Below are 115,343 nucleotides of genomic sequence, written 5' to 3'. Positions count from 1 at the left end.
ATCGCCGGATGGGGGACATCCCCATCCCCAGCAATTTCATTAGACGTATCAATGATGACAACTCGTTTTTCCAATTCATCTGCCAAAACACGAGCAATCTCTCGAAGCGCAGTCGTTTTGCCCACTCCAGGACGACCCAGCATTAGGATAGACTTGCCGCTTTCTACTAGATCGCGAATCATGCTAATCGTCCCGAAAATTGCACGACCCACCCGACAGGTTAACCCAATCACCTCGCCTCGCCGATTCCGAATGGCGCTAATGCGATGCAGGGTTCGCTCAATGCCAGCACGATTATCGCCACCAAAATCACCAACACTTTTGATGCATTCATTCAGATCAGCTTGCGTGATCGGAATTTCAGAAAGATACTCTGCTTGACCCGGAAAACGAGCCTCTGGACGACGACCGAGGTCTAACACAACTTCGATCAGCATATCGCGCTGAGGGTGCTGCTGTAGTTGAAGCTGAATGGAGGCTGGAAGAATATGAAGCAGTTTATTTAAGTCGTCTGTAATGAGCAAATCAGCCGATACGGTGTTATCCATCTTGGATGTTTTCAAAAATCGCTTAAGGACAATTTGAGATGAAGCTGGAAACTTGTGGAGCGTTCTTCACAAAGGGTGCCAGTCAAAAAACTTGTAGCCTTTGTGAAGTGCCGGATGGGGGCATCCCATTCAGGTGAACGAACGAAGGGATCAAGACGGTGAAACCTTAAGGTGATTCATGATTGAATTGCGGTGTTGTGCGAAACGGTTTAAGTTGAGACACTAGGGAATAGGCAAGCTTCACGGCTTGTTCTAGAGATTTAGGGGCTTGTTCTAAAAGAAGCGGCTGAGGGAATGGCAAAACTTGCGATCGCCTAGTAGACACCGATCCAACAAGCTGAGTTGCTGCTAGCTCGCCTCCTTGAGGATGGGCTAAACCAGGTGAAAAGGTTTCCAAGTTTGCTGATTCCAACTGTTCCAACAGGGGAGACAGCAGCCTTCGAGCGTAGCTTCCATAGGCAACTCCTGAAATGTATGAAGGTGAAAACGGTTGCGTTGCTTGCGGCATTGAGCGATCGCTAGGAGGATGGGACGCTAATAGATTCAGCGATCGCAGTTTGGGTACGGTGTAATCGTTTGTGCCCCCTGCCAACTGAACATATCCCGGCAAGCCTGCTAGTAAGACTTTTTGCCCTAACCGAATCGCGGCTCTAGTTGCACCATTGCCAATATCTCCGCTCATCGGGCGACCATCCGTTTGCCAAATAAGCGGACAGGGCAACGGCGAAATAATATCGTGCAGTGCCCACAGATAGTCGATGAGATTCTCGCCATCGGGACAACTAATTGCAATCAGTTGGAGTTGTGGTAGCCATGGTTTAATCGCCGACCAAAGGCGTTGAAAATCTGCAAGCCGTCCCACTTGGGTATGAATTTCAATCGCATCTATTCCCATTTCTAGCACTAAAGGCGCGATCGCTTGAGCCGTTGAAACATAAGAATGGGCTGAAATATGTTGAATGGGGCAAATTGGCAAACATCGCCCACAACCATAGCAGCGATCTTCAATCACACCCTGGCTGTTAATCGCACTTGCCGGACAAACCTGCTCACAAGGGCGCAGGCAATCGACGGGGCAATTAAGCGGTAAAAATGTTGCTTTGCGAAAATGAGGATCTTCACCATCATTCAGGCTCACCATAAGCAATGGCTTTTGCCGCATTGCAAACTTTAGCTGGCGGCTCATGTCCATCGCCACCCGAATGGCTTCTTTCGCTGCAATCACCACGGCTGGATCGGCAGCAACATCTACACAATCCACACCCGCTAACGTATATGCCAACGTTAGGTTGCGAACAGCAGGAAGATTTTGGAAACTGGCTCCACAGATTAGTTTAAACCAGTGCCCTTCTCTTAAAGATTGCAGCGGATAGTTTTGTTCAATCACCCCTTAATGCTAATGCCCTATGGGGAAATTTAGGATCTTAAAGTGAAAATATTTTAAATTTTGGCTATGGCGCAACATCCGCAGCAACAGAAAAGACGCTCTGATAGAGCGCCTTTCCTATGACCCGCCTAAATATAGACTTGAGCCAGCTACGCAGACATCACAGCTTGCTGCAAAGGTTGCCAACGGAAATAGCGATCGCCACCCAATTCCACCGCAATTTTCACTCGTGGGTCTGCCGCAGGTAAGGTCGTCAAATATTCAATTTCCTGGCTAGTCAGAACGTGTCCCTCAATAATCCACAACAACAACCCTTTGGAGTTAGCAGGTAATTTCTCCAACTCATAAGTAATGATGGGCGGAACAAAGTAACGGTATCCAACCATTGCCCCGGTAACCGTGCCGCTCTTTTTACCTAAATGAGGCGGACGCACTCCATGAACCTCCGTTAGATAGGCAGCCACGTCTCCCAGTCCTCGCGCTGTAATCGTCAGAGAATTATATCCAGCAGCCCGAATTCGTCGCCGATAGCGCCCTTCAAAGCCGCCTTCCAGCGGAACATACAGACCCAACGAACCATATAGTTCTAAATCCCGGATCAACTTTTTGCCAGTTGTAATTAGCGGCATCAATTTCTCTCCAACTATCAAAAGTTGCTAAAACAGAGCAGTTAAAGGCAAAACAAACGACAGTGCAATGTCCTGATCGCCTACCCATACCACAGCAATAGTCTCTCATACTCTACAAAAAAGCTCCAAGCTTGGATGGATAGAGTTTTGCTATGGCTGGAATAGGGACTAGCAAGAATTTTTTCATCTACAAAACTTTATGCAGAAAAAATCACCCCGATAACCTGCCCCCTTGCCTCAACAGATTAACGGTTTGCGGCAACACTCCAACCATTAACGCAAAGGCTTCATCAGGAATTTTAGCAACGGTGTTAGCGCCAAAGTAATTATCAAACTGATTTAAAATCATCTGCGCTCTTTGCGCTGGAATAGGATTATCGGTTAGTTGATGGGTCAATCGAATCCACTGTCGTCGAATGAGATAGGCTTTTTGTCGTTCTTCTTGATCTTCCGGGCAAATTAAAGATAGTTCCCCTACCGGTAATACTTGATGGGAATCTACATCAAAAAAGCTGCCCACTGCTGCTCCAGGACCGGCAAATTCTGCATAGAACTGTTTATAAATGATCAATCCATTTCGCCGTCTACTGTTGACCATCCAAAGCTGACCACTAGTGAGTTGGCAAAGAACAAGGCTATTGTCTTGCTCCCCAGCAGAATTAGGAAAGGATCTTGAACTTTCATTCGTCATATTGCTGTGATCAATCAACCAGTTACTCAACCTGCTAGAAATGGTAACCCCTTAAATCTGAAAAATAGGCATTGAAATGGTAGATAGCGCAACTATTTCAGTAAATTCTGGCTCTACTTTTCAGGTAATTTGTATTGACTGACTATTCGCTTGGCATATTCAGGAACGTGAGACTCTAGCTTTTCGGGATAGTTTCGCTGAACGTAGAGATAGTTGCGAGTGAAGTGAGAATCGATTGAAAAGCGAGCATATTCTAAGCCCTTGGGACCGATGCGTTCGATGACGATGCCCATCAGTTTAGCTGCCCACATGGGTAAGGTCACACCTTTGTCATAAGCGGGAATGCTTTGCTGAACTGCCTCTTTGCGATCGCCCTGCGACATCACAGGCTGGGTTTCAATTTGATCTTGAATCAGATCCAGCATTTCCTGACCGCGATCGTTTCGCACTGTGATCCATTGCCAGCCAAAGGGCGCACCCATATATCCCACCACAATATCCGCCAAAGAATTTACATAGTCAAAACAACTCATGCAGGAGGGCGCAAACACATCTTTGAGTTGATTGGTCTTTAAACCAAAGAACGGCACAGTTTCGGTAGAACCGTCTTCATGTTTGAAGTGAACGCGGAAGTCTTGCATGAATTCGTAGGAAACCACAGTAGAGGGCGATCGACTGGTGGTATCCAAAAACTTTTGCAATCCAGCACGGGTGACATTATCAACACAGGGCGTGCCTAAAACGTATAGCTTTTCCAAACCCAGTTGCTTTTCTACGGTTCGCAGCGCTTGAATTTGGCAACCCACCCCAATCACCAGCAGCCGTTTCATGCCAGATTGCTCAATTTGCTCCAATACTGACAGGTTCGGCGATAGGGTTGGTTTGTTGACTCGCGCCGCCAAAATTTCCTCTGGGGTGCGGGCAATGATAGGTTTGGGCTGAAAGTGATCTTCTTCGGTGTTTTGCACACAGACTACGCCTTCCACCATGCCGCGAGTCAACATTTCGATCGCAATACTGCTGACAATCCCCGTCCACTGGGCACCCGCGATCGGCTCAGTTTTTCGGGCTGCGGTCATACTTTGATGTACGCCAAAGTACCACTCATCTTCGTTGTCCAAATCACGGCTGCGATCGTGGGTTTCTTCCTCCAGTTCCGCAATATGCTGCGTCAGAAAGGCACAGGCATCTTTGACATAGTGAATATAGTAGGTATCACACAATCCACATTCGCTACAGAGTTCCTTGGCAGGACGACGGCTGGAGGGCTTGAGAGCCTTGGCTTTTTGATGGGAAGGAGTAGCAGTCATATTTAAAGTAGCAACAGAATAAAATTTTTAAAGATGTCTAGAGCGCATTCTCACGATACCGCAGCGGCTGTGCCAAGGTTGTACTGAGCAAATCGCCCAGTTTTGGGGCTGTCCATCGAATTTGCTAGAGTGCCTGAATCCACTCTTTCACCTCATAATCTGTCCAGATGCCATTTTGCCAGTAAGGATCGGACTCGATCAAGTGGCGCACGGTGGCTTCATCATCAGCCTCATAAATGCCAAAGCATTGAGTTAGGTCTTTGGTGGGTCCAATCGTCATGAGGATGCCTGCTGCTTTCTGCTGAGCAAGTCCATCTAAGTGAGCTTGACGATGAGGAGCGCGTTTTTCTAAAACGTTGTCGCAGTAAGTGCCCCAGAGGATATATTTCGACATATAAAATTGGTGTAAGCGTTATAGGTTTGTAATGAAAAGATGACCTGAGCGAACTAATTTTGAAGTGCAAAGATTTGAGCGATGGTTAACGACCAGTCAGGAATAAGGGGCGATCTCAACTGATTTGACTCCACAAAAACCGTATCTTCATACTGACCTTCTACCCATTGACAAACCGTGATTTGCTGGGTTTCGGGATCAACAATCCAGTATTCAGCAATTTCTCTGGCGGCATATTCTGTGCGTTTATGTCGATAGTCACGAATATGATTGGTGCTGCCAGGACTAACAATTTCAATCACCAGTGCGGGCGGCGGCAGATCGCGGGTTAGAGTATTGCGACGGCTGCCAACCAAGGCGGCTCTGGACTCTTCTGTGTGAACCACTAAATCGGGTAAACGGCATTTTGCCCTGCGTCCAGTCACTTCAATCTCAAGGTCTTTGTGAGAAATGAAGTAAAAGGGAAAATGCTTTAGCAACTCAGCATATAAGAAACCAGATAAAGCACAGTTTTCTTGACTTTCCGGCGGCATTTCAACAAGTTCTCCATTCACCAATTCGTAATGAGTATCTGTGCCATCGTCGTAGGCAAGATATTCCTCCATCGTCATTAGCTTTTGAGTGGTTGTCGCCTGACTCATGGTGTTTTTCCCTTAAACTCGCTTAACTTCTCAAATCGACTCTAAATTTTTCCACCAAGGTTTCGCGGACTTTTTGCTGAATTGGATTAATGTCGTCTTCGGTGAGGGTGCGATCGCCGGATCTGTAAACTAACCGAAACGCTAAGCTACGCTGACCTTCTGGCACATTATCACCCCGATATTCATCAAATAAATCGATGGAATTTAGCAGATTGCCTCCGGCAGTGCGAATCGTGCGCTCGATATCTGCCACTGAAAATTGGGTAGGAACAAAAAAGGCAATATCGCGATCGGAAGCCGGAAACGCCGAGAATGGCTTGAAGGTGGGAACCAGCAGGTCGTCTTGATCAAGCTGGCTCAGCAGCATATCAAGATCTAGCTCAAAAGCATACACCTCATCGGGGAAACCACGCTCTAGCCGAAGTTGGGGATGGAGTTGCCCAAAGGTGCCCAGCCGATTACCGCGTACCCAGAGCGATGCGGTGCGCCCTGGATGCAGGCGATCATCTCGCAAATCTGGCTGATATTCCACAGCAATCCCTAGACGGCAAAACACACTTTCCAAGAGTCCTTTTGCTTCAAACCAGGTGATGGGTCGATCGCGTCCACCTTGCACCCATTTGCCGTGACTAGGGTCGCCGCCAAAAATACCTGCGATTGCGTCGGCTTCCTGCAATCCCTCTTCTTCAGACCAGAAAATTCGTCCATATTCAAATCCCTGAAGTGCCCCATTTCCCTGCTCTAAATTATATTGAAATGCGTCAATTAAGCCTGACAGCAGGTTAGTTCTGAGGGCAGAGTAATCTGGAAAAAGGGGATTAGATAAGATGATCTGGCGTTCTTCACCCGGTTTTACGAGGGAATAATGAGCAAGCTCAGTGAGTCCTACTGCGCGAAAGGCTTCTCGAACGTTGCGAGTAAGCTGCTGCTCGATCGAGAGATATCCGGCTTCCGTCTTTTCAGGGAGCGTTTCAGAGAAGTTGTTGTAGCCATAAAGACGGGCGATCTCTTCAATCAGATCAATTTCTCGTTCCAAGTCCCGATAGCGGTAAGGCGGCACAATCACGTTCCAGACTGCTTCTGCGCTAGGAACAGACACTTCACAGCCTAACGCCCTTAAAATTCGTTCAATATCCGCAGGTTGCAGTTCACCGAGTTCATCGCCTAAGGTGACAGGCCCTAAAATCTGATTGACCCGCTCTAGACGTAGCTCAATCGATCGCGTTGTACTGGTTTGATTGCGCGTATCAACCATTTCTTGGGAGGCGATCGCCCCCCCCGCTAACTCTATAATCAACGCTAAGGCGCGACGACAAGCAAATTCTAGCTCTGCCTGATTCACGCCACGCTCATAGCGGGCTGAAGCCTCGGTGCGTAAACCCTGGGAACGAGCTGATCGCCGAATCACAGCAGAGTCAAATAATGCGGCTTCCAGCATTAAGGTTTGAGTGCCCTGATGCACTTCAGTCTCTTCGCCGCCCATCACACCTGCCAGTGCCACGGGCTTATCATTTGCAGTAATTAATAAAGCTTGTTCTGTAAATGAGCGCGTTTGCCCATCCAGGGTTTTCAAGGTTTCGCTGGTATCGGCAAATCGTACCCCCATTTGCAGGGATGCCTCTGGAGACTGGTGGCTGGCTGTAAGTAGGCGATCGCGATCGAAGGCGTGTAGCGGTTGCCCCCATTCCAGCAGCACGTAATTGGTAATATCTACCACATTATTGATCGGGCGCACGCCGGAAGCCTGCAAGCGCTGCTGGAGCCAAACGGGAGAAGGGGCGATCGCAATCCCTGTCACCTCGGTTCCAATATAGGTTGGACACGCCTGAGATTCAGAAATTTTGATCGATAAGGTGCCTGTATCGGCTGGCACTTTTAAATCTGGCACTTGAGGCAACCGTAGGTCGGCACCCGTCAACGCTACAATTTCCCGCGCAATTCCTACTAGGCTCAGGGCATCTGCTCGATTGGCGGTCGAGGTTAAATCCAAAATCACATCATCCAGCCCCAATAACGGGCGCACATCTAACCCTGGCTTAAGAGCATCGCCCTCAAACTGATAAATTCCCGCCGATTCTTTTGCCAAGCCCAATTCTGCGAGGGAGCAAATCATTCCTTCAGAAGCGACCCCGCGCAATTTAGCTGGTTTGATTTTAAGTCCGTTTTCCCCCATTTTCGGTAAAAAAGTGCCTAAGGTCGCAACAGGCACATATAAATCGGCTTGAACATTGGCGGCTCCACACACAATCGTGGAAGGATTTGCTTGACCAATATCAACCGTGCAAATACTCAGTTTGTCGGCATTAGGGTGGGGGTCTCGTGCTAAGACTTTGCCGACTACTACCCCATCTGCCCAAGTCCGGCGATCTTCAATGTCCTCCACTTCAAAACCTGCCATCGTCAGCAGGTCTGCCAACTCTGAGGGAGTCATCGAAATATCAACTAGTTCTCGCAACCAGTTCAAAGAAATACGCATGGATGCTTTAGCCTAACTACATCCGTTATTCTATCGCCTTCGCTCCCAAGCCTTTTCATTGTCTGGCTATCTCTGCCTACGGAATCTTGCTTTTTAGGAGAGACATTATAAATATTCGCATGATTTCAATTTGCCAAAGAATGGTATTGATAGGATTGAGGATATGCTTTTGTTACAGAGCTTTTGATTGTGGGCATATTAAACACAACGAAGCTACGTCCTGATAAATCATCACAGTCCACGAAGTAGTATAGACATCCACCGTGCTTGCAGCCAAACGCCAAAGCTTTAGTGCTTTTTTATGGAACTCCCGTAGGAATGTCAGCCCAATTTGGTGTTTGTGTTCGGATAATGGAAAGTAGCGTACCGAAATGTCCTCAGCAGTTGAAATTAGAGCGAGTGAAGCTGAATGAGCTACTGCTTGAATCCAGCCTGTCCTAGTCCGCAGAACCTCACCCACACTGAATTTTGTCAGGCTTGTGGTTCTAAGTTGTTGCTGCGCGATCGCTATCGCATTATTCAAGCCCTTGGGCAAGGCGGTTTTGGTGCAACGTTTTTAGCATCGAATGAAAGCCTGCCCGGTAAGCCAAGCTGTGTAATCAAGCAACTGCGCCCCAATGCCACGGCTCCTCATGTGATGGAAATGGCACGAGAACTGTTTGCGCGAGAAGCAACGACCTTGGGGCGCATTGGCAACCATCCCCAAATTCCTTCTTTGCTGGATTACTTTGAAGAAGACGCAATTTTTTATCTGATTCAAGAATATGTGAGTGGGCTAACGCTACAGCAAGAGATTAAAGCGTCTGGACCTCGCAGTGAAAACCAAGTAAAAATGTTTCTCAGCGAAATTTTGGTTATTTTGGAGCATGTTCACGGGAATCAGGTGATCCACCGGGATATTAAACCTGCCAACATGATTCGACGGAACCAAGATCAAAAATTGGTGCTGATCGATTTTGGGGCGGTGAAAAACCAGAACACTCAGCAAAGCACGGCTTCGGATCAAACTGCGCTGACTTCCTATGCGATCGGCACTCCCGGCTTTGCACCCCCCGAACAAATGGCAATGCGCCCCGTCCCTGCCAGTGATATCTATGCTCTTGGTGTCACTTGTATTTACTTGTTGACCGGAAAATCGCCCAAAGATCTGGATTACGATCCTTCAACGGGTGAACTTCTTTGGCAGAAATATGTTGCGGTGAGTGATCATTTTCAAGCAGTGCTGACCAAGATGCTTGAAATTTCAGTGAAGCAACGCTATCGCACAGCTATGGATGTGTTTAGAGCGCTGGATTTAGAAGATCATTTGGAAATGCTGGAAAATAGCATGACTTCGGTCAAGCCGGGTGCGAATACTGGACGTAAAAATTCGGATTACCGAGGTGCCGACTCGGCTGGAGCAAAGGTTTCACCCTATGCTCGACAAGCGATGGGAATTCGGGCACGGCAACAGTCTCGCTATGATTCTACTAGCTTGCACTCCGGTTTTACCCGTGGACGATTAGCAGATTCAGACCGTTTGAATGCTGGGATTGCTTCTAGAGGAAAAAACTCGGCTGGAAAAGGGCGAGACACCTCAAACGAAAAGAAACTGCCCGTGCGGTTGGATGCGGAAGGCTTACAAACCTATTACTCCAAAGGTAAACGGGATTTTGCCAGTCACGATTTGCGATCGCTTTCCCTCGTAAAAGCAAACTTGGCAGGCGCAAACTTTCATCAGGCAAACCTCACCAAAATCAATTTGCAAGGTGCCAATCTATTCAACGCCGATTTTGGTAAAGCCACCTTGAACCAAGCCAATTTACGGGATGCAAACTTGGGTAAAGCGTATATGAGTAACGCTGATTTAGAAGGGGCTGACCTGCGTGGAGCCGATCTCAGCAGCGCTTATTTGCTAAACGCAAACCTACGAGGTGCCAATTTGTGTGGCACGAACCTATCGGGTGCCAAGGTGACCGAAGAACAGTTGGCAACGGCACGCGTCAATTGGATGACCACCCGACCCAATGGCAAACGTGGCATTTGGTAAATTTCCAGTGCGGCTGATAGTGGAGTGGTTTAAAAGCAGAAAGGCTTGAATCGGGTGAAACCGCTCAAACCTTCCTGCTGGATGCTGTTATCGTAAAGGCGATCGCCTGACCTCTGGCACCTGAAACCCGAAACCTGACCTCCTAGACCCGAACTGCCGATGAATTGGCGGTCGTTGTAATTAGGCTAATCACTTGCGCCGGAGTTAGGGTTGGGTTAGCGCTCAAAATTAGGGCGGCTAAGCCTGATACATGGGGAGTCGCCATCGACGTGCCATTTTTATAGCCGAAAGAGCCGCCTGGAAGAGTGGAGTAGACATTGACTCCTGGAGCAACAATAAAGCTGAGAGGGGTGTTTCCAGCCCGGTTGGAGAAGCCTGCTAGCTGGGTATTAATGTTCACGGCTCCAACTGCAATGCCAGCTTGATTGGCATATCTGGCTGGATAAATGGGTTGAGATGAGCCTTCGTTGCCTGAGGCAAATACCACGACAGCACCCCTTTGATTGGCATATTGAACGGCTGATAGAATCTCAGGGGAGGGAGAGGAACCTCCCAAACTTAAGTTGATTACCCGCGCTCCATTATTGGCAGCATAGCGAATTCCGGCGGCAACATCTGAATTGCTGCCTCCATTATCACCAAGTACTCTAATTGGCATGATTTGGGCGTTGTAGGCAACCCCCGTTACGCCGATCCCGTTATTGTTGGCGGCGATCGTTCCGGCTACATGAGTTCCATGCCCCTCGGAATCGAGAGGACTAGCATCTCGATCTACAAAATCCCAGCCCTGCACATCATCGATGAAGCCATTGCCATCATCATCTCTGCCATTGTTGGCGATTTCTCTGGTGTTGACCCAGATGCGCCCTGTCAGATCGGGGTGGGTATAGTCAACCCCTGTATCGATCACTGCCACAATCACCCCTTGCCCGGTGTAGCCCTGTGCCCAAGCTTCTGGAGCATTGATCAAGTTTACGCCCCAGTCATCGGCTCCGCCAAAGGTGGGCTGATCGGGGAAGGGTGAAAATTGCCCAGTTGCCCGTGCGACGGCAGCGGCAGCATTTGCCAGCCCATAGCCATATTGGGGCGTGAACGGATTGCTGGCGGCAGCGGCAGAGAGGTTGAGCGTGTAGGTGGTGTTGATGTCACCATATGGATAGACTCGAATGAAGTAGCTTCCTGCTTCTAAGTTTAGGTTGATGGATTCAGAGGATGTTCCAGCTAAGTTAGAGATTCGCAGCACTTCTCCGGCATCGACTAGCCCATTTCTGTTCAGGTCGCGGATGAGTTCTACATCTGCATCTGCGGTTAGTCCGCTTAGCAATAGGTTAAAGTTGGTGTTGCCTGTGAGCGCAAATCGGTAGTAGTCGTTGCGATCGCTTGTCCCCACAAAATCCTGTAGGGTGATTGAACCTGCGAGGGTGCCGAGATTGCGGGCGGCTGCCGGGGTATTGCCTGCACCATCTAGGGCGATCGCAGTAGAGGTAAGGCTCAAACGATAGCGAGTGTTGGCATCATCCGAAGGCAGCACTCGAACAAAGTAATTGCCGACATTCAGCGTGGCAGATAGGAAAGAAGCGCCAATGTCGCTCACATCACGAGTGGTGGCTGCCAAAATTTCATTGCTGTCAATCAAGCCATTGTTGTTAAAGTCTTGAATGATCTGGGCATTGGCATAAGCATCCACTCCATCTAAGTCTAGATCCAGGCGGCTCGTCCGACTCAAGCTAAAGCGGTAGATGTCACTGGGGTCGATCGCGCCGATGACATCATTCACTATCCGGCTACCGGATAGAGTGCCCAGGCTCGCGGCGGTGCTTAGGGTGCTGCCGGCTCCATCCACCAGCGGAGTCAGGGTGAGGGAATAATTGGTGTTGCCGCTATATTGCAAGACTCGCACAAAATAGGTGCCAGCCAAAAGGCTATTGAATATCGCTTCTGAGGCAGATCCGGCGCGAATTGATGCCGCCAAAACATCGCCGCTATCTACAAAGCTGTTGTTGTTAAAGTCTCGAATCAGTTGAACATCCGCATCGGCAGATAGCCCGTCGAGAAATACACCAACGCTGCGATCGCTGTTGAGAGTAAAGCGGTAAAAATCCTCAATATCAGTACTGCCCACAAAACCTGCGATCGTTCTGCTCGTGGTCAATGCGCCCAAATTTACCGCCGTTGATAGCGTATTGTCTCCTACGGCTACAGCACCCAGCGAGAGACTATAGTTCGTATTGCCGCTGTAGGGATAGACCCGCACATAATAGCTGCCTACCGACAGTAGGCGGCTCAGTGTTTCAGGACTGGTGGCGCTATTGATCGACCGGGCAAGAATTTCTCCATCATCCACAATGCCGTTATTGTTGAAGTCCTGAATTAACTCCACATCTGCATCGGCAGTTAAACCACTTAAATTGAGATTAAAATTGCTGTCAGTGTTGAGATTGAAGCGGTAAAAATCATGGGTATCTGCATCCCCCACAAAATCATTAAATGTAACGCTGCTGGTCAGGGTGCCCACATTCCGGGCGGTGCTGAGGCTATTACCCGCACCATCAAAAGTTGGGCTAGCCGATAGAGCTAGGCGGTAGTTGCTGCTGATGCCATTGAAGGGATATACCTGGACAAAATAGGTGCCTGCGGTCAGCGGTCGCGCGATGGTTTCTGGGGTGGTGCCGCCTGCAACGGAAGAGGAGATCGTGGTGCCTACGCTATTTAACAAGCGAACATCGACATCGGCTTCTAAGCCCGTTAAATCTAATCTAAAGTTACTGCTGCTGGATAAAGTAAACCGATAAAAGTCATTGGGGTCAACAAGACCGACAAAATCATTGAAGCTGCGATCGCCCATCAAAGCTCCCACATTTCTTGCAGTCGTAGTAGAGTTGCCCGCCCCATCTTGCGGGGTTGCTGTGATGTTGAGCTGATAGGTCGTAGCAGCATTACTAAACGGATAGACCTGAATAAAGTAAGTTCCGGCATTCAGTAGTCCAGATAAGCTCTCCGATGAGGTGCTAGAGCGAATCGAAGACGCAATCACTTCATCGACATCCGCCGTGCCGTTGTTATTCAAATCTTGGATTAATCGCAGATCCACATCCGCACTTAACTGGGAAAGCCCAATACTGTAGTTACTCTGAGTTAGCAGGGTAAAGCGATAGAAATCCTGTGGATCACCACCTCCCGCACCAGATACAAAGTCATTGAATACCTGAGTTCCCGACAGCGTAGTATTTAAGCCGTTGAGCTTGCGAGCGGTTGCCAGGGTGTTTCCGGCATTGTCATCTAATGAGATGTCCAAATTTAGCTGATAGTCAATGGTGCCGCTATCAAAAGGCGTGATGCGGACAAAATAAGTTCCGGCTGGAAGGGTTCTGGAAATTGAATCATCGGCGATACCACCGCGATCGCTCCTCGCCAAAACCACACCCAAATCATTCAAAATTTCCACATCTGCATCTCCCGTCAACTCGGTCAGCAGGAGATTGACATCACTGATATCGTTTAGCTCAAATCGATACAAATCGGCTGGATCATTAAAGCGATTTACACTACCAACCTTGGAGTGGGAAATGTAGTTGTATCCTCCCAAATCAAATGCAGTAGGTAGCGTTGTTCCGGGATCTGGAATACTCCCTCCACTGCCTGCAATTCCGAGAGTGTAGTTGGTAATTGTCGATCCATAGGGAGTGACACGAACGTAATAAACCCCGGCTGCTAACTGCGCGTTGATCGATTCATCAGCGGTGCCAAAATTTGCCGATGTTCGCAACACCTGTCCGCTACTATTGAGCAACCGCAGATCTGCATCGGCTTGCAAATTCGTTAATGAAACCGTGAGGTTGCTATCTGACGACAGACTAAACCGTAAATAGTCATTGAGATCAGTACCGCCCACAAAATTTGAAAACGTTCTGTTGACCGATCCGCTTTGGTTTCCGAGGTTTAATGCAGTTGCTAAAGTGTTACCGGGATCAACTGGCATGGGGCAATGCTCCTAAAGGTTAGAATAAAAATTTATCACTCTCACCGTCGAAAATTATGCGGCGGTCGTCATTATGTTTTGAGATCGCACTTCGTCAGTGTTGTAGTCAGCCATCCGTTCGCTCAAGTCGGCAGGGAAAATTTCAGGTTTAGCAGTCAGCTAACCCGCGATCGCAGCCAAAAATTTCTATCGACTGAGCGGTTCGTGAAAACTAAGCGATCGCCTTAGAAGATTTGAACGTGTCTAGAATGCTGAAAATCGTGAACGATGGGGAGTAACAATATTTCTTCACCTTATGCAATCTCCAGGGCTTTTACTATAAAGAAGGAGTAAAATTTGGAGAGAGAATTATAAGAAATCTGTAAACATTGATTTCCTGTAAAAAAATTGTGGCGAATCACGGCTGCAAATTTTGAAAAGCTGGCAGAAATCTCCTGAAAACTAGACCGGTCGAGTAATAGCGCGACCTAAAAATTCTAGAGTGCTGATTGAAAAAGCTTCCTGGATGCTGCGACGGAGAGGATGTCAATCTTAAAGATTCACTAAATAAAAAATGAATAATCTCTGGACTCAGCAATGCCAGAACTGCAATAGTTCTACGTTAAAGATTGTCAACAGATTGCTGGGAGCGCCAATCATAATTCTCTTTAATTAATTGTGCGGGAACACCTGACAACCAAGACATTGTTGCCTAGTTCGCTGCCAGGGGAAAACCGAGCCGCGCTACCGATATAACATTGCTCTCCAATGTGGATGTTGCGATCGCGCACTCCTGCACCATGCGTCCAAAACTGCGAATCTCGTCCAGCAATCCACGAGCCTTTTCCCACGGTCAACTTTCCAGCAATATCAAAAAAATGGGCATCAGCAATTAAAGTATTCTCTGCCAAAATCAAACAGCGATCGTAATGGCTGTCCTTAAATTCCTCACAAAGCGTCCATATCATTACATACAAAAAGATTGTTTTTCCAATGGTTGCACCATTTTTAATCACCAAAGACATTGAACCTGTAAACACATGCGATCGCCCAATCGTTACGCCTTCAATGGTGGCTTCTGCAATCACCAAAAGGGTGCCAATTCCAATCTTGCTATTTTTAATTGAGTAGCCCAGTATTAGCTTATATATCCCTCTTTAGTCACTCTAGGCAGATGAAAAGATGAGTTGTAAGGTCAATCGATGCACCCATGGACAGATGAAGTCATTCATTTGATGGGTCAATTGCTCAAATCCAGTTTGCAGTGAAGCAGTCGGAAAGACCTTGAACCGACATTCCGCCCTTTGAACTGTCACATTGAGAATTTAGCGGCATAATTTTTTCAAGGCTTGAAGCAAAGGAGGTGCGGTATTAGCAATGAGTTGATAGTGCAAAACCTCGACCATCTAGGCATTGTTGCCGGATTGGTAGACGAGTTGGAGATTGTGGAACAGGTCAATCAACACTTGGGTGAAGACCCGCGAGAACAGATTAGCCCTGGAGTAGTCGTAAAAGCCATGATTTTGAATGGTTTAGGGCTGGTTTCAGCACCGTTGTACTTGTTTGAGCAATTCTTCGTGGGCAAAGCGTGCGAGCATTTGCTGGGAGCGGGAGTGCTGCCCGAGTATCTCAATGACGACCGCTTAGGACGAGTGCTCGATGCGCTCTATAGCAGTGCAGCAATTCCAAATTCAAAACTTTGACAACTCGCTGAATCAGACTGGAGGATAAGGAAACACCTCGTGGGAGCACGGTGATGGAATCATTGCCTTTAAGTTTTGGGGTGTTGTTAGGCTATCTGCATCAAGCCATCAGTCGGATTGAAGACCCAAGGCAAGCGAGTAACGGCACCCGCTACAGCGTGAGTGACGCAATCTTGGCAGCGTTTAGCGTGTTTTTCATGCAGTGCGAGTCTTTCCTGGAGCACCAACGGCAAATGCAGAGTCGGCAGGGCAAGGATAACGCTCAAACATTGTTTGGGTTAGCTCAAATTCCGAGTACACCGCAAATCCGCAATATTTTGGATCACCTGGCTGCACCTGTCCTAACGGGTGTGTTTGAGCAGGTGTATCGAGGTTTGAGGCAAGGGGGATACTTGCAGGCATACCACTGCTTGGGAGGGCATTTGTTAGTCACCTTAGACGGGACGCAATATTTCAGTTCGCAGAAAATTCAGTGTCAGCAGTGTTCAACTCGAACGCATAAAAATGGGCGTGTGACCTATTTTCATAGCGCGATTCTACCCGTGATTGTCGCTCCTGGTCAGTCGCAGGTGATTGCCTTAGCCCCCGAATTTATCAGTCCGCAAGATGGGTCTGTGAAACAAGACTGCGAAGTGGTGGCGGCTAAACGCTGGATGCAGACCCATGCGGGGCAATTTGCCCAACACCCAATAACGCTGCTTGGGGATGACCTCTATAGTCGTCAACCGATGGTTCAGCAGTGTATAGAGTATCAGACGACAATAAGCATGGCGAGAGGAATCAGTGATAGGAGAGGGGTCTGCATCGGAGAGCATAAAGTCAATTAGATGCTGCCAACTATTGAATAGCAAATACTTAGTCAGGCTGAGGATGTCTTGAAAGAAACCCTTGCGAGTGCCCCGTTGGTGGCGAATTTTCTGATAAGACGTGTCCACTAGATGAAGCACTGTATGGAACAGGAAAGCCAGGAGATTGAGCGTGAGCAAAAAGTTGGCTAAATGCTGTTGCCCATGCCCAAAGTTGTGTTCGAGATGGTACCCCTTGGTTTTGAGGACATTGTGATTTTCGTTTTCGGTCTTCCACCGACTTCTACCAGCAGCGACCACTGAGGCAACGGTGGTATGACCCAAGCGATGGTGGGTGATGAAGGCATTGTGGTAGAGCACCTGAGCGTCGTGTTCCCGGGTAACGACCAGTTCGCACCAATTGACCAGCAAGGCGGGTTGAGTGTCCCGAATCGGCACGAGATTGGCATAGCGGTAGTGATAAATCGCTGGAGTGCGCTGGTGGCATTGCCGGATTTCTAGGGTCTCGAGCGCCCCCAAAACCTCAAGCACGTGCAAGCGCTCGTACAGGGCAGGGTGAGAGTCGGGTAGAGCGGTAAAAATGAAGTTTATGCCAAGCTCTATACACTGCTGAACCATCGGTTGACGACTATAGAGGTCATCCCCAAGCAGCGTTATTGGGTGTTGGGCAAATTGCCCCGCATGGGTCTGCATCCAGCGTTTAGCCGCCACCACTTCGCAGTCTTGTTTCACAGACCCATCTTGCGGACTGATAAATTCGGGGGCTAAGGCAATCACCTGCGACTGACCAGGAGCGACAATCACGGGTAGAATCGCGCTATGAAAATAGGTCACACGCCCATTTTTATGCGTTCGAGTTGAACACTGCTGACACTGAATTTTCTGCGAACTGAAATATTGCGTCCCGTCTAAGGTGACTAACAAATGCCCTCCCAAGCAGTGGTATGCCTGCAAGTATCCCCCTTGCCTCAAACCTCGATACACCTGCTCAAACACACCCGTTAGGACAGGTGCAGCCAGGTGATCCAAAATATTGCGGATTTGCGGTGTACTCGGAATTTGAGCTAACCCAAACAATGTTTGAGCGTTATCCTTGCCCTGCCGACTCTGCATTTGCCGTTGGTGCTCCAGGAAAGACTCGCACTGCATGAAAAACACGCTAAACGCTGCCAAGATTGCGTCACTCACGCTGTAGCGGGTGCCGTTACTCGCTTGCCTTGGGTCTTCAATCCGACTGATGGCTTGATGCAGATAGCCTAACAACACCCCAAAACTTAAAGGCAATGATTCCATCACCGTGCTCCCACGAGGTGTTTCCTTATCCTCCAGTCTGATTCAGCGAGTTGTCAAAGTTTTGAATTTCCTGAACGGAAAAGTGTTTGAACACTTGATCTATCACTATCGCTTAGGGTACAGCGGCTGGCAGTACGCCCAAATCATCCAGGGTGGCGAGAGCTTTATTGCCCTGTCCGAAGGGTTGCAAAATGCCCTGTTTGCTTGTGGGGGTACGCCGAAACAGCATCGGACTGATAGTTTGAGTGCGGCGTACCGGAACTTGGGCGGCGTTCGCAACAAGCCCTTAACCCGATTATATGACGACCTCTGCCATCACCACCGGATGCAACCGACCCGCAACAACACCAGCATTGCCCACGAAAACGGTTCGTACGCCTTCGGCGGAGCGAAGCTCTATGAGTCTCCACACGGACACTTGAAAAACCGGATTAAGCAAGCCCTGCTGCTGCATGGCAGTTGTGAGTTCAGCAGCATTGCCGAATATCAAGGGTTGATCAATCAAGCGGTGGATGGACTCAATGCCCAGCACAGCGAGAAGATTACAGCGGAGAAACCTTATTTGCAACCACTCCCCAAAGGACGCGTCGCAGACTATGAAGTCCTGACGGCAAAGGTGAGTTGTCACAGCACGATTGATGTGCGCTGCGTGTTGTACACGGTGCCTGCCCGCTTGATTGGACGGCAACTGGAACTGCATCTGTATCACGACCGGATTGTGGGGTATCTGCACCAACAGCAGGCGGTTGAGCTACCCCGCCTCCGACCCGATGGCAAGGGCAAACGTCGTGCCCGCTGTATCAACTACCGCCATGTCGTTGAAGGACTGCGGCGCAAACCCCGCGCCTTCTTGTATTGCACCTGGCAGCAGGACTTACTCCCCGATGAGCAATGGCAAGGATTGTGGCACCAGATAAAAGCACAATTTGAGCTGAACCCGGCGGCACTTTTGATAGTTGAAAGCTTATACATTGCGGCGACCCAAAACCTGCAATCGCAGGTTGCAGACTATCTCCACACTCAATTGGCGCAAAAGACCCTGACCCTTGCTAGTCTCCAACAGCACTTTGGCTTACTCCCCCCGATGCAGGTGCCAGCGCTTGCTCCACCCCAACAGGATCTTTCCTCCTATGACCAACTCTTGCCCCCCCCCGCACCAGACCAGCCCTTACCAGAGCTTGAGCCTGCACCTCAAACGGTTACACCTCTCCCACATGCTGACCCATTGGGAAACCCTCGAAGCCAAAGCGATGCAGGAGGGCTGGTCTTACGCGCAGTTCTTGCTAGCTCTGTGCGAATTAGAGGCACAACGGCGTTGGAGTGCCAGACTTCAACGGGCATTGAGTGTTCGCGTAGCGTGTGCGTAGCGTGTGCGTAGCACTCAGCCCAATTGCCCAACGCCAAAACCCTTGCCAATTTTGACTTTGCTCATTGCCCCAAACTCAATGCTGCACCCTTAATGCAACTGGCAGACGATGCAACCTGGCTGGAACGGGCGGAAAACGTGTTGCTCTTCGGTGCCAGTGGTGTCGGCAAAACTCATCTAGCAGCAGCGGTTGCCCGACGCATGGTCGAGTGGGGTAAACGGGTCAAGTTCTACTCTGCCATTGCCCTGGTGCAGCAGTTACAGCAGGCAAAGTTGCAGTTGCAATTGCAGAGTGCGCTCAAAAAGCTTGACCGCTTTGATCTACTGATACTCGATGACTTGGGCTATGTCAAAAAGTCAGAAGCCGAAACGAGTGTGCTGTTTGAGTTAATCGCTCATCGTTACGAGCGCAGGAGTCTGCTGATTACTGCCAATCAGCCCTTTAGCCAATGGGATGCGATTTTTAGTGACTCGATGATGACCGTCGCAGCGGTTGACCGTTTAGTGCATCATGCTTTGATTGTGGACATTCAAGCCGACAGTTACCGCAAACAATCGGCAACCGCAAAGTCGGCAAAAGCTGCAACCGCAGCACTCCAGCCTCAGCCCGTCTCCTGATCCTAGTTGTCATTTCGATCCCAATTGTCACTTTGATCCTGACTGTCATTCGATCCTGGTTATCACCCTACAGCGATTGTTTCTTTCTACGGGTCTCTGCATTGCTAACTTGATGCAGCTTTAGTCGAATGTTGGTTTTTATCTTTGCTTATTTGTAGTGCTCGATGAAGTTCTTGCGATCCTATGCACCCGTCAAGTAGTTGTCATTTCCTGGCAAGATGCTTGACATTTGATACAGAAGTTTGGCATCGAGCGCAAAAGTGCCCATGTTGATGCCACTTCGTTTGCGGTCGAGGGCGCTTATGAGGCGTCAGAGGTGGTTGGCAGCGCTGCGCCTGTTCCGATTACGTTGACCTATGGGTATTCGCGTGACCATCGTCCTGGCCTGAAGCAGTTTGTCATGAACCTGGTGTGTTGGGGCGATGGTGATATTCCTGCCTTTGTCGAGTTAGCCGATGGCAATCAATCTGATAAGACACGCTTTGCTACCTTGATGCAGGAGTTCAAGTCCGAGTGGAACTTTGAGGGGTTGTATGTGGCGGATGCGGCTCTCTACAGTCAGGACAATCTGGAGCAGTTGTCAGGGGTCCGATGGCTCACTCGGGTGCCCTTGACGCTGACTGCGGCATCAGAGTTAGTCAATCATTTACCCAATACTGCGTTAATTCCTACAGCCCTAAAAGAGTATCGGATCGCAACGGTCTGCTGTGAGTATAGTGGGGTCAAGCAACGTTGGTTTGTGGTCGAAAGTGCTGAGCGCAAGCAGGCTGACCTGAAACAATTGGACAAGACATTGGCAAAGGCAACGACTCATTGGAAATCGCAATTGCGTCAACTTTGCAGTCAAGAATTTGCTTGCGAAGCAGATGCATTAGCAGCACTGAAAAAGTTTGAGCATAACTTACCCTGGCATCAATTAGTGGACATGAACGTGAAACAAACGTTGCAGTATGAGAAACCAGGTAAACCCAAACCAGAAACTTCTCCTAGCCGCATTACCTATCAACCACAAGCGTCATTAACACTCAACTCGATGGTTGTGACACAGCATCAGCAACGAGCTGGACGCTTTGTGCTGGCAACCAATGTCTTAGAGTCCGAGCAATTGGACGAGCAACAGGCACTTCAGGAGTACAAGGGGCAACAAAGCAACGAGCGAGGCTTCCGGTTTCTCAAAGACCCAATGTTCTTCGCCTCCAGTGTCTTTCTCAAATCCCCAGAACGGATTATGGCACTCGGCATGATCATGGGCGTGTGCTTACTGGTGTACAACCTGGGACAACGCCAACTCCGCCTTGCCTTGCAAGGGGCAAATCAAACAATTCCCAATCAACTGGGCAAAGGGACGCCATGTCCAACCCTGCATTGGGTGTTTCAGTGTTTCATGGCAGTCCACTTGGTGGTGCTCAATGGCGTTAAACAGGTCGTGAATCTAGTCGTGAATCTAGTCGTGAATCTAACGGACGATCGTCGCCGGATTCTCCAATTCCTGGGTTCTGCTTGCCGACAGTACTACTTGCTGTGTTGAGGGGGAAATCCTTTTGTGCCAGTGGAAAGTGCGGAATGTGGGTTTCAAGATCCGATTCGGCTGGATGATTACTCTGAACCGGAGCCAGATATTGCAGTGGTGCACCCGGACCCGCTGTATTACGAAGACCATCACTCTACGCCTGCTGAGGTGTTTTTGTTAATTGAAGTGGCTGATAGGAGCCTGAAGTTTGACTGTGAAGTGAAAGCGCCCGCCTATAGTCGTTCAGGCATCGCGGAATATTGGGTGTTGGATGTAGATGATCGCAAACTGCATGTGTATCGATCGCCCAGTACCCATGGCTATCAAAGTGAAACCATTTTGGCGGAAGCGCTGACCATTGCCCCCTAGCGTTTCCCGAATGTATCATTCCTGTCGAAGACCTGCTGCGATCGCGCCGCGAAGGTTGATAGCGCTTTGATTATCACTTGGGCGAGGGCAAAGATTGTGAATTCTACCAGGGCAGGCGATCGCCGTTCCATGAAAAGAATTCGCCGCTGTCGGTTTCTTGTAAGCCATCCATCACGGTGAGCAGTTGTTGGACAGTGCGCTCAACTGAGAACAATTTTTCGGGAGACACATTCCGCTGAAAGGGGCGAGATAGCTCGGTGTCTGTGGTGCCGGGGTGCAAGGTAATGACGATCGCCCGTGGGCAGGTGCGCTTATATTCGATCGCCACGGTTCGCATGAACATATTCAAGGCTGCCTTAGAGGCTCGATAGCCATACCAACCGCCTAACTGGTTATCCCCAATGCTGCCCACTTTGGCAGAAATCGTAGCAAATAAGGCGCGATCGCGGTGCTTGAGTAAGGGTTGAATATGTTTTGCCAGGAGTACCGCGCCAATGCTATTCACCTGAAAATAGTGCAGTAGTTGGTCAGTATTTAGTTGGCGCAGGCTTTTTTCGGGTTGTAGGGTGCCAGAGTGCAGCATTCCCACGCAGTTGATTACAGAGTGCAATGCAGATGTTTCTGCCTGAATTTTTTGCACCACGGCAGCAATTTGCGTTTCATCTGTAAGGTCTAATGCCAAGCAATGCAGCCGTGGATCATTGATCTGTAATAACGCGGAGTCGAGATTGCGATAGGTGGCGTAGATAGGGGCGGCGCGATTGCTCATCAATAGCTGACGTACAAACCCTAACCCAATCCCCTGACCTGCTCCAACCACCAAGGCTGCATTTTGTTGAGATTTCTCTGTTTCCTGATTCACAACTTTAAGCTCATTACTGGATTATAAAAATAGGGGCATTGGTTCTACCAATCCCCCCTACAATTTAGAACTCAAAACTCAAAACTTTCTACCTTGCCCAGCGGCTACTCTTCCAAAGATAAATAAGTAATACGCCTGAAATGATTGCGCCAAGAGTCCATTTCACGGCATTTCGGGTCAACCCTCTAAATTGGCTAACCTGTTGCTGCGCTTGCACAGGGATTTGGGCGCGTATTGTTTTGATTCGCTCCTCAATTTGAGTTTTAACTGCATCGGGCTTACTCGGATCGACCGGTGCCCCCATGGCGCTTAATTGGGTCGCAATCTTTTTGATGTCCTCTGGGCTGCTGCTTTTAAGCTGGTTTTCTACTTTTTGAAGTTGGGCAATCTGCGCGGTTTCAAACTCTTTTGCTCTTGCATTCACTTGGCTTTTCAACCCAAAAGTTTGCAGCAGCAGCGGTGGAATCATTAAAAAATACGCGATCGCCAACAGCAAACATAGCCAGGATAGAAAGCGCAACGCCAGTTTTTCAAGGGGCTTTCGTCCATAAAACTCACCAAAAAATACTAGCGCAAACCCCAACAGCGGCACAACTGAGCGCTCGACAAATTGCCCGATTAGGTTAATGCCAAACCGAGGATCGGCAGGGTTTGCGATCAAAAAAGAATGAACAGTATCGACTAGCGCAAATAAAAGCAATCCATACCCAACCCAACGCAACCGATAAACGGAAAGATTTTCGCTTGCATCACTATTCGATCTTGCATCGTCACTTGGTCTTGCATCACCACTTAATATCGCCATCGCTTAGCATCTCCCAGTAAATGTAAAATTCATTCAAGACAAAATCCAGAAAAACCTGATACCAATCAAGAGGGCGGATAGTTTGCTTGCCACCATTGATTCCATGAAAACCACGCAGTTTCCAACGTTTTATAAGCCGCTGCTTCTGACGCTTCGGGCATAGTGCTTGGTTGCACAGGAGTCGATAATAGAGTCCACAAACAACGCCGATCAATCAGTGATTCTTTACCCAAGATCCACGGCAAAATCCGGTTGGGTTTCAAATCAGAAGTGTAGCGACTTTGGGTAAACTGCTGCTCTGTCACCGTGCTTTGACCACGGGGATTCACACATGCCGTCAGATACGCCTGTCCTTTATCAGACAGCACTCCATAAAAGCCAGTTTCCGGCTGATACTTAATTTTGAGATTAGCATTTGCCGTGCGAATAGGACTGTAGACAAACAGATAGCGACTGACGTTGCCATCGCTGGTCATATAGTGTAAGTCGGCATTCAGGTTCGTGTTGTCTTGCTGAAACCGATAGCTTCGACCAAACCGAGAATCATTGTTTGCTTTCAGTTCAGAAGTACTTAGCAGTTGCCATCCCGGTAGTAGCACCGTCGTTGATAGCGTGTTAACTGACTGAGCCGCTGCTTTATCCACTTTTGGCAATGTCAGCAATTTCCCTAAAACTAGCAATGCCCCAGCCGTTGTGATTGCCAATAGAGACAGGCGCACAGGTTGCCAGGTTAAATTAAGCATTGGTTTCGGCTCCTGAGTCTGGTTTTTGGTCGAGTTTACGTAAGAAAAAAAACCAGCAGAAACACCCAAAAACAAGCACCGCGATCGCCGAAAAAATTAAAGAACCCTGTCCTTCATGCCAATAGTCAAACGAACTTTTGTTACCCGCATTGTTGAGAATTGCCATCAGCGCAACCCGCAACGCGTTTACCACAAAGCCGATGACCACTGCTGCCACGATACACAGAACTTTTTGAACGTGCGATCGCAAAGGAAACATTAGTAGAAACAAAATTGAAATACTCAGCAACTGAAGAATACTTTGAATGCCGGAACACGCGCCATACACCTCTACGCGACCCTTTGGCAGATACAAAAATACTCCTTCCAGCCGCACCGGAATCCCAGAGTACCACAACATAAAGGAAGCCGCTTTTGCTGTGATTTCGGATAGATCGATCGCTTGCAGGGTCAGCCGTAGCAGTGGATACACTGCTAATAATCCAAAAATAATAAACTCTCGCCAATACTGCCTTAGCCCTTTGAACCCCGACGCGAGTAATCCGGTGCCCAATCCTGCAACCAATGGCAGCGCCCAAGCAGAAGACACTGAATCGGGTGATGAGTTTGCCCTAGTCACCATGCCCATCACAATCAAGGCTCCCAGCAGGCTTGCAATTAGAGTGCTTTCAAGGTTTAAAGTCTTATATCGATCCCAAATCAGTGAGCCTGCGGCAATCCAAAACAATAGGCAAGTGGCAAACAGTTCTGAATCGTCGATCCGATTGAGCAATGTCAAATGAATTGCGGCAATTGCGGCAACCAGTGCCAAAAGCCAATATTTCGGCTCTTTTAGGGTTTGTGACCAGTCCATAGTAATCAACTCAGCAACGTTAGAGCTTCCGAATAAAGGCTTATTAACTTATTGAGACAGGAGTTACGCAAACCTCGGAGATTTTAGTCGAAATGCATAAGTCCTGATAGAAAGAGTTCCCCTGAGAAGCGAGGTAATCCCGTTTGAGAAAAAATCTTATTCACAGGGTAGCTCACCAGCCAAAGAGCCAACTAGATCTATTGCTCTAAGTCAACTTGAATTCGTAATGCTCCAGAACTTCCATCTTTGGAATCGGTGTCGTCTAAGGGTTGGCTTTCTCTTTGGGTATGGGCGCGGGCAAGCAAGCGATAGCGTCCGGGCTGGGTGGGTCGCCAGAAGTAACGCCACAACGTCCACTCGTGGGGAGAAGCAGGATGATTTTGCTCGGTGGATTGCCAAGTTCTACCCTCATCGGTGCTGATTTGAATTTGTTGAATAGGATTGGCGTGATCGATCGCCACCCCGGCAATTAAAATCCCGTTGTTCCATCCTATTTCACCATTTTTGGGGATAGTGATCTGCGATCGCTTGTTCCAAACGCGGCTTTCTTCAATTTGCTGGATTAAGGCATGAATGGGAATTTGTGCGGTGTTCGACCAGCCTTGTCGCTCCCAATAGCCTTTCTTAAATTTTGCGATCGCCTCAATTTTGGTTAACCACTTTGGCTGCTTTTGCCCAAAATATCCCGGCACAATTAACCGGACTGGATACCCATGTTCTTTGGTCAGCGGTGCCCGATTCATTTGATGTACCAACCGTACTTGCGATCGCATCACTTCCGCCACGGGCAACGTGGTTTCATAATAATCGGCTCCATGCAGCACAAAAACCACGGCTTCCGATTTCACCCCCGCTTGCTGCAAAAACGGGAGCAGTGGTGTGCCTGTCCATTCTGCATTGCCAATTAAATTTCCCCCCGCTGGATTGCCAATACACTCCATTGTCAGATGAAAAAACTCTTGGGGTGCCGCCAAAATATCAGCATAAGAAAGGGTTAAAGGTGTTTCGACCGCGCCCACAATCTGCAATCTCCACCGCTCTTTGTTCACGTTTGCAGGCAACGCGTAGGACTGAACATAAAATTCACTCAGCGATGTAATTAGATGATTGGGCAGGCGCTCGGCGGGATTTGCCAAATCGAGCGAGAATAGCCCATCCAAAGGCTGCTCTCCACAACTTGCCAGCAGACTTGCGCCAATCATCCCCCCTGATCCCTGCAAGACTCGCTTCAAAAGATGCCGCCGCTTCACACTGTTAATTCCTTAAATACTGGACGATGGGCTGAAATGCCTGCTTTCACCTAAAACGTTTCTACCTAAACTGTAAAGAAATAATGGCATATCTATCAGTGAGCGGGGATCGGTCATATTGCAATTTAGATGCCAAGAAAAGCGATATTTCCTTGCTAAATTCCATTTCTGGTTCATTAGTGTTGTGATGGGGCGATCGCTTCCTCTACCTGACCCCCTTCAGTCTCAGGCGGATTTATTGTGAGTAAATTTGACTGCAAAAACAATCGACATAAACACAGCGCAGCAGAATAGCGCCACTAATGTTTCTTGAATGTTGGGTGGTATGACTACAATAAATCCTTGATCTTTAATCAAGGTAGAGAAGCTTGAAACACAAAATGGCATGAGATAGAGCCTAAAGGTTTGCCAATGATCGGTGCTGCGAGTCTCACCCGAAGAAACGCTTAGCAATAAGCCTGTACCAATCACAGCACTGATGCCAATAGCATTAATCCATATCTTGAGTGACGGATCAAAATGAAACCAAACTACCACAAGATACCAAATGAAATAGCACCAAAGAATTGTTTTATCTAGCTTGATTTTATAGAAGTATTGAAGCAACCCTTTCATAGCTCTAAAGTGCTTTATTTTTTGTGATCATCTACTAATTGAACCTACCTAAATCGATAAACTCTAATGACTTAAGCAATTAGGCACGAATAGTCAAAGAATCTTCTAATCCAACCAATTGATAGCCTGCATCAGCAGGTGAAACAACTGAGATAAAAATCAATGGCTCATTCCCATGATTGAAAACTCCATGAACACAGCCGATAGGAGCAATAACTACATCTCCAGCCGCGATCGCCTGTGTCGCCCCTGCTTGATCCAAGTAATATTCTCCGCATCCGGTCAAAACAGTCCATGTGTCTTGCCCATGGGGATGCAGATGAGCAGGAATGGTCTGCCCTGGCTGGATATACCAGACTACAACAACAGCATTTTTAGATTCTGTAATAACTGATCGAATTGGCTGCCCATCCGTCGGCTGAAAAAACTGAGCGCTATTGAATATCCTGGTTTCACTCATTTTTATGTCCTATCCCTACTGGTGTAAGTGATACTCGCAAATGGCGTTTACTAAACTCAGCTTTTCCAAAGCGCGATCGCGCTTTTTAGCGGCAAAATAGACCATAGCAGAGTGTAATTCCGCAAAAATGGTAGGTGTATGAATAGTGGATTAATTTTGCCTGAGAACTGGCAAGACTGGCTGGTTGTGTCTGGTTATATGAGCTTTACTGCCTTTATTATCTGGCGAGTATTATTATCTGGCGAGTATTAGTCAGCAAGTGATGCGTGAGAATTGTTGTGAACCAATCGCAATGATTAAGTGAAACCGCGATCGCGTTTAGGTTTTTTGATCCAATCGAATTGCTTGCTCCAATGCTGTTTTTTCCCTAGCCCGTTGCGCGTAGGGTTCTAGTGTTGCCCGATCGCACCCCGTCAACAGTTGCAGATCATCTAGGCTCATGCCCCGCATCAGCATTTCCACACGCCAAGTTTGTTGAGCTTGGGCGATCGCGGGAGGGTGTCCTTCTGGGGTCAGCAATCCGTCTGTCCAAGTATTCCACCGCTGACGCAACTCTACTTCTAATAGCGATTGACCATCATCACCGATCAATAACGATGGCTCGTTATCCTTGCGGCTTTTGAGCCATTGAGTCAACGGATTCCGCGTATAGGAACCGTAGCGTTTGCCCAAAATCCATTGGTTGACCGGAACTTGACGGGTTCCCTGAGCGACCTGTAAAAGTTGTTGACCCTCATCACTAATGTAATGTCTACGCTGTAAGGCAATCACCTCTGATGGACTTAATCCAGAACTAAACAAAACATAAGCGATCGCGTAGTCTTGTAAACTGGTTTTCTTAGCGCGTTGCAAAATACTGTGAACTAAATTTGTAGGTAAATCAAAAACAAGTGGTGAACTATGAAAGAACTCAGATTCGACTAATTTATCTACCTTAAGGGAAAGCTGTGAAGCACTGGAGAATGCTCCATTTAAGAAAAGCAACACGACAGACTCTAAAAAGTCTTCGCGATCTTCCCAAAGCTCGTGAAATTCGCTGGTGAACTCGATCACAGCATATCCTAACAGCATTCCATGCAGCAAACTTGCCAATTTCTCGGCAGGAAGATGAGTCTGCAATTGTCCTTGCTCAATCACCATTGCAAAATAATCAGCCACATAGCGATTTGCTTGAGTAAATCCTTTTCCCAATGCTGCCCGGTTTTCTGCGGGATACTGTCCAGATTCGCCCACCACCGATCGCACGACTGCGGGTACTGCTTCTAGTGCTTGTAAACAGGCTGTGGCGTAGGCTCTGAGCGCCTCATAAATATCACCTAAGCTGCCAGTCTCACTGGCTTGTCGCACCAATGCTTGCCCCAACTGGGTAAACACCGCCGCCTCTTGAATCACGGCTAACAGCAGCCCATGTTTATTACCAAACTGGCGAAATAAAGTCACTTCATTCACTTCTGCCAGTTCAGCAATTTGCTTGGTCGTCGTTTCGGTCACGCCCTGAGTGGCAAACAGTTCAAGGGCAGAGTGAATGAGCCGGTGCCGAGTCGATCGCTGGTCAGCCATTGCGTAAAATGCAAGTGTCACTTGCACAAATTGCTAAGGATTGTTACAGTAGAAGAAATGTAAGCAGCACTTGCATTTTCTCCAGTGTAAACGGTTTTTACAGGAGCGTCAGTTTTGCGACTCTGCATTCGATCACGCCCCTATGGAAATCATTCAATTATTAAGGAATACTGATGACTTCTACTTCTGTTAAGGTAGCTCCTGTTGAGCAGTTGCCTCCTCTAGATTGGGTGAGCGTGGCGTTTTTCGGTGCAGTCCACGCGATCGCGCTGTTGTCTCCCTGGTTTTTCTCCTGGACGGCTTTGGGAGTTACCCTGTTTCTGCATTGGCTGTTTGGTAGTATTGGCATTTGCTTGGGCTATCACCGCTTGTTGACCCATCGCAGCTTTCAAGTACCTAAACCTTTGGAGTATGCGATCGCCATCATTGGCACCCTAGCCCTTCAAGGTGGTCCGATTTTTTGGGTAGCCGGACATCGCCAACATCACCTGCACACCGAAGACAATGAAAAAGATCCCTACTCTGCCAACAAAGGGTTTTGGTGGAGCCATATGCTTTGGCTGTTCTACCCCATCAAGAAGTTTTTTGACTACGACCATTACAAACAATACGCTCCAGAACTCGCTCGTGATCCTTTCTATCGCGCGTTAAATACCTACTTCTTGCTGCTTCAGTTGCCTTTAGGAATTTTGCTTTACCTAATGGGCGGCTGGTCATTTGTGATTTATGGTGTGTTTCTCAGAGCCGTGTTGCTGTGGCACAGCACTTGGTTAATCAACTCTGCGAGTCATATGACGGGCTATCGCAGTTTTGAATCAGACGACAACTCTCGCAACCTTTGGTGGGCTGCCCTTTTGACCTACGGCGAAGGCTGGCACAACAACCACCACGCGGCTCCCAATGTGGCGAAAGCGGGGCTGAAATGGTGGGAAATTGATATGACCTGGTGGGCAATTCAAGGCTTGCGGAAACTGGGTCTAGCCAAACGGGTTATTTTGCCCACCCAAGACGCTTCCTAAAATCTTTCTTCTGCTGAACAAACCTCTGTCGTGAACCAATTCTGGTTTGACAGGGGTTTTTTATTGCTGCCTGCGCCGACTCACGCTTGATTGTCTTTCAAGGCTCGATGGAGCAATCGACAGGGCCAGAGAGCCGCACCACAGAGACTCACGGAAGCGATCGCTGCCACCCGATGCCAGTGCTTAGTCAAAGGCGGATCTGATTTGGATGGGGGGTCATTACTCGGTGGCGATTCAAAAGCTGAAGGCGGTAATTGACTCGCAGCATTAATCCCTTCAATCACGGCTCCAAGAAAATAAGCGCCTAGGGCAATGCTTAGCCAATGGTTCATAGCGTTGTACTAGAGACTGCCCTGCCCCAACGATCGCCGTTCTTCCGCAATATCCCGAATCAGGGGAAGGCGCGACTCAATATAGGTGTTTAGATTATTGGCAGTTTGAGCATCGATCGTTTGATGATTGGCAAACTGGTTGAGCAGCAATTTTACTAAATCCGAATCATCAAATTGCAACAGAGTATTAACTTGGGTAGACTCGATTACAGCCCAAAGTTGTTGCATCATCTTGGCACTGATCATTGATCTCAACCTCTTAAGGATTTCTTTATAGTCTCACACTTTTCTAAATTTGGTAGGATTCACACTCCAGTTTGATGAATCAACATATTAGACATCACTGGGAATAAATCGTTCAGCATTTAAATGGACGATACAGCTACTCAGTATACGTTTAGTAGATATAGTAGATGGGCTGAAGGCTGACTACTGTATGATTCACCTTGAGAGTCTTACTACTTCTACATACTGCACTCTCAGAGGCGTATACAATTACAATTTTTTCCAAGACTTGCTCTTAATCCTAATCTCCTAAGGGTTGGCTCTTGAGATTTTGCGGTTTCACAGTGTTGCGTTCCCAGAACACATTGTTTGCGTAGCCCTGAATCGTTTTATCTAGTTCTGCCAATTCCAGGCGCTTTTCTGCGAGTAAACAATAATTCTCATTGAGATCAACACCGAGATAACGCCTGCCTAATTTTTTGGCAACTACAGAGGTCGTGCCGCTACCCAAAAATGGATCTAAAACGGTGTCTCCAATGTTGGTGCTGGCTAGGATAAGACGGGCGAGGAGTTTTTCGCTTTTTTGGGTAGGATGATCCGTATTTTCGGGCATTGACCAGAAGGGAATGGTAATGTCTGTCCACAGGTTGGAGGGGTGAGTATCGCGGAAGTTGCCATTGGGGGTTTCTTGCCAGTCTTTTGGAACCCCATTTTGGCGATAGGGCGCAAGCACTTTGCGGCGCAGTTTGACGGCATCTACGTTGAAGGTGTAGGTATCAGACATGGTACAAAACCAGATGTCTTCGCTAGAGTTTTTCCAGTTGGATTTGGCTCCTCGCCCTTTCTCCCGTTCCCAGGTGATGCGGTTGCGAACGGTGAAGTGGGCAGCGGCGACGGCAAAAGTGGAAATAGAGGAGAACCAATCAGCACAAATATAGATTGAAGCGGTGGGTTTGAGTAGCGGTTTGAGAATGGCGATCGCGTCGTCAAACCAGAGTGTGTACGCCTCAATAGTTTGACGGGTAAACCGATTGCCGTGAAAGTCTTTAGTCAGGTTATAGGGCGGATCGAGAATCAGTAGATCGACAAAGTCTTTGGGTAAGAGTGTTGCCCACTGCAAACAGTCCCCCAGTAGCGTCCCTTGGGGCGGTTCTTGCCAACCCGAAACAGGCGGTTCTAAGATTAGCCGCGATCGCAACCGAATGCGATCGGCTTCAGTGAGTTCTAGAGTCCGATTTTTAGGAGCGCGGGAGATCATGCAGTTGCTTTTTCAAGATACTGCTGCACTTCGGTTAAAACTCGCTTGGCACCGTCAAAGGTGAGCCGTGTGATCGCGCGATCGTAGGGTAGCCAATCGTAATCTTTGATTTCTTCAGGCTGACAACTGACTGTCGCCGACTGCACAAATGCTGGATAGTAGATCACAGTTTTGTTGAACTTTTTACCAGCACGGGTAAAAGGATATTGTTCTAAAAAGGATGCGTCATTTAACAGCGTGAAACTGGTGATGCCTGTCTCTTCTTCAAATTCCCGGCAGGCAGCCTGCATCGCCGTTTCGCCTGGGTCTGCATGTCCTTTAGGAAAGCCCCAATGTCCGGCGTGATGCTGAATCAACAAAAATTGATGTTCCTCGCCGCTCTGCAAAATGGGCACAATTCCAAAGGCTTCGTCCTTCGCAATTTTTTCGTCCTTTGCGATTTTAAGGTCATCCATACTGATATTGCCGCTGTTGAACGAGGAGAGTACTTGTAGAAGCGTAGCCTCTCCAAATGGAGAGTCGCTCAAGTCTACCTTGCAATAAATTCGTCAATCATACACCTGTTATACAGTTACGGTGGATGACTTTAGGAAAATTAGCAGAATACCAGCCTGACTAAATCTAAAAACATAGCGCGTTTTGAGTGACGAATTCAATAAACTCTTGCTGCTGAATTCGCGCTTGCTTTTGCAGATAGGTCATGGCATTAAGCGCTGCCCAGTGTGCCTCCCAATCGGAGCCAATACAGCAGTCTTCAATTACATGAAAGTGATAATCGCGCTGGTGAGCATCCACGGCAGTGTAGTGAACACACACATTGGTCATCGATCCCATCAACACTAAGGTATCAACCTTGAGTCCGCGCAGGAGAATTTCCAGATCGGTGCCAAAAAAGCTGCTGTAGCGACGTTTGTGGATAGTGAATTCTCCAGCGATCGCCATTAAGTCTGGATGCAATTGGGTACTTTCCCACGTTTCCAAACAATGTACAGGCTCCGCACCATCTAGTTCCCGCCCAAAGTCCACCATTTCTTGGCGATGCACTTCCTGTACATGGATAATCGGCATTTTTACGGCACGAGCCGCCGCTAGCACCTGCTTTGCCTTAGGCAATACCGCTGCTGCTCCCACATAAGCCAACGCGCAATCCCCCGTAAACACTCCCATTTGAAAATCAATGCAGATAACAGCCGTTCTTTGAATATCTAAGGTAAACATAATTAAATCCTCATGACGAGTAGGAGGAATGGCAAGAGGCGAGAGGTTAGAGGCGAGAGGTAAGATTTCACTCAAAACTTTTTCTCGTACTTCGCACCCCGTACCTCTTCCCTAACCCCTGAAACCTGAAACCCGAAACCCGAAACCTACCTAACCTCTGCTCTGATCCGCCCAAGGAGTTAGCTTACGAGAAATCCATCTCAGCCCGTAGTCAATCACCAAGCCGATCGCGCCAATGATGGCAATGCAAAACAGCACTTTTTCAGTTTGCAAAAACCGTTGGGCCTGAATAATTTTGAAGCCCAACCCATTTTGAGCAGCAACCAGTTCCGCGATGATCAAAAAGTTCCAGGCACCGGAAATGTTCACCCGCAGAGTATCGAGAATGCTGGGAAAAGCAGCAGGCATGATCACTTTGAACAAGACATCTCGGCGACCGGCACCCAATGTGTACGCCACGTTGATCATTTCGTTGGGAATGAACTTGACGGCATCGGCAATCATGATGGCGTTATACAGCACAACCCCCAGCATGATGATCAGTATTTTGGAGACTTCGCCCAAGCCGAGCCAAATCACAATTAGGGGCACAAATGCAGTGACGGGCATATAGCGCACAGTGCCAACCACGGGCGCAAACAGGTTATCCATACTGTGAAAGGTGCCCATGGCAATGCCTAAAGGAACGCCAATAATGGCAGCGACAAGAAAGCCTGCTAAAACTCGGCTGCTGCTTACCAGTACATCAAACAACAGGTTGTCTTCTGTAAACATCTTGATTCCAGCGGCAACAACAACCGTGGGCGCTGGCAAAAATAGGGGAGGAACCAAGCCGCCATAGCTGACTACAGACCAAATTAGGAGCGGGACGATCAGGGAAACGCTGGCGATCGCCAGTGCCAGTCGTTTTGAAAAGCCTTGGCGAATGCTCCAGAAAACTGATGATTCAAGATAGCGATGTTCACGAGCAATCTTCGGGGGTGCTGTCAGGTTAGTTGGAGTCATAAAGGTTTGGGTTTTGAGTTTTGAGTTTTGAGTGCGGAGTGCGGAGTGCGGAGTGCGGAGTAGGAATGAGACTGAAAACAAAAAACCTGACCCCTGACCCCTGACCTCTGACCCCTAATTAAAAGAATTTTAGGTAGCGCTGAATTTCCCAGTCGGAGATATGGGTGTGATATTCCTCCCATTCTTGAGATTTGTATTGAATGTAAGTGTTGTACATCAGGGTGCCGAATGTGGTTTCGCTGAGGGGATCGCTGGCAAAGGCGGCGATCGCGTCACTCAGGTTACGGGGCAAGACTTGGATGCCCATGGCGGCGTGTTGTTCCAGGCTGTAGTTATACATATTTTCGGTGTGGGGTTCGCCTGGATCTAGCCCTTCTCGAATGCCTTCTAATCCGGCTGCCAAAATGATTGCTGCCCCTAGGTAAGGATTGCTGGAAATATCGGCGGCACGGCATTCTACCCTTCCACCTGCGAGGGGAATCCGGAGCATGTTGGTACGGTTGTTGTTGCCATAGCAGCGATAGACGGGTGCCCAGGTGAAGCCCGACATGCTACCTCTGGCGACTAGGCGCTTGTAGCTGTTGACGGTGGGGGCGATGACAGCGCAAATGGCAGGGGCATGATTGAGGATGCCTGCAATGAATTGATAGCCTAGCTTGGAGAGTTTGCAGCCACGCGGATCGTCTGGATCATAGAACAAGTTGGTTCCAGTATTGAGGTCTGCCAGAGACATATTGTAGTGGGCACCGCTGCCCGTGCGGTTGGCAAAGGGTTTGGGCATGAAAGTGGCAAAGAAGCCGTGTTTGCGGGCAATTTCTTTGACCATGAGCCGGAAGAAGGTAAACCGATCTGCCATTTTGAGGGCATCGCAGTAAGCGAAGTCGGTTTCAAATTGTCCATTGCCGTCTTCATGGTCGAAGGAGTAGACATCCCAGCCGAGGCTATTCATGGCTTCGACGATTTCGGTGACCCAGGTGTAGTTATCCAACAGTCCTTGCAGGTCGTAGCAGGGTTTTGCCAGGGTATCGCGATCGCTAACTGGAACAGGCTGCCCGTCTACGTCTTTGAGCAGAAAAAACTCTGTCTCAATCCCTAAATTGAAGGTAAACCCCATGCTTGCCGCTTCTGTCAGCACCTTTTTGAGAATGCCCCGACAGCAGGCTTCAAACGGTTCTCCTTTCACATATAAATCACTGGCAAACCAGGCAATCTCTGGCTTCCAGGGCAAAATTGTGACAGAGTTTGGGTCGGGGTGAGTCGCCACCTCTTCATCGCTGATATCCTGGGGTACGCCATCCAAAGCCGCGCCGGTAAATAGTTCCGACCCTGCCATCATTTGCCCAAAATGGGACAGCGGCACCGCTTTCGCCTTGCTCATGCCATGGATGTCTACAAAGCTAGCAAGGGTATATTTCACGCCCTTCGCTTCCAGGGATGCTTTCAAAGCTTGTAATTGGGGAGAGAGGCGATCGCTCATAGGTCAAGTCCTTAAGTGATTCAGAAAGACAGGGTGGTTTCATGGCATTTAGCGAAAAACCTGATGGGCTTAGTTAGCAAGATCACGGATGCAATCAGGAATGGTTCGATCGCCCAACCGACAGGCGAGAGCAATAAGAAATGAGTCAAAAACAGCCCCCTTGTTATGGCAAAGTTGCCCCAACTGGGTTGGCTGGTTGTGCCTCCGGATTTGGTTCACTCATGGGGGATATTTGAGATAAGCGTGATCAAGAGTTGAAGCAACTGTGAACCGTAAAAAAGGCAGATGAGTTAAGCAAAGCATTTTGCTTGAATGTCGTCCAGTCGAGATACAGTGATTGGGGCAATTTCTATGGCTTAGTCCAAGCCTATCCCTGTGCTCTTTGGGATCGGTCAGGATACATCATATTTAACAATGAAGATGAACTCAAAATACCTGGGGTTTCTGTCGTAAAAAGGATCAACGTGCCTAAGGGAATATCTTCGCTTAATAGTTATGAGCGGGTTGTTCATGATATTCAATTACCGGAGGAGCTGCCTAATGGAGTCGAATATCAAGAAGGGGCTGTACAGCAAATTAAGGTAAACAAGTATGAAAGGGATAAAAAGGCGCGAGAGGCTTGTCTATCTAACTATGGTTATGTTTGCCAGGTATGCCATGTAAAGCTCAGTGATATGTATGGTGCGATCGCTGAAACTCTAATTCATGTACACCACATCAAACCAATAAGTGAAATTGGCGAGTCCTATATTGTAGATCCTGTCACTGATTTAATCCCTGTTTGTCCAAACTGTCATGCAGTCATTCACTTGAAAAGTCCTCCTTATACTCCTCAAGAAGTAAGTGTTATGCTTCATAACGATCAGAAAGTTTGTACTAAGGTTGCAAAGACCCCAATAACCGCTGACTAGGAACGTTAGGTGCCAAAATTTAGACAGCAAATAACTTGAGAAGAAGGAGATCGGTATGGATGGGAAGTGTCTTTGTGGTGCAATCACGGTGCGAACGCCAAATAAAAAAAGTATAGATGCTTGTCATTGTGGGATGTGTCGGCGTTGGGGAGGCGGACCAGCACTAGGGATAGCGTGTGGCTCAGATGTGCAGATAGACGGCGTGGATAAACTGAAGCTGTATACGTCCTCAGAATGGGCTGAAAGAGCTTTTTGTGGTGAATGCGGTACGCATCTGTTCTACAGATTGTTGGCTACCAATGAATATTTTGTCCCAGCAGGTCTTTTTCAGAATGAAAGTGAGTTTGAGTTCAAAGAGCAAATCTTTATAGATAGGAAACCTAGTTACTATGAATTTGCCAACCAAACTTTGAACCTGACAGAAGCAGAAATATTCGCCAAATTTGCATCAAGTGAGGATGGTGAAGGCACATGATTTGGCTCGTCAAACTCGAAAGCCAAAGTTAGGTGTTAGATGCGATCGCATCCTTTAACTGCCATAGCAAAAACGCTTTGGCGTATGGAAGCGAAATAATGGACAGCGAATCCAAGATGCTATCCTGGCAAGGAAAATCCGCTTAAATGTATGACTAATCTACTGACAGAAGCTTTCAGAAAAGCACAAAATTTACCAGATTATTTGCAGAATGAACTGGCTGAACAGCTAATAGAAGACATTGAAAATGAAATAAAGTGGCAGCAAGTATTATCTCAACCCCAAAATACAAAGTTGGATCAGCTTGCAGCAAAAGCTCTCAATGATTCCATGAATGGTAAGACAAGGAAAATGGGTTTTGATGAACTATGAAGTCAGAATTAACTGATGAGTTTATCGAATGCTTTGCTGATTTGCCTGAAAGAGTTCAAAAAACAGCCCGAAAAAACTACAAGCTTTGGAAACAGAATCCTTCGCATCCGAGTTTGGAGTTTAAAAAGCTCAACACGGAGCAGCCCGCTTACTCAGTCAGAGCAGGTATAGGCTGGCGTGCTGTAGGAGTTATGAAAGATTCAGAAACAATCGTTTGGTTTTGGATCGGCTCCCATAGCAACTATGACAAGCTGCTCAAAAACTTATAAAAATCGCTAACGCTGCGTTGCAATGGTCAGTATCAAAACTCTAGTGATGACTCAAAAATTATTGCCGCTATTGAACTCTAGCGTTAGCTTGTCACATCCGAAAGCTAAAATCAGGTTTTAGATGCGATCGCCCTAGGCTAGATCAGCAGTAAAGTGAAAGACTATAGTCTGTGGATTGCTTGTAATGATGTTCTCGTGGTGGATCGCTCCATTTCCGCTTTGGCTCCAATTTGGGTTGGTTGGGGCTTGGATTGGGCTGGTCGGGCTATCTGCGGAATGGCTACATCGAACGAAATGGGCAAGCCCAGAAGTCGTGCGAAAGGTGGTTCATATTGGCGCGGGGAATGTGATTCTGCTGGCGTGGTGGCTGCAAACTCCGGCATGGCTAGGAATTGGTGCTTCGATCGCATTTAGCGCGATCGCGTTTCTGTCCTATCGGTTTCCCATTCTGCCCGGTATCAACGGAGTCGGGCGCAAAAGCTTAGGCACTTTTTTTTATGCCGTCAGCATTGGTCTGTTGATTGGCTATTTCTGGACGATTGAGCAGCCGGAGTATGCTGTTTTAGGAATTTTAGTGATGACTTGGGGCGATGGGTTGGCGGCGTTGGTCGGGCAACGATTTGGCAAGCATCCTTATACGCTGTGGGATGTCCAAAAAAGTTGGGAAGGCTCCTTAACGATGGCGATCGCTAGTTTTATTGTCAGCAGCAGCATTTTGGTCAGCGTGCAGGGTAATACTTGGCAATCCTGGATCATTTCTGTCGCGATCGCGCTCTGGGCAACCGGGCTGGAAGCTTTTTCTAAGTTTGGGATTGATAATCTGACGGTTCCTTTAGGCAGCGCTGCGGTAGCATTTTACCTAAGTACTCTATTGTTTTTAGAATAGGGAATCGATTTATCATGGCAAAATCAGGATGGTATCGATCGCTAGCTGGCAAATCGCGTTTCAAGACTCGTAACCGTTCTGCTTTTGCCAAGTTCCTCGCCTATCCTAAAAGCTATGCCCCCTGACCTAAAACCGCTGACATCGAACAATATCGAGGCGTTTCCTTCCACTACGACCCCTCAGCCTGAGCAATTGGACAACATCAAAGCCCAAATTGATCTGGTGTTGCTGGCATTAGAAGCGCTAGCTGGAATTGGCTCGGAGGCGATGTTGCAAGCAGCGATCGACCTCAATCTGGAATCAATGGTGAGCGATCGGGTAGCGCTATGGCGATTGCGTCAATCTAGCCCCTTACGAAAAGGGCAAGGGGGGCGTAAAAAGCTGGATGTGGAGGAGGCAAGGGCACTGGTGCTGATTAGTTGTCATCTGGCAAAGCAGCAGCATGAACTGATTCGGCGAGCCGTTGCGTTGCTGGAGCAGGTGACAGAACAGCATCGAGCGCCTCATCAAACGGCTCTGTTGGGAGATTATTTAGATAAGTTCAACAACACCTATCAAGAACGAATGGAAGCAGGCGATGCTGTGTCTCCGGAAACGCTGATGAATTTGGCATTGAAGCTGCTGATTGATCTACTGTTCTATAGCGCCCCTCATGGGTTTCGGCGGATGTGGTTGACTCTTCTCGATCGCACAAAACCCCACTAAATTCACACTCTGTTATTCCTTATTTCTTGTTCCCTATTCTCCCTTCCCTATGCTCCGATCGCCATCCGTTATGCGCCGCTACACCCCGCCCACCTGCACCTTAGAGGTGATGGCGCAGAATTCATCCTTGTCTCGCTGGGCTGAGCAACCGGTTGTCAAGGATGTACGGTTTCACCTTAAGCTGGATGATCCCACTCTAGCGCAGGAGCAGTGGGTGGAATTACACGGCGATCGCGCCCAGCTAGAAGATTTAAGACACGCTGTTAATACCTATGTACAAGATTTTTTGGAGCAATCTCAAGATTTTCTAAATCAATCTTCTCCCTTAACTGACCCAGCTAACCCTAATCCTGCTATCACGACCTCAACCGAAACGAGCGGACAATCATTTCTGAGCGATCGCGATCGCAATTCTGTAGAGATTCGCTTGCAACCCAACGGCTTGCTAGGACACGATTTGAGCTTAGGCGACTTAGCCACAGAGGAATCAGGATCGGTGATTCGCCTAAGTACCCTTCAGCTTTTCGACTTAGCCACTGCATTAGATGACTATTCCGCGGATCTATTGGAACTGCCTGCCTTGCCTAAAACAGGCTGGTTTAGAGGGCGGGAAAATTGGGCACAGGTCGCCGCGATCGCAGTGGCAGTCGTAGGCTTATCTGCATCCGCGCTCAAACTGTTGGATAGCTCTATCGCACCCACTGCGATCGCACCTACTGTGAGCCAAGGAACGAGCAGCAACGATCAGCGCATCGCCACTCAAATTTCACCGTCAGTGGTTGATAAAGCCACTCCACCCGTGATTTCGACTGCAACCCTGCCGTCTATTCCACCCGTGGGATCAACCCCCAAAATTGGCACTCCCACGCTGGTCGCGCCCCAACCCAGCAATTCGGCAAGTCTCACGTTACCCAGTTCTAAAACCCTGCCCCAAAATTCGATCGCAACGGTGCCAATCACTGGAATTCCAAGTCGCCCCACCATTATTTCAGGGGAAACAAATTCATCCACCGCCCCAAAGGAAGCAGATTCACCCATCGCTAGTGTAGACAGTGCTGCTTTAGCCAGTGGTCAAGGTGCGGCTGTTCCAGTAGCCCCAATTGGGCAATCGCCCGCCTCCCGCACTGCCTCAAGAGGAGGCGATCGTTCAACCAACGCTACAGCTTTTGACACCATTCCCCAAGTAGCGGAAGTAAGAACCTACTTTCAACAGCGCTGGAAACCCCCTGAGGGACTCACGCAAACGCTCGAATATAGCCTCCTACTCGCGCCCAACGGCAGCATTCAAAGTATTGTCCCCCTACGACAGCAATCAGGCGATTACATCGATCGCACAGGAATGCCGCTGGTTGGAGATCCCTTCGTTTCTGCTCTTTCAAACGAACGAAACGCCAAGATTCGTTTAGTTCTCACCACCGATGGAAAAGTACAAACCTTCCTAGAACCAAACTAGAGAAAGAACCAAACTAGAAAAGCGTGAACTAGCTACCTGATTTCTGAGGGTTTGTAGATGCTTCTTCAGGAATTGCCGCTTTGGTTTCTTGAGCAACCTTGCGAGACTCTAGCCACAGTGGAACTACGATCCATGCTGCCACAAGCACAAAAACCACCACACTAAATTGACCCGCCAATGCAGCAACTCTTTCTAAGGGTACAAACTGACCTGCAAAGTAGGATAGCGTCACCATGACTGATGCCCAAGTTGCAGCGCCTAGCGTGTTGTATAGCATGAACTGTGAGTAGGGCATTTCAGCGATCCCTGCTAAAGGACTTGCAAACACGCGCAGTAGCGCCACAAACCTTCCCAAAAACACTGCTTTTGCTGAATTATCACCAAACTGGTTCTTCATGGTAACTAAGCGAGATTCTGGCACTCGAAAAACGCGCCCAACTCCCAGCATCAAAGACCATCCACCATAGCGACCCAGCCAGTAACCAATATTGCCGCCCAGAGTAGCACCCAGCACTGCATACCCTAAAACAAGCCAATAATTTAGCTGATCGCTTCCTGCTAAAAAGCCGCCTGCGAGGGTGACTGTTTCACCTGGAAGGGGAATTCCAATATTCTCTAGCAAAATTCCAAAAAAGATGACCCAATATCCATACTGCTGAGCTAGATCTTCAATGGATTCGAGGGAGATAAAATCTAGGGACATTATGCCGCCTTAACAAAAAGTCATTAGTTTCACAATTCTGGCGTGTCAAAGCAAATTCTGTCAATTCAAACAATTAAGTATATTGATGTATCGCTTACTACTATTTCAACGTCAGTTCGGGTTGAGCCGAAGGCAGCAAATTATGGTTATGGCAATTGAGGGCTTCTTCGGTTGATGGCAGTAAATCAACCCACCCACAATGTTGACAAAGCAACTAACCGGAGAGCAATGCCGTGAATGCTCAATCTGGGAGATATTTTTTAACGGGTCGATGATGGTTTTGATAATTGATCGCTTGCGAAGCATCAACCGATCAATCATGAGATTTTAGCATTTTCAGCCTATCGGATTTGCCCCTTTCTTGTTCCACTCCTTATCCCGAACTCAGGTTAATCATCCATTGCGACATCCAGCAACGCCGCAAAAGCTTCATTCCAAAGTGCGACCACCGAAGAAGAAGCAAAAAGGGGGCAAGTTGAGTGCAACTGACAAGCACGGCAACCGCACCTTCGCGTAACAGCGGGCGATCGCTGAGCGATGAGTCGTCACCTCAAAATCTTCAAGATTCTATTTGAGCGCTATCGTAATGGTAGAGGGCATTTTGGCTTACGGGGCAAGTTGATTGCCGCACTTTAACAATTACGAATTAGCTCTGGCTAGCTGACTTTTGCAAGAGTTCTAGTCTACGCAAATAGACGCGCCCTGAGATCGAGAGGAGGGGGAAAAAGCAATTCTATACTCAACTGAGTATCGTGCCCATAACAGGGGAAAAAGCTGTGCAGACTTAACCACACAGCTTTTTACTAACAACTTAATGGTGATAGTGAATTAGTAAGCATCCTGAAGTTCGTAGAAGTCAGGCGAGATGTAATCTTTTCGTAGCGGGTAACCCACCCAATCTTCGGGCATCAAAATCCGCTTTAAGTTGGGGTGCCCTTCATAAACAATGCCGTACATATCATAGGTTTCTCGCTCTTGCCAATCTGCGCTTTTCCAAATCCAATATACGGTCGGAACGAAAGGGTTTTCGCGAGGTAAAGAAACCTTAACTCGGACTTCTTCAGGGCGATCAACATTATCAGCAATTTTGATCAAATGATAAAAGCTGACTAAATCTTGTCCTGGACCAGAATCATATCCACCTTGACACTGGAGGCAGTTGAATCCGTAGGCGTAGAGCGCAGTTGAGATAGGAACTAAAAAGTCGCGATCGACCGTCAATATCTCAACCCCAGACGCATCCAATCCTAAAGATTCGTGTTCAAATCCATTGTCGAGCAACCACTTAGAAACCTTGCCAGCCTCAACAATTGGGGCTGAATCGGGCGTTTCTTGCGCTTCAACCACGACTCACTTCCTCCTTCTCCGCTGTCAGCAGCGCTGGCGGAATAGGCATCCCCATTGCTTCCATTAATTCTCTGGGAGGTGCTTCACGAGTGCCAGACTGAAGGTACTTTCCAGTCAGGATTGGCTCTACAACTTTCATCGTGTGAGTTGTGCTGTAGTAACGATGGGTTTGCCGTAGCATTCCCCGTTCCTGAATGGATTCATTTGAGATTTTCTTACGCAATTTGATGATGGCATCAATAATTGCTTCGGGTCGCGGTGGGCACCCCGGCAGATAGACATCTACCGGAATAAGCTTGTCCACACCGCGCACGGCGGAAGGCGAATCGACGCTGAACATGCCGCCTGTAATGGTGCAAGCACCCATGGCGATCACGTATTTTGGATCGGGCATTTGCTCATACAGCCGCACTAAAGCAGGTGCCATCTTCATGGTGATGGTGCCGGCTGTGATAATTAGGTCAGCTTGCCGAGGAGTCGATCGCGGCACTAGCCCAAAGCGATCGAAGTCAAACCGGGAACCAATCAAAGCAGCAAACTCAATGAAGCAACAGGCAGTTCCATACAACAAAGGCCACAAGCTAGAAAGCCGCGCCCAGTTATAGAGATCGTCCACAGTAGTCAAGATGACGTTTTCTGAAAGATCTTGAGTAACCTGGGGTCGCTCAATGGGGTTCATAATCCGTTCAGATGCATCAATCACCAAGTTTTGAGCCTCAGCATTAGGCTTCATGACCATTCCAACGCTCCTTTCCGCCAAGCATAAACAAGACCAATCACTAAAATTCCGATAAAAATCAAGGCTTCCACAAATCCTAATAGACCTAGTTGATTGAAAGCGACTGCCCACGGATAAAGAAACACCGTCTCCACGTCAAAAATGACGAAAATTAAGGCAAACATATAATAACGAATGTTGAACTGAATCCAAGCACCGCCCATTGGCTCCATCCCGGATTCATAGGTTGTTCGCCGTTCGGGTCCACGGCGACTAGGACGAAGTAGCTTCGCAGCAGTTAACGCCAGAATAGGAACTAAGCTGCATACCAACGTAAACCCTAAAAGGTATTCATATCCACTAAGAACAAACACGATTAGAACTGCCTCTTCACTTAGGTACGGTTTAACAAGACTTAGAGATGGCTGCCTTCCATAATTACCTGCCCTTATTATAGGTGGGCTGGGCTTTACAAAAGGATAGAAGTTATCCGAGTGCGTCCTTTGACTGATCTCAATGCTTTGGTATCAGCATAAACATTGGAGGTCAGTTTGCAACACTTAACTATAGCTAAGTTTTCTCAGGCTCTAAGTTCAAAGAGAACTTTACTGGTTTGCGATCGCTCATACTGACCGTTCAGGTCAAGATTGATTACTAGCACCAATGCCCCAAGGGTCGTATCATAATTTAATACGGTTTTCAGATTCACTGAATTCTTTTTGCTGGTGCGGCTGTTTTTAATGTTAGCGATTGGTTATTCCCGATCAGTAGTGAAACGATGAGTACCCAACCGATTGATGCAACCCTAGACCGCCATGAGTGTCAAGCTTGTGGCTATGTTTATGAACCCATCAAAGGAGACGATAAGCGAGATATTCCTCCGGGCGTTCCGTTTGAGTCCCTTCCTGAAGATTGGCGATGCCCAGTCTGTGGCGCACGATCTTCCCGATTTTCTAATCTTGGAACCGATGGTTCTGCCTCTGGCTTCAAAGAAAATCTTAAATATGGGTTTGGGGTCAATACCATGACACCCGAACAAAAGAACCTGTTGATCTTTGGAGGTCTGTTTCTCACATTCCTCTTTTTTATTAGTCTTTATGGATTGCAGTAGGGTGGGGTGCCCCAATTCATTAAGTTTGTTGGTGCATGAATCACTTACAAACGAACTGCGAAATTAATATACATCTGTTGAGAGTTTGAACTGTGATGCGTGTAGCTACGAAAGTTTTACGTCAAATTTTAGCGCTGTGTGCGATCGCGATATTCTGCACCTCCTGCGGTGGATATCTTCAAGCCACCAGCACCAATCCCTGGCGGGTCATTTCTATTGATACAGATGCCAGCTTAAATGATATTAGTTTCATTGGTGATTCACCCCACGGCTGGTTAGTAGGTTCCAATGCGACCCTGTTTGAAACCACAGATGCAGGCGAAACTTGGGCATCACGCAGCCTTGAACTAGATGAACCCTATCGGTTTACCTCCGTTAGTTTTGATGGCAACGAAGGCTGGATTGCAGGGCAGCCTTCAATTTTGTTACACACTGAAGATGCCGGACAGTCTTGGTCGCGTATTCCCCTCAGCGAGAAGCTTCCCGGCGCACCCAATACGGTTTTAGCGTTGGGTTCTAAATCGGCTGAAATGACGACGAATATTGGTGCAATCTACCGTACCTCAGATGCTGGAAAGACCTGGAAAGCTCTGGTAGAGGAAGCGGTGGGAGTTATTCGTAACATTTCTCGCTCTCCAAGCGGTGAATATGTTGCAGTATCGTCGCGAGGGAACTTTTACTCGATCTGGCAGCCCGGTCAAGAAGCCTGGAAACCTTACAATCGGAGTAGTTCTCGGCGGTTGCAAAACATGGGCTTTACTGGAGACGGGCGACTCTGGATGTTGGCACGAGGCGGGCTGATTCAATTTAGCAGCATTGGCAGCCCAAACGAATGGGAAGATATTATCAATCCTGAGTTTGCAACCAGTTGGGGGCTGTTAGATTTGGCATATCGAACTCCTGAAGAGATCTGGGTTGCAGGAGGAAGCGGGAACCTGATACGAAGTCTGGATGGAGGGAAGACCTGGGAAAAAGATCGATTTATTGAGGACGTACCATCTAACCTTTATAAAATCAAGTTCTTAAATCCCGATCGGGGATTCATCATTGGGCAAGGCTCGTTGTTAAAATATGATGACAGTGCTAACCAAGCAGTTTAGTCTTTCTATTAAGCTCGTTTAGCTGGGGGCGGCTGTCTCCTATGATAGAAGTTAAGGTTTTGAAAAATTCTGAGTGGAGAAACTGAAATGGCTGGAACGACAGGTGAACGTCCGTTTACGGACATTATTACAAGTGTGCGCTATTGGGTGATTCATAGCATCACCATTCCGGCGTTGTTTGTGGCTGGGTGGCTGTTTGTACAGACGGGTCTAGCGTATGATGCCTTCGGCACTCCTCGCCCGAACGAGTACTTTCCATCCACTCGTGATAAAGCGCCCATCGTGAGAGATCGCTTTGATGCTAAGCAGCAAATTGATCAGTTTATTCAGCAAAAGTAGCTTCAACTATCATGAAGCGTTTTAGATTTGAAGTAGTTTCACGGCAAGAACACTTATGACTGGTAACACTCCTAACCAACCCATTTCTTACCCAATTTTTACAGTTCGATGGTTAGCGGTTCACACGCTAGCGGTTCCAACTGTGTTTTTCATAGGCGCGATCGCCGCCATGCAGTTTACTCACAGGTAATATAAAATTATGCCCTTAAGCAGATCTCCAAATCCCAATAAACAACCCGTTGAATTAAACCGAACTTCCCTTTATCTAGGGTTGTTAATGATCTTCGTGCTGGGAATTCTCTTTTCTAGCTACTTTTTTAACTAACTTTTAGGGCGCTTGAGTCAAGCGCCCTACGCCTCATTTTTAATTTCGATTTATTAGGAGTTGACACTTATGTTGAAATCTGGAAGAATTCCCCTTTGGATTGTTGCAACTGTTGCAGGTCTGGGAGTAATCAGTGTTTTAGGACTTTTCTTCTACGGAGCCTATGCTGGGGTTGGCTCCTCGGTCTAGCGATCGATAAGCTTGGTTTTTGTTCGCAATTGAAACCCACATCACAAATCTCCTTGAGTGTTTAAGTAGAGAAAAACATAAAAAACCGCCTGCCGAAATAATCAGCAGGCGGTTTTTTGGTGACGGAAGGCGATTTAAATGCCAGTAGGATCTTCGCGCTCAATATAGAGAAACAAAAGACCCATGGTGACAGCAGGCAAAAGCCAAGTCACTACAGGAATTAGAATCCAAGGCAAAAATGAAGCCGCGTATGAACCTGTCATAACGAAGTTTCCTATTATCTAAAGTTTTCAAGACATTCTATTGCTAGACTCTACTGGGAAATGGATACCTGTTTCACACTTCTAAGAATTCTTAATAATGAACTAGAGGCGTAGGTTAGATAACCGACGCAGGACTTGATAGCTTAAACGGAAAATACACTATTTGTAATACTTGAAGAAATTTATTGTTACTTGAAGTATTTGGTCATGCTTGGCTCAAACACTTATGCTGTGCTCATTTTCAGAGGATAGTCTAAATTTTCAACCTGTAGTACTTGCCTGTGCGGCATTAGAGTCATGCCAAAAATTCATACTTAGAAATATTTTGTAATTAACTATACGAAACTCTTGTTGTCATGCTTCTAACTTAGATTCAACACGCACAAGGTGGAAGTCCCAAACTAACCTCTTAGAACTGATAAACCCTAGTGAAATTGTCCAGGCTTTTAGATAGGCAATTTGAAAAAGCGCAGAGGTTCTTAGATGCCGCAGCCAGTTTGAGCATCAGAGTGATAGGCAAAAAGGCAACGTGTTAGTTGAACGAGTTAGCAGTGTTTCAGTGGATAAAGTGATGACAAGTACTGTTCCAGCAGCAGCAAGTCTAAACAAGTTTGAAAGGCTAAAGGTTGAAAAAGACGGCTTAGCGATTAAGGCGGAACTTGAAGAGTTCGCCCGGATTGGCTGGGAAGCGATGGATGAAACTGATCGCGATCATCGTTTGAAATGGTTGGGGGTGTTCTTTCGCCCGGTGACTCCTGGAAAGTTTATGGTGCGGATGCGTCTACCGAATGGCATTGTCACCAGCGGGCAAATGCGAGTACTCGCTGAAGTGATCCAGCGCTATGGCGAGGACGGTTATGGCGATGTCACCACTCGGCAAAATATTCAACTGCGCGGCATTCGGATTGAAGATGTTCCAGACATTTTTAGCCGATTTGAGCAGGCAGGAATGACGTGTATTCAGTCGGGTATGGACAATGTTCGCAACATCACGGGGTCGCCCGTCGCTGGGATTGATGCGGATGAGTTGATTGATACGCGGGGGCTGTGCCGCAAGGTGCAGGACATGATTACCAACAATGGTGAAGGGAATCCTTCGTTTTCTAACCTGCCGCGCAAGTTTAATATTGCGATCGCGGGTTGCAGAGACAACTCCGTCCATGCCGAAATTAACGACATTGCCTTTATTCCAGCTTATAAGAACGATGTCTTAGGCTTTAACGTGCTAGTGGGGGGATTCTTCTCTGCCAAGCGATGCGATGCGGCTATTCCCCTAAACGCCTGGGTCGATCCTCGTGATGTGGTAGCTCTGTGCGAGGCGATTTTGTTGGTTTATCGCAACCACGGATTACGGGCAAATCGGCAAAAATCTCGCTTGATGTGGCTGATTGATGAGTGGGGCGTGGAGCGCTTTCGGGCAGAAGTCGAACAACAAATGGGACACTCCTTGCAACCAGAGGCAGAGAAAGATGAAATTCTTTGGGAAAAACGAGATCACATTGGTATTCATGCCCAGAAGCAACCCGGCTTAAACTACGTGGGGTTGCATGTGCCGGTGGGTCGCCTGTTTGCCTCGGACATGTTTGACTTAGCCCGCATTTCTGAAGTGTATGGCAGTGGCGAAATGCGGCTCACGGTGGAACAAAACATTTTGATCCCAAATGTGCCTGATTCGCGAATTGCGCCCTTGCTAAAGGAGCCGCTGCTGGAGCGGTTCTCTGTCAATCCATCAACGCTAGGGCGATCGCTAATTTCATGCACGGGTGCCCAATTCTGCAACTTTGCGCTGGTTGAAACTAAGAACCGTGCCTTAGCACTGACCGCCGACTTAGATGCAGAACTATCTGTTCCTCATCCAGTACGAATTCACTGGACAGGCTGCCCCAATTCTTGCGGACAACCTCAAGTGGCAGATATTGGCTTGATGGGCACCAAAGTTCGCAAAGACGGCAAAACCTTAGATGGCGTAGATCTCTATATGGGCGGCACTGTTGGCAAAGAAGCCAAGCTTGGTACCTGTGTGCGAAAGGGGATTCCCTGCGAAGACCTGCTGCCTGTGTTGCGGGATCTGCTGATTCAAGATTTTGGTGCCAGTCTTCGCGCTGAAACTGCCGTGTAACATCCCAAGCGAAAGGACGATCGCTGACACTGACGGGTCAAGTCGCAGTTCGCCCTCAAATTCTCACACACTTAATTCAACTATCGCTGACTAGCAAAGCTTAAAGGAACTCATGACCAATCTTTCAAGACGGAAATTTATCATCACCGCAGGTGCCACCGCCGCTGGAACACTACTTGTTCATGGCTGTAGCAGTTCCACCAGCACAACCACCTCAGCTTCACCGAGCGCTGCCCCCGCAGTCAATGTGGCGGCTGGTGACACTCCCGAAGTCACGGCAGCAACTCTCGGCTTCATTGCCCTAACCGACTCTGCACCCCTAATTATCGCCAAGGAAAAAGGCTACTTTGCCAAGTACGGCATGAAAGATGTCAAAGTAGTCAAACAAACCTCTTGGGCAACTACCCGCGATAACCTATCCACTGGCTCTCAAGGCGGCGGCATTGACGGCGCACACATCCTGTCTCCCATGCCCTATCTGATGACCACGGGCAAAATCACGGACGGCAAAGAAGTGCCCATGTATGTCTTGGCGCGACTGAATCTGGATGGGCAAGCCGTTTCCATTTCCAATACCTACAAAGATTTGAAAATCGGCTTAAAAAGTACAGACATTAAACCCGCCTTTGCCAAAGAAAAAGCTGCTGGGAAACCCGTTAAGTGTGCAGTGACTTTTCCCGGTGGAAATCACGATCTGTGGATGCGCTATTGGCTGTCTTCCAATGGGGTCGATCCTAACAAAGATGCTTCGCTGATTGTGATTCCCCCGCCTCAAATGGTTTCCAATATGAAAGAAGGACAAATGGCATCCTTCTGTGTGGGTGAACCCTGGAACGCCAAACTGGTCAAAGAGGATATTGGTTACACTGCTCTGACGACGGGTGAACTATGGAACAAGCACCCTGAAAAAGCCTTTACGATGCGGGCGGATTGGGTAGACAAAAACCCTAAAGCGGCAAAAGCTCTGCTGATGGCAGTCATGGAAGCCCAAATGTGGTGCGATAAAGCGGAAAACAAGAAAGAGATGGCAGACATCATTGCCAAGCGGGAATATTTGAAGGTAGAAGCAGCCGCGATCGCCGGACGACTGGAAGGCACGATCGACTTTGGCAATGGACGAGTTGAAGAGAACAGTCCCCACATTATGAAGTTCTGGCAAGACTTTGCCTCCTACCCATTTGCGAGCCACGACACCTGGTTTGTCACTGAAGATAAGCGCTGGGGCTACTTCCCTGGTGATTTAGATACCAAAGCGTTGGTGAAGAAAGTCAACCGAGAAGACATTTGGCGCGATGCTGCAAAAGCCATGAAGATCCCAGAGGCTGAAATTCCTAAAACGGCTTCTCGTGGGGTTGAAACCTTCTTTGATGGCGTGAAGTTTGACCCCGAAAACCCAGAGGCTTATTTGAAGAGCCTCAAGATCACGGCAATGAAAGCCTAGGGTCTCAATATCGAGCTTTGAGTGGATATTCCATCGGCTCAAAGCTCCTTACAGCACCCAAAATGGTCACGACAAACAGCCCATAGACCCAGACATAAAACCTTTTTTCCCTCTAGAACCTGACCCCTGCTACCTGACATCTATATTAAGGACAACTGACAATGGCACAAGCCGCCGCTGGCGCTCCATCTTCTTTTTTCGCTAATGTGTCGATCTACCTGCAAAAACACTCCAGAAAATTGATTGCTCCCGTGATTGGTTTCACGGTGGCGCTGTTTGTTTGGCAAGTGTTTTCGAGCATTACAAAAGCATTGCCTGGACCGATCGAAGTGGTTCAACAAACATGGGACCCGTTTATTATTAGTCCTTTCTTTAGAGAAGGAGATGACAAAGGGCTGGGCTGGCAAGCACTGGCGAGTCTGCAACGGGTTGCCATTGGGTACACGCTAGCCGCCATTGTTGGAATAGGAGTCGGGGTGCTGATTGGCGCGATTCCGATCGCTTACGAAGCGGTTGATCCAATGTTCCAGATTTTGCGAACCGTGCCGCCCCTTGCTTGGTTGCCGATCGCCTTGGCAATCTTCAAAGACTCTGGACCCGCCGGAATTTTCATCATCTTCGTCACCGCGATTTGGCCCATCATCTATAACACTGCCGTCGGCGTGCAGCAAATGCCTCAAGACTACAAAAACGTGGCGAAAGTGTTGCGTCTTTCAGGCTCAGAATATTTCTTTAGCATTCTGCTGCCGTCTATCGTGCCGTTCATGTTCACCGGATTAAAGTTGGGAATTGGGTTGGCGTGGTTGGCGATCGTCGCTGCCGAAATGTTGCGCGGCGATACGGGCATTGGCTTTTTCATCTGGAACTCTTACAACAGCGGTAGCCTCAGCGAAGTGATCTTGGCACTGTTTTATATCGGAGTAATTGGGTTCTTGCTTGACAAACTAATTGGCTATTTTGCCGGTTTCGTGAGTACAGATAAATAAACGACTGCTTTTGTAGGGGCAGCATTCGGCAGTCGGTCTCCGCTTGAGTTGCCAAGATGTTGCCCGTAGCCTTGCTTCCCGTAAGCTAAGCCCTTACGCAAGATGATTCCTAAATCCTCATTTCCCAGAGATATCTATGTCTTTCTTTGTAGAAGTTGACCATGTTGATCGCATTTTTGAATTATCAAATGGTGGTCAATACATTGCCTTGAAGAACATTGAATTGAAGATGCAGCAGGGCGAGTTTGTTTCGTTGGTGGGGCATTCTGGCTGCGGCAAATCGACACTGCTCAACATCATGGCGGGACTAGACCAACCCACCCATGGGGGCGTGGTGTTAGAAGGGCGGGAAGTAACTCAACCAGGACCCGATCGCATGGTGGTGTTCCAAAACTATTCCTTGCTGCCTTGGCTGACGGTGTATCAAAACATCGAACTGGCAGTAAATAAGGTGATGGATAATTTGCCTGTGGCAGAGCGGCAAAGCATCATTGATCACCACATTGATTTGGTTGGGTTGCGAAATGCAGTCCACAAGAAGCCGAATGAGCTATCGGGTGGCATGAAGCAGCGAGTTGCGATCGCCCGTGCCCTGGCAATTCGCCCCAAACTGTTGCTGCTAGATGAACCCTTTGGCGCATTGGATGCTCTGACTCGTGGCAATCTGCAAGATCAGTTGATGCGGATTTGCGAAGAGAGCAAGATTACCTGTGTGATGGTGACCCATGATGTGGATGAAGCGCTGCTGTTGAGCGATCGCATCGTGATGATGACCAACGGACCCGAAGCGCAGATCGGGCAGATTTTAGATGTCCCCATGCACCATCCGCGTCATCGCTTAGAAGTGGTGAATCATCCAAGCTACTACACACTGCGGAATGAGATGATTTATTTTCTCAACCAGCAAAAACGGGAGAAAAAGCGCAAGTCCAAGAAAGTGGTGGCGATCTCCCGTCACGGCTTAGAAAAAGTCAACCTGAATATTGGCTTCGTGCCCCTGACCGATTGCGCGCCACTGGTGGTGGCAAAAGAAATGGGCTTTTTCGCCAAACATGGGCTGGAAGAAGTCACTTTGTCCCGTGAACCAAGCTGGAAAGCAGTTCTAGAAGGCGTTGCTTCTAATCGCTTAGATGCGGCGCAAATGGTGGCGGGAATGCCCCTCGCAATGACGGTCGGGTTTAACGACAACGCGCCGTTGCCCATGGTGATTTCCTTAGTGCTGAGCCGCAACGGAAACGCTATCACCTTAGATAAAGATATTTACGACCAAGGGGTGCGATCGCTCGAAGATTTTGCCAGCTTAGTCAAGCAACCCGCTGATGAATCGAATGAGTCTAAATCCCATACCTTGGGCATGGTTCATTCAACCTCCATGCATAACTTGATGTTGCGCTACTGGTTGGCATCTGCTGGGATTAACCCTGATCAGGATGTAGAGCTGACTGCTATTCCTCCGGCTCAAATGGTTGCGAATCTTCAGGCAAAAAACATCGCCGGATACTGTGCTGGAGAACCCTGGAATTCTCGCGCTGTGCAGGAAGGACTAGGGGTGATCATGGCAACTGACCTGGATATTTGGGCAGGGCATCCCGAAAAAGTCCTAGGGGTTCGGGAAGAGTGGGTGAATCAATATCCCCAAACTCATTTAGCCCTTGTGAAAGCGCTGATGGAAGCCTGTGAATACTGCGACGATCGCCGCAATCGTGAAGAAATTTTGCAACTGCTTTGCAAGCCAGAATACGTTGGCTCTCCAGCGGAATATATTCGCCCCGGATTTATTGATGCTTATAACTACGGCAAAGATGAAGTTCCGCGATCGCTGCTGAGATTTAACCAGTTCTATGTCGATCGCAGCAATTACCCGCAACAGATTGAGAGCCTCTGGATTTTGACTCAGCTTGCCCGTTGGGGAATTGCGCCTTTTCCCAAAAACTGGGTGGAAGTACTGCAACGCACCCATCGGCTTGATGTGTATCGGGAAGCGGCTCAAGAACTCGATTTTCCCATCACTGAACCCGATCGCCAGCCCTTTGCGCTGTTCGATGAGGTGATCTTCAACCCAGATGATCCGCTCGGTTATCTCAATCAGTTTGCGATCGCTCAGCCGATTCAAGTTAAAGAAATTATTTTGGATGGTATCGCAACGGTAGCTGCTTAGACAAAGCTGAATCTGCTAAGGGCAGTACAACTAATAACAGTCCCCAATTGCTTCTAAGCTTATCCCTCTTTCATTCCCTGCTGATTGCCAACCATCCAACGCCGCCCATTACTGTAGAAAGCACTTATGCAAACCCTCACAACTCCACAATCACCCGATTTAATTCAGCCCACCTCCGGTTTTTTAGAAATTGACCAGGTTACCAAGATCTATCCCTCGACTCAAGGAGATTTCACCGTTCTAGACGGGGTAGATTTAAGCGTGAGTGAAGGCGAATTTGTCTGCGTTATCGGGCACTCCGGCTGTGGTAAATCGACGCTGCTGAATATGGTGTCTGGCTTTGCCCAACCGACCAGTGGGGAAGTGCGGCTGAAAGGGGAGCGCATTGTGCGACCGGGACCCGATCGCATGGTGGTTTTTCAAAACTATGCGCTGCTGCCCTGGAAAACCGCCTTTGAAAACATTTACATTGCCGTGAATGCGGTCTTTACCGAAAAGTCTAAGCCAGAAAAAGTTGAGATCGTCCAAAAGCATCTGGCAATGGTGGGTCTAGAAGAAGCCGCCCAGAAAAAACCGGGTCAACTATCGGGCGGGATGAAACAGCGGGTTTCGATTGCTCGCGCCCTGTCAATTTGCCCAGAAGTCTTGGTGTTAGATGAACCGTTTGGTGCCCTCGATGCCATTACTCGTGAAGAGTTGCAGGAAGAGTTGCTCAAAATTTGGGCAGACCAGCAGGTAACCGTGATGATGATTACCCACGATATTGATGAGGCTCTGTTTTTAGCCGATCGCATTGTGATGATGACTAATGGACCTGCCGCCAAGATTGGCGAAATTATGGAAGTCACGTTTCCCCGCCCGCGCAACCGCACCCAAATGATGGAAGACCCAGCCTACTATACGCTCCGTAATCAAGCCTTAGATTTCCTATTCGGACGCTTTGCTCTTCACACCGACGAGTAGCCCTAGATGTCAAAAAAAGATGTCAAAAAATCGCGATTAACGTTTTCTAGGCGCTGATTGTTTGACTGATTGGTTAAACGCGATCGCTGGCGCATATTTGATAACTCAAGCACCCACATAGGAGTGTTGTGATGACCTCGGTATTTACCCCATTTCCAACTCATTTGTCTGACCGCATTTTGTGCTGTTACGTCAATACCACCACTCAAATTCAGAAAGCAAAAATTCTGACCATTCCAAACTGGTTATTTGAGCGAGTGGTTTTTCCTCGCCAACGACTCTTATTTGAAGCGGTTCCGGGTGCTTTCCTTGAAATTCACTCCTGTGCCGCCGCGGGTGAAGCATTGCTTAGCAAAATTCCCTGCCTTCACCTGAAAGTGTCTGAGCGATCGCTGAGTGCGGCAGGATCTCCCTTGCTCAAGGATGACCTTCAGCCGGATTCTGTGGAATGACAGTTGATTCAGTTAAAACCCTTTGTCCTTACTGTGGCGTAGGTTGTGGCTTAGAAGTATTCCCTTCTCCTCAATCAGGAAATACTGTGAGTGAACTGGGGCAATCAGCCTGGAAAGTGCGCGGCGATCGCGCCCATCCATCCAGCCAGGGCATGGTGTGCGTCAAAGGTGCCACGGTTGCCGAAGCATTGAACCGCGATCGCTTGCTATATCCCATGGTTCGCGCCTCTTTAGACGAAGAATTTCGGCGGGTTTCCTGGGATCAAGCCCTCGCGTTAATCACCTCCCGCATCCAAACGGTTCGCTCCACTCAAGGAGCCGATGGAGTTTGTATGTATGGGTCTGGGCAACTGCAAACCGAAGACTATTACATTGCCCAAAAGCTTTTGAAAGGCTGTCTAGGCACCAACAACTTTGATTCCAATTCGCGCCTATGTATGTCATCAGCGGTTGCAGCCTATGTGCAAAGCCTGGGTTCCGATGGACCACCCTGCTGTTATGAAGACTTAGATTTAACCGATTGCGTCTTTCTGATTGGGGCAAACACCGCAGAATGCCATCCCATTATTCATAACCGTCTACAAAAACATCACAAGAAAAATCGCACCGTCAAAATGATAGTGGTTGATCCCCGGCGCACCAAAACCGCTGAAGATGCCGATCTACATTTAGCGATTCATCCCGGCACGGATATTGACTTACTCAATGGGATTGCCCATTTGCTGCTCCGTTGGGATTCTGTGGATGCAGAGTTCATTGCGGATCACACCGGAGGGTTTTCAGAGTTCGCAGCAGTGACTCACTATTATTCCCCGGATGTGGTGTCTGAACGCTGCGGCATCTCGGTCAGCGATCTTGAAACTGCGGCTCGTTGGTGGGCTGATTCAAACCAAGTTCTATCCCTCTGGTCGATGGGCGTGAACCAATCCAGTGAAGGAACTGCCAAGGTGCGCGCGATTATTAACCTGCATTTGATGACAGGACAGATCGGCAAACCTGGTGCTGGACCGTTTTCTCTCACTGGACAACCCAACGCCATGGGTGGACGGGAAACGGGGGGCTTGTGCAACTTGCTGCCGGGATATCGCCATGTCAAGTTTCCAGAGCAGCGGGCGGAACTGGAGCAGTTTTGGGGAGTGCCAGCAGGACGTATTTCCTCCCAGTGGGGGCGCACGGCTTGGGACATCATCACTGGCTTAGAAACCGATGAGGTGGGGCTACTCTGGATTGTGGCAACGAACCCAGCGGTGAGTTTGCCAGATTTGGAGCGGGTGAAAGCAGCCTTGAGGCGATCGCCCTTCACGATTCAGCAAGATGCCTACTACCCAACCGAAACCGCCCAATTTGCTCATGTCTTGCTACCAGCCGCTCAATGGGGTGAAAAAACTGGCACTATGACCAACTCCGAGCGCATGGTTACCCTCTGTCAAGCATTTTGTTCTCCACCAGGAGAAGCCCGTCCCGATTGGGAAATTATTGCCGACGTAGGCTGTCGTCTGGGGTTTGCTGATAAGCTTTCGTTTGCGAATTCGGCTGATGTGTTTGCCGAATATGTGCAACTAACTCAAGGACGAGTCTGCGATATGTCTGGGTTGAGCCACGATCGCTTGCGGCAAGAGGGTCCTCTCCAGTGGCCCGTTCCGAAAGAAAGTGAAATAGAATTGACCCCGCAGGCTGATCACTCAGATCAGCCCCTTCAAAAGGCTGTCAAACCCGCAAAACGGTTATATACCAATCATCAATTTCCGACTGCCGATGGGCGAGCGCAATTTTCGGCTGCTCACTCACGTGGATTGGCAGAACCGCCCGATGCAGCTTATCCGTTTGTGCTAACTACTGGCAGGCTTTATGGACATTGGCATACTCAAACTCGCACGGGGCGGATCGACAAAATTCGACAGATGCATCCCCATCCGTTTTTAGAAATCCATCCCCGCGATGCCGCCCGAATTGGGGTGGAAGATCACAGCTTCATCGAAGTGCGATCGCGGCGAGGAATGGCTCGTTTTCCAGCTAAAGTGACGGCTGCGATCGCCCCTGGAACGGTGTTTGTGCCGATTCATTGGGGAGAGCTTTGGGCAGATCAGGCTGAAGCCAATGCCATGACCCACAACCGATCGTGCCCCGACTCAAAGCAACCTGAACTGAAAGCTTGTGCGGTACAACTAGTACCTGTTTTGGCTGAATCGATAGAGTCAGATTATGCGATCGCCGCTAAAGCGCTTGAGACTTCTTCGGTGTCATCTGCTTTGTAGCCATAAGATCATTCGCCATCTTCAAAAGACGATTTCGAGCTTAGTTTTCCAAAATCGGGATGACAGGATTCGAACCTGCGGCATCCTGCTCCCAAAGCAGGCGCGCTACCAAGCTGCGCTACATCCCGTAAAACACACCTTCATACTATACCCTGCTTTCCGACCCAATTGTGAATCAATCCAGCTTTCGCGATTTTATTGCCCTACGGTTGTCATAGTATCACCGCAGTTTGCCATAGTATTGTGAGTGGGGTTGACGGTCTTGAGATGACCGCCCTGAGCAGAACACACGGTAATTTAATCGATGAGAGGTCTACGATTGTGACGATGGAAACGTTCAACTTGCTGCGATCGGGTCAGTTAGAACCTAGCAACCGATTGGCGCTGAACTGTGGGTTGACTCAATTTCCTCGTGAGATTTTAGATCTGGCAGATTCGTTAGAAATTTTGGATCTGTCAAATAATCAACTCAATTCTCTGCCTGATGACTTTGGGCGTTTAACTCATCTCAAAGCCGCTTTCTTTTTCAACAACCAGTTTGAAGAGATTCCAGAAATTCTTGCCCAATGCCCCCAACTCAGCGTCATCGGGTTCAAATCTAACCAAATTCGCCGAGTGAGTGCCTCAGCGCTGTCCCCTATGATTCGTTGGCTGATTTTGACCGATAACCAGATTGAGCAGCTACCGCCAGAGATCGGCACCCTGAGCAAGCTGCAAAAACTCATGCTGGCGGGAAACCGTTTGCGATCGCTGCCCGATGAAATGGCAGACTGCCAGAATTTAGAGTTGCTTCGGCTATCTGCTAATCAGCTTTCATCCCTTCCCGCTTGGCTGCTCAGTCTACCCCGCTTGGCATGGCTGGCATATTCAGGCAACCCATTTGCTCATGCTTCCACTGCGAAACAATCGATAGCCACCATTGACTGGACTGATCTAACGCTAGGAAATACCTTAGGGCAAGGTGCCTCTGGCATCATTTCCCAAGGGGTGTGGCGGGTGACCCAAACTGAAACCAAAGACGTTGCCATTAAGGTTTTCAAAGGTGAAATCACGAGTGATGGGTTGCCGATAGATGAAATGCAAGCCTGTATTGCAGCAGGCTCACACCCCAATTTGGTGACCGCCTTAGGGCAATGGGTCAATCACCCAGAGGCTACGGCAGGATTGGTGCTGTCCTTAATTCCACCCGACTACAAAAATCTAGGTCACCCTCCCAGCTTAGATAGTTGCACCAGAGATAACTATCCACCAGACACGGTTTTCTCCCTAGCAAATATTCTGCGTATCGCGGAGGGAACTGCTGCCGCTGTTGCCCATTTGCATTGCCAAAGCATCCTGCACGGCGATCTCTATGCCCACAATATTTTGGTGAATGACCACGGACACAGCTTGTTCGGTGACTTCGGGGCTGCTAGCTTTTATGACGCGATCGCCCCTTTAACTGGACAAGCCCTAGAACGGCTAGAAGTCAGAGCGATGGGCTGTTTGTTGGAAGATTTATTAAACCATTGTGATCAAAAGGATGCCGTCTCTCATGCCGATATTCTGGCTCGGCTGTGGCACCTCCAACAAGACTGTATGCACCCTACGCCCTGCTTGCGCCCTTTGTTTGCCAGCATCTGCGATCGCTTGGCTAGTATCAAACAGGGTGCCTCTTAAAACATGCGATACAAACCCGATGATGACGCGATCGCTCTTCACTGATAGCCAGCGGCTTGTAGGGCAAATAAATGAGCATAGCGTCCGTTCATTTTTAGCAACTCTTCATGGGTTCCAGTTTCCAAAACTTCCCCTTTTTCCAGCACCAAAATGGAATCTGCCATGCGAACAGTCGAAAATCGGTGAGAGATCAAAATTGCCATTTGATTCTGAGTCATTGCCCGAAATCGGTCAAAAATTTGGGCTTCGGCTTCCGCATCCATGGCAGAAGTGGGTTCATCTAGTACAAGGATATCGGCTCCAATCCGCATGAAAGCGCGGGATAGGGCGATTTTTTGCCATTGCCCACCAGAAAGTTCTCGTCCACCTTTAAACCAACGCCCTAGACGAGTCCAATACCCGTCGGTAAGTTCCGCGATCGCGGGATGAGCCATGCCCTTTTCAGCCGCAATTTGCCACCGATCCTCATCTTGCAGTGCGGTCACGTCACCTGCCCCAATATTCTCGCCAACCGTGAATTGATAGCGCACAAAGTTTTGAAAAATCACGCCAATTCGTCGCTGCAAGGTGAGCAAGTCCCATTCTTCTAAGTTGCGTCCGTCCAACAAAATTTTGCCGGAGTCAGGACTATAAAGCCGCGTGAGCAGCTTAATTAAAGTAGTTTTGCCGGAGCCATTTTGCCCCACGATCGCCAGTTTTTCTCCGGGCTTGAGGTGGAACGACACATTTCGCAGTGCCGACTTAGAGTTGCCAGGATAGGCAAAGCTAACATTTTCAAATCGCAAACCATCAGTAGGTAAAGCTCCTTGGGTCGCGCTGCCTGCTGAGTCGAAAATGGGTTCCTCCAAAAACTCATATAGATTCGACAGATATAGACTGTCTTCGTACATGCCGCTGATGTTGGTCAGCAGGTTAGAAAACGTGGTTTGCCCTTGACGAAATACCACTAAGTACATAGTGAGTTCACCCAGAGAAATGCGCCCCGCGATCGCTTCCACTGCAATCCACACATACGCCGCATAAAATGCCAAGGTACTCAATAAGCCTAATAAATAACGCCACACGCTGCGGCGAATCGTCAGGGCTTGATCTTCTTGGAAGAGACGCTGGAACGTAGCTTTGTAGCGATCGAGTAGCGTGTCGCCCAACTGATAGAGCTTCACTTCCATGGCGCTACTTTCGTTTGAGATCAGCCATTCCACGTAGTTTTGTTCACGGGTTTCAGGGGCACGCCATTGAAATAACCGAAATGCTTGGTCGGCAAAGCGAGTTTCGGCAACAAACGCTGGAAACGCCGCGACCAGCAGCAATAGGACAACACCGCCAGAAAAACCGAGTAGCAAGCCGCCAAAGGTGATCAGCGACAAGCCATCTTGTACCAATCCAAAACTGCGCCCAACTAAACTTAAGGGGCGGCTAGAGGCTTCTCGACGGGCGCGTACCATTTTGTCGTAGATTTCTGGATTCTCGAAATGCGCCATATTCAGCGTCAGCGCTTTTTCCATAATCATCACGTTGACATCCTGCCCCAACAACATCCGCAGGAGTGATTGGCACAACATCAACCCTTGGCGCGAAGCAGTAAACAGGGCAGTCGCTAATGCTTCTAGGGCGAGGTATCGGAAAACCAGCCAGCGATCGCCCGTGGCTCCGGTTTGGGCTGCCAGCACCACACTATCCACAATTAGCTTGCCCACATAGGCGATCGCGGCTGGAAGCAAGCCGCTAATTAAGGTGAGAATGGCAAAGGCAATTGTTAGGGTGCGATCGCACTGCCACACCAGTTCGATTGCTTTAACACAGTATTGATAGGTAGACAGCGATCGGCGAAACTCTTGCCATCGCCGCCGTAAAAAATGTCTTCGATGATTCATCCTTCTAGAATAGCGATTGTCAGAAATATCTGCGCGGTTGCTCAGGTGATTGGCGATCGCGCACGCGCTGACTTGTCAGTTCGCCAGCCGTTTTTCTCCCATCGTCAACATCGGGTAAGCTTTTTCTGGAGAGCGTTGAAACACAAAATTGAAGGAGTCAGCCCAGTGCCACGTTGGCTCACGGTGATGATCCTCTCTGCCACAGATACCGCACTGATTGGAGTCGTGGCGATGCTGCCTTGGACAATGTGACCATGCCACTTTTGAGGTTTGGGTTGCCAGGGCAGGATCAAGGGCGATCGCTACAAAGCTACAATCGTGAGTGTGAGCTTATTTGGTGTGAGTGGGTTGATCTATGAATGCTCCTGTTTCAGCATTGCCTCGGTTTGATATTCGGTTAGCTAGCATCAATCCAAATCATTGGTATGGGGTTGCCCGTAGCAGCGAAATTACTGATCAGCCGATGGGGGTGACGATATGGAAGCAGGCGATCGTGCTTTTTCGAGATCCGCAGGGGCAAATCCACGCTTTGGCAGATCGGTGTCCGCATCGGTTTGTCAAACTGAGTCGGGGTTGTGTCGTCGAGGGTGAGCTAGAGTGTGCCTATCACGGTTGGCGAATTAATGCCCAAGGCAAGTGCAGCGCCGTGCCCTATCTAGAAGCCAATCAAAAATTGCCGAATACTCAAGTCCGGCGCTATCCCGTTAAAGAGCAGGATGGGTTTATTTGGGTGTTTCCGGGCGATGCAACTCTGGCGGAAACTATCCCACCGCTAGCTCTACCAGAATGGGATCATCTCAATTACATTGCCACGGTTTCGGTGATAGATGCCAACGCCCATTTTTCCTACCTAATTGAAAACCTGATGGATATGTATCATGGGCATTTGCACCATGATCTGCAAGCTTGGACATCGGCAAAACTAAACACCATTGAAGAAACTGCTAGCCGGATTGATGCCCATTACAATGCCCAGAGCTACTACCGAATTGACAAAATTTGGTCTGTTGCTCAATTGTTTATTCCCCAACTACGTCAATTGCATCCAGAGCCGCTTGATGTTAGCTATGTCTATCCCCATTGGACATCTCAATTAGGAGATGATTTCAAAATCTACTGCCTATTTTGCCCAGTGGATGAAACCCACACCCGCGCTTACCTGGTGCATTTCACCTCGCTGAATGCTTTCCCAAATTTGCACAAGCTTTCTCCAAAGTTTCGACTTTTTTTGAAAAATCGTCTGTTTGGCTCTGCCCAAAAACTGCTGGATGGGCTGGTATTGCAGGATGTGCCGATGATTGAAGATGAGCAGCAGGCATATTTGGAAAACCCCGATCGCCGCCCCCACGAATTGAATCGGGCGCTAGTCAGCGTTCAGCGTTTGATTCAGAGTCAAGCAATTGGCTAAATGCCTGATCCATCCAAAAATTCTTCAATAACGCGATCGCGAATACGGCAGTTGGCGGCAGTTGGGGGTGTCCAAGCGGCTGGAACCATAGATTTTCCGTTAGATGCTGCGCCATGAGATGCTGCGCCATTGGATGATATCGACATCGCAGGCTCAAGCACTTTAGGTTGATCCGCTTGCAAGCTCTGTAACTGTTGTTCTAAGTTTTCGATGCGATCGACTAATGCTCGAATCACTTGCGCCTCCGAATCCGGTAAACGCCCATGCTCCAAAGGTTCTACCCGTTCTCCTGAGCGATATACAATCCGACCCGGCACCCCAACCACCGTGCAATCTGATGGCACATCCCGCAGCACTACCGACCCTGCACCAATGCGAACATTGTTGCCAATCAACAAATTGCCTAAAACTTTCGCTCCCGCACCCACCACCACGTTTTCGCCTAGAGTGGGGTGACGTTTGCCGCATTCTTTGCCCGTCCCGCCCAAAGTGACTCCTTGATAAATCAGCGCATAATTTCCGACGATCGCAGTCTCTCCAATGACTACGCCCATGCCATGATCAATAAACACGCCTTGCCCAATCTGGGCACCGGGATGAATTTCAATTCCGGTGAAAAAGCGCGCCAATTGAGAAATCAACCGAGGCACAAACGGCAGCCCCAATCGGTAGAGCCAATGAGCAAATCGATGGATCAACAGGGCTTGCAAACCGGGATAGCAGAATAGAACTTCTAGCCAGTTGCGAGCCGCCGGATCGCGATCGAAGATAATGCGGAAATCTGCAAGGAGGACAGACAGCACGATGGATGACCCTCGGCAACGATGAACTTACTCATTTTAGCGCCGGACGTGCCCTATCTCGCATCCCCCAGTAAGGCGGGTTGAAAACGCCTAAAGGAGTACCTAAAAATGTTGCATTCTATTAGAACTCCACCGCAGAGCTTAAAGTTAAAGCGTGAAAGGAAATGGTTAAGGTGTAGAAGGTTGAATGGTCAGTCTATAGTCGCGTTGAGTTCCAGGAACCGGCGCGCCAACCCAGATGCGATACACGCCTGCTTTCCAGTTGACATCCACAATGCTGGCATCTTTTTGGGCACCTGTATCGTCCCCGCACCGCACAATCCCGTCAGATCCTTGCACCACAAGGGTTGTATCTGCTCCGCTGCTGACTTGAATACTCAAACTAGGAAAGTTTTGTTCTAAGGTGAGGATGTGATCCGGTTTAGAATCGCCAAAGCCTAAACAGCGATTATTACGATAATCCATGTTGCTAATAACCGCAGGCAAAGAGATGGAGCCGCCCGTGGAGCCAGAGAGCCTGCCAACCGGATTGGCGGCGCTAAGGGATACTTTGCCAAAGTTTGACTCTTGGGCGATCGCGGGTAGGGTTGCAACTGCGGTGATCATTGCCAGCGTTCCTAATTTGAAACTAAGTATTTTGTAGAGAACCGCGATCGTGCTATTCATTCAGATTCACCCTTGGTTTAATAATTATATTCTACGAACTTTGCTGTCTACTTCTAGAGTTAACGGGTGCCCGTAGGATTTTACGCACTGAGCGACTCATTTGCCCACCCTGCACAGGCGTTCCTACTCCTTAGTCCCTATTTCCTGTCCCCTATTTCTATCTACAATGAACCGGATTTCTCGTTGGAAAAAAGCATTTTTGTTTGCCCTTTGCGGGGTCATGCTCAGTTGGTTAGTAAGCTGTGGCAGCACGTCTTCTAATAGCCCTCAAACCAATACCGCCAGTGGCAAACAGGAAATTGAATTTTGGACAATGCAGCTTCAGCCAGAATTCACCGATTATTTCAACAAGCTGATTGCCCAATTTGAGCAAGAGAATTCGGCTTATACGGTGCGATGGGTAGATGTGCCTTGGGCAGATATGGAGCGCAAAATCCTCACGGCTGTATCTGCCAAAACTGCGCCCGATGTGGTGAATTTGAATCCTGGGTTCGCCTCGCAACTGGCAGAACGCAATGCTTGGATGGAACTAGATGGGCAGGTTCCAGCGGAGGTGAAATCGCTTTATTTGCCGAATATTTGGAAAGCAAGCACCTTGAATGGCAAAACCTTTGGATTGCCCTGGTACTTAACGACGCGGGTAACGATTTACAACACGGATTCTTTCCAGCGATCTGGGATGGACAAGCCCCCTGCGACCTATGCAGAGTTGGCAACGGCTGCCAAAACGCTGAAGGACACAACGGGGAAATATGCCTTTTTTGCGACCGTGGTTCCTGAAGATTCTGGTGAAGTCCTGGAATCATTTGTGCAGATGGGTGTGAGTTTGACGGATGCAGAGGGCAAGGCGGCATTCAATACGCCCCAAGGCAAGGCGGCATTTGAATATTGGGTGAATCTCTACAAAAATGGACTGATTCCCAAGGAAGTACTGACGGAGGGACATCGCCACGCGATCGATCTCTATCAGCGGGGAGATACGGCGGTTTTGGCATCCGGCGCTGAATTTTTGAATAACATTGCCACCAACGCGCCGACGATCGCCAAAGCTTCTGCCTCATCCACTCAAATCACAGGCGACACGGGTAAGAAAAACGTTGCGGTCATGAACCTGGTTATTCCCAAAGATACGGATGTAGCAGAAGGGGCGCTCAAATTTGCCCTCTACGTCACCAATGACGCAAACCAGCTTACGTTTGCCAAGGCTGCGAACGTGTTGCCTTCCACCGTCAAAGCGTTGCAAGATCCCTACTTCAGCACGGCTCCAACCAATGCGACCCCCGTGGACAAAGCCAGGGTGATCAGCGCCAAGCAAATGCAGGATGCAGAAGTGCTGGTTCCGGCGATGAAAAACGTCAAAAAGCTGCAAAAAGTGATTTACGATAATTTGCAAGCTGCCATGTTGGAACAAAAAACGGTCGATCAGGCGATTAACGATGCTGCGAACGAATGGAATAGTCAGTCTTAGGAATGGAATTAAATAAATTTGAGTAGGGGCAGGTTTGCACATAGTGTTGTGTTATTGATGATTGCACTGTTAAACCCGCCCCTACTGCTTCACAGGAATTTCAATCACAAACTCAGATCCTTGCCCTGGTAACGAGTTGCAGTATAGTGTTCCGTGGTGTCGATCGGTCACAATCTGGTAGCTAATGGATAAGCCCATGCCCGTGCCTTTGCCCACAGGTTTTGTGGTGAAAAACGGATCAAACAACCGCTTGCGAACGGCTTCGGGCATTCCTGCTCCATTGTCAGCAATGCGGATGATGATGCGATTAGCACGGGTGAGTTCGGTGTGGATGGTAATCAGAGGCAAGGGGCAAGAGGCAGGAGGTGAGGGAGATTCGGTGGCATTCGATGCAAGGTTTGGTGGACTGTTCTCAAGTTGCTCGTCGATCGCGTCGATCGCGTTGCTCAAGAGATTCATAAACACTTGGTTCAGTTGTCCGGCATAGCATTCTACTTGGGGTAGGGTGCCATAGTGCTTGGTAACCGTGATTTCGGGGCGATCGCTGCGTTCCTTCAGACGGCTTTGCAAAATCATCAGTGTGCTATCAATGCCGTCATGAATATTTACCGCTTTGAAATCTGCCTCATCCATGCGAGAGAACGTTCGCAGTGAGGAAACAATTTTTTGAATGCGCTCAGCCCCAACCCGCATAGATAACAGCAGCTTCGGCAAATCTTCAAGCACAAAATCTAGGTCGATCGCGTCTGCTTCCGCTTGTACCCGGCTGACGGGATTGGGATACGCCTGCCGGTAAACCTGAATCAGCCGCATTAAATCTTGGGCATATTCATCCGCATGAAAAAGATTACCAAAAATAAAATTCACCGGATTATTAATTTCGTGAGCAACGCCAGCCACCAGTTGCCCTAGGGAAGACATTTTTTCGCTTTGAATCAATTGCGACTGGGTATGTTGAAGTTCTTTGAGGATACGTTCTAAATCTTGAGCTTTTTGCCGAAGTTCCTGCTCACTGCACCGCAGCGCTTCTTCTGCATTTTTTTGTTCCGTAATGCTCAGCCCTGCGCCTCGAAAGCCGACAATATCCCCTTGCTCATCCAACAGCGGCAGCCCATTCACTTTTTCCCAGGTGATTTCCCCAGATGGGGTGATGTTGCGATGCTCTAAAGTAAAACTTCTTTTGCGGGCGTAAGCATCTTTCAAAATTGCCTGCACCTTGATCCTATCGGTTGTGGGCATAAACTCAAACAGCGATCGCCCCAGCAGTTGGGCAGGCTTATATCCCTTAATAAATTTTGACTTTTCAGTGACAAAGGTATAAACACCCTCGGCGCTCAATTCCCAAAGATATTCGCCCGCAGCTTCGCTCACATCTCGAAATCGCTGTTCACTTTCACGGAGAGCCGCTTCAGCCTGCTTGCGATCGCTAATATCAAACGCAATCCCCTGAAATCCGATCAGTTGCCTGCTGCTGCCATACATCGGAGACGCATTACTCATCATCCAAGGGGTACTGCTATCTTTACATTGCGCCCGAAACTCCAGCCCAGACTGTTTCTTCCCCGTAATCGCAATCTTTTTAAGAAAGGATTGGCAGGCATGTAAATCCTTTGGATAAATGCAGTGAGCAAACGACTCGTGCATGACCTCAGAAATTTCAAAGCCCCAAACATCCGTGAAATGGGGCGACAGATAGGTGAAAGTGCCATCCAAGGCGAGTTCAAAAATGACTCCATTGGCATGTTCAACCAGGCTACGAAACTTTGCTTCACTGGCAACCAAGGCAGCCTCTGCCTCATAGCGAACGATTGCGTCATGCTTCGCTTGGCGAAGTTCTGCTTGTAACTGAGCAATCACCATTTGCAAGTTCTGCTTTCGCTCTTCAATCTGTAGCTCCAAAGGGTCGGTTACAACCTCCGTTGCAGTATGGTTAGCGTTTTCCGCCGACCTTAAATTCGCTTGCGTTATCGTGTGAAGCTGCTGCTTTAAATGAGCATTTTGTTGCCGTAAAAAATTTATTTCCTGCTCTAATGATGTGGTTGTCATAGTTAAAAAAATTATGGTAGCTGCTAGATTAATAAAGTAGATCAATAAAAAGTCCCTTTAACCCTTCCTATCTGAGCTTTTGTGCTTTCTAATGCCAGCCGCTAGAACGGGTTAGAAATGATTCCCGATACCCTAGCCTATCAATAAATATTCCGCTGATATCACTAGGCTGCATTGGCTTTAGTATTCCCTCCCTGATAAAAGGGGAACATCCCATCATAGAAAGCAAGCAAGAGCTTAAGGCTTTTTTCTTTGTCCTTGACGTAAGGGCACTCCCGTTGCTTTTCAGGTTACGAGTCATCAGGATCGGGTGGCTGTTTGCCAACTAGCCAGAGGTTTCTCGATCGCTGAACCAGATATCGATAACCGAGAATCCAAGGGTTAAACTGGATGAATTCGCTGAATTGTGACTGCTTTCGATTGCCCTCGTGTGCCAGTGCCCTATGCTCAAACGTTCTCAAGTTCAGACGGTGCTATTGACTTTGGCAATTCTGCTAACGGGAGTTGCTGGGTGCCGTAGCGATCGCAAGGCTGAGCCGATCGCTCCTATTTCTTCGCCAACCCCATCGCCGATCGCAACTGCAACGTTGCCCGATCCAGCCGCACTGCAAGCGACGTATAAACTGGCGCTGGAGAAAGCAAATAGTGCCAGAAATATTCGCCAAACCGCCTTAACAGAGGATGACTGGACGCTGGTATCTAGCCGCTGGGAACAGGCGATCGCCCTGCTTAAATCTTTGCCCGCCTCTGCGCCGACTCAACCATTGGCAAAACCTAAGCTGAAGGAGTTTGAGCGTGAATTTGCCATGGCTCAAAAGAAACTGGCGCAAGCAAAACGCGAGAGTGATTCCACTACAACTCCAGGGTTGGCAGGGGTGGATGCTAGTCCGCTGAAGGTGTCTAGCGCGATCGCAACCAGCCAGACAAATTCAGGAAAGGTGTTTCTTGCAGCAATCAAGCGGCGAGAGGGTGGCACTCCGGTGATTGATGTTACCTTCAATGGCAACCAAACCTTTGAAATGATTGTGGATACGGGGGCGAGCGGCACCGTGATTACTCAGGCAATGGCGCAGGCATTGGGTGCCCGGATTATTGGCAAAACGAAGGTGAATACTGCCAGCCAATCGGGGGTGGAGGTACCTCTGACCTACGTGGATTCGATCGCCGTGGGCAATGCGGTGGTTAAAGATGTGATTGTGGCGATCGCCAATGCATCTTTAAATGTTGGTTTGTTGGGGCATGATTTTTTTAGTGATTATGATGTCACGGTTAAGCGAGACATGGTGGAGTTTCGACGGCGGTAAGTGGTGCAGAGTTTGGGGTTATGGAGTGCTGCGGCGGGAATCGCTAAGTTCCTATGATTAATACCTGGCAAGTGGTTTCTGGCGTGGTGCAACAAGGGCATCAAATTGCATCTGGAGGGGCAAACGACAGCCCATATCCCACGGGTAGTATTGCCATGCAGATGCCTTACTTTCAGGCGTTGGGATTGGATCTATCCGAGCTATTTCAAGGAACTTTAAATATTTCAATTCATCCTGCTACTTTTGTGATGCAGCAGCCGACCTACACATTTCGCGAGGTAAATTGGACGGCAGACCATCCGCCAGAAACCTTTTCTTTTTCGCCCTGCCAGGTTATTTTCCAGTCGTTTCAATACCCAGGTTTTATCTATTATCCCCATCCTGAAACGAAGCAGCGCCATTTTCAAAATGCAAACATTTTAGAGATTTTGGCACCGCCGATCGCTGGAATTCGCTATGGCGATCGCGTGGAGCTTGCTCTGAATCCCACCGAAATTTTGATCGTGAATCCTGATGAAGGCTAGGATAATGGGGCATTTGCAGGTTGAAATCGATGAAATTTAGCGAAGTGGTTCAGCGGCTAGGGGTGCCTGTAGATCGCACCAGTCTTAGCTTAGAAAGTGCCTATGATCCAGAAGTTACTGGCGTAGCGGCGGTAGACGAAGCAACAGTGGGGCAACTCAGCTATATCGATGGGGCAAAGTTTGCAGCCCAAGTTGAAACCACTTCCGCGATCGCCCTAATTTTACCCCGCAGTCAGGCATTGCAAGCTGCCGCCACGGAACGGAATATTGCTTGGATCGAAACCCCAGAACCCCGGCTGCTGTTTGCCCAAGCGATCGCGCTGTTCTATCAACCTTTTCAGCCAGAGCCAGAGATTCACCCCACCGCCGTCATTCATCCGACGGCAAAAATTGGCACAGAAGTCGCGATCGGTGCCCATGTGGTGATTCAGGCAAATGTGACGATTGGCAATCAGGTCTGTATTCATCCCAATGTGGTGATTTATCCCGATGCTCAGATTGGCGATCGCGTGATTCTTCATGCCAACTGCACCATTCATGAGCGTACCCGATTGGGAACCGACTGCGTGATTCAACCAGGTGCAGTGATTGGGGCAGAAGGGTTTGGCTTTGTACCTACCGCGCAGGGCTGGTACAAAATGCAGCAGTCGGGCTGTGTGGTCTTAGAAGACGGCGTGGAAGTGGGCTGCAACTCCACGATTGATCGTCCATCGGTGGGCGAAACCCGAATTGCGCGACAAACGAAACTTGACAACCTGGTGCATATTGGGCATGGCGCTCAGATTGGTTTTGGCTGTGCGTTTGCGGCGCAGGTAGGTTTGGCGGGCGGCGTGGAAGTGGGCAATCGCGTGATTTTGGCAGGACAGGTGGGCGTGGCGAATGATGCCAAAATTGGGGATGGCGCGATCGCGTCCTCTAAAACAGGTGTGCATGGCACCATTAACCCTGGACAGGTGGTTTCCGGCTATCCCTGCGTCGAACACAAAATCTATCTCAAGTCATCGGCAATTTATAGCCGCCTGCCTGATATGTATCAAACCCTCAAGCAATTGCAAAAACGAGTGGACGAATTGGAGAATCAAGAAGTGCAGAGTGCGGAGTAGGAAGTGCAGATTTATGAAGTGCGAAACCCAATCTTGTAGACTTTCTTACTAAGCTACTCGTCATTTAAGTTGCAAGCCGGCTTTGTTGCATGATTGAAAAAACGGTCAGGTTCGCCTTGAGTTATGCGAGTATCAAGCCTTAACGTCGCCTCAAAATCTTCAAGATGCTATCTGAGCGCTATCGTAACGGCAGAGGGCATTGAAGAAGTTGCTATGGGGGCTGTCCGGTTAAGTGATGCGATCGCTTTTCACACCAAACGCGATCGCCAAGGCTCAAGAAGCGATCGCAGCCCCCCTGCCTACTTGCTAAACAACCATCCCTTCCTTAAAATAGGGTACTTGGTTTTAGTTTCGCAAACGAATCTCTTATGTCTACTGGCTACCTCTCCGTGAAGGAAACCTCTGAAGTCCTTGGCTACTCTGAGCAATATATCCGTAAGTTGCTTAGGAATGGCGATCTTAACGGAGAAATGATTGGGAGCCGATGGGTGATTGCTTCGGAATCTGCTAGCGGATACCGATGTAAAGAGGATGCTGAGCCGACAGTGACCGATCATGCCAGAAGATCCGCTAATAAACCCACGCTTAAAGCTTTAAGCTTTTTTTCGGGTTGTATGGGGCTTGATTTGGGACTGGAGAAAGAAGGCATTGAGGTGCTTCTTGCGTGTGAAGTGGATGCCGCAGCCCGAAAAACCATCGAGACCAATAGACCTGAGATTGCTCTCATTGGTGACATTAGAGACTACTCTGCTGCTGTTATCAGAGAACAAGCGGGGTTAAGTGCTCAAGACGATATTGATGTGATTGTGGGTGGTCCACCCTGCCAAGCTTTTAGTAGTGCTGGAAAACGTCAAGGATTTCAGGATGAGCGCGGCAATGTATTTTTAACGTTCATCGATTTGATTAGTGAACTTAGACCTAAATTTGCGGTGATCGAGAATGTTCGAGGGTTATTGTCTGCGCCCTTAAAGCATCGACCTCATGAAATGAGAGGAAGTACTAATCTGCCACTAGCTCAAGAGGAGCAAAGAGGTGGTGCGCTTCTTTACGTTATTCATAGGTTGAAAGAAGCAGGCTACAGTGTTTCCTTCAATTTATATAATGCCGCCAATTTTGGTTCCCCTCAACAACGCGAGAGAGTTGTGATTGCTTGTAGTCGTGATGGAGAACGCCTCCCTTATCTCACACCGACCCACTCGCAGAAAGGTTTATATGAGCTACCGAAGTGGCGATCTCTGAGAGACGCATTGGAAGGACTGCCAAAAGATGGGCATTGTTTCGTTAAGTTTCCAGAAAAGCGTCTGCAATATTACCGACTCCTGAAGCCTGGACAATATTGGCGTGACTTGCCAGTAGAGTTGCATCAAGCCGCATTAGGCGCGTCTTATCATGCAGGAGGGGGGAAAACGGGTTTTTATCGGAGATTAGCCTGGGATAAACCGTCCCCAACCCTTGTGACTCACCCAGCGATGCCTGCAACGGATTTGGCACACCCCGAAGAAGATAGACCGCTGAGCATTCAAGAATATAAACGGATACAGGAATTTCCGGATGATTGGATGGTTGAGGGCAGTCTACTAGACCAATATCGTCAAGTCGGTAATGCAGTGCCCTGTTCTCTCGGTCGAGCGATCGGCAGGATGTTGGTAAACCACTTAAGCGGCGTAGAGCCAAGAAAATTTCAGGACTTTCCCTACTCTCGATATCTGAAGACTGATGATATCAGTTGGGAGTTAGATGTAGTAGGAATGCCTGATCAGGTCTCTGCACAACAACTCTGTTTATCTTTGACGTGAAACAAGTTTTTTATCCCTTCAAATAGGTGGTTCTTGCTGAAGTTCTACATAAACAGATTGAATTTTGAGTATCATTTGTTTTACGTGAAACTTTAACAACTCATAATCCAGTCCAGGCATAGACCAAAATTCAGCCCCACAAACGCGACTTATATTCGTATTACGGCTGGAAAATGTCCAGTCCCCTGTGCAAAAAGCGGCTGCGAAAAGACGGTGCTGGTGAAGTTCTAGCTCACTTCTAGATCGAGGGGCTTGGCTGCCTGTCAAAGTATTACGCTGGGTCTTAATCTGCACAAATACAGGTGATCCTGTTCCTTCACATAGAAGAACCGAGTCAATACCCGTGATCTTCAGCCCAAAATCTTTCTCTGGGCTAACCGTGTAGGGGCTAATATTGGCGATTGTTTCCCACAGATCTCCCATAGGTCTACTGAGTTTTCTGGAGATTGAATTGCTTTCGACAAATACGGCGGCTCCACACAGTTCATAAAGATTGCGTGGGTTCAATTCCATCTCTTCTGGAGATCTGACTAATGCTGGCATTGAAGCAATAAAGCGATCTGCAAACTGTTCACACTCAGCGGCGATCGCAGCAGATTGGCGATCGCTCTCTAAAACAGAGCCTTGAGCAATGTCTGCTTGAATCTGATGATGGATAAAGTCAGGCAAGGCGGGTGTGAGTACGGCGGCAATCTTATAGGCACGATGCAGATCAGAATTAAGCTCCGCAGGCACGTCTATCATGCTGGCATACTCTGCAATCAATTGCGATCGCGCTGAAATTGAGAGTGGTATAAGCTGAGCGGCTTGAACAGGTTGCATAAAGTTGAACACTACATTTCGCAGAAGAATAATAGCCCCAATGTCATGCAATTCAACTGGAAACTATTATTGACGCGATGCGCTGCGACTGCGCTCAATCTACGCTTGCCGTTACGGTTTGCTTGCTCACCGTTCATAATTGATCCCATAAGCTGTATCAACTCTTACGGAAGTCGCTGGCAAGAATCCGATAAGGTCGCTTCAAGCTTAGAAGTGTGACCCCCATTACACGGATTTCATGCGTTTAGAACAGTTGCAAGCATTTTTAGCCGTCGCAGAAACGGGTAGTTTTCAAAAAGCTGCTCAATGTTGTGGTGTGACCCAATCTGCCATTAGCCGCCAAATTCAGGCTCTAGAGACCGATTTGGGTGCGCCCTTGTTTCATCGCACGGCTCAGTCAAAGCTGACGATTGCGGGCAACTTGCTATTGCCCCGTGCCAAAAAAATTTGTCAGGAATGGCAAAATGCAACGCAGGATGTGGCTCAGTTAATGGCAGGAAAACAGCCAGAGCTTTGTGTGGCGGCGATTCATTCCATCTGCTCTCATCATTTGCCGCCCGTTTTGCAGCAGTTTTGTCGAGAGTATCCCGATGTGCAACTGCGCGTGACCGCGTTGGGTAGCGATCGCTCTCTCAAAGTGTTGAAAGATGGCTTAGTCGATTTGGCGATCGTCATGAACAATCGCTTTTTAACCCTGAGTCCTGAAATGGTCGTGCAGGTACTTTATGAAGAGCCTATCAAAGTATTGATCGCCGCAGGGCATCCCCTTGCTGCCTATGCCGCGATTCCCTGGTCAGAACTGACGCAATACCCTCAAGTTGTGTTTAAAGATGGGTATGGAATGCAGCGTATTGTTCAAGAACAGTTTGAACGACGCGGCGCAACGCTTAAAGCGGTGTTAGAACTAAACACTCCCGATGCATTTAGAGGCATTGTTCGCCAGGGTGAATTGGTGGCGCTATTGCCTGAATCAGCGTTAACCGATGCCTACACCGATCCCGCTTTGGCAGTGCGTCCAATTGCATCGGGCTATAGTAGCGTTGGTACAGAGTCGTTGACTGATCCACCCTTAACGCGGCAGGTCGTCATGGTGACCACCCGCGATCGCCTGCAAATTCCACCGATTCAACACTTTTTTAACTTGGTCGTTGATCACCTTGCCCAAGCTGCCGCTGTTTTACCTCTTGAACCTGTCGGTCGTGACGCTTAATTGAGAGAACACTATGAGCCATGCCTTTAGAGAACTGCTCCGCAAGATTGGCAGTGGTCCTCATACAGGACACAATCTAACGCGGATAGAAGCCCACGCCGCTACCCGAATGATGTTGTTGCAAGAGGCAACCCCGGCTCAAATTGGCGCGTTTATGATTGCCCATCGGATTCGTCGCCCCACTGGAGAAGAACTGGCAGGAATGCTAGATGCTTACGAAGAATTGGGTCCCATGTTGCAGGCGATCGCCACTTCCCACCCCACGATGGTGTTTGGAATGCCCTATGACGGCAGAACGCGCACGATGCCCATTGTGCTGCTGACGGCTTTGATCTTGGCGGCAGCCGGATGTCCGGTAGTGCTGCACGGGGGCGATCGCATGCCGACAAAAGAAGGAGATCCATTAATGCTCTTTTGGCAAGGATTAAGCATCGATTGGACAATGCCCCTAGCTCAGATGCAAGCCACCTTTGAGCAAACTGGCATTGGCTTTGTCCATCTTCCCACTCATTTTCCCCTCGCTCAAGGACTCGTGCCTTATCGCGAGCAAATTGGCAAACGTCCACCTTTTGCCACGATGGAGTTGATGTGGTGCCCCTATGCTGGCAATGCCCACGTTGTGTCTGGGTTTGTGCATCCCCCCACTGAGACTAGGTTTCAGGAAGCTTTTGCCCTACGGCGCGTCAGCCGATTTACCACGGTCAAAGGGCTTGAAGGAAGCTGCGATTTGCCCAGAGAACGAACCGCGATCATCGGATTGGGTTCTGTGAATACTGAGGGTGAAGTGGAGCTAGAACGCCTGTGTTTGCCACCGCGAGAGTTTGGATTTGAGGGAGCCAATGTTCTGTTAGGCAATCCTGAAGACGCAATTGCTGCAATGCAGTCTGTTTTAGCAGGACAGCCATCGGAGCTAATGAAATCGGCGCTGTGGAACGGCGGCTTTTACTTGTGGCGTTCCGGTATCTGCCCTTCCATCCAAGTAGGCCTGACCCAAGCAGAAGTATTATTGACCACCGGACAGGCAAAGCAAACGCTGCAAGCGCTTCAGCAAGCAACCGCCGCGATCGCCGTCATTCGTTAGCCTGGTTCTCTTGCTGGCAACAATTCTCAAAGAGCGATCGCTGCCTCCTCATAAAGAGCAATGCCATGAATCTTCAACCGTATTCCAAGATCAAGCGTTGATTCAATCCCCATCTTTCCTTGAAATGAACCACTGCTCCAGCTTTGGTCGGGAAACCCTAACAAATATCAACGGTATTGTCGTAATTTTCATCTGCATAAATCAGCAGAAAGCAATACAGGGTATGATTTTGGTGTTCTAGCAAGTGCGATAGAATACTTGCATGGCAGAACCCGATCACTACCGCATACTGGAAGTCAGCCCAACGGCAACCCAGGCAGAAATCAAGCAGGCGTATCGCCGCCTTGCTAAGCTTTTTCATCCCGATCGCAACCGCAGCATCAGTAATCACGAAAAAATAACCAAGGTAAACGCCGCCTACGAGGTTTTGGGCGATCCGCACAACCGCCGATCCTATGATCAGTTGCGTCTTTACCGCACTCAAATAGATGCAGCGGACTTTACCTCAACCAGTGGACACGGTTCCAAACAACAACGCCAACAGCAAGCCGCTGCCGCCCAAGCGCACTATCGTAAGCAGCAAAAAACTGGACAGCAAGCCGATATTGACCTAGATCAATGGCTCAAACTGGTTTACACGCCCGTAAATCGGCTGATCCGCGAAATCTTAGATCCGCTCAAAGATGAGATTAATGATTTATCCGCCGATCCGTTTGATGATGAACTGATGCGGGACTTTCAGCTTTATTTAGAAGACTGTCAAGATTGGCTGCTGCAAGCCGAAAAAGTCTTTCGTTCCCTGCCTAATCCTGCCAGCGTTGCCGGGGCGGCAGAACATCTCTTCTATTGCCTCAATCGTGTGGAGGATGGCATCGAACAGCTAGAGTATTTCACGGCAAACTACGATGAAGACTATTTGCACACTGGGCAAGAGCTTTTTCGGATTGCCAAAGGCTTACTGCGAGATGCCCAGGCAGTGGTGCGGGCGATCGCATAACGAGCCGCCGACTTAAACTCCAGCAGCTTTTTAGACAAAAATTGACAGCGTGCGCTCCAGCTTTGCCAAGCTACCACCTCGCTTTGCACTCAGGTTTTACACAAGCTTCATGAACAACTAGTTGTATTTACTGATTTTTTATACAGATAAAACTAAATTAAGAAAGTCAAATTTAACAAATACCAGTGTTTTTACACTAGCTCTATTTAAGCCCAACTAATTTCTTCAACAAATTAAGATTACTGTCTTCTATGGTTTAGAACCAATGTAGCGAATGCTACGTTTTGCATCCATGAAAATCTAATCTAAAAGGTTCTAATGATGCGCTTATACGGACAACCATAAAACTTCTAGAAACTTATTACAGTGTAATTTTATACAGTTCTTAGATGGAATTACATAGAATCCTTCGACTAGAAGTTTCCTAGATAAGACAAGTGATTGCCAAAATCAGCCTAGTTTTTCTTCATAGAAAGTATGCGGATTTGTCGTTTTTAGGGATTTGAAACCGCAATGATTCAAGCTATACACTCATCGTCTCCGTTGCAAGAGCTTAATTATTCAGCTTCTAAGCGACTTGCTCTATCTACTCAACTCCATAGTCCACCAAACTCGCCAGTAGTTGCCCAGAAGTGGAATGAATCTATTCAAGGTATTCATCAATGGTTTGAAGCCCAAGTTGACAGCACGCCCAACGCGATCGCCCTTTCGTTTGACGGTCAACACCTAACCTATGAAACGTTGAATCAGCGAGCAAACCAACTGGCTCACTATCTACTATATCAAGGGTTACACCCTCAAGAATTGGTCGTAATTTCCACGCACCGCAGTTTGGAAATGGTGATCGCTTATTTAGGCGTGCTTAAAGCTGGTGGAGCTTACGTACCGATCGATCCGGCGTACCCAGCAGAACGACGGGCGTATCAACTTCGAGATGTGCAAGCACGGTTCATTCTCACCCAACAAAGTTTGGTTGATTCGTTACCTCATCACACCGCATCGGTCATCAGTTTAGACTCAGACTGGCGGTTCATTTCATCCTTTAGTGTTAGTAATCCAAATGTTTGTATCACAGAGGATCAGCCTGCCTACGTGATTTATACCTCTGGATCTACTGGATTGCCCAAAGGAGTAATGGTGCCTCATCGGGGGGTCGTCAACCATAGTCGGGCAATTACGCGCGCCTTTGAGATCAGCGATCGTGATCGCGTCCTCCAATTTTCCAGCATGAGTTTTGATGTCACCGTGGAGCAACTGTATCCAGCCTTGGTTAGCGGCGCGACCGTTATCCTCCGATCTGAGGACGTTTTAGCTTCCACCCACCATTTTCTTCAATTTGTGGAACAGCAGAACATCACTATTCTCTTGCTACCCGTTGCCTTCTGGCATGAGTGGGTGAATGGCATGGCATTGTTGGAACGAACTGTTCCGGCTAGCGTCCGGCTTGTCGCAGTGGGAGGGGAAAAACCTGCTCGCTCTGTCTATGCTCAGTGGCGCAAACTCGTCGGACATTATCCACGCTGGCTCAATGGCTATGGTCCTACCGAAACAACGGTTACTGCTACCCTTTATGATCCGATCGCGGCAAACTATGATCCAGATCAAGGTGAAATTCCCATTGGCAAAGCGATCGCCAATACTGAAGTTCATATTTTGACTGGGAATTTAGAGCTTGTGCCTCAAGGCGAGTGTGGGGAACTCTACATTGGCGGGCGAGGAGTTGCAAATGGGTATCTTAACTTGCCAGATCAAACGGCTGATCGGTTCGTCCCAAACCCCTTTAGCGATGATCCTCAGTCGCGTTTGTATAAAACGGGCGATCGAGTGAGGTGTTTACCCGATGGCAATCTAGAATTTTTGGGGCGCTATGACTTTCAAGTGAAAGTGCGAGGTTTTCGGATTGAATTATCCGAGATCGAGGTTCAGTTAGAGCAATTTGCGCCGATTCAACAGGCGATCGTGCTGGCGCAGGACGATCATACTGGAAATTCTTGTTTGGTTGCCTACTTGAAATTGCATTGTAACCAGGGATTCAATTCAGGTGAGATGCGGAGCTTTCTGCAACAGAGACTGCCAGATTACATGATTCCAACCGCTTTTGTGAGGCTGGAGACTTTTCCCACCACGCCCAACGGTAAGGTGGATCGGCAAGCATTACCTGCTTCGCAGTCGATAGACCTAGCAGAAGATCGAGCGATCGTGGCTCCCACGACTGCCACTGAAACCCAATTGGTGGAAATTTGGGAAGAAATTTTGGGCATTCATGGTATTGGGATCACCGACAATTTCTTTGAGTTGGGTGGTCATTCTCTGCTGGTGGCGCGACTATCGAATCAAATTTTTCAAGTGTTTGGAGTCAATCTCCCCCTATCGATTTTGCTGCAAGCACCCACGATCTCCCAACTTGCAGCAGTGCTGTCTCAATCAGTTCAAGTAGAATCGCTCGTGTTGCTGCGATCGGGAGGAAACAAGCCACCCTTTTTCTTGATTCATGATGGGGACGGCGAAACGTTGCTATATCGCACCCTTGCCCATCAACTCGATCCAGACCGTTCGATCTACGGCATTCAGCCCCACTTCGATGCAAACCACCCCATCTTGCACACTCGGATTGCGGATATGGCAGCCGATTACTTGCAGAAAATTCGCTCGGTGCAACCGGAGGGCCCCTATCACTTGGGTGGACTGTGTGCAGGGGGACTCCTGGCTTACGAAGTGGCTTGTCAGTTACAACAACAAGGGCAGATAGTGTCAATGGTTGCTCTGTTTGATGCAGTTTATCCTGGTCTAGATCGATCTCAATGGATTCAAAATCAACGCCGCGATCGCCTTGCCAAAGCAATGAGTCAGGATCAATCAATCACGCTGCTCAACCTGCTTCGTAGGGGAGCTACCTTAATCAAGAAAGCCAGAAATTTACTCCACTACGAGGTGACCTCTTTCTGGCAACGCAATCTGGATACGACCAAATTGCGCCTCTTCCGCCACTACCTAGATCAGCAGCAAACTCCTCCCCGATTTCTCAATCATATTCCTGTCCGCAAGATGTATCTATTTGCTGAAGCTGAGTATGCTCAAACTATAAAGCTGGATGGGCGTTTAGTGCTGTTTCGGGCCACGCGAGGAGAAGGCGATGATTATCCCTATCAGGAAATCTACTCTGATCCAGAGTTGGGTTGGGGACAACATGTCACTCAAAAGGTGGATGTTTATGATGTTCCAGGAGGACACTCCAGCATGTTACAAGTGCCTCATGTGCAGGTAATCACTGATATTCTACAAACCTACTTGAATAATTCAAATGCTCATGTTTTCAAATGATATTTTGACTTCTTCTGATAACTATGCTGGCTAATTTAGCAATGACACTATCTCAACCCACTCAAACCTGTTCTGTGTTGGTCGCGATCGTCAACTACCGCACCCCGATCCTAACCATCAATTGTTTGCGATCGCTTGCCTCTGATATTCCCTCTCTACCCAACATACGCGTTGTGGTAGTAGACAACGCTTCTGAGGATGGATCGGTAGAGCAGATTCAAGCCGCGATCGATATCGAAGGCTGGAATCAGTGGGCAACGCTGTTACCATCCAATCACAATGGTGGATTTTCCTATGGGAATAACGTTGCCATTCGTCCCGTACTTGTCTCAGAACATCCACCCGACTACATTTGGTTGCTTAACTCGGATACTGAAATTCGGTCTGGAGCGCTCCATGCTTTACTGGAGTTTATGCAAGCTCACGATAAAGTTGGGATTTGTGGTGGCCGCTTTGAAGAACCCGATGGCACAGTTTGGCCCATTGCGTTTCGCTTTCCTAGCATTCTGAGTGAGCTTGAAAATGGGTTTCGCTTGAGTTTGGTGTCTAAAGTGTTGTCTCCTTGGAAAGTGGCTCAGGTGATGACCGATCAACCACAAAAAATGGATTGGCTACCCGGAGCAAGTATGCTGATTCGCCGAGAAGTTTTTGAGGCGATCGGTTTAATGGATGAAGGGTATTTTCTGTATTACGAAGAAACCGATTTTTGTTTGCAAGCTGCTCGTCACGGCTGGGAATGCTGGTATGTGCCCACTAGCCATGTCATGCACCTTGCTGGACAAAGCACTGGGGTTACGACTCCCCACACTCAGCCCAAACGTTTACCACAGTACTGGTTTAATTCACGCCGTCGGTACTTCGTTAAAAACTATGGTCGCTGGTATGCCGCGATCGCGGATACTGCTTGGTTTTTAGGGTTTGTCTCTTGGCGCGGTCGCAGACTGATTCAACGCAAGCCTGATTCTGATCCCCCTTCTCTACTGCAAGACTTTGTACGGAACAGCGCAGTCTTAAATCATGGCATTCCAGAGCATCACTAATTTCGTCTCCCTATGTCTTACAAACCGTTTAGAGTAGAGGCACGTGCCTAATGGATCTGTCAACTACCTAAACTCCAGAATATATATAGACAAAAATGACATCATTAACCGAGTCTTAAAGCGATCGCGTTAGATTCGTCACAAAGCGGCACTTTAAGCACTCTAATATGACGTTCAATCGCAGACACTTTCTGATTTTTCTAGGTGCTACGGCGACCACTGCCGCCTGTGGCATTCGTCCGGGGCAGCAATCCTCAACGAGTGGCGGTTCTACCTTTAGTCCTGGGGCGAAGTTAGCGTTTCAGCCCGTGAAAGGACCGATGCCGCTAGCGGTGAATGCCTTAGCCAGCGATCGCCAGATGACTGAATTTAGCCAGTACGAAGTCATAGACGATTTAGTATTACCAGAAGGATTTACCTATGATGTGATTGCCTCGTGGGGCGATAAAGTGGGCGACTCGCGCTTTGGCTATAACAACGACTACCTAGCACTGGTTGAAACTAGCCCCAATGCCGCTCTGATGTCGGTGAATTTTGAGTACATTAGCGCGGTTCCTTGGCAGCAAGCCTACGAGCAAGTGATTGGTAAATCTTTGCCATTTCAGGCAGTGGATCAAGCCGTAAAAGCTGCCACGAACGCGATCAAGGGAGATCAGATGCCGGGGTTGAATGCTTACGCCCTGCCGGATGGAAATCCGATTAAAGAACAGGTAAAAACAATTTGCAAAGAAGGCTTGATTGATCAAGGCGTGGGAGTGATTGCCCTGCGGCGATCGCCGGGCGGAAAATGGACCCGATCACAGTCTGCCGCTGAACGCCGCATCACCGGAATTTCTGGCTTGGAAGATGGGCGCTACCTCAAAACCACGGGTCCAGCCGTTGCCATTTTCCAAAAAACGAAAGGACAGGGCTACATCGATAAACTAGGCGATAAAATTATTGGCACATTTCAAAACTGCGCGGGTGGAACCACGCCTTGGGGCACCGTATTCAGCGCTGAAGAAAACGTGCAAGTGCAAATTCCGGAGCCTGTCTATGCCGATGGCACTTCTTTTGATCCCGGCGATCGCCCCTTTAACATTACCGATGAAGAACTGACGGGTCTGGGCAACGTGTTTGGGCTGGCGGGTAACAAGTACGGCTGGATCGTGGAGCTTGATCCCGCCAATCCCAACGACTATGGCACCAAGCACACTTGGCTAGGGCGCTATCGCCATGAAGCCGTGGGCGTGCGAGTGGTGACAGGCAAACCACTGGCGTTTTATTCGGGCTGCGATCGCCGGGGTGGACACCTCTACAAATTTGTCAGTAAAGCCGCTGTCACCGATCCCAAAGATAAAGCCAACTCCAAGCTACTCAATGACGGAATGCTCTATGTTGCCCAGTTTCAGGCAGATGGCACCGGACGCTGGATTCCCTTAGCACCTACCACCGCGATCGCCCCCACTCTACCCTCCTTTCTCAGCGGAGCCATGCTGCCCTTGCCCCAACGTCCCGCAGGCGGCATTTTCAAAGCCGATGACGATGCCCAAATTGCAGCATTTCAGAAAAAGCATAAGACTTTAGGCGATCTCTACCTAGGCAGTGAAACTGAAAAGCAGGGCGCAATTCTGATTGATGCTCACTTTGCGGCAAATGCCGTAGGCGGAACCTGCACTGCGCGTCCAGAAGATACCAAAATCGCCCCCGATGGTTCCCTTTTCGTTGCTTTTACCTCTGGTGGCATTAGCAAAGACGATGGCAGTCCTGATAGTCGGATTTTCAAAGGTCCCGATGGCAGCACGGCTTACGAATTTGGTTGGATTATGCAACTGGCGGAAGCGGGCAACGAACCTGATGCGAACACGTTTACCTGGAAAATGGCGGCAACGGGTGGCGAAGTGGCGATCGGCGGACAAGGGTTTTCCAACCCTGACAACCTCGCCTTCGATAGTCAGGGCAATCTCTGGATGATGAATGATATGTCTTCTGACAAGCTGAATCGAGAAGTCCCTGCGAACCGTCGCGAACCAAACGGAGTGCCCGTCACCCCTTCTAGTCTGCGCGGCATCTACGGTAACAATGGCATTTGGTATATTCCCCAGTCCGGCGAAGCAGCAGGGCAGCCTCATTTATTTGGCACTGCGCCAATGGATTGTGAAACGACAGGGCTATGCTTTGCATCGGGCGATTCCCTTGGGGATCGTGGAACGAATCGCGCCTTGTTCCTATCCATTCAGCATCCCGGCGAAGTCAACGGCATCCGCAAAGATATGGCAGCCGAAATGCGGCAGTTTGCCATGCAGACTACCGACGGCAAAGAATTCATGCAAACTCGCAAAGTTCCGATCGGGTCAAATTGGCCCAGCAAACAAGCCAACGATCCACCCAAACCCTCCGTGGTCGCCATTTATCCTCCTTCCAATCAGGTGATGTCCTAGACAGTTCGCCAGGAGTAAGACCGATCTAGCTCAAGTGCTGCTGTAAAAACGCCAAAGTGCGATCGCGTGATAGTTCTGCGGCTTCTGCACGGTAAGCGGCGCTATCCACCCGACCAAAGGCATGGCTGACCCCGGCATAACTGTAGATCGTGATCAATGGATTCTCCTTCAGAGCTTGCTGAATCGTTGCCTGCACTTCGGGCGCAACAAATTCGTCATTTTCGGCAAGATGCAAGATCAGCGGATTTTGAATGGTTGCGGCTTCTGCCAAACTGCTTTCGATCGCCACGCCGTAATAGCTGACGTTGCAGTCGGCATCCGTGCGGGTTGCCATCAAGTACGCCAGTTTACCGCCCAAGCAAAATCCAACGCTGCCCACCTTGCCGCTACAGCCCGGATAGTGCCGCAGGAAAGTGAGGGATGCCTGTAGATCTTCCATGCCTTGATCCACATCAAAGCGCTGATAAAGATCAAACGCTTGAGCGAGTTGATCTTCATATTGCGGATCAAGATCTACATTGGGTTCCAGCCGCCAAAACAGATCGGGCACGAGGGCAAAGTAACCTACTTCAGCATAGGAATCGGCGATTTGCCGCATGACGGAGTTCACCCCAAAAATCTCTTGGATCAGAACAATTCCTGCACCTGTTGGGGAAGCTGGGATCGCCAAATATCCGCTAAAACTGTCGGCGATCGCGGAAATCATTATATTTTTAGCCGTCATAAGTATTTTTCTGCCGAATAATTTCCACTGAATAAATGAATGCGTGTAGCTTAAGCAACAATGACGACTACAAACAGCCACAGTAAACTTAGCGTAAAGCAAGACCTCAGAATCTATCTCAAGAGATATTTTTCTAGAAGTTGTTTCTTCCTTTGCGGCTTGCTACTACAGTAAAAGGGACTTCTAACCATTCCACTTAAAGGATGAGCGGCATGGAAACACGAGAATTAGGGACATCTGGAATTCAGATTACGCCGATCATTACAGGCACCTGGCAAGCAGGTAAAAGTATGTGGGTGGGCGTGGAAGACGCTGAAACGATTCAGGCAATTCGGGCAGCGTTTGATGCGGGGATCACCACAGTTGATACGGCTGAAGTCTATGGACAAGGGCACTCCGAGCAGATTGTAGCGGAAGCCCTCGCAGAGGTGCGTTCACAGGCGGTTTACATGACCAAAGTGTTTGCCAATCATTTGAAATATGACCAGGTGATTGCTGCCTGCGACAGTTCGCTCAAAAATTTGAAAACCGATCGCATTGACCTGTATCAAATTCATTGGCCCTCTGGAGCATTTGGCAGTGAAATTGTGCCGATCGCAGAAACCATGCGCGCTCTGAATGACTTGAAACAGCAGGGCAAAATTCGGGCGATCGGCGTGTCTAATTTCTCGCGGGTTCAGCTAGAAGAAGCGGCTCAATATGGACGGATTGATAGCTTGCAGCCCGCTTATTCGTTATTTTGGCGATCGGTGGAAAAAGACGCAATGCCCTACTGCATCGCCAATCAAATTTCTATCCTTGCTTACTCACCCATGGCACAAGGATTGCTCACCGGAAAATTTTCAGCCAATCACCAGTTTGATCCCGCTGATAATCGCGCGAAAAACAAGCTGTTTCAAGGCGAAAATTTTGTTCGCGCCCAAGAAGCCCTGGCAAAACTGCGCCCGATCGCCGATCGCTATCAAACCAGTCTTGCCAATCTGTCCTTAGCATGGTTAATTGCCCAACCCCAAACCCAGGCAATCACTGGGGTGCGTCATGCCGATCAGGCGATCGCTAATGCCACCGCCGCCGATGTGAAATTATCTCCAGAAGATTTGGCAGAGATTAGCGCGATCGGGCAAATTGTCACCGATCCCCTGGATGACAATCCCGTCATGTGGAACTGGTGATCGAGGATGTTGGCTGATTTTCAGGGAGAAGTGGCAGCACTCGGTGCCGCGTTTATTTGGGCGGCTGCGTCCATCGTTTATACCGGAGTAGGACGGCAATTGTCCCCACTGGTGCTGAATTTGGTTAAGGGACTAATTGCGATCGCGCTCTTACTCCTAACCCTGCTGTTCCTCGGCAAGCTCCTACCCACCGTTAGCCTGATGCCAGTGCTGCTGCTCTTCCTTAGCGGCGTGATCGGCATTGGCATGGGCGATACCGCCTATTTTGCCGCCCTCAATTCCCTAGGGGCACGACGCGCATTAGTGCTGGAATCCCTGTCGCCGCCCTTGGGTGCCCTTCTAGCGCTGATTTTTTTGCAGGAACAATTGGCACCCTTGGCGTGGCTCGGCATTGGACTAACGATCGCCGGAGTTACTTGGGTCGTGCTGGAGCGATCGCCTCACCCGAATGGAATGACTCACCCGCCCTTACGCGGCATCATTGCGGGTCTGGTCGCAGCCGTGGGGCAGGCAATTGGGGCAGTACTCTCAAGAGCCGCTTTAGCCGGAACCGATGTTGAGCCTTTGTGGAGTACTTTGATACGGTTACTAGCGGGGACGTTCGTGCTACTCATTTGGTTGTCAACCCAACCGCATCCAACCCAAAAACTGGTACCGCTGCGATCGCCGCAGCTATGGGGAATCGTCATCATGGCAGCATTTGCCAGCACCTATTTAGGCATTTGGTTGCAGCAAATTTCCTTGAAATATGCACCCACCGGGATCGCCCAATCCCTCACCGCTACTAGCCCTTTATTTGTCATCCCCTTTGCGATCGCCACGGGTGAAAAAGTGAGCCTCAGAGCCGTTTTTGGAGCCGCGATCGCCCTAACAGGTGTTTGGCTTCTATTTGTGAGGTGATGCGATCGGAGTGATCCAATTGCGATCGCACAGCGTATATCTCAATGGCAAAAGTCGGCACTAGCTGCCTGTTAATTTAAGAGGTGAAAGAGGGTAGCCATGCCTCTACTCCTTCACCTCTCCATTCCTTCACCTCTCCATTCCTTCACCTCTCCATTCCTTCACCTTTAAAGCACCTAGGCAAGCTCACCACCGACCTTGATCACGGTGATTTTTTGCAGAATCGTTCACAATCAACTCAGTTCTCAATCAGATGGAGCAGCATTAAATGGCGATTTCTCAAGCTGTCCGTCGAAGGTTGAAAAACCGGAGACAACGAATCGTGCGCCCTCAAACCGCTACCCTCGTTTTGTTAAGCGTCGTTGGATTGTCAGCAGTAATTTGCGCTGCCTGGTTCGCTGGGGAAGGATTAATTCCTCGGCTGTTCGCCCAACTGAATACGCTGCAAAAAGCTCCCCCCTGGTGGTTGCAGGTGCCGATGATGGCAGGGAACTACATTTTCGTTCCAACCGTGTTGCTGCTGGTCATTACGTTGGGAGTGATGTGGATTTCTCCGCAACCGCGAGGATGGGCGCGAATTGTGGTGGTCAGCAGCCTTTTAGTGTTGACGATACGCTACATTTTATGGCGATCGCTGTCTACCTTGAACCTTGCCGATCCCACTAACGGCGTTTTTAGCCTGGGACTATTTCTTTTGGAAATGTTGATGCTGGCAAGCAGCACGATTCAGCTTTTGTTAATGCTACGAGTCCGCGATCGCCAAGAGGAAGCGAACCAGAACGCGATCGCGGTTATATCCGGGCAATTTACGCCGTCCGTGGATGTCTTTATCCCCACTTACAACGAACCAGAATTTGTCCTGCGCCGCACCATCATTGGCTGTCAGGCAATGGAATATGACAACAAACAAATCTATTTATTAGATGACACTCACCGTCCTGAAATTCGTAGCCTAGCCGCCGAATTAGGCTGTGAGTACAGAACCCGACCCGATAATCGCCATGCCAAAGCAGGTAACCTAAACCATGCCTTTGCCCAAACCAATAGCGATTTGATTGCTGTCTTTGATGCTGATTTTATTCCAACCCGCAACTTTTTGACCCGCACCGTTGGCTTCTTCCAAACTGAATCCGTGGCACTGGTGCAAACCCCCCAAAGCTTTTACAATCCCGACCCGATCGCCCGTAACCTGGGGTTAGAAAACGTCCTCACTTCCGAAGAAGAAGTTTTTTATCGCCAGATTCAGCCGATTCGAGATGCGGCAGGCAGCGTCATTTGTTCAGGCACCTCGTTTGTCGTGCGTCGAACCGCTTTAGAAGCCACAGGCGGCTTTGTCACCGAATCCCTCAGCGAAGATTACTTTACGGGAATTCGCCTGTCTGCCCAAGGCTATCAACTGGTCTACCTAGATGAAAAGCTGAGCGCTGGACTGGCGGCAGATAACATGGCTGCCCATGCCACTCAACGATTGCGCTGGGCGCGGGGCACTTTGCAAGCCTTTTTTATTGAATCCAATCCCTTGACCATTCCAGGACTCACTCCCTTGCAGCGGTTGGCACACCTAGAAGGCTTGCTCCACTGGTTTACCAGCCTTTCAAGAGTCGGATTTCTGGTGATTCCCCTTGCCTATTCCTTTCTCAACGTGATTCCGGTGCGGGCAACAGAAGAGCAACTGCTGTATTTCTTTTTGCCCTACTATGTGGTGCAGCTATCGGTGTTTTCCTGGCTAAACTACCGATCGCGTTCAGCGCTCCTGTCCGATATTTATTCGCTCGTGTTGGCAGTGCCGCTAGCTTGGACGGTAATTCAAGTCATGCTAAATCCTTTTTCTAGAGGTTTCAACGTCACGCCCAAGGGCACCTCCAGCGATCGCTATTCCTATAACTGGAACCTCGCCATTCCCCTAATTTCATTTTTTATCATCACCGCCATTAGCCTTTGGCGCAACTTGGGCATGTGCATGATCAAAGGCGGCTGGGCAGCGGCTCCGACTGATCCCCTAGAAGCCCTTGCCCGCTCTGAATCGATTAAGGGCATGGGCATTGGCTGGCTTTGGAGTAGCTATAACCTGCTGATGTTAGGCATTGCCCTGCTGATTTTGCTGGATGTGCCACGCCCCGATCCCTATGATTGGTTTGACCTGCGGCGCACCGTGCAAATCACACCCCACACATCCCACGTCCCCCATCCCACCTTTTGGGGCGTGAGTACCATGTTTTCCGAAGGAGGTACAGACGTTTCCTTAACTCAAACCGGGTTTCCATCCCTGGATTTAGAGGAAACGCTGCCCGTCACAGTCAACATTTTAGAAGAAGCGTTGCAGATCAAAGGCACCGCAATTCGCACCGATACTCAGGATGAATTTTCAACCGTGCGAATCCAATTTGATGCCCTCCCTGAACCTGATCATCGACGATTAATAGAAATGCTATTTTGCCGACCTGGACAATGGAAACGGCGTAATAGTCCTGGAGAGTTTAGATCGCTGCTGCTTTTGTTCGGCATTCTATTGAAGCCCCGAATTTTGTTTGATCAGGGGAGTGATGTCCGGGCGATCGCGGTGGCGAAGGGGTAGGGGTCAGGAGTCAGGGAAAAGGAAAGAAAGGGAAATGAGTCAACTCTGAAACCTGTTACTTAATAACCCGACGCTCGAAACCCGAAACCTGAAACCCGAAACCTGCTAAGACACTGTTAAAATCCAATAAACTTCTGGTTCCTGCGCCTAATGAATGACACCGTTTTGCAAGTGAATAATCTGGAAGTGCAATTCCAGAGCGATGGAAACACTGTTGAAGCCGTTAAGGGGATCTCTTTTGAGGTGAAACGGGGGCAGACCTTGGGGATTGTGGGCGAATCAGGTTCGGGCAAGTCGGTGACTTCTCTGGCAGTCATGGGATTGGTGCCTACGCCCGGAAAGGTGACAAACGGGGAAATTCTATTCTGGGGCACCGACCAATCGCAACCCATAAATTTGGCAAAACTATCCGATCGCCGCTTGGAAGACTATCGCGGTAGCGAAATTTCGATGATTTTTCAGGAGCCGATGACTTCTTTGAACCCGGTTTATACGGTTGGGTTTCAACTGGTGGAAGCGATCCGACTGCACAAGCGCTTAACCAAGGAAGAGGCTGAGCAAGAAGCGATCGCCCGGTTACAAGAAGTGCGTCTGTTGCCTAGCAATAATCAACTGGACGAGCAATTTAACGGCAATCCACGGGAGCGCGATCGCCTGACTTCAGCTTTTCTGAATCGCTATCCCCATGAGCTATCCGGCGGACAAATGCAGCGGGTGATGATTGCCATGGCGATTTCCTGCGATCCGGCGCTGCTAATTGCTGACGAACCGACGACCGCGCTGGATGTGACGGTTCAGGCAACAATTTTAGATTTATTGCGCGATCTGCGCGATGCTCAAGCTGAAAAGATTGGCGATCGCCGGGGCATGTCGATCATGTTCATTACCCACGACTTGGGCATCATTGCCGAAATTGCCGACCAGGTTGCCGTCATGTATCAGGGCAAAATTGTCGAAGCAGGACCCGTCTGGCAGATCTTTTCTAACCCACAGCATCCTTACACAAAGGGCTTGCTTGCCTGCCGTCCCCAACTCGATCGCCGCCTGCGAAAACTCCCCACTGTCTCCGATTTCATGCAGGTCAGCACGGGTACAGATGGCAACATGATCATTGAAGAGCGCGAAACCGACATCAATCGGGCGTTTCAGATGGCGCAAGAAGTTAGCCCTGACGAAATGACTCAGCGGCTTGCCAATCTCAAGCAAAAGCCGCCCTTGCTCTCCGTTAAAAATCTGCGGGTGGGCTTTCCGATTCGCAGCATTTTTGGGCGAACCAAGCGCTACTTTATGGCAGTGAATGATGTCAGCTTCGAGGTGTATCCCGGTGAAACGTTGGGATTAGTCGGCGAATCGGGCTGTGGCAAATCCACTTTGGCGCGCACTATTTTGCAACTGATCAAGCCAATGGATGGGCAAATTGTTTTTGACGGACAAGACATAACCCAGCTAACGCCTAAAGCATTGCGCCGGGTGCGGCAAGATCTGCAAATTGTATTTCAAAATCCATTTAGCTCCCTTGATTCCCGCATGACAGTCGGCGCAGCGATCATGGAGCCAATGCAAATTCACAGCAAGCCGAGCGATCGCGAACAACAGCGCCACCGCGCCAAAGAACTGCTGGAACGAGTGGGATTAACTGCCGATGCTATGAACCGGTATCCCCACGAGTTTTCGGGTGGACAACGCCAACGGGTTTGCATTGCCCGTGCCTTGGCGCTCAATCCTAAGTTCATCATTTGCGACGAGTCGGTGTCGGCGTTGGATGTGTCGGTGCAGGCGCAAGTGCTGAATCTGCTGAAAGAGCTACAAAATCAGCCCGACCTCGATTTGACCTATATTTTCATTTCCCATGATTTGAGCGTGGTCAAGTTTATGAGTGATCGCATCATGGTGATGAACAAAGGCGCGATCGAAGAAATCGGTGCCGCTGAAACCATCTATCGTCAACCGCAGCAAGACTACACTCGTCAACTGATTTCCGCTATTCCCACGGGCAGCCTAGAGCGTATTCAAGAACGCCAACTCCAGCGCGGCTTTTCAGCGAATTAATTGAATCATTCGTGCTTAGGACGCGATCGCGATCTTCATTCCTCCGATGGATGCGTAATCAGCAAACTGTGATTGACTATGAGCCTAGAAGTATTGGATAAACAACATGCGGCTTAAAGATGGCGTGCGATTGATCAAAGGGACATTCGCCGAATGGAAAGAGGACAATGTGCCCGTTTTAGCCGCTGCATTGGCATATTACACCGTGTTTTCTTTGGCACCCTTGCTGATCATTGCAATCGCGATCGCAGGAGCCGTGTTTGGCGAAGAAGCGGCACGGGGAGAACTGGTTCGCCAAATCCAAGGACTGGTTGGCAAGGAGGGGGCAGAAGCCGTTCAGGCAATGATTCAGAATGCCAGCAAACCCAACAATGGAGGCGCGATCGCCACAATTGTTGGAGTTGTCTTGTTGATGTTAGGAGCATCAGGAGTCTTTGGTCAACTTCAAGCAGCCCTTAATACCATTTGGGAAGTTAAACCCAAACCAGGGCAGGGAATTCGGAGTTTTCTAGTCTCTCGATTCTTATCCTTCGCCATGGTTTTGGTGATTGGTTTTTTACTGTTGGTTTCTCTTGTACTTTCTAGCGTTTTGGCAGCGGTCAGTCACTTTTTTGATAACTTAATGCCGGGTCTTCCCATCCTGGGACAAGTGATTAACTTTATAATCTCATTTGGCGTAATCACGGTTCTGTTCGCCTCTATTTATAAGTTTTTGCCAGATGTTGAAATCCCTTGGAAGAACCTCTGGGTGGGTGCAGCCGTTACTGCCGTTCTGTTTAATCTTGGCAAGTTAGCGATCGGATTATATCTAGGCAACAGCAGCGTTGGCTCAGCCTATGGAGCCGCTGGCTCACTGGTCGTCGTGCTAATTTGGGTGTTCTATTCTGCTCAAATTTTATTGATCGGCGCTGAGTTTACTCAGGTCTATTCCAAATATCGAGGAAAGCCCTTAAGACCCTCAAAACACGCAGTTCCCATCGATGAAAAAGGCTGATTTTGTCTGATTAAGCAAGCCTAGCGATTTTAAACTAAGTGAATCAGTGCCTCGATCAGGCTTTGGTTTTGAGACTCTGTGCCTACGGTAATTCGGAGTTTGTCATTGAGTCCGGGCTGTTTGAAATAACGTACCAAAATTCCGCGTTCTTTCAAGGCTAGATACAGTTCACCCGCGTTGCTTTTAGGTGGAGTAACCAGCAGAAAGTTCGTTTGGGAGTCGCGCACCTGGAAACCAAGCTGTTTGAGATCTAGCAGCAGCTTGGCACGAGATACTTTGACTTTGGCGACGCACTCATTTTTGTAGGGTTGATCGCGCATAGCTGCCGCACCCATCAAACACGCGATCGCATCGACATTGTAGCTATCTTTGACTTTAAATAAACCGCTCAACAAACTTGGGTTGGCAATGCCAAAGCCTAACCGTAGACCTGCCAATGAATAGCCTTTGGACAACGTTCTGACAATCATTACATTGTCAAATTCTTTGACAAGGGATAGCGCTGTTTCATCAGCAAAATCTACATACGCCTCATCAACCACCAGCACACCCGTGAGCTTTGATGCCAAAATTCGCAAATCTTCGGTAGGCACCGTATGCCCCGAAGGACTGTTGGGTGATGCAATGAAGGTGATGGCTCCCTGTGCGGCAACGAGTTCCTCAATAGGTAACCGAAAATCATCGTGATAGGGAACTTCGACTACTTTTGCAGGCTGAATCTCTGCCAAGGTGCGATAGAGAACATAGGTGGGCATGGGATAGACAACGCTGCGTTGGAGGTCAGCACAGGCACGCACCAAAATGTTTAAGATGTCGTCGCTGCCGTTCCCGACAATGATCCAGTCCAGTGGAACCTCCAGCACTTCGCTAATTGCTTGGCGAAAGTCATTGGCAAAGGGATTTGGATAGCGCCGGAGAAACTCACCATCCAAGGTTCGCAGTACTTCCATGGCGGCGGCGGAAGGCGGATAGGGATTTTCATTTGTATTGAGTTTGATAATGTTCGTTCCGGGCTTGGGTTGTTCTCCAGGAACGTAACCCGCCATAGCCTCTACAGTTGAGCGAAAGTAGTGTGTCATAGAAATAGGGTGCGCGACCAAGACGCAAAAATTTTATTTTACAGTGGTGGTAGAAGACCCGGATAAATTGTTGCTTGAAAAGCTTCAATTCACGCAAGTAGATGCTACTTCTTGATTAATCTGAGAGACTGCATTCTTTCGCTGGCTGGAATCTGGGAAACCACACGATCGCCCATTCAAAACTGGATAAACCGAGGGCGATCACTTGAGTTCGGCTAGAGTTTTCTACATATTTCCTTCAGCGTTTATACTATTAGATTACCCAAATTTTTTGGTTTGAATTTACGAGATTCGGTTTAAGTTTATGAAAGCGGCACAAAAAACATCATTTCAGATTGCATCGACTCCTGATCCCGTACTTACGCTGGGTGACTACGCTCACTCCGTTCTCAGTGAGCAATATCGCAGCATTTTCAAATATGAAAAGAAAGTTTTAGCGGATACCGATCCAGAAGATTTGCATCATATGCGGGTGGGAACGCGCAAATTAAGAACCGCGTTGCAAGTGTTTGGAGTGGCAGTTCAAATGCCCAAAAAAGCGAACTCGAAACGGGTCAGTGCGATCGCCAAAGTTCTGGGCAAACTGCGTGATTTAGATGTACAAATTGCGGCACTGGAAGGGACTTACTTACCTTTGGTAGATGGGGTTGAAGAAGATTTGCTGCATGAGGCGCTCCAAGTGTTGTACAAACAACGCCGACAAGCCTTCGCTATGGTTGAACGAACCTTTGGGCGATCGCGCTATCAGAATCTCAAAACCAGCTACCAAGACTGGCTAGAAACCCCTGAATATACCTCTTTAGCAACACTGCCAATTATCCCTCTACTGCCCGATCTGCTGAGTCCTTTGCTTGCCGATTTGCTGCTGCATCCGGGTTGGCTCATCCCAGCCAGTGCTTCTTCAACAGCAGGCGGAGAAATTCTCCATGATTTGCGAAAAGCGTGTAAGCACGTCCGCTATCAGGCAGAGTTTTTTGTGCCATTTTATAGTCAGCCGTTTCAAGACTGGATTCGAGAGATCAAATTGCTGCAAGATAATCTGGGCAAGCTGCAAGACAGCTACGTGCTGCAAGATCTTCTAAAGGAATATTTGCCAAAACGTGCCGAAATGCCAGCGCTGCAAGCGACGATTCAGCAAACGCGATCGGAAGCATTAGCAGATTGGGATTCCGTGCGGCAGCAATATCTTGATCCGGCATTTCGTAGTTATCTGCACCAAATGTTACTAGAACCTGTTTTGCCAGTTGTCGAGCCAGTGATTGAGCCAGTTGTCGAGCCAGTTGTTGAAATTAAGGCGGCACCAGCCAGAACTCGCAAGCGATCTGCTGCCAAAAAAGTTGCCAAAAATACTACAAAAACTGATGTTCCTCGTCAGTAATAATCTTTGCTCGTTTGGTGGGTTATCCCTAAAATAGTGAAAGCGTTCTGCAAAGTCTTGAGTGAATGATTCAGACTTGTACGTCCGTTGATTCTGAGTTGTAAACAGGCTGTTTTAGCTAATTCTTATGAGTACTGATAATTTGAGTTTTTTGGATGATGGAGCCTCGGTCGCGTCAACTGTGAGCCAACTGCATCATTATTTCAAAACAGCCCACTCTCGCTATAAATTACAGCAAGGTAACCTGTTAAATCGAGTCCATGTCGATGCTCAAGAAACCGCCCAAGTTCAAGAAAATGTGCAGCACTTGGAAGAAGTAATTGCCTTATTTGGCATCTTGACCGATTCGCTGTCGGTGGCAAATCGAGTGCTGCATTCTGAGGCGATCGCTCAAATTATTGGCTCCGATGCCGATATTTATCAAATCCACCGAGAAGATGACGCAGAACACGCGGCTGAACGAGATGCGGCTGACCGTAAAATTGCAAAACGAAATAAAGATTAGAGATTTAGGTCAGTTTTTCTCTAGCTTTTTCTTTGCCTCTTGTTCAAACCAGGCAACTACTTGGGCGATCGCTAAACTTTCAATCTCAACGTTTGCTTCCCTGGAGATCCGTCTGAGCGGTTTGAGGGATGAAATCACCAGTTGCGAAAAGAAGCGGCGAAATTCACCATCTCCCGCTTTTTGTAAGCTGGCATCTTGATAGACCCACTCTTCAATTTGGGTTGATTCCAGAGCCGCAATGGACGTGTTGGCTTGCTGGGCAATTTGCTTGAGCGATCGCAGCGCATAGATCGTCACTCGTGTGGTGAATTTATCATGGGAAGTCAGCAGCGCTCTATCGACTTCAGCACATTCTTCCGGGGTTAAAAAATCAGAATCAGGTTCCATGGCGGATCGCTATTGAGATCGTAACAATTTGCTAGAAATCGCAGTTTGAGTGGGCAACTCGCCTATTCATTTTCTCGCAGCCAACTGTCACCAGGGTGTTATCAGACTTTGCTCCGCCTGTTCCAACTCGCTGCTCAATTTCGGTGTAGCCCACCAACTCACTACCAATTGTAAGACTCTTGAGCACTGTGGATCATTGGTTGATCATGCTAATAACATCGCCACAGAGTCAATTCAAAAATAGTGTTGTTGCTGCTTTCTTAACGGTCTTAGTTTTCAGCCGCGATCGCGTCATCGATTTCTTCCGTATTTTGAGCGTAGTAAGTGCGAACCGCTTTTAAGTCCTCTCTCGTCAACTGTGGATAGTCGCCAAGCAAGTTGGCATCGGAGCATCCTTGCAGGTGCAACGCGATCAACTGCCACACGGGAATCTGGGTACGACCGATACAAGCTGCTCCATTGCAGATTCCAGGAGTTTTTCTAATTTTTACAGTAGCCATTGTTTTAAATCCATCTGCGCTCTGGCTGATCAACACTGCTCTGGCTGATCAACACTTTGATTTTTTATCTACTTACTCATCTTAATGATTAATCAAGCACCTGTTGGACGGGTTGAGTGAATAGTTCTTCTGATATGGCGCGATCGCGCCCCGCCCTTTTTGCCCGATATAAAGCTTGGTCTGCTTTATCTACCAAGTCATTTTGGGACATTTGGAGAGTTGGCACTATACAAACCACTCCCATGCTTAAAGTTAGCCATGGGCTGATTTGAGAACTCCGATGAGGAATTTGGAGAAATCTGAGGTGTGATTTTATATCGGTAGCGACCTGAACCGCGCCTGCAATAGGGGTATTCGGCAGAATAATGACAAATTCTTCTCCTCCATAGCGGGCAACGAGATCATCCGGTCTTTTGACCGTTGATTTTAAGCTGTTAGCAACTTTGGATAGGCACGTATCCCCTGCCAGATGTCCATAGGTATCGTTGTAAAGCTTAAAGAAATCAATATCAATCAGAATCAGGGAAAGCGGTAGCTGCGCTTGTAGCATCTGCTGCCACTGCTGCTTCAGATAGTCATTGAAAAATCGCCGATTGGCAACCTGCGTTAACTCATCGGTCTGGGCAAGGTGCTTGAGATCTCCGTTTGCGGTTTCTGTTGCAAGGCGAACTTGTTCCAATGCAATATTTTGATTGACTAACTCTTGAGTGCGCTCCTGGACTTTCAGTTCCAACCGTTGATTCGCTTGCTTTAAAGTGCTCCAAACCCAATAGCTGCGGCTGAGCAATACCGCCCCAGTGAACCCTAGTACTGGAGACACCGCCACGATCCACCAGCCACTCAGAAACAATCCGTAGGCACTGGCAATAATGCTGATGATGGCAACTGGAATCAGAACGATCGCCCACTGAAGCGACCGAATTGACCAACCTAGCAGGGTTCCCACACTAGCCCAAAGTAAAATCCAACTCCAGTCCCACACTGGGGACACGCCCTGTAAGACGGGGCGACCGTGCAAGGCACTGCTAATAATTTGGGCTACGGAATTAGCATGAATTTCAACCCCCGACCAAGCACTGTTGCTATCTGTTGTATGGGGCGTGTAAAAGCGATCGCCCCAGATACTGTCTGCTTTGGTGCCAATCAAAACAATTTTGTCTTGAAATCGTTTCCCGGGAACGCGATCAGTCATCACATCTGTTAGGGAAACTGAGGGAATACCACCCAGAACCTGCAAGAAGTTGGACAAAGTTTGGAAACCGCCTGTATCCACCCGAATGTATCCGCCGGCATTTTGCTCTAAACGGCAAAAGGTGGCTTTGCCAACCTGAACGCAACCGTCTTGCGTCCTCACGATCGGGGTTATCCCCTGCTTACTGAGATACTTTAATGCCAATTTTGTGCCGAGTGCCTGCCGCTCCTTGCCATTCTGGTCGATCGCCAGCAAGTTACGCCGAATCGTGCCATCGGCATCGATCAGTAAATCATTGATGCCCACCTGATCGCGATCGCGCAAAATGGGCGGCGGCGCAACGGCTTGCCCGTTAGAATTGCCAATCGCTTTGGTAATGCCGATCAGGTTAGGAGTGGTTTTAAATACCTGTAATAGCTCAGCATGTCCTGGTTCTACGGGCAGATCTCGATAAAGGGCTAAGCCAATGGCAGCAGGGCGATCGCGTTTTATGCGGTTCAGCACCTTAGCCAGTTGAGCATCAGATAGGGGCCATCGTTCTATCCGTCGGATATCCGCTTCGGTAATGGTTACCAAAACAACGGGCACGGATATAGGTTCGAGTGGCCGCAGACGAAACCATTGATTGAGAACCGCTAACTCTAGTAGTTGTAATCCTCCCGTCAACTGCACACCCATAACCGCAGCGGTGATTCCTAGGGTAATCATGCCTAAACTGCGCCAGTGTCTCGATCGCGGCATCGTTAACATTACAGCCTCTTCAACGGGTTACTTGCGTAAGGTTTGTCGGGTCTGTAATGCGAGGCAATTTGCCCTGTAAGGGAATCGCGCTGATTCCAGCAGTCTTCAACAGATCTGTCCAGAGCCGTGACAGATTTGGGGCGTTGGGTTGAGTTTGCTGAAGATCTAAGTAAGCATTCAAAGCTTCATACCAAAAGTCGGCTTCAGCATAGAGTTTCACCTGCTGTTCTAGGGTTGCTTCTGCCAATTGACGCTGAAGATCAGTGCTGAACGGTTGCTGCCGAATCCAACCGCCCACAACCCAATCATCGGTGCGCTGCTGGGGATTGCAAATCAGTGCGGCTGTCCAGTAATAGGGCTTTCCAGCTTTGAGTGCCGCCCCTTTTGGCACTGTGATTTTTAACAATCCAGGAGCGCTAACTGGCAACTGCACTTGATATACGCCGTCTCGTTCTGAAGTGAACAGGCTAAATTCTAGAGTCTGAGCCGTTGTTTTGGGCACATAGACCCAAACGGCTGGATTTTCCTGGGACGTAAGACCCAAAAAACGAGTGGGAGCTAATGCTAGCAGCGATTCCTGCTTATTGGGCTGCTGTAGGCATTGCTCAATTGGGCGTGTGCCTCCCCCAGCGGTGCCTTTAGGAACTCCCTGTCCGGGTGGGGAGGTAAATTGAGCATGAGCGTTTTGAGCCGAGACGCTAGCGATTCCTAAAGTTAGGAGAACACTGCTAGCCATTTTGAAAGGGTGCCAATTTACTGTTTTCATAGTGCTGAGGAATTAATGAACAGTGCGCCTCTATCAACCGTGAAAGCATTAACTCTTTCCTTTACCTGCACTCGTGTTTCAGAGACTTATAACCAGTTCCCAACTAGTATAAAGGGTGCCCAATAGAAGGGATGCTTAAATTCTGGCGATCGCAGCAGGGTAATTTGAGCTTCCCGAACGGCTTGGGCTTTGTTGATGTCTGAGCGGATCAGCGTTTCATAAAACTGAGTCACAAATGCGGCTGTGGAGGCATCGTCTACCCGCCACAGGGTTGCCAGGGTGCTACGTGCCCCCGATCGCACGGCAACTCCTGCCATACCTAAAGCGGCGCGGTTGTCTCCTTGAGCCGTCTCGCAAGCGCTGAGAACCAGTAGCTCGATCGCGGTTTTGTCGGTTTGCGATCTGCGGTTCAGCAGTACCTGCAACTCATTCACCTGTAGTTTGCCATCCCAGGTTTTAATATAAGTCTCTTCCGCATTAGAACTAAACTGTCCGTGGGTTGCCAAATGCACAACCGTAAAAGGAGCCGTTTGTATCTTGGCATTGAATGCATCGGTCGTAAATAAACGGTTGAGTAACACTTCAGCCGACAGTTGACGACTAATTGCATCGACCTCCTGCCGCACACCCGGTAACTCAGTGGTTTCAGATGTGGCTTCGCTGACACCCCCAATCAAGGCACGAATTTGTTTGGGCTGGAGAGGGCGAGGACTCAATAGTTGCAATCCAGGCGTTAGGGCAATCTGGTATTGCTCAATCAGGTATTGCTTGCCATCGTGTAATGCCGCCATTGGCAGGCTGCGAAGCGAACCATCCAGCACAAAAACAAGGGTTTGTATCTTGCGTTGTGCCAACGTATCGGCAATGGGTTGAATCAGCCAGCGATACATCTGTTGGGCAGCGCCTAGCTGTTCTTTGGCAAACGAAGTGGGGCGCAGGGATGCCTGCATTTTGGCAATTCCAGCTTCAATGGCTGCTTTAGGAATAGCTGTCGCGTAATGTTGTAGGGGTTGTCCGGATACCGAGAGGATTACTTCCAGGCGATCGCGCAAAATAACGGGATAAATCACCGCTGCGGTTGGGTCGATATCATCGATCGCCTGAGGGGTTGCATCTAAACAGGCTTCCCGAAAAAAGTTATTCAACTCTGCTAGCTGCAAAGATTCAATGACTTGGCGGGCTTTTTTCAGGTTATCTTGCGTTGCATCGGGTTGCAGCAGCAGATCTACCAGTTCTCGATAGACGGGTTCCACCTGATCCCGAAAGGAAAATTGCACATCTTGACCCAAAGCAGTTAGGTCTTTTCGGAGGAGTTGCAGTGTGTCCACTGTTTGCGTATAAGCCGCTGCTGCCTGCTGCACATTGCCCTCAGCCTGCAAAATTCGCCCTAGCTGCCATTGCCATTGATAAGTTATCTCTGGCACGTTCACCATTTTTGCCAGTTGCAAAGCTTCCTCGGTCAATTGTTTGGCAGCCTGCAACTGCTGATTTTGCTCATATACATGGGCTAGCCGCCCGATCGCCCACGATTCGGCGCGGCGATCGCCCAAGGTTTTTGCCTGCTGCCGAGCGATCACCAATAGTTGAGCCGCCTTTAAAGGCGAAGTGCTGAGGATTGAGGCGAGTTCGATGTGTCCGTAAATAGTTGTCTGGCTGGGCGGCAGGGTTGCAAGTTGGTTTTCAATTTGGGGCAACAGGGTTTGGGCTTCCGGGTCGCGGTTGAGTTGCTGGAATTTGAGTTGTCTCAGTTGGGCGGGAAGTTGCAGCGGGGCAGCGATTCCCCCAGGGATCGTTTCACGAATCGCGGCGGCTTTTTTGAAATAGGCGATCGCATCGGGTATTTGTTGTTGAGCAACTAAGGTATTTCCCAAATGCAAATAGGCTGCTTGAATATCGGGTAAGGAGTTCACCTGTTGGGCAACGCTGAGGCTAGTAGTCAAAACCTGCTGGGATGCTTTGTCTTCGCCCACCAGCCGTAGAATATTCCCCAACATCAATAGGCTACTGGCTTTTAAGGATGAATTAGGCTGTTGCTTTTGAACTAACACAATCTGATCGAGCAAGGTTCTAGCGCGGCGATAAAACCCCAATGATTGCAATGCCCTCGCTTGATTCAGTTGAGCACCGATGATTCCAGGCTGGTTGTTGTCCTGGCGATAGAAGCGCTCTGCCTGTTGCCATTGCTCTAATGCCGCTTGAGGATTGCCTTGCTCAAATTGCTGTTGTCCTTGCTGGTTTGAGCGTTGGGCACGTTCTAAAGGGACGCTGGGCTGTTGCGCGATCGCCCTCACCATCGGCAGACTAAAAACTAACAGCACCCCCAGGAAACCGCAGAACAGCAGGCGGCAGATTTTTTGAGTCAATCTATCCATATTGTTCAGCATGTCACTGTCCTAAAAGGTGGGTTTGACAGGTCAAAGTCGCCAGCGATGACCTCATTTGAGCCGTTTCGCCCTCTGCCACCAGCGAGATAGACCCGTCTTCATTTCTGCTCAATCTGGTCGCTTCAATCACTGATTGAGTCTTAACGGTTGAGTTTGCACCCTTGTCCTCCTCTACCCGTCCACCCCGCCGCCCATCCACCGCTTGCCCATCCATCCACACAGGGGGTTGACTCAGCGTCTCCGTTGGATCAGGGGAAATGCCGCCTCGCCCGGTCACAATAAAACTATTGCCAACTTTTTGGGGCGAGCAGGTTTGGGCAATTTGATTGGTCGAGTCGGCGAAGGTGCTGGGTAATTGCACCAATCCCCGATTGGGGTCAACATTCAGGGTGTTAAGGGTGACCGTGCCGCTAATGCCAAACTGGGAACTGGCGGTAATGTCGCTAAAAGGGGTGAGCTTGGATTGAAATTTCAGCCCGAAAATCCCTTGAGCCGTGATAGCCACCCGTCCGCCACTGCCTGTAAAGGCATTTGCCCGAATATCGCTGTTTTCTGATAGCACCCCGATCACAAAGCCAGCCTTGATGGTGACATTGCCGCCATCGCCTCCGGCTTGGGCAGTTCCGGCGCTAGCAGAAATTAGGCTATTGCGCCGCAGCAGCAAAATATCTCGGACATTGAGGGTGATATTGCCCCCATCACTAGAAGTTGTTTCAGCAAGGAGTTGTCCTTGATTGTTCAGCGTGAGGGAGTTGGCAGTGACGCTCAGATTGCCCCCGCTGCCTGTACTCTGACCGCTCACACTCGCTGCCGCTCTATTTTGAATCGTGATCCGGTTCGCACTCAAGTTCAGGTTGCCCCCATTGCCAGAGCCACTAGTTTCTGCCGTAATCAGAGCTTGGCTATCCAAGTCAATTTGGTTCGCAAAAATTTGGACATCGCCCCCTTGCCCTTGTCCTTGAGTCCCCACGGTAATTCTGGCGTTGTCTTGCAAGAGGAGTTGGTTGGAAGTGAGGAATACGCTGCCGCCGTTGCCGATCGCTTGGGGTGTGGAGTTAGCAAAGATACCTGCCCGATCGCCCGTGATCAACACGCGATCGCTATTCACCATAATGTTTCCAGCATTTCCCCGATCTTGGGTCGTTGCCGACAGTCTACCTTGGCTACTCAATTCGACCTCGGTAGCCGTGACACTGAGATTGCCCCCCTGACCGTTGGTAAAGGTTGACGCGCTGATAATGCCCTCGTCTTTGATTTGCAGCGCTCTGGTGGCAATCTGAATGTTGCCGCCGTTGCCAATGTTGCCGCCCCGCAGATCGGGGGTGCCACTGCCAGAAATAATGCCGCTGAGGTTTCCAGCGATCGCGGTTAGGTCGGTCTGAATCGTGATATCTCCGGCACGTCCCGATCCTAAAGTGAGTGCCTGAATTCGCCCTCGATTCACGAGATTCAACGATTGGGCAGAAAGGGCGATCGCCCCACTGTTGCCTGTTGCACCGGGAGCCACGCCGCTAAAAATGGAGCCATTGTCCGCCAGGATCGAATTGGCTTGAATGCTGATGTTGCCTGCACTTCCTGATCCAAACGTCGTGGTGCCAATGGTTCCTTGATCCTTCAGGTTTAATTGCCGAGTTTGGATCGCAATATTACCAGCGCTTCCAGTTGAGCCTTGGGTTGTTTGGGCAAAGATGCCACTAGGGAAAGCCCCCCCTGAAGACAGATTCGCCAGATCTCCGGTAGGGACATATCCGCCCAAATAAAAATTTGATAAAACCGTGAGTCCAGTTGGGGTTTGAATCAGCAGGTCTGCCTGGGGAGGCTGGGTGGTCGTGCCACTCACTTCCAGACTGTCGGCAGCGATCGCAATGGTGCCACCACTACCAGACTGATGAACCGAAGCGGACAACTGCCCGCCGTTGGCTAGGGTGACAGATCGGGCGGTTACTTGAATATCCCCGGCTCGCCCCGAACCGAAGGTATCGCTGGAGATAATGGTGCCTGTGCCCGTGAACGCATTGCCAGCCGTTAGCGTGATGTCACCCGACCCGGTGTTTCCAATCGTGGTGATTAGTCCAGTGGTGATGTTTTGAGCAGCATTCAGGCGAATATCGCCGCCGGCACTACCGGTCGTTCGCAGGGCACGGTTGAACCCGTCAAAATCTTCGGGCACCCCCAGATAAAAACCCTGATCCAACGCGGCAGTGGAGAAAGACAGCAAATTGCCAGTCTGAATACTGCCATTGGTGCTGGTCAGGGCGATCGCCCCACCATTCCCTGCCAGCGTAAACCCATAAGCATCCGGTGGCACGGCTGCACCAAGGGCTGCGGGGTCAGGCACATAAGCTAGGGCGAGAGTGGAGATAGACCCTGTTTCCAGGTTGCCCGCTGCTGTCAGGGTAATGCGACCCGCATTTCCGGTTCTACTGGAATTGTCAAAGGATAGCGTTGATGAGGAAGCCGATAAGTCAGTGGTGGTAATGGCACCTTTGGGACTGGTAAGGACGATCGCGCCACCATTGCCCAGAGGATTTTGCTCAAAGCCACCCGCATCCGCAAAGAGCCTGTTGGTCGTAATGTTGCCGTCCTCAGCCGTCACCAAAATCGTTCCGCCGGTGCGCCCTCCCAGTCCGCCAAAAGATCTAGCTACTAGATCACCCGTGGTAATGTCACCCCGATTGCTGGTCACGGTAATGGTGCCGCCGTTAATCGCTGTACCGTAAAAATCCCGTGAGGTTGCAAATAAGTCCCCTGTAGCGATCGCGCCATTCGTATTGGTAATGGTGATTGCTGGTAGGCTGGTGGCGTTGGTGCCGTTCCCGACTAGGCTGGACTCAATGATGCCGGTGGTGATGGTGCCGTTGCTGCCCGTTAGGGTGACAGTGCCACCATTGCCGATGGTGCCGAGTCCAGCTAACTGTAAGGTGTTCCTAATATTGCCAATAGTAGTGGTGCCGTTGGTAGTAGAAAAAGAGAGGGTGCCGCCGTCGCCCACGTTGTCATATCCAAACGAGCTACTATCAATGTCGCCTGTGGTAATGCTGCCGTTGGTGGCAGAGAAAGTCAGGATGCCGCCGTTGCCACTATTGGCAAAACTATAGCTTCCTGTTTGCACTTGTCCTGTGGTAATGCTGCCATTGGTGCTAGAAAGGGCAATTACACCACCATTGCCCACATCTCCAGTAAAAGATTCTACATTGGCGACTAAATCTCCAGTGGATAAATTCCCATTCAGCGTCGTCAGGCGAATACTGCCAGCGTCGCCGCTATCGGTTGCAACATTGAGAGGTTGTCCATTCGTGGTGATGGATTGACTGCTCGTCATGGCGATCGCCCCGCGTGGTGACAGAATCCCTTGAGTGGTAATGCTGCCGTTTCCCGCTGCTGTCAAACGAACGACTCCATCCGGTGCAATATTGACAGCATCTTGAAGCGTGATTCCAGGTGCGGGAACTAACCCAACACCCGTGTTACTGCCCGGAACAATTCCGCTGTTACCCGCGTAGCGGAACGTCGTTTGCCCCGATCGCAGAATCAATCCGGGCTGCGTGTTCAGCACAACATCATCCCCAACAAACGGAGCCGCCACATCAGGAGCCGTAATATCTACGGTGCCCTGAATCCGAATATTGCCGCCTGCTTCAATCAGCAATGACGCACCCGTGTAGTTCAACGCCAGATCAACATCCCCAATACTGGAAATAATCGGGTCATACAAACTGGTGAAGGTTGCCAGCCCACCGGACAGCGATCGCACCTGAAAACTACCATTGCTAGCAAACCGAGCATCCCCAGAAATGACACCATCGCTAATCAGAGTGAGGTTGCCACCGCTGATAAGAGGCGTTTGCGTTGGATGGTTGAGGGCGAGAATGTCAATCCCGCGATCGCCTTGAATGGTTAAATTGCCACCTGCCTGTGCCAAAAAAGGATCGGTTATGGTGTCCCGAACTTTGACAGTATCGGTTGCCAGCAGGGTTAAATCTCGTCCGACTTGAAGCGTTCCTTGCAGATCCAGGCGATCGGCTTCCAGGGTCAAATCTTGCCCAACCTGTAAATTGCCACGATTCACGATCATCGCGGTGGGTTGATTGGTGCCACGCTGCAAACCGATGGGTATCGAGATGGTTAATAGGTTAGAAGAGGCTGGATTGATTGCATTAAATTCACTGCCATCCGCAAATTTAATTCCTGCTGCTGTCGTCGCCGTAAACGAACCGCGAATATCCAAACTAGAACCAGAGCCAAAAATAATGCCGTTGGGATTGATTAAAAACAGGTTGGCGGTGCCGCTGACTCCCAATCTGCCATCGATTTTTGAAGGATTTGTGCCCGTAACGCGGGTGAGGATATTACTGACACCGGGATCGCTGAAGTAGAGCGATCGCCCACTGCCCACATTCAGTTCTAGGAAACTGTGAAATAGGTTCGCGCCTGACCTTGCGCCCCCCTGAATTGTGTCCATCGCGCCACTTGTATCCACCGTGGAAGATTGCGAACCCAGTGTGCGATCGGGAATCAGTTGCGCCAAAGCAGGGAAGCAAGGTTTGGTTAAGACAACCCCCATTACCGTTAGCCAGATGCCTTTAGATAGAAGCTTCTGGGGAAATAGAGAAAGTATCATTATTTATTAGGATGACGAATATAAAAAACTGTGGTGCTTCAGGAACTCTCTACATATAAATACCCAGATTTGTTAAAAACAGAACAGTGGGTTACGCAAATAGAAGAAAAAGGTCAATTGGGTTGGTTTACGTGTTGATTAGGTAAGTTTTTTTGAAAAAATCCTTTTAATTTTTTGGCTGATTCAATCGTGTGCCGCGCTATTTTCTTGAGCTAAAATTGTTGAGATGCTTTTTATTTCTTAACAGAAAACCCAAAAACGATCGCCCGTTACAGCGACAGGGTGGGTAAAATAATCACCCAGATAGCAAGGGCAGGGAGCCGCCGATGAACCACGCGCCGATTTCAATCACCACTGCCCTCGATCATCAACGAGCCGGACGCATGGCTGAGGCTGAGCAGGTCTATCGTTCGCTCTTACAACAGCAGCCCGACTCACTGGACGCGCTCAATTTACTAGGGGCGTTGATGCATGAACGGGGTCGTTATGATGAAGCCCTCCCCTATTTCGAGCGGGTGTTGACCTTAAGACCTGGTGCCGAGTCGCACAACAGCGTGGCAATCGTCCTCAAGGCTCAAGGGAAATATCCTGAAGCGGTGGAGCAATACCGTCAGGCACTGGCACTCAATCCCAACCAGCCAGAGGTGATGAGCAATTTGGGCAATGCCTTGAAGGAAAGCGGCAGTGCAGAAGAGGCGATCGCCTGTTATCAGAACGCGATCGCGCTCAATCCCAACTATGCCGAAGCCCACAACAATCTCGGCATTAGCTATAAAGAGCAAGGCAAACTAGACGAAGCAATTTCGTGCTACCAAACGGCGCTACGGTTGAAGCCCAATTATGTGGAAGCCCATCACAATCTCGGCATTATTTGGCGACTTCAGGGCAAACTCGACCAGGCGATTGACTATTTCCGGCAAGCGATCGCCCTTAAGCCTACCTACATCGATGCCTATACCAGCCTGGGTTCAACCCTACATCAACAAGGCAAGCTAGACGAAGCGATCGCCCAGTTTAATCATCTGCTGACCCTGGAACCCGATTCTGCCGAAACCTACAATAATCTGGCGATGGTGCTGCAAGAACAGGGCAAAGTAGAAGACGCGATCGCGGCGTTCAAACAGGCGCTGGTCATTCGTCCTGATTATCCTGGCGTGTGCAATAACCTGGGTAATATTCTGCTGGAAGATAAGCAGATTGAAGCCGCGATCGCCTCCTATCGTCAAGCCTTGGAACTACGCCCTACCTATGCTGAAGCCCATAACAACCTGGGTAATGCGTTGCAAGAACAGGGCAACCGCGATGAAGCCGTGGCTGAATATCGCCGCGCTTTAGAACTGCGTCCTAATTTTGTGGAAGCTTTGAGCAATTTGGGGGCGGTGCTACGGGATCAGAAAAAAACCGTAGAAGGGATTTCCTACTTGGAACAGGCGTTGTCGCTTCAGCCCGGTTTTGCAGAAATCCACAATAACTTGGGCAATGCTTACCAAGAACTAAATCGCTTGGAAGACGCGATTGCTTGCTACCGTAAAGCCGTAGAAATAAAGCCTGATCTTGCCGAAGTGCGGAGCAATCTAGGCAATATGCTGCAATATATGGGCGAATTTGACGAAGCCTTTGAGCATTTTGAACAGGCGATCGCCACCCATGCTGATTTTGCTGGAGCCTACAATAATTTGGGGATTGCCCACCGTAACTTTGGTGATCTGGATGCGGCTTTTATTGCTTACGATCGGGCGATCGAACTCAAGCCCGATTTTATTGAAGCCCACTGGAATAAAGCCCTCAATCATTTGCTGATTGGCGACCTAGAGGCTGGTTTTGCTGGATACGAGCAGCGCTTTCAGTGGAGCAAGTTTATTGAGCAAAACCCTTCCCGTAATTTTACTCAACCCCGCTGGGATAGCAGCCCACTGGATGGCAAAACTATCTTGCTCTATGCGGAACAAGGCATGGGCGACACCATTCAATTTATCCGCTATGTCGCCTTCGTTGCCCAGCAAGGTGGACGCATTATTCTAGAATGCCATCCGCCCCTCACTGACCTACTGCAAACGATTCCCGATATCGAGCAAATCATCCCCTACGGCACTGCGCTGCCTGCTTTCGATGGCCATGCACCCTTGATGAGTCTGCCCCATATCTTTCAAACCACCCTCGATACCATCCCCGCTAACGTTCCCTATCTATCAGTAAATGGCGATGGTCAAAGAGTGAGAAGCGAGTTAGAAATTCATCAATCGCAATTTAAGATCGGGTTTGTTTGGGATGGCAACCCCCAAAATCCTTACAATCGATCGCGCACCTGTCCCCTAGAGTTATTGCTGCCCCTCGCCCAGATCCCTGGCGTAACTCTTTACAGTCTGCAAAAAGAACCCAAGCCCGCAGATCTGGAACTGCTGCAAGCCCATCCAGAAGTTCAGGATTTGCGATCGCATCTGAATAACTTCACCGACACCGCCGCTCTCATCCAGCAGATGGATCTGATCATTGCCGTCGATACCGCCGTCGCCCATCTTGCCGGAGCCTTGGGCAAACCCACCTGGCTATTGTTGCCCTTTGCCCCCGACTGGCGCTGGATGTGCGATCGCGCCGATACTCCCTGGTATCCGACCATGCGCCTATTTCGTCAGCCCAGCTACGGCAATTGGGAACCCGTTTTGGCGGAAGTGACAGCAGCATTGGAGGATAGGAATCAGGTTGCAGGTGCCAAGGTTCGGATTTTAGGGAAAAGGGCAGAGGGAAGGGGGAAGAAAGAAGAAAGAAGAAAGAGGAAAGAGGAAAGGAAAAAAACGAAGACAAAGAGCAAATCACAACAAGGTTTTATGCCTTCCCCCTCGTCATTCGTTGTAACTCCTTTGGAGCCGCTACCCGTTGGTGAAACCATAAAGGACTTACGTCATTCGTCATCCCCCCCGAAACCCGAAACCCGAAACCTGAAACCTGCCTCCCCGCCCCAATCTACGCTGCCCGAATCGCTCAAGGTCGCAGTCCGTCATCATCAAGCGGGAGAAATTGAAGCAGCGAAACAGACTTGTCGAGCGGTGCTGGAACACCAGCCAGAGTTGGCGGATGGCTGGCATCTGCTGGCATTGATGGCGCATCAAGAACGCAATTTGGATGAGGCGATCGCTCACTATCAACGGGCGATCGCGGCTGATCCGAATCATTGCGACTCCTACAACAATCTGGCGGTGGCGTTGCATGAACAGGGCAAATTTGATGACGCGATCGCCCATTATCAAAAGGTGTTGGCGCTGAAGCCCGACTATGCCGATGCTCACAACAATTACGCCAATGCTCTGCGGGAAAAGGGTCGTTTAGAGGAAGCGGTGCAGCATTACCAGCAGGCGATCGCGGCGAATCCGACTTACGCCGATGCTCACAACAATTTGGGGCTTGCCTACTATGCCATGAACAACTTTGAGCAAGCCGCTGTTGCTTATCGGCGAGCCGTGGCATTGCGTCCCAATTTTCCCCAAGCGCTGAACCATTTGGGTAATGCCCTCAAAGAAATGGGCGATTTTGCTGAAGCGGCGGTTTACTACCAGCAGGCGATCGCGCTCAAACCCGATTACGCCAAAGCCTTCAACAACTGGGGCAACATTTTTCGCGATGAGGGCGATCTGCAAACCGCGATCCAGTATTATGATCAGGCAACGGCGATCGAACCCAAATTTTCCGAGGCGCACTGGAACAAAGCCTTGACCCTTTTGGTCGGCGGCGATCTAGAGCGGGGCTTTGCCGAATATGAATGGCGCAAACACGTCAACCTACCCAGCTTCAAATCTCTGCGCGATTTTCCCGGTCCTCGCTGGGATGGCTCCCCACTCAATGGGCAACTAATCTTCCTCCACGCCGAGCAGGGCATGGGCGACATCATTCAGTTTGTCCGCTATGTGCCCCTAGTCGTGCGGTTGGGCGGTCGTGTGATCTTGGAATGCCATCCACCTCTAGTCAACCTGCTGAAAACTCTTCCCGGTGTGGAAACTCTGGTTCCCTACGGCAGCGCCCCACCGCCTTATCACATTCAGGCACCCTTGCTCAGCCTGCCCAACATCCTGGGAATCACCCTGGAAACCGTCCCCGCCGACATTCCCTACTTAACTCCGTCCGCCTCCAGCGCTGCCCTTCCTGCCCTAATCCCTAATTCCTTAAACTTGCATCCTGTCAAAGTTGGTTTGGTTTGGTCTGGCAATCCTGGAAACCCCTATAACCGCAATCGCGCCGTGCCGCTGGAATCCTTGCTATCGCTAGCAGATCTGCCCAATGTCGAACTTTATAGCTTGCAAAAAGATCTGGCTGATAATGATGTAACTTTGCTGCGATCTCATCCCAAAATCCATGATTTGCGCGACTTGCTGACCGATTTTGTCGATACTGCCAGCCTGATTCAGCAGCTAGATCTAATCATCAGCGTCGATACCGCCGTCACCCATCTTGCCGGAGCCTTGGGCAAACCCACTTGGCTCTTGTTACCCTTCGCCCCCGACTGGCGTTGGATGCTGCACCGCGACGATAGCCCCTGGTATCCCACCGTGCGAATTTTCCGCCAGCCCACTGCTGGGGATTGGGAGAGTGTGTTGCAGCAAGTTAGAACCGCCTTGGAAGAAGTACAGAGTGCCGAGTATGGAGTACGGAGTGTGAATGATGCATTTCAGACTCTCAACCCCGAACCCCCAACTCCGAACCCCGAACGCCTCTCCATCGCTTTACAGCATTATCACAATGGCGCACTTGCTGAAGCAGAGCAGGTTTATCGCCAAATTTTGCAGCAACAGCCGGATCAAGCGGATGCGCTGCATGTGTTGGGTGTGATTTTGTGCCAAACAAAGCGCTATGAAGAGGCGATCGCCCGGTTACGTCATTTAACCAGCCTCCAGCCCGATTTTGCGGAAGGCTGGGGCAACTTGGGCGGCGCACTGCAAGAACAGCAGCAATTTGAAGCAGCGATCGCCTGCTATGAGCGATCGCTGGCGCTGAATCCTGCCAATCCCAATGTGCATCAAAATTTGAGCGTGGCGCTGTTAGATCTGAACCGTCCAGAAGCAGCGGTGCATCATGCCGAACAGGTCGTATCAGCCAGACCCGATTCACCCGATGCCTTTTACAATTTGGGGTTTGCCCTACGGCGATCGAACCGGGTTACTGAAGCGATCGCGGCGTATCGTCGGGCGATCGAACTCCAGCCCAATTTCGTCAACGCTCACAAAAATCTGGGTCATGCCCTGTTGCTCACCGGCGACTTCACCACCGGATTTGTGGAATATCAATGGCGCTGGCAGCAAGAAGGCTGGGCAGTCCGACCCTTTACGCAGCCCGAATGGGATGGCAGCGACTTAAACGGCACAACCATTTTGCTCCACGCTGAACAAGGCATGGGCGACACCCTGCAATTCATCCGCTATGTGCCCCTCGTCAAAGCCTCTGGCGGGCGAGTCATTGTGGAATGCCAGGAACCCCTGCTGCGACTGCTGACCAACACCCCCGGTATCGACCAACTGATTGCCCAAGAGTCTCCCCTGCCGCCCTTTGATGTCCACGCGCCCCTACTCAACCTGCCCCGCATCCTCAACACTACCCTAGACACCATCCCTGCCGATATTCCCTACCTAATTTCCTCAACCTCTACTTTTTCCCTTCCTCCCCGACACCCGACACCCGGCACCGTTCGGCTGAGCGCTCACGTCGAAGCCCGACACCCTTTCAAAATCGGTCTTGTCTGGGCAGGCAATCCCGATCACCGTAACAATCGCTTCCGATCCTGCCAATTAGAGCAATTTTGCCCTTTGTTTGATCTGGAAAATGTTGTCTTTTACAGCCTGCAAAAAGGTGATGCCGCAGCAGAATTAAGGGCAGATTTGCCCGTGTGCGATGTTGGGTCAGAGCTACCGGATTTTGCGGATACCGCTGCCGCGATCGCCCAACTCGACCTGATCATTACCGTGGATACTGCCGTTGCCCACCTCGCCGGAGCGCTTGGTAAACCCGTATGGGTACTGCTCGCCTTTGCCCCCGATTGGCGCTGGATGCTCGATCGCACCGATAGCCCGTGGTATCCCAGCCTGCGCCTCTTCCGCCAGTCTAGCCCCGGCGACTGGAACAGCGTCATACAGCACGTCAAAATAGCATTGCAAGAAAAGCAAATTCCGAATTCCGAATTCCGAATTCCGAATGATGAAAGGCAAATGACATTTCTTGAATGCCCGATAAAGTCCTGTGACGAAGTAAGAAGTACAGATGATGAAGTGACAAGTACGGATGATGAATTTCAAACTCGACATTTGTCACTCGACATTCGACATTCGACATTCGACATTTCCCTCTCCTGGCATCTCAATGGATTGACCCATTGGGGTATTCTAGGAACTCAATTATCATTGCATCTGAGGCATCACTCTCAGTTTGCGCCCGTGCTTCAGCATCCGCTGTCTGCGTCTAGCGATTTGACTCCGTTAGAAGTGGCGCTGTTGCAGTCATTGGAAGCAGGGTCTAGTAATCTATCGAATGGGCTGCGGCTACAGGCGATCGCCGACGGGTTTACGCCGATCGCTCCTAGTCCGCCTGCCGATCCACAGCGAACGATTGCTCTAGTTGCCTTGGAAGACACGCACCTTGATAACCCGGCATTGGCGGCAGCAAAATCCTGTCGAGCAATTATCACCAGTTCTACCTGGAATGCGGATCTGCTCAAAAGCTATGGATTAGAAGTCTCTCAAGTGTGGCTCCAGGGCATTGATCCCATCCTGTTCTATCCCAGCAAGAAGGGCGATTGGTTGAGCGATCGCTTTGTCATCTTTTCCCCTGGAAAGTTGAGCTATACCCACGGTCAGGATATCTTGATTGCGGCATTTAAAGTCTTCCAAACTCTCCATCCTGATGCACTACTGTTGACCTCTTGGTGGGCAGATGGTGAACGTTTCCTGCAAGGACTTGACCACGCCCATCATGTAGCCGGAGTACCGCGAGTTAATCCACAGGGGCAACTTGCAACCGCTCAGTGGCTCAGTCAAAACGGATTGCCCAGTGAGTCTTTTCTCGTGCTGGAACCCGTTGCCTATGCAATGTTGGGTCAAGTGTTACACCAAGTCGATGTTGCTGTTTTTCCGAACCGCTGTGAAGCCGGACTTAATCATGCCGCGATCGCCAGTCTTGCCTGCGGAGTGCCAACAGTGCTATCCAACAACACGGGCAACCGGGATTTAACTCAACAAAATTTGGGCTTCCCGCTGCAATCGCAACGCCGAGTTAAAGCGCCTGCCGCGTTTGTCGGTGTGGAAGGCTGGGGCGAATCGGATGTGGAAGAACTGGTGGAAACCCTGGAATATCTTTATACTCATCGGGCTGAAGCTCAGCAGCGCAGCCTTGCCAGCGCCGACTGGCTGCGATCGCGCCCTTGGTCAACCGTCGCCAAAGACTTTGCGGATCTTCTCAGTACTATGGTTACACCACAACTCCTCAGTGAAAACGTTTAATTCATGCAATTAGCCGACATTCTCAAAGACTCAAATTACAAGCTGTCGCAGTTTACGATCGCTGAAATCGAGCAATTAGAACAAACTATCACCCTGAAGCCAACTAAAAGCGGCGACGTTCCCTATACGGTTTGTTTGGTGCGCCAAAAGGCGATTCGGCTCACGCCAGAGGAGGCGATTCGGCAACTCTATTTATCGGTGCTGATGGATCGATTGGGCTATTCGCGCGATCGCATTCAAGTAGAGTATGGGGTCAACTTTGGGCGAGAGGTGAAACGGGCGGATATTGTGGTGAAAGAACGGGCAATACGTACTATGCACAGGCTACGCCAACGCTTGGATCAATCAGCAGCTTGAATCTTTGGGGATAAAATCAACATAAGAGAGGATAGAAAAGTGAAAAATAAAGAATTTTACGTTTTGATTGAGCGAGATGAAGATGGAATCTACGTTGGCGAAGTTCCACAACTCAAAGCGTGCTATAGCCAAGGGGAAACTATTGACGAACTAATGCAGAATATTCGTGAGGCGATCGAATTATGCCTTGAGGAAATTGAAGAAGAATCAACCACTGAATTTATTGGTATTCAGAGAGTGCTGATCTAATGGCGAAGCTTCCAACCCCAACAGGAGCAAAACTCATTTCAGCACTTCAAAAAATTGGCTTCGAGGTGGTGAGGCAAAAGGGAAGCCATGTTCGCTTAAAGCATGAAGATAATCGAGTGGTTACAATTCCGATTCATGCTCGTAAAACAATTGGGAAAGGACTACTTTTGAAGATTCTTCGAGATGCTGATTTGACTAAAAACGAATTAATTGATCTCTTAGACTAACCGAGCCATTGCTGGAAATTGCTAAAACTGGAGTAGAACGGGCGATTCTCTTACAGAAAGGCTATGCCAACGCTTGGATGAATCAGCAGCTTGAAGCTTTGGGGTAAAACTGACATGACTATGATTGCAATAGACCTACCGATGGAAAAAATTGCTGAGTTTTGCGATCGACCATGTTTCACTACATCAATTGGGTTTATGCACCTCGAAACTCAACAGCACAATTATGCCATCGACTAAGCCATAGGCAGTGACTGCCACAATGCCACTCTCTTTCTTACCCACGTTGCCCATGGATTGCCGTTTGACGTAATCGCTGCTTTTTCCCTTCTTGCACTCTTCAGTTTCATCAATTAGTAATATCGGAGATTCACTCAGGAAGGGATGCAAGTTCTGTTGATGGTCTAATTCCACGGTCTTGGCAATGGCGGGTAGGGACTCGCGTTTACTTTCGCTAATCATGCCCAGGTACAACAGCTTGAAGGCTTCAAAGCTTCGCATTTCAGAGAATAATCCCTCACATAGTTGACAGTTTTAGCCACAAAGCGAATCGTCGGTCGAGCGGCTCTAGACGCTGGCATAAGAATTGAATTGAGAGCAACCTACACCCTAACTTAAAACATTTGCCTTAGAGGATTTGGATGAAGCGTTGGAGGCGCGGGTAGAAGCTCGTACTGCTGCTTTGCGAGAAAGTGAAGCTCTAGGGATATCGACGGTTGGTCAGAGACTATGAATTATTGCCAGAAACATCAGAGACCTTTGTTTCTCTCGCAATAATCCGCATCATGCTCAGGCGGTTGGCATGAAATTTAACCCCTCAATACTTCTAAAACATCCTCCTAGATAGATATCAATCAGTGCAAAATTGTTGCTTTGGCGGCTTCTTATACTATCTAAGTAAAACAGTTAAATAAGCTCGTCTTTAAGTGAGAAATTTAGTGATTTACTATTTTTTGCCTAAATATCTAGATTTATTTAAATGCGCTTTTAGCTATAGGTTTCAGCAGTTGAAATGAAGCCGCGATCGCGGCTTTAACAGTTCTATTGACAAGCTTTCTTGATAAACCAAAAGCCCCTTGTGGAAGGCTGATTTTGGCGTGTTACATTATCAACACTACTCGTTATTGAAAACACCGGGTTCATCCCAAAAGAGGAAAATATGTCTGAAATGCAAGCTCCTGTCCGTCCTTTTGACCAGGTTGTTGATAATCCAGTCTTATTTGAACGGTCTGTTACAACCCCCATTATTGAAGGAATGAATCTTGTCCTAGCAAGCTTCCAAGCGCTGTATCTGCAATATCAAAAGCACCATTTTGTCGTTGAAGGCGCTGAGTTTTACTCACTACACGAGTTCTTTGCCGAAAGCTATGGACAGGTGCAAGGGTACGTTCATAAAATCGGCGAACGCTTAAACGGTTTGGGAGGCGTTCCGGTTGCTAGTTTTACTAAGCTGGCTGAATTGTGCTGCTTCACGCCCGAACCGGATGGTGAGTATGCTTGTCGTCCCATGGTGGAACACGATTTACAAGCGGAACAAGCGGTGATTAACTTGCTCCGTCGGCAGGCTGGACAAGCAGAAAGTTTGGGCGATCGCGCAACTCGGTTATTGTATGAACAAATGTTATTGGAAACAGAAGATCGAGCGTTTCATTTAGCGCACTTCTTGGCTAAAGATAGCTTGACATTTGCCTATGTTGTCACCAATAACTAGGTTTTGCTCAGAGCGATCGCGCTAGATCGATAAACAGGGCGATCGCTCCTTTTTGACAACTCAGTAATAGGCAATCACGCTTTTTGTAGGGGAGCGATCTCGCTATTTTCACTGATTGCCTGATCCATGAATTAGTTCCCGTACTGATTATTAGTTTATGGAGTTGGCGAGATGGGCAGATCAACGATGAAGCAGGTTTGTCCAGCACTGCTTTCAGCCGAAATAGAACCGCCTAGGTAAGTCACCGATTTCTTGACCAGTGCCAAGCCCAAGCCTGTTCCGCCTTGCTGCCAGCGATCGCCCGTTGGAATCCGGTAGAACTTATCAAAAATGTGGGTCAGTTCATCCGCAGGAATTTCGACTCCAGAGTTGCAAACGATTAGTTGAATTTGGTTTTCTGGTTGAACGCGAACCGTCACCGTAATGGCTTCATCGGGAGGAGTATATTTACAGGCATTCGTCAACAGTTCCGTGAAGATGCGGGTCAAAATTCTCAAGTCTGAGACGACCACGAGAAGATCAAGCGGAACCATCACTTGCAAGTGTTGTTCACGACTGTGGGCGCGTTCCTGAAAAATCTCGACTGCTTGCACAATCCATTCGTTGAGGTGAATGGAAACCCACTCTATGGGACGTTCTCCTGCCTCAAGCTGCTGTAGCTCCAGCAAATCGTTTACCAGGCTCAATTCCCGATCGCACTGATCACGCAAAACGCTGATATAACGGGTCATGCGATCGATCTTGTTTGCTGCATCTAGCCCTTCCTGTTGATTAAGGGTCAGTTCCAACATCTTAATTGCCATTTTGATATTGGTTAAGGGCGATCGCAACTCATGGGACACCGTACTCAGAAAATCATCTTTGA

General features: G+C 49.0%; 94 protein-coding genes, 1 tRNA gene and 8 pseudogenes (2 of these 103 cut by a window edge). 55 read left to right on the top strand and 48 right to left on the bottom strand.

Features of this window, described 5'->3' with window-relative positions; genetic code table 11:
• The 8 genes from AC1S5B_RS26580 to pheT form a co-directional block, all read right to left on the bottom strand.
• Window positions 1-548: the beginning of a R3H domain-containing nucleic acid-binding protein gene (locus tag AC1S5B_RS26580; protein ID WP_482038669.1), read on the bottom strand. 1,318 nt of this gene lie to the left of the window's left edge; 548 of the gene's 1,866 nt are visible here — the first part of the coding sequence; its start codon is at window positions 546-548; its stop codon lies off the left edge, out of view.
• 166 nt (window positions 549-714) lie between these two features.
• Complete coding sequence (gene ldpA, locus AC1S5B_RS26575; protein WP_482038668.1) at window positions 715-1,935, bottom strand: circadian clock protein LdpA; 1,221 nt, start codon at window positions 1,933-1,935, stop codon at window positions 715-717.
• Window positions 1,936-2,084: 149 nt separating this feature from the next.
• Entirely contained in the window at window positions 2,085-2,564 is a 480-nt protein-coding gene (gene ndhN, locus AC1S5B_RS26570) for an NAD(P)H-quinone oxidoreductase subunit N (RefSeq protein WP_482038667.1), read from the bottom strand.
• 211 nt (window positions 2,565-2,775) lie between these two features.
• Window positions 2,776-3,162, bottom strand: coding sequence for a hypothetical protein (locus AC1S5B_RS26565; protein ID WP_482038666.1), 387 nt, complete (start codon window positions 3,160-3,162; stop codon window positions 2,776-2,778).
• Between the two features lie 206 nt (window positions 3,163-3,368).
• Window positions 3,369-4,565 (bottom strand): Coenzyme F420 hydrogenase/dehydrogenase, beta subunit C-terminal domain, encoded by a 1,197-nt coding sequence (locus tag AC1S5B_RS26560; protein WP_482038665.1) that lies wholly within the window; start codon window positions 4,563-4,565, stop codon window positions 3,369-3,371.
• A gap of 124 nt (window positions 4,566-4,689) precedes the next feature.
• Complete coding sequence (locus AC1S5B_RS26555; protein ID WP_482038664.1) at window positions 4,690-4,959, bottom strand: YciI family protein; 270 nt, start codon at window positions 4,957-4,959, stop codon at window positions 4,690-4,692.
• Window positions 4,960-5,012: 53 nt separating this feature from the next.
• On the bottom strand, window positions 5,013-5,600 hold the full coding sequence (locus tag AC1S5B_RS26550) for a Uma2 family endonuclease (RefSeq protein ID WP_482038663.1): 588 nt from the start codon (window positions 5,598-5,600) through the stop codon (window positions 5,013-5,015).
• A 22-nt stretch (window positions 5,601-5,622) separates the two neighbouring features.
• Window positions 5,623-8,076 (bottom strand): phenylalanine--tRNA ligase subunit beta, encoded by a 2,454-nt coding sequence (gene pheT, locus AC1S5B_RS26545; RefSeq protein WP_482038662.1) that lies wholly within the window; start codon window positions 8,074-8,076, stop codon window positions 5,623-5,625.
• Between the two features lie 409 nt (window positions 8,077-8,485).
• Here pheT and AC1S5B_RS26540 point away from each other — a divergent pair, with 409 nt between their 5' ends.
• The gene (locus tag AC1S5B_RS26540) at window positions 8,486-10,105 is read left to right on the top strand and encodes a protein kinase domain-containing protein (protein WP_482038661.1); all 1,620 of its coding nucleotides are present in this window, start codon (window positions 8,486-8,488) and stop codon (window positions 10,103-10,105) included.
• A 142-nt stretch (window positions 10,106-10,247) separates the two neighbouring features.
• On the opposite strand, the gene AC1S5B_RS26535 is transcribed toward AC1S5B_RS26540, so the two are convergent.
• The gene (locus tag AC1S5B_RS26535) at window positions 10,248-14,084 is read right to left on the bottom strand and encodes a S8 family serine peptidase (RefSeq protein ID WP_482038660.1); all 3,837 of its coding nucleotides are present in this window, start codon (window positions 14,082-14,084) and stop codon (window positions 10,248-10,250) included.
• A 647-nt stretch (window positions 14,085-14,731) separates the two neighbouring features.
• Window positions 14,732-15,154 (bottom strand): hypothetical protein, encoded by a 423-nt coding sequence (locus AC1S5B_RS26530; RefSeq protein WP_482038659.1) that lies wholly within the window; start codon window positions 15,152-15,154, stop codon window positions 14,732-14,734.
• A 279-nt stretch (window positions 15,155-15,433) separates the two neighbouring features.
• Between AC1S5B_RS26530 and AC1S5B_RS26525 the strand changes: the two are divergent.
• Together AC1S5B_RS26525 and AC1S5B_RS26520 are read left to right on the top strand one after the other, a co-directional pair.
• A pseudogene (locus AC1S5B_RS26525) lies at window positions 15,434-15,736 on the top strand (DUF4277 domain-containing protein); the annotation flags it as partial.
• An 83-nt stretch (window positions 15,737-15,819) separates the two neighbouring features.
• Window positions 15,820-16,593, top strand: a complete 774-nt coding sequence (locus AC1S5B_RS26520) for a hypothetical protein (protein ID WP_482038658.1) — start codon at window positions 15,820-15,822, stop codon at window positions 16,591-16,593.
• A gap of 27 nt (window positions 16,594-16,620) precedes the next feature.
• Here AC1S5B_RS26520 and AC1S5B_RS26515 read toward each other — a convergent pair.
• A pseudogene (locus AC1S5B_RS26515) lies at window positions 16,621-17,835 on the bottom strand (ISNCY family transposase); the annotation flags it as partial.
• A gap of 106 nt (window positions 17,836-17,941) precedes the next feature.
• Between AC1S5B_RS26515 and AC1S5B_RS26510 the strand changes: the two are divergent.
• The 4 genes and pseudogenes from AC1S5B_RS26510 to AC1S5B_RS26495 all read left to right on the top strand — a co-directional run.
• A pseudogene (locus tag AC1S5B_RS26510) lies at window positions 17,942-19,201 on the top strand (Mu transposase domain-containing protein); the annotation flags it as partial.
• Window positions 19,083-19,849, top strand: a pseudogene (gene istB / locus AC1S5B_RS26505) (IS21-like element helper ATPase IstB). The pseudogenes AC1S5B_RS26510 and istB, both read left to right, overlap by 119 nt.
• Before the next feature lie 207 nt (window positions 19,850-20,056).
• Window positions 20,057-21,377: pseudogene (locus AC1S5B_RS26500) on the top strand (IS1634 family transposase); the annotation flags it as partial.
• A 15-nt stretch (window positions 21,378-21,392) separates the two neighbouring features.
• The gene (locus AC1S5B_RS26495) at window positions 21,393-21,728 is read left to right on the top strand and encodes a Uma2 family endonuclease (RefSeq protein ID WP_482038657.1); all 336 of its coding nucleotides are present in this window, start codon (window positions 21,393-21,395) and stop codon (window positions 21,726-21,728) included.
• Window positions 21,729-21,831: 103 nt separating this feature from the next.
• On the opposite strand, the gene AC1S5B_RS26490 is transcribed toward AC1S5B_RS26495, so the two are convergent.
• The 8 genes from AC1S5B_RS26490 to AC1S5B_RS26455 all read right to left on the bottom strand — a co-directional run bounded on the left by AC1S5B_RS26490 (window position 21,832) and on the right by AC1S5B_RS26455 (window position 28,897).
• Complete coding sequence (locus tag AC1S5B_RS26490) at window positions 21,832-22,590, bottom strand: SDR family NAD(P)-dependent oxidoreductase (RefSeq protein WP_482038656.1); 759 nt, start codon at window positions 22,588-22,590, stop codon at window positions 21,832-21,834.
• Between the two features lie 88 nt (window positions 22,591-22,678).
• On the bottom strand, window positions 22,679-23,395 hold the full coding sequence (gene hpsJ-A / locus AC1S5B_RS26485) for an HpsJ-like protein, cyanoexosortase A-associated (RefSeq protein ID WP_482038655.1): 717 nt from the start codon (window positions 23,393-23,395) through the stop codon (window positions 22,679-22,681).
• 65 nt (window positions 23,396-23,460) lie between these two features.
• On the bottom strand, window positions 23,461-24,138 hold the full coding sequence (locus AC1S5B_RS26480) for a cyanoexosortase A system-associated protein (protein ID WP_482038654.1): 678 nt from the start codon (window positions 24,136-24,138) through the stop codon (window positions 23,461-23,463).
• Entirely contained in the window at window positions 24,131-24,991 is an 861-nt protein-coding gene (gene crtA / locus AC1S5B_RS26475; RefSeq protein ID WP_482038653.1) for a cyanoexosortase A, read from the bottom strand. The genes AC1S5B_RS26480 and crtA overlap by 8 nt, the downstream gene beginning before the upstream one ends.
• Window positions 24,992-25,188: 197 nt before the next feature.
• Window positions 25,189-26,241: a molybdopterin-dependent oxidoreductase gene (locus AC1S5B_RS26470; protein WP_482038652.1), complete on the bottom strand. Its 1,053-nt coding sequence runs from the start codon at window positions 26,239-26,241 to the stop codon at window positions 25,189-25,191.
• A gap of 225 nt (window positions 26,242-26,466) precedes the next feature.
• The gene (locus tag AC1S5B_RS26465; RefSeq protein ID WP_482038651.1) at window positions 26,467-26,856 is read right to left on the bottom strand and encodes a hypothetical protein; all 390 of its coding nucleotides are present in this window, start codon (window positions 26,854-26,856) and stop codon (window positions 26,467-26,469) included.
• A gap of 79 nt (window positions 26,857-26,935) precedes the next feature.
• On the bottom strand, window positions 26,936-27,316 hold the full coding sequence (locus AC1S5B_RS26460; protein ID WP_482038650.1) for a cupin domain-containing protein: 381 nt from the start codon (window positions 27,314-27,316) through the stop codon (window positions 26,936-26,938).
• Between the two features lie 318 nt (window positions 27,317-27,634).
• Window positions 27,635-28,897: a TetR family transcriptional regulator gene (locus AC1S5B_RS26455; RefSeq protein WP_482038649.1), complete on the bottom strand. Its 1,263-nt coding sequence runs from the start codon at window positions 28,895-28,897 to the stop codon at window positions 27,635-27,637.
• A gap of 152 nt (window positions 28,898-29,049) precedes the next feature.
• Here AC1S5B_RS26455 and AC1S5B_RS26450 point away from each other — a divergent pair, with 152 nt between their 5' ends.
• A complete protein-coding gene (locus AC1S5B_RS26450) occupies window positions 29,050-29,895 on the top strand; it encodes an acyl-CoA desaturase (protein WP_482038648.1) in 846 nt (281 codons plus the stop codon).
• Between the two features lie 80 nt (window positions 29,896-29,975).
• Here AC1S5B_RS26450 and AC1S5B_RS26445 read toward each other — a convergent pair whose 3' ends face one another.
• The 7 genes from AC1S5B_RS26445 to glnT all read right to left on the bottom strand — a co-directional run bounded on the left by AC1S5B_RS26445 (window position 29,976) and on the right by glnT (window position 35,410).
• A complete protein-coding gene (locus AC1S5B_RS26445; RefSeq protein WP_482038647.1) occupies window positions 29,976-30,227 on the bottom strand; it encodes a hypothetical protein in 252 nt (83 codons plus the stop codon).
• A 9-nt stretch (window positions 30,228-30,236) separates the two neighbouring features.
• Entirely contained in the window at window positions 30,237-30,473 is a 237-nt protein-coding gene (locus tag AC1S5B_RS26440; RefSeq protein WP_482038646.1) for a hypothetical protein, read from the bottom strand.
• Between the two features lie 280 nt (window positions 30,474-30,753).
• A complete protein-coding gene (locus AC1S5B_RS26435; RefSeq protein ID WP_482038645.1) occupies window positions 30,754-31,710 on the bottom strand; it encodes a DNA-methyltransferase in 957 nt (318 codons plus the stop codon).
• A complete protein-coding gene (locus tag AC1S5B_RS26430; protein ID WP_482038644.1) occupies window positions 31,707-32,165 on the bottom strand; it encodes a bis(5'-nucleosyl)-tetraphosphatase in 459 nt (152 codons plus the stop codon). The genes AC1S5B_RS26435 and AC1S5B_RS26430 overlap by 4 nt, the downstream gene beginning before the upstream one ends.
• 166 nt (window positions 32,166-32,331) lie before the next feature.
• On the bottom strand, window positions 32,332-32,928 hold the full coding sequence (locus AC1S5B_RS26425) for a cysteine hydrolase family protein (protein WP_482038643.1): 597 nt from the start codon (window positions 32,926-32,928) through the stop codon (window positions 32,332-32,334).
• Window positions 32,929-33,078: 150 nt separating this feature from the next.
• On the bottom strand, window positions 33,079-33,933 hold the full coding sequence (locus AC1S5B_RS26420; RefSeq protein WP_482038642.1) for an ABC transporter permease: 855 nt from the start codon (window positions 33,931-33,933) through the stop codon (window positions 33,079-33,081).
• A 118-nt stretch (window positions 33,934-34,051) separates the two neighbouring features.
• Complete coding sequence (gene glnT, locus AC1S5B_RS26415) at window positions 34,052-35,410, bottom strand: type III glutamate--ammonia ligase (RefSeq protein WP_482038641.1); 1,359 nt, start codon at window positions 35,408-35,410, stop codon at window positions 34,052-34,054.
• Window positions 35,411-35,718: 308 nt separating this feature from the next.
• Here glnT and AC1S5B_RS26410 point away from each other — a divergent pair, with 308 nt between their 5' ends.
• From AC1S5B_RS26410 to AC1S5B_RS26380, 7 genes are all read left to right on the top strand, one after another.
• Window positions 35,719-36,321, top strand: a complete 603-nt coding sequence (locus AC1S5B_RS26410; RefSeq protein WP_482038640.1) for an HNH endonuclease — start codon at window positions 35,719-35,721, stop codon at window positions 36,319-36,321.
• 55 nt (window positions 36,322-36,376) lie between these two features.
• On the top strand, window positions 36,377-36,796 hold the full coding sequence (locus tag AC1S5B_RS26405; protein ID WP_482038639.1) for a GFA family protein: 420 nt from the start codon (window positions 36,377-36,379) through the stop codon (window positions 36,794-36,796).
• Window positions 36,797-36,946: 150 nt separating this feature from the next.
• Window positions 36,947-37,168 (top strand): hypothetical protein, encoded by a 222-nt coding sequence (locus AC1S5B_RS26400; protein ID WP_482038638.1) that lies wholly within the window; start codon window positions 36,947-36,949, stop codon window positions 37,166-37,168.
• On the top strand, window positions 37,165-37,437 hold the full coding sequence (locus AC1S5B_RS26395; protein ID WP_482038637.1) for a ParE family toxin-like protein: 273 nt from the start codon (window positions 37,165-37,167) through the stop codon (window positions 37,435-37,437). Before AC1S5B_RS26400 ends, AC1S5B_RS26395 begins: the two co-directional genes overlap by 4 nt.
• A gap of 184 nt (window positions 37,438-37,621) precedes the next feature.
• Window positions 37,622-38,323, top strand: a complete 702-nt coding sequence (locus tag AC1S5B_RS26390) for a diacylglycerol/polyprenol kinase family protein (RefSeq protein ID WP_482038636.1) — start codon at window positions 37,622-37,624, stop codon at window positions 38,321-38,323.
• 114 nt (window positions 38,324-38,437) lie between these two features.
• Complete coding sequence (locus tag AC1S5B_RS26385) at window positions 38,438-39,028, top strand: DUF3038 domain-containing protein (RefSeq protein WP_482038635.1); 591 nt, start codon at window positions 38,438-38,440, stop codon at window positions 39,026-39,028.
• A 49-nt stretch (window positions 39,029-39,077) separates the two neighbouring features.
• Window positions 39,078-40,481: a DUF4335 domain-containing protein gene (locus tag AC1S5B_RS26380; protein WP_482038634.1), complete on the top strand. Its 1,404-nt coding sequence runs from the start codon at window positions 39,078-39,080 to the stop codon at window positions 40,479-40,481.
• A gap of 28 nt (window positions 40,482-40,509) precedes the next feature.
• Here the strand turns inward: AC1S5B_RS26380 and AC1S5B_RS26375 are convergent, their stop codons facing one another.
• The 5 genes and pseudogenes from AC1S5B_RS26375 to AC1S5B_RS26355 all read right to left on the bottom strand — a co-directional run bounded on the left by AC1S5B_RS26375 (window position 40,510) and on the right by AC1S5B_RS26355 (window position 43,623).
• A complete protein-coding gene (locus AC1S5B_RS26375) occupies window positions 40,510-41,184 on the bottom strand; it encodes a DedA family protein (RefSeq protein WP_482038633.1) in 675 nt (224 codons plus the stop codon).
• A 100-nt stretch (window positions 41,185-41,284) separates the two neighbouring features.
• Window positions 41,285-41,499: pseudogene (locus tag AC1S5B_RS26370) on the bottom strand (transposase); the annotation flags it as partial.
• A gap of 513 nt (window positions 41,500-42,012) precedes the next feature.
• Complete coding sequence (locus AC1S5B_RS26365) at window positions 42,013-42,531, bottom strand: NAD(P)H-quinone oxidoreductase subunit J (RefSeq protein WP_482038632.1); 519 nt, start codon at window positions 42,529-42,531, stop codon at window positions 42,013-42,015.
• Window positions 42,524-43,264, bottom strand: a complete 741-nt coding sequence (gene ndhK / locus AC1S5B_RS26360) for a photosynthetic/respiratory NAD(P)H-quinone oxidoreductase subunit K (RefSeq protein WP_482038751.1) — start codon at window positions 43,262-43,264, stop codon at window positions 42,524-42,526. Before ndhK ends, AC1S5B_RS26365 begins: the two co-directional genes overlap by 8 nt.
• Window positions 43,261-43,623, bottom strand: coding sequence for an NAD(P)H-quinone oxidoreductase subunit 3 (locus tag AC1S5B_RS26355; protein WP_482038631.1), 363 nt, complete (start codon window positions 43,621-43,623; stop codon window positions 43,261-43,263). The genes ndhK and AC1S5B_RS26355 overlap by 4 nt, the downstream gene beginning before the upstream one ends.
• A 404-nt stretch (window positions 43,624-44,027) precedes the next feature.
• Between AC1S5B_RS26355 and AC1S5B_RS26350 the strand changes: the two genes are divergently transcribed.
• The 6 genes and pseudogenes from AC1S5B_RS26350 to AC1S5B_RS26325 form a co-directional block, all read left to right on the top strand.
• Window positions 44,028-44,360 carry a rubredoxin gene (locus tag AC1S5B_RS26350; RefSeq protein WP_482038630.1) on the top strand — a complete coding sequence of 111 codons (333 nt, stop codon included), beginning with the start codon at window positions 44,028-44,030 and terminating at the stop codon, window positions 44,358-44,360.
• Between the two features lie 95 nt (window positions 44,361-44,455).
• A complete protein-coding gene (locus AC1S5B_RS26345; RefSeq protein WP_482038629.1) occupies window positions 44,456-45,460 on the top strand; it encodes a photosynthesis system II assembly factor Ycf48 in 1,005 nt (334 codons plus the stop codon).
• 87 nt (window positions 45,461-45,547) lie between these two features.
• On the top strand, window positions 45,548-45,799 hold the full coding sequence (gene psbE, locus AC1S5B_RS26340) for a cytochrome b559 subunit alpha (protein ID WP_482038628.1): 252 nt from the start codon (window positions 45,548-45,550) through the stop codon (window positions 45,797-45,799).
• A 55-nt stretch (window positions 45,800-45,854) separates the two neighbouring features.
• On the top strand, window positions 45,855-45,989 hold the full coding sequence (gene psbF, locus AC1S5B_RS26335) for a cytochrome b559 subunit beta (RefSeq protein ID WP_482038627.1): 135 nt from the start codon (window positions 45,855-45,857) through the stop codon (window positions 45,987-45,989).
• Window positions 45,990-45,998: 9 nt separating this feature from the next.
• Window positions 45,999-46,124: a photosystem II reaction center protein PsbL gene (psbL, locus tag AC1S5B_RS26330; RefSeq protein WP_482038626.1), complete on the top strand. Its 126-nt coding sequence runs from the start codon at window positions 45,999-46,001 to the stop codon at window positions 46,122-46,124.
• Between the two features lie 69 nt (window positions 46,125-46,193).
• Window positions 46,194-46,253, top strand: a pseudogene (locus AC1S5B_RS26325) (photosystem II reaction center protein J); the annotation flags it as partial.
• A 194-nt stretch (window positions 46,254-46,447) separates the two neighbouring features.
• On the opposite strand, the gene AC1S5B_RS26320 reads toward AC1S5B_RS26325, so the two are convergent.
• The gene (locus AC1S5B_RS26320; RefSeq protein WP_482038625.1) at window positions 46,448-46,576 is read right to left on the bottom strand and encodes a photosystem I reaction center subunit VIII; all 129 of its coding nucleotides are present in this window, start codon (window positions 46,574-46,576) and stop codon (window positions 46,448-46,450) included.
• A 571-nt stretch (window positions 46,577-47,147) separates the two neighbouring features.
• Here AC1S5B_RS26320 and AC1S5B_RS26315 point away from each other — a divergent pair.
• The 7 genes from AC1S5B_RS26315 to AC1S5B_RS26285 all read left to right on the top strand — a co-directional run bounded on the left by AC1S5B_RS26315 (window position 47,148) and on the right by AC1S5B_RS26285 (window position 56,950).
• Window positions 47,148-48,695: a ferredoxin--nitrite reductase gene (locus tag AC1S5B_RS26315; RefSeq protein WP_482038624.1), complete on the top strand. Its 1,548-nt coding sequence runs from the start codon at window positions 47,148-47,150 to the stop codon at window positions 48,693-48,695.
• A 112-nt stretch (window positions 48,696-48,807) separates the two neighbouring features.
• Window positions 48,808-50,136: a CmpA/NrtA family ABC transporter substrate-binding protein gene (locus tag AC1S5B_RS26310; RefSeq protein WP_482038623.1), complete on the top strand. Its 1,329-nt coding sequence runs from the start codon at window positions 48,808-48,810 to the stop codon at window positions 50,134-50,136.
• A 161-nt stretch (window positions 50,137-50,297) separates the two neighbouring features.
• Window positions 50,298-51,122, top strand: coding sequence for a nitrate ABC transporter permease (gene ntrB, locus AC1S5B_RS26305; RefSeq protein WP_482038622.1), 825 nt, complete (start codon window positions 50,298-50,300; stop codon window positions 51,120-51,122).
• 136 nt (window positions 51,123-51,258) lie between these two features.
• Window positions 51,259-53,280 (top strand): ABC transporter ATP-binding/substrate-binding protein, encoded by a 2,022-nt coding sequence (locus tag AC1S5B_RS26300; protein ID WP_482038621.1) that lies wholly within the window; start codon window positions 51,259-51,261, stop codon window positions 53,278-53,280.
• Between the two features lie 126 nt (window positions 53,281-53,406).
• Window positions 53,407-54,243 (top strand): nitrate ABC transporter ATP-binding protein, encoded by an 837-nt coding sequence (locus AC1S5B_RS26295; protein WP_482038620.1) that lies wholly within the window; start codon window positions 53,407-53,409, stop codon window positions 54,241-54,243.
• A 131-nt stretch (window positions 54,244-54,374) separates the two neighbouring features.
• On the top strand, window positions 54,375-54,695 hold the full coding sequence (locus AC1S5B_RS26290; RefSeq protein ID WP_482038619.1) for a DUF1830 domain-containing protein: 321 nt from the start codon (window positions 54,375-54,377) through the stop codon (window positions 54,693-54,695).
• Entirely contained in the window at window positions 54,692-56,950 is a 2,259-nt protein-coding gene (locus AC1S5B_RS26285) for a molybdopterin oxidoreductase family protein (RefSeq protein ID WP_482038618.1), read from the top strand. Before AC1S5B_RS26290 ends, AC1S5B_RS26285 begins: the two co-directional genes overlap by 4 nt.
• 54 nt (window positions 56,951-57,004) lie before the next feature.
• Here the strand turns inward: AC1S5B_RS26285 and AC1S5B_RS26280 are convergent.
• Window positions 57,005-57,078 (bottom strand) — tRNA-Pro (locus tag AC1S5B_RS26280).
• 199 nt (window positions 57,079-57,277) lie between these two features.
• Here AC1S5B_RS26280 and AC1S5B_RS26275 point away from each other — a divergent pair.
• Window positions 57,278-58,609 carry a leucine-rich repeat-containing protein kinase family protein gene (locus AC1S5B_RS26275; protein WP_482038750.1) on the top strand — a complete coding sequence of 444 codons (1,332 nt, stop codon included), beginning with the start codon at window positions 57,278-57,280 and terminating at the stop codon, window positions 58,607-58,609.
• Window positions 58,610-58,647: 38 nt separating this feature from the next.
• Here AC1S5B_RS26275 and AC1S5B_RS26270 read toward each other — a convergent pair whose 3' ends face one another.
• Entirely contained in the window at window positions 58,648-60,483 is a 1,836-nt protein-coding gene (locus AC1S5B_RS26270; RefSeq protein ID WP_482038617.1) for an ABC transporter ATP-binding protein, read from the bottom strand.
• Between AC1S5B_RS26270 and AC1S5B_RS26265 the strand changes: the two genes are divergently transcribed.
• The gene (locus tag AC1S5B_RS26265; RefSeq protein ID WP_482038616.1) at window positions 60,466-60,735 is read left to right on the top strand and encodes a hypothetical protein; all 270 of its coding nucleotides are present in this window, start codon (window positions 60,466-60,468) and stop codon (window positions 60,733-60,735) included. The two genes, AC1S5B_RS26270 and AC1S5B_RS26265, sit on opposite strands and share 18 nt — an antisense overlap.
• A gap of 103 nt (window positions 60,736-60,838) precedes the next feature.
• Window positions 60,839-61,891, top strand: a complete 1,053-nt coding sequence (locus AC1S5B_RS26260; RefSeq protein ID WP_482038615.1) for an aromatic ring-hydroxylating dioxygenase subunit alpha — start codon at window positions 60,839-60,841, stop codon at window positions 61,889-61,891.
• Here AC1S5B_RS26260 and cysE read toward each other — a convergent pair.
• On the bottom strand, window positions 61,888-62,694 hold the full coding sequence (gene cysE / locus AC1S5B_RS26255; protein WP_482038614.1) for a serine O-acetyltransferase: 807 nt from the start codon (window positions 62,692-62,694) through the stop codon (window positions 61,888-61,890). The two genes, AC1S5B_RS26260 and cysE, sit on opposite strands and share 4 nt — an antisense overlap.
• A 168-nt stretch (window positions 62,695-62,862) precedes the next feature.
• Window positions 62,863-63,360, bottom strand: coding sequence for a hypothetical protein (locus tag AC1S5B_RS26250; protein ID WP_482038613.1), 498 nt, complete (start codon window positions 63,358-63,360; stop codon window positions 62,863-62,865).
• Window positions 63,361-63,526: 166 nt separating this feature from the next.
• On the opposite strand from AC1S5B_RS26250, the gene AC1S5B_RS26245 reads away from it, so the two are divergent.
• Window positions 63,527-64,828 (top strand): ABC transporter substrate-binding protein, encoded by a 1,302-nt coding sequence (locus AC1S5B_RS26245; protein ID WP_482038612.1) that lies wholly within the window; start codon window positions 63,527-63,529, stop codon window positions 64,826-64,828.
• A gap of 81 nt (window positions 64,829-64,909) precedes the next feature.
• Here the strand turns inward: AC1S5B_RS26245 and AC1S5B_RS26240 are convergent, their stop codons facing one another.
• The gene (locus tag AC1S5B_RS26240) at window positions 64,910-66,874 is read right to left on the bottom strand and encodes a PAS domain-containing sensor histidine kinase (RefSeq protein WP_482038611.1); all 1,965 of its coding nucleotides are present in this window, start codon (window positions 66,872-66,874) and stop codon (window positions 64,910-64,912) included.
• A 443-nt stretch (window positions 66,875-67,317) separates the two neighbouring features.
• On the opposite strand from AC1S5B_RS26240, the gene AC1S5B_RS26235 reads away from it, so the two are divergent.
• The 4 genes from AC1S5B_RS26235 to AC1S5B_RS26220 all read left to right on the top strand — a co-directional run bounded on the left by AC1S5B_RS26235 (window position 67,318) and on the right by AC1S5B_RS26220 (window position 71,601).
• Window positions 67,318-68,178 (top strand): retropepsin-like aspartic protease family protein, encoded by an 861-nt coding sequence (locus AC1S5B_RS26235; protein ID WP_482038610.1) that lies wholly within the window; start codon window positions 67,318-67,320, stop codon window positions 68,176-68,178.
• Window positions 68,179-68,231: 53 nt separating this feature from the next.
• The gene (locus tag AC1S5B_RS26230; RefSeq protein WP_482038609.1) at window positions 68,232-68,702 is read left to right on the top strand and encodes a hypothetical protein; all 471 of its coding nucleotides are present in this window, start codon (window positions 68,232-68,234) and stop codon (window positions 68,700-68,702) included.
• Between the two features lie 29 nt (window positions 68,703-68,731).
• Window positions 68,732-69,805, top strand: coding sequence for a UDP-3-O-(3-hydroxymyristoyl)glucosamine N-acyltransferase (lpxD, locus tag AC1S5B_RS26225; RefSeq protein ID WP_482038608.1), 1,074 nt, complete (start codon window positions 68,732-68,734; stop codon window positions 69,803-69,805).
• A gap of 368 nt (window positions 69,806-70,173) precedes the next feature.
• Window positions 70,174-71,601, top strand: coding sequence for a DNA cytosine methyltransferase (locus AC1S5B_RS26220; RefSeq protein WP_482038607.1), 1,428 nt, complete (start codon window positions 70,174-70,176; stop codon window positions 71,599-71,601).
• Between the two features lie 18 nt (window positions 71,602-71,619).
• Here AC1S5B_RS26220 and AC1S5B_RS26215 read toward each other — a convergent pair whose 3' ends face one another.
• On the bottom strand, window positions 71,620-72,423 hold the full coding sequence (locus AC1S5B_RS26215; protein ID WP_482038606.1) for a hypothetical protein: 804 nt from the start codon (window positions 72,421-72,423) through the stop codon (window positions 71,620-71,622).
• Window positions 72,424-72,661: 238 nt separating this feature from the next.
• On the opposite strand from AC1S5B_RS26215, the gene AC1S5B_RS26210 reads away from it, so the two are divergent.
• From AC1S5B_RS26210 to AC1S5B_RS26180, 7 genes are all read left to right on the top strand, one after another.
• On the top strand, window positions 72,662-73,633 hold the full coding sequence (locus tag AC1S5B_RS26210; RefSeq protein ID WP_482038605.1) for a LysR family transcriptional regulator: 972 nt from the start codon (window positions 72,662-72,664) through the stop codon (window positions 73,631-73,633).
• Between the two features lie 13 nt (window positions 73,634-73,646).
• Window positions 73,647-74,714 carry an anthranilate phosphoribosyltransferase family protein gene (locus tag AC1S5B_RS26205; RefSeq protein ID WP_482038604.1) on the top strand — a complete coding sequence of 356 codons (1,068 nt, stop codon included), beginning with the start codon at window positions 73,647-73,649 and terminating at the stop codon, window positions 74,712-74,714.
• Window positions 74,715-74,724: 10 nt separating this feature from the next.
• Window positions 74,725-74,955, top strand: a complete 231-nt coding sequence (locus tag AC1S5B_RS26200; protein WP_482038603.1) for a hypothetical protein — start codon at window positions 74,725-74,727, stop codon at window positions 74,953-74,955.
• A gap of 21 nt (window positions 74,956-74,976) precedes the next feature.
• The gene (locus tag AC1S5B_RS26195; RefSeq protein ID WP_482038602.1) at window positions 74,977-75,711 is read left to right on the top strand and encodes a J domain-containing protein; all 735 of its coding nucleotides are present in this window, start codon (window positions 74,977-74,979) and stop codon (window positions 75,709-75,711) included.
• A gap of 513 nt (window positions 75,712-76,224) precedes the next feature.
• The gene (locus AC1S5B_RS26190) at window positions 76,225-79,032 is read left to right on the top strand and encodes a non-ribosomal peptide synthetase (protein ID WP_482038601.1); all 2,808 of its coding nucleotides are present in this window, start codon (window positions 76,225-76,227) and stop codon (window positions 79,030-79,032) included.
• Window positions 79,033-79,073: 41 nt separating this feature from the next.
• The gene (locus AC1S5B_RS26185) at window positions 79,074-80,072 is read left to right on the top strand and encodes a glycosyltransferase family 2 protein (RefSeq protein ID WP_482038600.1); all 999 of its coding nucleotides are present in this window, start codon (window positions 79,074-79,076) and stop codon (window positions 80,070-80,072) included.
• 167 nt (window positions 80,073-80,239) lie between these two features.
• Window positions 80,240-82,492 carry a PhoX family protein gene (locus AC1S5B_RS26180; protein ID WP_482038599.1) on the top strand — a complete coding sequence of 751 codons (2,253 nt, stop codon included), beginning with the start codon at window positions 80,240-80,242 and terminating at the stop codon, window positions 82,490-82,492.
• Window positions 82,493-82,517: 25 nt separating this feature from the next.
• On the opposite strand, the gene AC1S5B_RS26175 is transcribed toward AC1S5B_RS26180, so the two are convergent.
• Window positions 82,518-83,216, bottom strand: coding sequence for a dienelactone hydrolase family protein (locus AC1S5B_RS26175; RefSeq protein ID WP_482038598.1), 699 nt, complete (start codon window positions 83,214-83,216; stop codon window positions 82,518-82,520).
• A gap of 212 nt (window positions 83,217-83,428) precedes the next feature.
• On the opposite strand from AC1S5B_RS26175, the gene AC1S5B_RS26170 reads away from it, so the two are divergent.
• From AC1S5B_RS26170 to AC1S5B_RS26150, 5 genes are all read left to right on the top strand, one after another.
• Window positions 83,429-84,388: an aldo/keto reductase gene (locus AC1S5B_RS26170; protein WP_482038597.1), complete on the top strand. Its 960-nt coding sequence runs from the start codon at window positions 83,429-83,431 to the stop codon at window positions 84,386-84,388.
• 6 nt (window positions 84,389-84,394) lie between these two features.
• Complete coding sequence (locus AC1S5B_RS26165) at window positions 84,395-85,288, top strand: DMT family transporter (protein WP_482038596.1); 894 nt, start codon at window positions 84,395-84,397, stop codon at window positions 85,286-85,288.
• 268 nt (window positions 85,289-85,556) lie between these two features.
• Window positions 85,557-87,863 carry a glycosyltransferase family 2 protein gene (locus AC1S5B_RS26160; protein WP_482038595.1) on the top strand — a complete coding sequence of 769 codons (2,307 nt, stop codon included), beginning with the start codon at window positions 85,557-85,559 and terminating at the stop codon, window positions 87,861-87,863.
• 150 nt (window positions 87,864-88,013) lie between these two features.
• Complete coding sequence (locus AC1S5B_RS26155) at window positions 88,014-89,912, top strand: ABC transporter ATP-binding protein (protein ID WP_482038594.1); 1,899 nt, start codon at window positions 88,014-88,016, stop codon at window positions 89,910-89,912.
• Window positions 89,913-90,018: 106 nt separating this feature from the next.
• Window positions 90,019-90,906: a YihY/virulence factor BrkB family protein gene (locus AC1S5B_RS26150; protein ID WP_482038593.1), complete on the top strand. Its 888-nt coding sequence runs from the start codon at window positions 90,019-90,021 to the stop codon at window positions 90,904-90,906.
• A gap of 29 nt (window positions 90,907-90,935) precedes the next feature.
• Here the strand turns inward: AC1S5B_RS26150 and hisC are convergent, their stop codons facing one another.
• On the bottom strand, window positions 90,936-91,985 hold the full coding sequence (gene hisC, locus AC1S5B_RS26145) for a histidinol-phosphate transaminase (RefSeq protein WP_482038592.1): 1,050 nt from the start codon (window positions 91,983-91,985) through the stop codon (window positions 90,936-90,938).
• Between the two features lie 304 nt (window positions 91,986-92,289).
• On the opposite strand from hisC, the gene AC1S5B_RS26140 reads away from it, so the two are divergent.
• Together AC1S5B_RS26140 and AC1S5B_RS26135 are read left to right on the top strand one after the other, a co-directional pair.
• Window positions 92,290-93,363: a CHAD domain-containing protein gene (locus AC1S5B_RS26140; protein ID WP_482038591.1), complete on the top strand. Its 1,074-nt coding sequence runs from the start codon at window positions 92,290-92,292 to the stop codon at window positions 93,361-93,363.
• A gap of 127 nt (window positions 93,364-93,490) precedes the next feature.
• A complete protein-coding gene (locus AC1S5B_RS26135) occupies window positions 93,491-93,868 on the top strand; it encodes a hypothetical protein (RefSeq protein WP_482038590.1) in 378 nt (125 codons plus the stop codon).
• 9 nt (window positions 93,869-93,877) lie between these two features.
• On the opposite strand, the gene AC1S5B_RS26130 is transcribed toward AC1S5B_RS26135, so the two are convergent.
• The 6 genes from AC1S5B_RS26130 to AC1S5B_RS26105 all read right to left on the bottom strand — a co-directional run bounded on the left by AC1S5B_RS26130 (window position 93,878) and on the right by AC1S5B_RS26105 (window position 104,459).
• Window positions 93,878-94,255 (bottom strand): hypothetical protein, encoded by a 378-nt coding sequence (locus AC1S5B_RS26130; RefSeq protein ID WP_482038589.1) that lies wholly within the window; start codon window positions 94,253-94,255, stop codon window positions 93,878-93,880.
• A gap of 269 nt (window positions 94,256-94,524) precedes the next feature.
• A complete protein-coding gene (locus AC1S5B_RS26125) occupies window positions 94,525-94,755 on the bottom strand; it encodes a DUF433 domain-containing protein (protein ID WP_482038588.1) in 231 nt (76 codons plus the stop codon).
• 88 nt (window positions 94,756-94,843) lie between these two features.
• Window positions 94,844-96,697, bottom strand: a complete 1,854-nt coding sequence (locus tag AC1S5B_RS26120; protein WP_482038587.1) for a CHASE2 domain-containing protein — start codon at window positions 96,695-96,697, stop codon at window positions 94,844-94,846.
• A gap of 10 nt (window positions 96,698-96,707) precedes the next feature.
• Window positions 96,708-97,424: a DUF928 domain-containing protein gene (locus AC1S5B_RS26115; RefSeq protein ID WP_482038586.1), complete on the bottom strand. Its 717-nt coding sequence runs from the start codon at window positions 97,422-97,424 to the stop codon at window positions 96,708-96,710.
• Between the two features lie 116 nt (window positions 97,425-97,540).
• A complete protein-coding gene (locus AC1S5B_RS26110; protein WP_482038585.1) occupies window positions 97,541-99,838 on the bottom strand; it encodes a CHAT domain-containing protein in 2,298 nt (765 codons plus the stop codon).
• 1 nt (window position 99,839) lies between these two features.
• Window positions 99,840-104,459, bottom strand: a complete 4,620-nt coding sequence (locus AC1S5B_RS26105; protein ID WP_482038584.1) for a two-partner secretion domain-containing protein — start codon at window positions 104,457-104,459, stop codon at window positions 99,840-99,842.
• 326 nt (window positions 104,460-104,785) lie between these two features.
• Here AC1S5B_RS26105 and AC1S5B_RS26100 point away from each other — a divergent pair, with 326 nt between their 5' ends.
• Genes AC1S5B_RS26100 through AC1S5B_RS26085 form a run of 4 tightly spaced genes read left to right on the top strand, consistent with a single transcriptional unit; the run spans window position 104,786 to window position 112,767 of the window.
• Window positions 104,786-111,934, top strand: a complete 7,149-nt coding sequence (locus AC1S5B_RS26100; RefSeq protein ID WP_482038583.1) for a tetratricopeptide repeat protein — start codon at window positions 104,786-104,788, stop codon at window positions 111,932-111,934.
• Between the two features lie 3 nt (window positions 111,935-111,937).
• The gene (locus AC1S5B_RS26095; RefSeq protein WP_482038582.1) at window positions 111,938-112,291 is read left to right on the top strand and encodes a type I restriction enzyme HsdR N-terminal domain-containing protein; all 354 of its coding nucleotides are present in this window, start codon (window positions 111,938-111,940) and stop codon (window positions 112,289-112,291) included.
• Window positions 112,292-112,330: 39 nt separating this feature from the next.
• Window positions 112,331-112,540, top strand: coding sequence for a type II toxin-antitoxin system HicB family antitoxin (locus AC1S5B_RS26090; RefSeq protein WP_482038581.1), 210 nt, complete (start codon window positions 112,331-112,333; stop codon window positions 112,538-112,540).
• On the top strand, window positions 112,540-112,767 hold the full coding sequence (locus AC1S5B_RS26085; RefSeq protein ID WP_482038580.1) for a type II toxin-antitoxin system HicA family toxin: 228 nt from the start codon (window positions 112,540-112,542) through the stop codon (window positions 112,765-112,767). The genes AC1S5B_RS26090 and AC1S5B_RS26085 overlap by 1 nt, the downstream gene beginning before the upstream one ends.
• Before the next feature lie 192 nt (window positions 112,768-112,959).
• Here the strand turns inward: AC1S5B_RS26085 and AC1S5B_RS26080 are convergent.
• Window positions 112,960-113,348 (bottom strand): annotated as a pseudogene (locus AC1S5B_RS26080) (IS701 family transposase); the annotation flags it as partial.
• Between the two features lie 578 nt (window positions 113,349-113,926).
• On the opposite strand from AC1S5B_RS26080, the gene dpsA reads away from it, so the two are divergent.
• The gene (gene dpsA / locus AC1S5B_RS26075; protein ID WP_482038579.1) at window positions 113,927-114,478 is read left to right on the top strand and encodes a DNA starvation/stress protection protein DpsA; all 552 of its coding nucleotides are present in this window, start codon (window positions 113,927-113,929) and stop codon (window positions 114,476-114,478) included.
• A gap of 155 nt (window positions 114,479-114,633) precedes the next feature.
• Here dpsA and AC1S5B_RS26070 read toward each other — a convergent pair whose 3' ends face one another.
• On the bottom strand, window positions 114,634-115,343 hold the final stretch of the coding sequence (locus tag AC1S5B_RS26070) for a hybrid sensor histidine kinase/response regulator (RefSeq protein WP_482038578.1). Its footprint extends 862 nt past the window's final position; only the last 710 of its 1,572 coding nucleotides appear in the window; its start codon lies beyond the right edge, outside the window; the stop codon is at window positions 114,634-114,636.

Source organism: Leptolyngbya sp. CALU 1928 (genome assembly GCF_056784215.1).
Note: the sequence above shows the minus strand (reverse complement) of the source record. Positions and strands in the feature narration are given on the sequence as shown.

Excerpts from the sequence above, each read along its gene's own strand:
- AC1S5B_RS26310 (WP_482038623.1), top strand. The coding sequence starts at position 48,808 with ATGACCAATCTTTCAAGACGGAAATTTATCATCACCGCAGGTGCCACC.
- AC1S5B_RS26180 (WP_482038599.1), top strand. The coding sequence starts at position 80,240 with ATGACGTTCAATCGCAGACACTTTCTGATTTTTCTAGGTGCTACGGCG.
- AC1S5B_RS26135 (WP_482038590.1), top strand. The coding sequence starts at position 93,491 with ATGAGTACTGATAATTTGAGTTTTTTGGATGATGGAGCCTCGGTCGCG.
- AC1S5B_RS26300 (WP_482038621.1), top strand. The coding sequence starts at position 51,259 with ATGTCTTTCTTTGTAGAAGTTGACCATGTTGATCGCATTTTTGAATTA.
- AC1S5B_RS26385 (WP_482038635.1), top strand. The coding sequence starts at position 38,438 with ATGCCCCCTGACCTAAAACCGCTGACATCGAACAATATCGAGGCGTTT.
- AC1S5B_RS26480 (WP_482038654.1), bottom strand. The coding sequence starts at position 24,138 with ATGCTTAATTTAACCTGGCAACCTGTGCGCCTGTCTCTATTGGCAATC.
- AC1S5B_RS26110 (WP_482038585.1), bottom strand. The coding sequence starts at position 99,838 with ATGCTGAACAATATGGATAGATTGACTCAAAAAATCTGCCGCCTGCTG.
- AC1S5B_RS26350 (WP_482038630.1), top strand. The coding sequence starts at position 44,028 with ATGAGTACCCAACCGATTGATGCAACCCTAGACCGCCATGAGTGTCAA.
- AC1S5B_RS26270 (WP_482038617.1), bottom strand. The coding sequence starts at position 60,483 with ATGAATCATCGAAGACATTTTTTACGGCGGCGATGGCAAGAGTTTCGC.
- AC1S5B_RS26105 (WP_482038584.1), bottom strand. The coding sequence starts at position 104,459 with ATGATACTTTCTCTATTTCCCCAGAAGCTTCTATCTAAAGGCATCTGG.
- AC1S5B_RS26215 (WP_482038606.1), bottom strand. The coding sequence starts at position 72,423 with ATGCAACCTGTTCAAGCCGCTCAGCTTATACCACTCTCAATTTCAGCG.
- AC1S5B_RS26445 (WP_482038647.1), bottom strand. The coding sequence starts at position 30,227 with ATGAACCATTGGCTAAGCATTGCCCTAGGCGCTTATTTTCTTGGAGCC.
- ntrB (WP_482038622.1), top strand. The coding sequence starts at position 50,298 with ATGGCACAAGCCGCCGCTGGCGCTCCATCTTCTTTTTTCGCTAATGTG.
- AC1S5B_RS26460 (WP_482038650.1), bottom strand. The coding sequence starts at position 27,316 with ATGAGTGAAACCAGGATATTCAATAGCGCTCAGTTTTTTCAGCCGACG.
- AC1S5B_RS26210 (WP_482038605.1), top strand. The coding sequence starts at position 72,662 with ATGCGTTTAGAACAGTTGCAAGCATTTTTAGCCGTCGCAGAAACGGGT.
- AC1S5B_RS26175 (WP_482038598.1), bottom strand. The coding sequence starts at position 83,216 with ATGACGGCTAAAAATATAATGATTTCCGCGATCGCCGACAGTTTTAGC.
- AC1S5B_RS26115 (WP_482038586.1), bottom strand. The coding sequence starts at position 97,424 with ATGGCTAGCAGTGTTCTCCTAACTTTAGGAATCGCTAGCGTCTCGGCT.
- AC1S5B_RS26275 (WP_482038750.1), top strand. The coding sequence starts at position 57,278 with ATGGAAACGTTCAACTTGCTGCGATCGGGTCAGTTAGAACCTAGCAAC.
- AC1S5B_RS26130 (WP_482038589.1), bottom strand. The coding sequence starts at position 94,255 with ATGGAACCTGATTCTGATTTTTTAACCCCGGAAGAATGTGCTGAAGTC.
- AC1S5B_RS26245 (WP_482038612.1), top strand. The coding sequence starts at position 63,527 with ATGAACCGGATTTCTCGTTGGAAAAAAGCATTTTTGTTTGCCCTTTGC.
- AC1S5B_RS26380 (WP_482038634.1), top strand. The coding sequence starts at position 39,078 with ATGCTCCGATCGCCATCCGTTATGCGCCGCTACACCCCGCCCACCTGC.
- AC1S5B_RS26185 (WP_482038600.1), top strand. The coding sequence starts at position 79,074 with ATGACACTATCTCAACCCACTCAAACCTGTTCTGTGTTGGTCGCGATC.
- AC1S5B_RS26125 (WP_482038588.1), bottom strand. The coding sequence starts at position 94,755 with ATGGCTACTGTAAAAATTAGAAAAACTCCTGGAATCTGCAATGGAGCA.
- AC1S5B_RS26560 (WP_482038665.1), bottom strand. The coding sequence starts at position 4,565 with ATGACTGCTACTCCTTCCCATCAAAAAGCCAAGGCTCTCAAGCCCTCC.
- AC1S5B_RS26395 (WP_482038637.1), top strand. The coding sequence starts at position 37,165 with ATGAAGTCAGAATTAACTGATGAGTTTATCGAATGCTTTGCTGATTTG.
- AC1S5B_RS26320 (WP_482038625.1), bottom strand. The coding sequence starts at position 46,576 with ATGACAGGTTCATACGCGGCTTCATTTTTGCCTTGGATTCTAATTCCT.
- ndhN (WP_482038667.1), bottom strand. The coding sequence starts at position 2,564 with ATGCCGCTAATTACAACTGGCAAAAAGTTGATCCGGGATTTAGAACTA.
- AC1S5B_RS26220 (WP_482038607.1), top strand. The coding sequence starts at position 70,174 with ATGTCTACTGGCTACCTCTCCGTGAAGGAAACCTCTGAAGTCCTTGGC.
- AC1S5B_RS26250 (WP_482038613.1), bottom strand. The coding sequence starts at position 63,360 with ATGAATAGCACGATCGCGGTTCTCTACAAAATACTTAGTTTCAAATTA.
- AC1S5B_RS26450 (WP_482038648.1), top strand. The coding sequence starts at position 29,050 with ATGACTTCTACTTCTGTTAAGGTAGCTCCTGTTGAGCAGTTGCCTCCT.
- AC1S5B_RS26260 (WP_482038615.1), top strand. The coding sequence starts at position 60,839 with ATGAATGCTCCTGTTTCAGCATTGCCTCGGTTTGATATTCGGTTAGCT.
- AC1S5B_RS26150 (WP_482038593.1), top strand. The coding sequence starts at position 90,019 with ATGCGGCTTAAAGATGGCGTGCGATTGATCAAAGGGACATTCGCCGAA.
- AC1S5B_RS26420 (WP_482038642.1), bottom strand. The coding sequence starts at position 33,933 with ATGACTCCAACTAACCTGACAGCACCCCCGAAGATTGCTCGTGAACAT.
- AC1S5B_RS26405 (WP_482038639.1), top strand. The coding sequence starts at position 36,377 with ATGGATGGGAAGTGTCTTTGTGGTGCAATCACGGTGCGAACGCCAAAT.
- AC1S5B_RS26555 (WP_482038664.1), bottom strand. The coding sequence starts at position 4,959 with ATGTCGAAATATATCCTCTGGGGCACTTACTGCGACAACGTTTTAGAA.
- ndhK (WP_482038751.1), bottom strand. The coding sequence starts at position 43,264 with ATGAAGCCTAATGCTGAGGCTCAAAACTTGGTGATTGATGCATCTGAA.
- AC1S5B_RS26345 (WP_482038629.1), top strand. The coding sequence starts at position 44,456 with ATGCGTGTAGCTACGAAAGTTTTACGTCAAATTTTAGCGCTGTGTGCG.
- AC1S5B_RS26315 (WP_482038624.1), top strand. The coding sequence starts at position 47,148 with ATGACAAGTACTGTTCCAGCAGCAGCAAGTCTAAACAAGTTTGAAAGG.
- AC1S5B_RS26535 (WP_482038660.1), bottom strand. The coding sequence starts at position 14,084 with ATGCCAGTTGATCCCGGTAACACTTTAGCAACTGCATTAAACCTCGGA.
- AC1S5B_RS26390 (WP_482038636.1), top strand. The coding sequence starts at position 37,622 with ATGATGTTCTCGTGGTGGATCGCTCCATTTCCGCTTTGGCTCCAATTT.
- crtA (WP_482038653.1), bottom strand. The coding sequence starts at position 24,991 with ATGGACTGGTCACAAACCCTAAAAGAGCCGAAATATTGGCTTTTGGCA.
- AC1S5B_RS26435 (WP_482038645.1), bottom strand. The coding sequence starts at position 31,710 with ATGATCTCCCGCGCTCCTAAAAATCGGACTCTAGAACTCACTGAAGCC.
- AC1S5B_RS26430 (WP_482038644.1), bottom strand. The coding sequence starts at position 32,165 with ATGGATGACCTTAAAATCGCAAAGGACGAAAAAATTGCGAAGGACGAA.
- AC1S5B_RS26565 (WP_482038666.1), bottom strand. The coding sequence starts at position 3,162 with ATGGTCAACAGTAGACGGCGAAATGGATTGATCATTTATAAACAGTTC.
- hpsJ-A (WP_482038655.1), bottom strand. The coding sequence starts at position 23,395 with ATGGCGATATTAAGTGGTGATGCAAGACCAAGTGACGATGCAAGATCG.
- psbL (WP_482038626.1), top strand. The coding sequence starts at position 45,999 with ATGCCCTTAAGCAGATCTCCAAATCCCAATAAACAACCCGTTGAATTA.
- AC1S5B_RS26540 (WP_482038661.1), top strand. The coding sequence starts at position 8,486 with ATGAGCTACTGCTTGAATCCAGCCTGTCCTAGTCCGCAGAACCTCACC.
- AC1S5B_RS26235 (WP_482038610.1), top strand. The coding sequence starts at position 67,318 with ATGCTCAAACGTTCTCAAGTTCAGACGGTGCTATTGACTTTGGCAATT.
- AC1S5B_RS26290 (WP_482038619.1), top strand. The coding sequence starts at position 54,375 with ATGACCTCGGTATTTACCCCATTTCCAACTCATTTGTCTGACCGCATT.
- psbE (WP_482038628.1), top strand. The coding sequence starts at position 45,548 with ATGGCTGGAACGACAGGTGAACGTCCGTTTACGGACATTATTACAAGT.
- psbF (WP_482038627.1), top strand. The coding sequence starts at position 45,855 with ATGACTGGTAACACTCCTAACCAACCCATTTCTTACCCAATTTTTACA.
- glnT (WP_482038641.1), bottom strand. The coding sequence starts at position 35,410 with ATGAGCGATCGCCTCTCTCCCCAATTACAAGCTTTGAAAGCATCCCTG.
- AC1S5B_RS26165 (WP_482038596.1), top strand. The coding sequence starts at position 84,395 with ATGTTGGCTGATTTTCAGGGAGAAGTGGCAGCACTCGGTGCCGCGTTT.
- AC1S5B_RS26205 (WP_482038604.1), top strand. The coding sequence starts at position 73,647 with ATGAGCCATGCCTTTAGAGAACTGCTCCGCAAGATTGGCAGTGGTCCT.
- AC1S5B_RS26240 (WP_482038611.1), bottom strand. The coding sequence starts at position 66,874 with ATGACAACCACATCATTAGAGCAGGAAATAAATTTTTTACGGCAACAA.
- hisC (WP_482038592.1), bottom strand. The coding sequence starts at position 91,985 with ATGACACACTACTTTCGCTCAACTGTAGAGGCTATGGCGGGTTACGTT.
- AC1S5B_RS26265 (WP_482038616.1), top strand. The coding sequence starts at position 60,466 with ATGTCTTCGATGATTCATCCTTCTAGAATAGCGATTGTCAGAAATATC.
- AC1S5B_RS26425 (WP_482038643.1), bottom strand. The coding sequence starts at position 32,928 with ATGTTTACCTTAGATATTCAAAGAACGGCTGTTATCTGCATTGATTTT.
- dpsA (WP_482038579.1), top strand. The coding sequence starts at position 113,927 with ATGTCTGAAATGCAAGCTCCTGTCCGTCCTTTTGACCAGGTTGTTGAT.
- AC1S5B_RS26095 (WP_482038582.1), top strand. The coding sequence starts at position 111,938 with ATGCAATTAGCCGACATTCTCAAAGACTCAAATTACAAGCTGTCGCAG.
- AC1S5B_RS26160 (WP_482038595.1), top strand. The coding sequence starts at position 85,557 with ATGGCGATTTCTCAAGCTGTCCGTCGAAGGTTGAAAAACCGGAGACAA.
- AC1S5B_RS26520 (WP_482038658.1), top strand. The coding sequence starts at position 15,820 with ATGGAATCATTGCCTTTAAGTTTTGGGGTGTTGTTAGGCTATCTGCAT.
- AC1S5B_RS26190 (WP_482038601.1), top strand. The coding sequence starts at position 76,225 with ATGATTCAAGCTATACACTCATCGTCTCCGTTGCAAGAGCTTAATTAT.
- AC1S5B_RS26295 (WP_482038620.1), top strand. The coding sequence starts at position 53,407 with ATGCAAACCCTCACAACTCCACAATCACCCGATTTAATTCAGCCCACC.
- AC1S5B_RS26285 (WP_482038618.1), top strand. The coding sequence starts at position 54,692 with ATGACAGTTGATTCAGTTAAAACCCTTTGTCCTTACTGTGGCGTAGGT.
- AC1S5B_RS26440 (WP_482038646.1), bottom strand. The coding sequence starts at position 30,473 with ATGATCAGTGCCAAGATGATGCAACAACTTTGGGCTGTAATCGAGTCT.
- AC1S5B_RS26085 (WP_482038580.1), top strand. The coding sequence starts at position 112,540 with ATGGCGAAGCTTCCAACCCCAACAGGAGCAAAACTCATTTCAGCACTT.
- pheT (WP_482038662.1), bottom strand. The coding sequence starts at position 8,076 with ATGCGTATTTCTTTGAACTGGTTGCGAGAACTAGTTGATATTTCGATG.
- AC1S5B_RS26100 (WP_482038583.1), top strand. The coding sequence starts at position 104,786 with ATGAACCACGCGCCGATTTCAATCACCACTGCCCTCGATCATCAACGA.
- AC1S5B_RS26195 (WP_482038602.1), top strand. The coding sequence starts at position 74,977 with ATGGCAGAACCCGATCACTACCGCATACTGGAAGTCAGCCCAACGGCA.
- AC1S5B_RS26550 (WP_482038663.1), bottom strand. The coding sequence starts at position 5,600 with ATGAGTCAGGCGACAACCACTCAAAAGCTAATGACGATGGAGGAATAT.
- AC1S5B_RS26170 (WP_482038597.1), top strand. The coding sequence starts at position 83,429 with ATGGAAACACGAGAATTAGGGACATCTGGAATTCAGATTACGCCGATC.
- AC1S5B_RS26120 (WP_482038587.1), bottom strand. The coding sequence starts at position 96,697 with ATGTTAACGATGCCGCGATCGAGACACTGGCGCAGTTTAGGCATGATT.
- AC1S5B_RS26465 (WP_482038651.1), bottom strand. The coding sequence starts at position 26,856 with ATGAAAGGGTTGCTTCAATACTTCTATAAAATCAAGCTAGATAAAACA.
- AC1S5B_RS26155 (WP_482038594.1), top strand. The coding sequence starts at position 88,014 with ATGAATGACACCGTTTTGCAAGTGAATAATCTGGAAGTGCAATTCCAG.
- AC1S5B_RS26140 (WP_482038591.1), top strand. The coding sequence starts at position 92,290 with ATGAAAGCGGCACAAAAAACATCATTTCAGATTGCATCGACTCCTGAT.
- AC1S5B_RS26375 (WP_482038633.1), bottom strand. The coding sequence starts at position 41,184 with ATGTCCCTAGATTTTATCTCCCTCGAATCCATTGAAGATCTAGCTCAG.
- AC1S5B_RS26230 (WP_482038609.1), top strand. The coding sequence starts at position 68,232 with ATGATTAATACCTGGCAAGTGGTTTCTGGCGTGGTGCAACAAGGGCAT.
- lpxD (WP_482038608.1), top strand. The coding sequence starts at position 68,732 with ATGAAATTTAGCGAAGTGGTTCAGCGGCTAGGGGTGCCTGTAGATCGC.
- AC1S5B_RS26400 (WP_482038638.1), top strand. The coding sequence starts at position 36,947 with ATGACTAATCTACTGACAGAAGCTTTCAGAAAAGCACAAAATTTACCA.